The organism is Streptomyces sp. NPDC059080 (assembly GCF_042739975.1).
Taxonomy (GTDB): Bacteria; Actinomycetota; Actinomycetes; order Streptomycetales; family Streptomycetaceae; genus Streptomyces; species Streptomyces benahoarensis.
The window spans coordinates 72,253-158,566 of sequence record NZ_JBHYGX010000004.1 but is presented as its reverse complement, the minus strand read 5'-3'; the positions used below and the strand labels follow the sequence as shown (position 1 = coordinate 158,566).

The 86,314-nt window shown below is 72.2% G+C and carries 85 protein-coding genes, 1 tRNA gene, 1 pseudogene and 1 riboswitch; of the genes and pseudogenes, 46 read left to right on the top strand and 41 right to left on the bottom strand.

Translation table 11 applies throughout. The annotated features are described in order from the left end of the window. Positions 1-150: 150 nt before the first annotated feature. The 9 genes from ACFWWQ_RS04515 to ACFWWQ_RS04475 all read right to left on the bottom strand — a co-directional run bounded on the left by ACFWWQ_RS04515 (position 151) and on the right by ACFWWQ_RS04475 (position 10,395). Complete coding sequence (locus ACFWWQ_RS04515; protein ID WP_384589948.1) at positions 151-1,101, bottom strand: 3-oxoacyl-ACP reductase; 951 nt, start codon at positions 1,099-1,101, stop codon at positions 151-153. Positions 1,102-1,164: 63 nt separating this feature from the next. Continuing rightward, positions 1,165-2,241, bottom strand: coding sequence for a Zn-dependent alcohol dehydrogenase (locus tag ACFWWQ_RS04510; protein ID WP_384589945.1), 1,077 nt, complete (start codon positions 2,239-2,241; stop codon positions 1,165-1,167). A 126-nt stretch (positions 2,242-2,367) separates the two neighbouring features. Continuing rightward, a complete protein-coding gene (locus tag ACFWWQ_RS04505) occupies positions 2,368-3,291 on the bottom strand; it encodes a MaoC/PaaZ C-terminal domain-containing protein (protein WP_384589942.1) in 924 nt (307 codons plus the stop codon). A 328-nt stretch (positions 3,292-3,619) separates the two neighbouring features. Next, the gene (locus ACFWWQ_RS04500; protein WP_384589939.1) at positions 3,620-5,059 is read right to left on the bottom strand and encodes an MFS transporter; all 1,440 of its coding nucleotides are present in this window, start codon (positions 5,057-5,059) and stop codon (positions 3,620-3,622) included. A gap of 161 nt (positions 5,060-5,220) precedes the next feature. Beyond that, on the bottom strand, positions 5,221-6,414 hold the full coding sequence (locus ACFWWQ_RS04495) for a lipid-transfer protein (RefSeq protein WP_384589936.1): 1,194 nt from the start codon (positions 6,412-6,414) through the stop codon (positions 5,221-5,223). 53 nt (positions 6,415-6,467) lie between these two features. Further along, positions 6,468-8,726 (bottom strand): acyl-CoA dehydrogenase, encoded by a 2,259-nt coding sequence (locus ACFWWQ_RS04490; RefSeq protein WP_384589933.1) that lies wholly within the window; start codon positions 8,724-8,726, stop codon positions 6,468-6,470. 157 nt (positions 8,727-8,883) lie between these two features. After that, a complete protein-coding gene (locus ACFWWQ_RS04485; protein WP_384589930.1) occupies positions 8,884-9,207 on the bottom strand; it encodes a DUF397 domain-containing protein in 324 nt (107 codons plus the stop codon). Positions 9,208-9,358: 151 nt separating this feature from the next. Continuing rightward, positions 9,359-9,565, bottom strand: coding sequence for a DUF397 domain-containing protein (locus tag ACFWWQ_RS04480; RefSeq protein ID WP_384589928.1), 207 nt, complete (start codon positions 9,563-9,565; stop codon positions 9,359-9,361). Beyond that, the gene (locus ACFWWQ_RS04475; RefSeq protein WP_384589925.1) at positions 9,562-10,395 is read right to left on the bottom strand and encodes a Scr1 family TA system antitoxin-like transcriptional regulator; all 834 of its coding nucleotides are present in this window, start codon (positions 10,393-10,395) and stop codon (positions 9,562-9,564) included. The genes ACFWWQ_RS04480 and ACFWWQ_RS04475 overlap by 4 nt, the downstream gene beginning before the upstream one ends. A gap of 106 nt (positions 10,396-10,501) precedes the next feature. Between ACFWWQ_RS04475 and ACFWWQ_RS04470 the strand changes: the two genes are divergently transcribed. The 7 genes from ACFWWQ_RS04470 to ACFWWQ_RS04440 all read left to right on the top strand — a co-directional run bounded on the left by ACFWWQ_RS04470 (position 10,502) and on the right by ACFWWQ_RS04440 (position 15,699). Then, complete coding sequence (locus ACFWWQ_RS04470; RefSeq protein ID WP_384589922.1) at positions 10,502-10,759, top strand: hypothetical protein; 258 nt, start codon at positions 10,502-10,504, stop codon at positions 10,757-10,759. Then, positions 10,756-11,220: a hypothetical protein gene (locus ACFWWQ_RS04465; RefSeq protein WP_384589919.1), complete on the top strand. Its 465-nt coding sequence runs from the start codon at positions 10,756-10,758 to the stop codon at positions 11,218-11,220. The genes ACFWWQ_RS04470 and ACFWWQ_RS04465 overlap by 4 nt, the downstream gene beginning before the upstream one ends. Beyond that, on the top strand, positions 11,217-11,402 hold the full coding sequence (locus tag ACFWWQ_RS04460) for a hypothetical protein (protein WP_384589916.1): 186 nt from the start codon (positions 11,217-11,219) through the stop codon (positions 11,400-11,402). The genes ACFWWQ_RS04465 and ACFWWQ_RS04460 overlap by 4 nt, the downstream gene beginning before the upstream one ends. A 281-nt stretch (positions 11,403-11,683) precedes the next feature. Next, positions 11,684-12,343, top strand: a complete 660-nt coding sequence (locus tag ACFWWQ_RS04455) for a class I SAM-dependent methyltransferase (protein WP_384589913.1) — start codon at positions 11,684-11,686, stop codon at positions 12,341-12,343. Positions 12,344-12,362: 19 nt separating this feature from the next. Further along, positions 12,363-13,283, top strand: a complete 921-nt coding sequence (locus tag ACFWWQ_RS04450; protein ID WP_384589910.1) for an N-acetylmuramoyl-L-alanine amidase — start codon at positions 12,363-12,365, stop codon at positions 13,281-13,283. A gap of 199 nt (positions 13,284-13,482) precedes the next feature. Then, positions 13,483-14,412: a hypothetical protein gene (locus tag ACFWWQ_RS04445; RefSeq protein WP_384589907.1), complete on the top strand. Its 930-nt coding sequence runs from the start codon at positions 13,483-13,485 to the stop codon at positions 14,410-14,412. Positions 14,413-14,688: 276 nt separating this feature from the next. Continuing rightward, complete coding sequence (locus ACFWWQ_RS04440) at positions 14,689-15,699, top strand: LLM class F420-dependent oxidoreductase (protein ID WP_384589904.1); 1,011 nt, start codon at positions 14,689-14,691, stop codon at positions 15,697-15,699. Positions 15,700-15,765: 66 nt separating this feature from the next. Here ACFWWQ_RS04440 and ACFWWQ_RS04435 read toward each other — a convergent pair whose 3' ends face one another. From ACFWWQ_RS04435 to ACFWWQ_RS04420, 4 genes are all read right to left on the bottom strand, one after another. Next, positions 15,766-16,575: a maleylpyruvate isomerase family mycothiol-dependent enzyme gene (locus tag ACFWWQ_RS04435; RefSeq protein ID WP_384589901.1), complete on the bottom strand. Its 810-nt coding sequence runs from the start codon at positions 16,573-16,575 to the stop codon at positions 15,766-15,768. 86 nt (positions 16,576-16,661) lie between these two features. Then, positions 16,662-17,732, bottom strand: a complete 1,071-nt coding sequence (locus tag ACFWWQ_RS04430) for a prenyltransferase (protein ID WP_384589898.1) — start codon at positions 17,730-17,732, stop codon at positions 16,662-16,664. Beyond that, positions 17,729-18,463 (bottom strand): class I SAM-dependent methyltransferase, encoded by a 735-nt coding sequence (locus ACFWWQ_RS04425; protein ID WP_384589895.1) that lies wholly within the window; start codon positions 18,461-18,463, stop codon positions 17,729-17,731. The genes ACFWWQ_RS04430 and ACFWWQ_RS04425 overlap by 4 nt, the downstream gene beginning before the upstream one ends. 57 nt (positions 18,464-18,520) lie before the next feature. Continuing rightward, positions 18,521-19,882 (bottom strand): glycosyltransferase family 4 protein, encoded by a 1,362-nt coding sequence (locus ACFWWQ_RS04420; protein ID WP_384589892.1) that lies wholly within the window; start codon positions 19,880-19,882, stop codon positions 18,521-18,523. Between the two features lie 241 nt (positions 19,883-20,123). Here ACFWWQ_RS04420 and ACFWWQ_RS04415 point away from each other — a divergent pair, with 241 nt between their 5' ends. Then, on the top strand, positions 20,124-20,759 hold the full coding sequence (locus ACFWWQ_RS04415; RefSeq protein WP_384589889.1) for a TetR family transcriptional regulator: 636 nt from the start codon (positions 20,124-20,126) through the stop codon (positions 20,757-20,759). Between the two features lie 134 nt (positions 20,760-20,893). Here ACFWWQ_RS04415 and ACFWWQ_RS04410 read toward each other — a convergent pair whose 3' ends face one another. Together ACFWWQ_RS04410 and ACFWWQ_RS04405 are read right to left on the bottom strand one after the other, a co-directional pair. Then, positions 20,894-21,130: a ferredoxin gene (locus tag ACFWWQ_RS04410; RefSeq protein ID WP_384589886.1), complete on the bottom strand. Its 237-nt coding sequence runs from the start codon at positions 21,128-21,130 to the stop codon at positions 20,894-20,896. Further along, a complete protein-coding gene (locus ACFWWQ_RS04405) occupies positions 21,130-22,581 on the bottom strand; it encodes an aldehyde dehydrogenase (protein ID WP_384589883.1) in 1,452 nt (483 codons plus the stop codon). The genes ACFWWQ_RS04410 and ACFWWQ_RS04405 overlap by 1 nt, the downstream gene beginning before the upstream one ends. A gap of 396 nt (positions 22,582-22,977) precedes the next feature. Further along, positions 22,978-23,118: riboswitch (cobalamin riboswitch) on the top strand. A 168-nt stretch (positions 23,119-23,286) separates the two neighbouring features. Between ACFWWQ_RS04405 and ACFWWQ_RS04400 the strand changes: the two genes are divergently transcribed. The 5 genes from ACFWWQ_RS04400 to ACFWWQ_RS04380 are packed head-to-tail and all read left to right on the top strand — an operon-like array spanning position 23,287 to position 29,333. Next, entirely contained in the window at positions 23,287-24,558 is a 1,272-nt protein-coding gene (locus tag ACFWWQ_RS04400; protein WP_384589880.1) for a prenyltransferase/squalene oxidase repeat-containing protein, read from the top strand. Next, complete coding sequence (locus ACFWWQ_RS04395) at positions 24,558-25,208, top strand: SCO2322 family protein (RefSeq protein ID WP_384589878.1); 651 nt, start codon at positions 24,558-24,560, stop codon at positions 25,206-25,208. The genes ACFWWQ_RS04400 and ACFWWQ_RS04395 overlap by 1 nt, the downstream gene beginning before the upstream one ends. Then, positions 25,205-26,629: an energy-coupling factor transporter transmembrane protein EcfT gene (locus tag ACFWWQ_RS04390; protein ID WP_384589875.1), complete on the top strand. Its 1,425-nt coding sequence runs from the start codon at positions 25,205-25,207 to the stop codon at positions 26,627-26,629. Before ACFWWQ_RS04395 ends, ACFWWQ_RS04390 begins: the two co-directional genes overlap by 4 nt. Continuing rightward, positions 26,626-28,389: an ABC transporter ATP-binding protein gene (locus ACFWWQ_RS04385; protein ID WP_384589872.1), complete on the top strand. Its 1,764-nt coding sequence runs from the start codon at positions 26,626-26,628 to the stop codon at positions 28,387-28,389. The genes ACFWWQ_RS04390 and ACFWWQ_RS04385 overlap by 4 nt, the downstream gene beginning before the upstream one ends. Beyond that, positions 28,386-29,333 carry an ECF transporter S component gene (locus tag ACFWWQ_RS04380; RefSeq protein WP_384589869.1) on the top strand — a complete coding sequence of 316 codons (948 nt, stop codon included), beginning with the start codon at positions 28,386-28,388 and terminating at the stop codon, positions 29,331-29,333. Before ACFWWQ_RS04385 ends, ACFWWQ_RS04380 begins: the two co-directional genes overlap by 4 nt. Here the strand turns inward: ACFWWQ_RS04380 and ACFWWQ_RS04375 are convergent. The 3 genes from ACFWWQ_RS04375 to ACFWWQ_RS04365 all read right to left on the bottom strand — a co-directional run bounded on the left by ACFWWQ_RS04375 (position 29,288) and on the right by ACFWWQ_RS04365 (position 32,216). Beyond that, positions 29,288-30,307 (bottom strand): HEAT repeat domain-containing protein, encoded by a 1,020-nt coding sequence (locus ACFWWQ_RS04375; RefSeq protein ID WP_384589867.1) that lies wholly within the window; start codon positions 30,305-30,307, stop codon positions 29,288-29,290. The genes ACFWWQ_RS04380 and ACFWWQ_RS04375 overlap by 46 nt on opposite strands. Positions 30,308-30,311: 4 nt before the next feature. After that, positions 30,312-30,980: a HEAT repeat domain-containing protein gene (locus ACFWWQ_RS04370; protein WP_384589864.1), complete on the bottom strand. Its 669-nt coding sequence runs from the start codon at positions 30,978-30,980 to the stop codon at positions 30,312-30,314. Positions 30,981-31,046: 66 nt separating this feature from the next. Next, positions 31,047-32,216, bottom strand: coding sequence for a steroid 3-ketoacyl-CoA thiolase (locus tag ACFWWQ_RS04365; protein WP_143941842.1), 1,170 nt, complete (start codon positions 32,214-32,216; stop codon positions 31,047-31,049). Between the two features lie 383 nt (positions 32,217-32,599). Between ACFWWQ_RS04365 and ACFWWQ_RS04360 the strand changes: the two genes are divergently transcribed. The 4 genes from ACFWWQ_RS04360 (at position 32,600) to ACFWWQ_RS04345 (ending at position 36,044) form a co-directional block, all read left to right on the top strand. Next, complete coding sequence (locus ACFWWQ_RS04360) at positions 32,600-33,832, top strand: cytochrome P450 (RefSeq protein ID WP_384589860.1); 1,233 nt, start codon at positions 32,600-32,602, stop codon at positions 33,830-33,832. A gap of 481 nt (positions 33,833-34,313) precedes the next feature. Then, positions 34,314-34,931 carry a DUF6230 family protein gene (locus ACFWWQ_RS04355; protein ID WP_384589857.1) on the top strand — a complete coding sequence of 206 codons (618 nt, stop codon included), beginning with the start codon at positions 34,314-34,316 and terminating at the stop codon, positions 34,929-34,931. 1 nt (position 34,932) lies between these two features. Further along, positions 34,933-35,370, top strand: a complete 438-nt coding sequence (locus ACFWWQ_RS04350) for a DUF6114 domain-containing protein (protein ID WP_384589854.1) — start codon at positions 34,933-34,935, stop codon at positions 35,368-35,370. Continuing rightward, positions 35,367-36,044 carry a hypothetical protein gene (locus ACFWWQ_RS04345; protein WP_384589851.1) on the top strand — a complete coding sequence of 226 codons (678 nt, stop codon included), beginning with the start codon at positions 35,367-35,369 and terminating at the stop codon, positions 36,042-36,044. Before ACFWWQ_RS04350 ends, ACFWWQ_RS04345 begins: the two co-directional genes overlap by 4 nt. A 197-nt stretch (positions 36,045-36,241) precedes the next feature. Here the strand turns inward: ACFWWQ_RS04345 and ACFWWQ_RS04340 are convergent, their stop codons facing one another. Both ACFWWQ_RS04340 and ctaD read right to left on the bottom strand, forming a co-directional pair. Further along, positions 36,242-36,589 carry a hypothetical protein gene (locus tag ACFWWQ_RS04340; RefSeq protein WP_384589848.1) on the bottom strand — a complete coding sequence of 116 codons (348 nt, stop codon included), beginning with the start codon at positions 36,587-36,589 and terminating at the stop codon, positions 36,242-36,244. Next, positions 36,586-38,235, bottom strand: coding sequence for a cytochrome c oxidase subunit I (gene ctaD, locus ACFWWQ_RS04335; RefSeq protein WP_384589845.1), 1,650 nt, complete (start codon positions 38,233-38,235; stop codon positions 36,586-36,588). Before ctaD ends, ACFWWQ_RS04340 begins: the two co-directional genes overlap by 4 nt. Before the next feature lie 116 nt (positions 38,236-38,351). Between ctaD and ACFWWQ_RS04330 the strand changes: the two genes are divergently transcribed. The 4 genes from ACFWWQ_RS04330 (at position 38,352) to ACFWWQ_RS04315 (ending at position 42,544) form a co-directional block, all read left to right on the top strand. Beyond that, on the top strand, positions 38,352-38,909 hold the full coding sequence (locus tag ACFWWQ_RS04330; RefSeq protein ID WP_384589842.1) for an RNA polymerase sigma factor: 558 nt from the start codon (positions 38,352-38,354) through the stop codon (positions 38,907-38,909). Continuing rightward, a complete protein-coding gene (locus tag ACFWWQ_RS04325; protein WP_384589839.1) occupies positions 38,884-39,915 on the top strand; it encodes a CU044_5270 family protein in 1,032 nt (343 codons plus the stop codon). The genes ACFWWQ_RS04330 and ACFWWQ_RS04325 overlap by 26 nt, the downstream gene beginning before the upstream one ends. Before the next feature lie 592 nt (positions 39,916-40,507). After that, entirely contained in the window at positions 40,508-41,893 is a 1,386-nt protein-coding gene (proP, locus tag ACFWWQ_RS04320; RefSeq protein WP_384589836.1) for a glycine betaine/L-proline transporter ProP, read from the top strand. 321 nt (positions 41,894-42,214) lie between these two features. Further along, positions 42,215-42,544 carry an antibiotic biosynthesis monooxygenase family protein gene (locus ACFWWQ_RS04315; RefSeq protein WP_384589833.1) on the top strand — a complete coding sequence of 110 codons (330 nt, stop codon included), beginning with the start codon at positions 42,215-42,217 and terminating at the stop codon, positions 42,542-42,544. A 235-nt stretch (positions 42,545-42,779) separates the two neighbouring features. Here the strand turns inward: ACFWWQ_RS04315 and ACFWWQ_RS04310 are convergent, their stop codons facing one another. Continuing rightward, positions 42,780-44,855, bottom strand: a complete 2,076-nt coding sequence (locus ACFWWQ_RS04310; protein WP_384589830.1) for a DHA2 family efflux MFS transporter permease subunit — start codon at positions 44,853-44,855, stop codon at positions 42,780-42,782. A gap of 973 nt (positions 44,856-45,828) precedes the next feature. Here ACFWWQ_RS04310 and ACFWWQ_RS04305 point away from each other — a divergent pair. Together ACFWWQ_RS04305 and ACFWWQ_RS04300 are read left to right on the top strand one after the other, a co-directional pair. Further along, a complete protein-coding gene (locus ACFWWQ_RS04305; RefSeq protein WP_384589826.1) occupies positions 45,829-46,722 on the top strand; it encodes a peptidoglycan-binding protein in 894 nt (297 codons plus the stop codon). A gap of 476 nt (positions 46,723-47,198) precedes the next feature. Further along, positions 47,199-47,879 carry an HAD-IA family hydrolase gene (locus ACFWWQ_RS04300; RefSeq protein WP_384589823.1) on the top strand — a complete coding sequence of 227 codons (681 nt, stop codon included), beginning with the start codon at positions 47,199-47,201 and terminating at the stop codon, positions 47,877-47,879. 49 nt (positions 47,880-47,928) lie between these two features. On the opposite strand, the gene ACFWWQ_RS04295 is transcribed toward ACFWWQ_RS04300, so the two are convergent. Then, positions 47,929-48,510: a TMEM165/GDT1 family protein gene (locus ACFWWQ_RS04295; RefSeq protein ID WP_384589820.1), complete on the bottom strand. Its 582-nt coding sequence runs from the start codon at positions 48,508-48,510 to the stop codon at positions 47,929-47,931. A 710-nt stretch (positions 48,511-49,220) separates the two neighbouring features. On the opposite strand from ACFWWQ_RS04295, the gene ACFWWQ_RS04290 reads away from it, so the two are divergent. Both ACFWWQ_RS04290 and ACFWWQ_RS04285 read left to right on the top strand, forming a co-directional pair. Next, positions 49,221-49,865, top strand: a complete 645-nt coding sequence (locus tag ACFWWQ_RS04290; protein WP_384589817.1) for an HNH endonuclease family protein — start codon at positions 49,221-49,223, stop codon at positions 49,863-49,865. A 311-nt stretch (positions 49,866-50,176) separates the two neighbouring features. Further along, positions 50,177-50,815, top strand: a complete 639-nt coding sequence (locus ACFWWQ_RS04285) for a DedA family protein (protein ID WP_384589814.1) — start codon at positions 50,177-50,179, stop codon at positions 50,813-50,815. A gap of 18 nt (positions 50,816-50,833) precedes the next feature. Here ACFWWQ_RS04285 and ACFWWQ_RS04280 read toward each other — a convergent pair whose 3' ends face one another. Further along, the gene (locus ACFWWQ_RS04280) at positions 50,834-51,763 is read right to left on the bottom strand and encodes a universal stress protein (RefSeq protein ID WP_384589811.1); all 930 of its coding nucleotides are present in this window, start codon (positions 51,761-51,763) and stop codon (positions 50,834-50,836) included. 547 nt (positions 51,764-52,310) lie between these two features. Here ACFWWQ_RS04280 and ACFWWQ_RS04275 point away from each other — a divergent pair. The 3 genes from ACFWWQ_RS04275 (at position 52,311) to ACFWWQ_RS04265 (ending at position 55,257) form a co-directional block, all read left to right on the top strand. After that, positions 52,311-53,471 (top strand): methyltransferase, encoded by a 1,161-nt coding sequence (locus ACFWWQ_RS04275; RefSeq protein WP_384589808.1) that lies wholly within the window; start codon positions 52,311-52,313, stop codon positions 53,469-53,471. A 121-nt stretch (positions 53,472-53,592) separates the two neighbouring features. Beyond that, entirely contained in the window at positions 53,593-54,252 is a 660-nt protein-coding gene (locus ACFWWQ_RS04270) for a nucleoside/nucleotide kinase family protein (protein ID WP_384589805.1), read from the top strand. A gap of 162 nt (positions 54,253-54,414) precedes the next feature. Further along, positions 54,415-55,257 (top strand): alpha/beta fold hydrolase, encoded by an 843-nt coding sequence (locus ACFWWQ_RS04265; protein WP_384589802.1) that lies wholly within the window; start codon positions 54,415-54,417, stop codon positions 55,255-55,257. Between the two features lie 21 nt (positions 55,258-55,278). Here the strand turns inward: ACFWWQ_RS04265 and ACFWWQ_RS04260 are convergent, their stop codons facing one another. Together ACFWWQ_RS04260 and ACFWWQ_RS04255 are read right to left on the bottom strand one after the other, a co-directional pair. Then, entirely contained in the window at positions 55,279-55,779 is a 501-nt protein-coding gene (locus ACFWWQ_RS04260) for a VOC family protein (protein ID WP_384589799.1), read from the bottom strand. Positions 55,780-55,852: 73 nt separating this feature from the next. Beyond that, positions 55,853-56,404, bottom strand: coding sequence for a DoxX family protein (locus ACFWWQ_RS04255; protein ID WP_384589796.1), 552 nt, complete (start codon positions 56,402-56,404; stop codon positions 55,853-55,855). 591 nt (positions 56,405-56,995) lie between these two features. On the opposite strand from ACFWWQ_RS04255, the gene ACFWWQ_RS04250 reads away from it, so the two are divergent. Continuing rightward, on the top strand, positions 56,996-57,310 hold the full coding sequence (locus tag ACFWWQ_RS04250) for a hypothetical protein (protein WP_384589793.1): 315 nt from the start codon (positions 56,996-56,998) through the stop codon (positions 57,308-57,310). A gap of 98 nt (positions 57,311-57,408) precedes the next feature. On the opposite strand, the gene ACFWWQ_RS04245 is transcribed toward ACFWWQ_RS04250, so the two are convergent. The 6 genes and pseudogenes from ACFWWQ_RS04245 to ACFWWQ_RS04220 all read right to left on the bottom strand — a co-directional run bounded on the left by ACFWWQ_RS04245 (position 57,409) and on the right by ACFWWQ_RS04220 (position 62,102). Beyond that, positions 57,409-58,284 (bottom strand): hypothetical protein, encoded by an 876-nt coding sequence (locus ACFWWQ_RS04245; protein ID WP_384589790.1) that lies wholly within the window; start codon positions 58,282-58,284, stop codon positions 57,409-57,411. Between the two features lie 508 nt (positions 58,285-58,792). Beyond that, positions 58,793-59,797 (bottom strand): hypothetical protein, encoded by a 1,005-nt coding sequence (locus ACFWWQ_RS04240; RefSeq protein ID WP_384589787.1) that lies wholly within the window; start codon positions 59,795-59,797, stop codon positions 58,793-58,795. Positions 59,798-59,914: 117 nt separating this feature from the next. Further along, a pseudogene (locus ACFWWQ_RS04235) lies at positions 59,915-60,202 on the bottom strand (transposase); the annotation flags it as partial. Next, positions 60,127-60,444, bottom strand: coding sequence for a helix-turn-helix domain-containing protein (locus ACFWWQ_RS04230; protein ID WP_384589784.1), 318 nt, complete (start codon positions 60,442-60,444; stop codon positions 60,127-60,129). The pseudogene ACFWWQ_RS04235 and the gene ACFWWQ_RS04230, both read right to left, overlap by 76 nt. Before the next feature lie 374 nt (positions 60,445-60,818). Next, positions 60,819-61,223 (bottom strand): hypothetical protein, encoded by a 405-nt coding sequence (locus ACFWWQ_RS04225; RefSeq protein WP_384589781.1) that lies wholly within the window; start codon positions 61,221-61,223, stop codon positions 60,819-60,821. Positions 61,224-61,694: 471 nt separating this feature from the next. Then, on the bottom strand, positions 61,695-62,102 hold the full coding sequence (locus tag ACFWWQ_RS04220; RefSeq protein WP_384590286.1) for an NUDIX hydrolase: 408 nt from the start codon (positions 62,100-62,102) through the stop codon (positions 61,695-61,697). Positions 62,103-62,211: 109 nt separating this feature from the next. Here ACFWWQ_RS04220 and ACFWWQ_RS04215 point away from each other — a divergent pair, with 109 nt between their 5' ends. The 12 genes from ACFWWQ_RS04215 (at position 62,212) to xerC (ending at position 69,484) form a co-directional block, all read left to right on the top strand. After that, positions 62,212-63,000, top strand: coding sequence for a GntR family transcriptional regulator (locus ACFWWQ_RS04215; protein WP_384589778.1), 789 nt, complete (start codon positions 62,212-62,214; stop codon positions 62,998-63,000). Positions 63,001-63,185: 185 nt separating this feature from the next. Next, positions 63,186-63,542, top strand: a complete 357-nt coding sequence (locus tag ACFWWQ_RS04210; RefSeq protein ID WP_384589775.1) for a hypothetical protein — start codon at positions 63,186-63,188, stop codon at positions 63,540-63,542. Positions 63,543-63,547: 5 nt separating this feature from the next. Further along, positions 63,548-64,924, top strand: a complete 1,377-nt coding sequence (locus tag ACFWWQ_RS04205; RefSeq protein ID WP_384589772.1) for an FtsK/SpoIIIE domain-containing protein — start codon at positions 63,548-63,550, stop codon at positions 64,922-64,924. A gap of 83 nt (positions 64,925-65,007) precedes the next feature. Continuing rightward, the gene (locus ACFWWQ_RS04200) at positions 65,008-65,196 is read left to right on the top strand and encodes a hypothetical protein (RefSeq protein ID WP_384589769.1); all 189 of its coding nucleotides are present in this window, start codon (positions 65,008-65,010) and stop codon (positions 65,194-65,196) included. A 4-nt stretch (positions 65,197-65,200) separates the two neighbouring features. Then, complete coding sequence (locus ACFWWQ_RS04195) at positions 65,201-65,833, top strand: DUF2637 domain-containing protein (RefSeq protein WP_384589766.1); 633 nt, start codon at positions 65,201-65,203, stop codon at positions 65,831-65,833. A 13-nt stretch (positions 65,834-65,846) separates the two neighbouring features. Then, positions 65,847-66,032 carry a hypothetical protein gene (locus ACFWWQ_RS04190; RefSeq protein WP_384589763.1) on the top strand — a complete coding sequence of 62 codons (186 nt, stop codon included), beginning with the start codon at positions 65,847-65,849 and terminating at the stop codon, positions 66,030-66,032. Next, positions 66,032-66,223: a mobile element transfer protein gene (locus ACFWWQ_RS04185; protein ID WP_384589760.1), complete on the top strand. Its 192-nt coding sequence runs from the start codon at positions 66,032-66,034 to the stop codon at positions 66,221-66,223. Before ACFWWQ_RS04190 ends, ACFWWQ_RS04185 begins: the two co-directional genes overlap by 1 nt. 11 nt (positions 66,224-66,234) lie before the next feature. Next, complete coding sequence (locus tag ACFWWQ_RS04180; RefSeq protein WP_384589757.1) at positions 66,235-66,429, top strand: hypothetical protein; 195 nt, start codon at positions 66,235-66,237, stop codon at positions 66,427-66,429. 148 nt (positions 66,430-66,577) lie between these two features. After that, entirely contained in the window at positions 66,578-66,772 is a 195-nt protein-coding gene (locus ACFWWQ_RS04175) for a SpdD protein (protein ID WP_384589754.1), read from the top strand. A gap of 77 nt (positions 66,773-66,849) precedes the next feature. Then, positions 66,850-68,154 carry a replication initiator gene (locus ACFWWQ_RS04170; RefSeq protein WP_384590283.1) on the top strand — a complete coding sequence of 435 codons (1,305 nt, stop codon included), beginning with the start codon at positions 66,850-66,852 and terminating at the stop codon, positions 68,152-68,154. Then, a complete protein-coding gene (locus ACFWWQ_RS04165; protein ID WP_100606026.1) occupies positions 68,151-68,339 on the top strand; it encodes a helix-turn-helix domain-containing protein in 189 nt (62 codons plus the stop codon). Before ACFWWQ_RS04170 ends, ACFWWQ_RS04165 begins: the two co-directional genes overlap by 4 nt. Then, on the top strand, positions 68,339-69,484 hold the full coding sequence (gene xerC / locus ACFWWQ_RS04160) for a tyrosine recombinase XerC (RefSeq protein WP_384589751.1): 1,146 nt from the start codon (positions 68,339-68,341) through the stop codon (positions 69,482-69,484). Before ACFWWQ_RS04165 ends, xerC begins: the two co-directional genes overlap by 1 nt. Before the next feature lie 68 nt (positions 69,485-69,552). Here xerC and ACFWWQ_RS04155 read toward each other — a convergent pair. After that, positions 69,553-69,627: transfer RNA gene (locus tag ACFWWQ_RS04155), tRNA-Val, on the bottom strand. Between the two features lie 142 nt (positions 69,628-69,769). Here ACFWWQ_RS04155 and ACFWWQ_RS04150 point away from each other — a divergent pair. The 3 genes from ACFWWQ_RS04150 to ACFWWQ_RS04140 all read left to right on the top strand — a co-directional run bounded on the left by ACFWWQ_RS04150 (position 69,770) and on the right by ACFWWQ_RS04140 (position 72,208). Continuing rightward, positions 69,770-71,143 (top strand): hypothetical protein, encoded by a 1,374-nt coding sequence (locus tag ACFWWQ_RS04150; protein WP_384589748.1) that lies wholly within the window; start codon positions 69,770-69,772, stop codon positions 71,141-71,143. Positions 71,144-71,243: 100 nt separating this feature from the next. Further along, entirely contained in the window at positions 71,244-71,903 is a 660-nt protein-coding gene (locus ACFWWQ_RS04145) for a DUF4383 domain-containing protein (protein WP_384589745.1), read from the top strand. 92 nt (positions 71,904-71,995) lie between these two features. Next, the gene (locus tag ACFWWQ_RS04140; protein ID WP_143944668.1) at positions 71,996-72,208 is read left to right on the top strand and encodes a zinc ribbon domain-containing protein; all 213 of its coding nucleotides are present in this window, start codon (positions 71,996-71,998) and stop codon (positions 72,206-72,208) included. 205 nt (positions 72,209-72,413) lie between these two features. On the opposite strand, the gene ACFWWQ_RS04135 is transcribed toward ACFWWQ_RS04140, so the two are convergent. The 3 genes from ACFWWQ_RS04135 to ACFWWQ_RS04125 all read right to left on the bottom strand — a co-directional run bounded on the left by ACFWWQ_RS04135 (position 72,414) and on the right by ACFWWQ_RS04125 (position 77,076). Beyond that, positions 72,414-73,250 (bottom strand): HAD family hydrolase, encoded by an 837-nt coding sequence (locus ACFWWQ_RS04135; RefSeq protein WP_384589740.1) that lies wholly within the window; start codon positions 73,248-73,250, stop codon positions 72,414-72,416. Beyond that, complete coding sequence (locus ACFWWQ_RS04130) at positions 73,250-75,799, bottom strand: phosphoribosyltransferase (protein ID WP_384589738.1); 2,550 nt, start codon at positions 75,797-75,799, stop codon at positions 73,250-73,252. The genes ACFWWQ_RS04135 and ACFWWQ_RS04130 overlap by 1 nt, the downstream gene beginning before the upstream one ends. A 104-nt stretch (positions 75,800-75,903) precedes the next feature. Beyond that, positions 75,904-77,076: an HpcH/HpaI aldolase/citrate lyase family protein gene (locus ACFWWQ_RS04125; RefSeq protein WP_384589735.1), complete on the bottom strand. Its 1,173-nt coding sequence runs from the start codon at positions 77,074-77,076 to the stop codon at positions 75,904-75,906. Between the two features lie 195 nt (positions 77,077-77,271). Between ACFWWQ_RS04125 and ACFWWQ_RS04120 the strand changes: the two genes are divergently transcribed. Continuing rightward, the gene (locus tag ACFWWQ_RS04120) at positions 77,272-78,336 is read left to right on the top strand and encodes a TerD family protein (RefSeq protein ID WP_384589732.1); all 1,065 of its coding nucleotides are present in this window, start codon (positions 77,272-77,274) and stop codon (positions 78,334-78,336) included. Positions 78,337-78,439: 103 nt separating this feature from the next. Here the strand turns inward: ACFWWQ_RS04120 and ACFWWQ_RS04115 are convergent, their stop codons facing one another. From ACFWWQ_RS04115 to ACFWWQ_RS04090, 6 genes are all read right to left on the bottom strand, one after another. After that, positions 78,440-79,177, bottom strand: a complete 738-nt coding sequence (locus ACFWWQ_RS04115; protein WP_384589729.1) for a Tellurium resistance — start codon at positions 79,175-79,177, stop codon at positions 78,440-78,442. A gap of 96 nt (positions 79,178-79,273) precedes the next feature. After that, entirely contained in the window at positions 79,274-80,410 is a 1,137-nt protein-coding gene (locus ACFWWQ_RS04110) for a DUF475 domain-containing protein (protein WP_384589726.1), read from the bottom strand. Between the two features lie 57 nt (positions 80,411-80,467). Continuing rightward, positions 80,468-81,043: a TerD family protein gene (locus ACFWWQ_RS04105; protein WP_384589723.1), complete on the bottom strand. Its 576-nt coding sequence runs from the start codon at positions 81,041-81,043 to the stop codon at positions 80,468-80,470. Between the two features lie 164 nt (positions 81,044-81,207). Beyond that, positions 81,208-81,783 (bottom strand): TerD family protein, encoded by a 576-nt coding sequence (locus ACFWWQ_RS04100; RefSeq protein WP_384589720.1) that lies wholly within the window; start codon positions 81,781-81,783, stop codon positions 81,208-81,210. Between the two features lie 161 nt (positions 81,784-81,944). Next, on the bottom strand, positions 81,945-82,403 hold the full coding sequence (locus tag ACFWWQ_RS04095; RefSeq protein ID WP_384589717.1) for a peroxiredoxin: 459 nt from the start codon (positions 82,401-82,403) through the stop codon (positions 81,945-81,947). Between the two features lie 148 nt (positions 82,404-82,551). Continuing rightward, positions 82,552-82,983, bottom strand: a complete 432-nt coding sequence (locus ACFWWQ_RS04090; protein WP_384589713.1) for a DUF3052 domain-containing protein — start codon at positions 82,981-82,983, stop codon at positions 82,552-82,554. Between the two features lie 529 nt (positions 82,984-83,512). Between ACFWWQ_RS04090 and aceE the strand changes: the two genes are divergently transcribed. Continuing rightward, entirely contained in the window at positions 83,513-86,245 is a 2,733-nt protein-coding gene (aceE, locus tag ACFWWQ_RS04085) for a pyruvate dehydrogenase (acetyl-transferring), homodimeric type (RefSeq protein WP_384589710.1), read from the top strand. Positions 86,246-86,314: the final 69 nt, after the last annotated feature.

Below are 86,314 nucleotides of genomic sequence, written 5' to 3'. Positions count from 1 at the left end.
ACTATTTTTATAAGACACGGCGCTTTATCACCCGCCGCCCCGGCGCGTGTCCCGCCCCCGGACCCATTCTCCCGAAGGGGACGGGGGCCGTTGCCGTTGCGGGACGGGCGCCTCGGCCGCCCCGGAACGCGGCTTCCGGACGGGCCGCGCTCAGGCCCGTTTGAGGCCCAGCACCTCGGTGGCGGCGAAGGTCTCCCCCGCCGGGCGCTCCGCGTAGTACGGGGTGAGTACGGCGTCCAGTTCGTCGTGGGTGAAGGTCTCCTGCGCGCTGTCGAACCGGGCGGCGATCCGCGGGCGTTCGGCGACGGCGACCATGCCGCCGTGGACGACCAGCAGCTGTCCGTTGACGCGGGCGGCCGCCGGGGAGGCGAGGTAGCCGACGAGCGGGGCGACGTGTTCCGGCGCCAGCGGGTCGAGGCCGCCGTCGGTGGGTTCGGCGAACCCGGCGAAGACGTCCTCGGTCATCCGGGTGCGGGCGCGCGGGCAGATGGCGTTGGCGGTGACGCCGTACTTGGCGAGCGCCAGCGCGGTGGAGGTGGTCAGGCCGACGATGCCGCCCTTGGCCGCGGCGTAGTTGGGCTGGCCCGCCGATCCGGCGAGGAACGCCTCGGAGGAGGTGTTGACGATCCGGCCGTAGGTGGGCTCGCCGGACGCCTTGGCGCGGCCGCGCCAGTACGCGGCGGCGAAGTGGGTGGTGTTGAAATGGCCCTTGAGGTGGACGCGGATGACGGAGTCCCATTCGTCCTCGGTCATGGAGAAGATCATCCGGTCGCGGAGGATGCCCGCGTTGTTGACCACGATGTCGAGGCCGCCGTAGCCGGCGACGGCCAGTTCGATGAGCTCGCGGGCCTGTGTGTGGTCGGCGACGTCGCCGGTGTGGGCGACGGCCCGGCCGCCGGCCGCGGTGATCTCGGCGACGACCTGGGCGGCGGGGGCGGCGGACGCCTCACCGGAGCCGTCGCGCCCCGGCGCCCCGAAGTCGTTGACGACGACGGCGGCGCCGAGCCGGGCCAGTTCCAGCGCCTCGGCGCGGCCCAGGCCCCGGCCCGCGCCGGTGACGACGGCGGTGCGTCCGTCCAGGGGAAGTGCGGTGCCGGTCAATGCCGTTCCTCTCGGTCGCGGGGGCGGGCGGTCGCGGTGGGTGTGCGGCCGGGGCCCGGACGGTCACAGCTCGATGCAGGTGCGCAGGGAGGTGCCGGTGCGCATCTGGTCGAGGGCGTCGTTGATGTCGTCGAGGCGGACGCGGTGGGTGATCAGCCCTTCGAGGTCGATGCGTCCGGCCCGCCACAGGGCGATGGCACGTGCGTAGGAGCGCAGGACGTCGCCGCCGCCGTAGAGGGAGGGCAGGATGCGCTTCTCGTCGAAGAACAGCTCGAACATGTTGACTTGGAACATGTCGTCGAGGGCGCCCGCGCCGACGATGCAGAGGGTGCCGCCGCGGCGGGTGGTCTCGTAGGCGGTGCGGGCGGTGGCAGACTTGCCGACGACCTCGAAGACGTAGTCGTAGCCCTCGCCGGAGGTGACCTTGGCCTTGGCGTCGGCGAGGGCGTCGGGCGCCAGGGCCTCGGTGGCGCCGAAGCGGAGGGCGGCCTCGCGGCGGGCGGGCACCGGGTCGACGGCGGTGATGTGGGCGGCGCCGCAGGCCCGGGCGCCCTGGATGACGGAGATGCCGACGCCGCCGCAGCCGATGACGGCGACCGACGAACCGGCCTCCACCTTCGCGGTGTTGACGGCGGCGCCGAGGCCGGTGGTGACGCCGCAGCCGATGAGCGCGGCGATGTCGTACGGCACGTCGTCGGGGATGGGGACGGCGCAGTGCGCGGGGACGACGACCTCCTCGGCGAAGGTGCCGGTACCGGCGAAGCCGAAGACGTCCCCGCCGGGCCGTTTGAAGTTGGGCGTCCCGGCGTTCATGAACCCGGCCAGGCACAGATGGCTCTGGCCGCGTTTGCAGGACGGGCAGGTGCCGCAGGCGGGCAGCCAGCACATCAGGACGCGGTCGCCGGGCGACAGGGCGGTGACGCCGTCGCCGACGTCGAGGATCTCGCCGGCGCCCTCGTGGCCGGGGACGAACGGCGCGGGCTGCGGCAGCACCCCGCTCATCGCGGAGAGGTCGGAGTGGCACAGGCCGGTGGCCCGCACCCGCATCCTGACCTTGCCGGGACCGAAACCCACCGCTTCGACGTCGTCGAGGACGTCGAGGGTGTCCTGTCCTGTCTCGTGCTGTACGGCTGCGCGCACGGTGCGGCTCCTTCTCGTACGAACGGACGGTGCGGGGTGCGGGGCGCGGGGGAGATACGGGGCGGGGGGCTACGGGGGGGGGTGTGGGAGGTACAGGGTGCGGATGCGGTGCGGGGCGCGGGTGGGTCAGGTGTGGTCGACGACGGTGTCGGCGAGGACCGGGGCGTCGTCGCGGTCGGCGGCGGTGACCAGCACCTGGATGCGGCCGGGCCCGGGGGCGTCGCGCCACAGCCGCAGGCGCAGCGTCTCGCCGGGGAAGACGACCCCGGCGAAGCGGGTGGTGTAGGCGCGCACCCGGGAGACGTCGCCGTCGAGGGCGGTGTCGACGACGGCCTTGAGGGCGACGCCGTACGAGCACAGGCCATGCAGGATGGGCCGGTCGAACCCGGCGAGCTTCGCGAACGACGGGTCGGCGTGGAGCGGGTTCCAGTCGCCGGAGAGGCGGTAGAGGAGGGCCTGGTCCTCGCGGATGCGGCGTTCGGTGGTGAGGTCGGGGGCGCGTTCGGGCACTTCGATGCGGGCGGACGGGCCGCGGTCGCCGCCGAAGCCGCCCTCGCCGCGGACGAAGATCTGGGTGTCGCAGGTCCACAGCGGCCCGTCGTCGTCGGCGACCTCGGAGCGCAACACGATGACGGCCGCCTTGGTCTTGTCGTACACGGCGGGCACGGTGGAGGTCTGGGTGGCGTGGCCGCGGACCGGGAGGGGGCGGTGGACGGTGACGGTCTGGCCGCCGTGGAGTACGGCGGCCAGGTCGACGTCGATGCCGGGCGCGGCCATGCCCCCGGCGACCGCCATTCCTTCCCCAAGCTCTCGACCCTGTTCGAGCAGGGGAGACCCCATTCCCGCGACGGTGGCGAAGCTGGGCAGCACGTGCAGTGCGCTCTCCAGGGTGTAGCGCAGTTCGTCGGGGTCGGTGGCGGGGCGTTCCTTCTCCGGGGTGGGCGCGCCGGCGCCGATGCCGAGGTGGTAGAGCTGAACGTCCTTGTGGTCCCAGGTGAGTTCGGTGGTCCGCGGCGGGGCGGCGGTGGCCTTGGCGACGTCGATGGGCATCGGGCTGTCTCGCTCCTTAGGGGTCTGAGGACCCCGGCCCGCCGTCCGCACCGTCGACGGGCCGGGGCCGTACCGGTTCGGCGGGGACGCTTCCGGCAGCGCGGGGGCGGGGCGCACCGGGCGGGGGCCGGGCACCCGGTGGGTCCGGGGCGCGCCCACGCTTTTAGAACGCGTTCTAGCCGATGGCCTCCTGTATAGCTGATCCGTCCGGCGCCCGGAACCCCTGACGGGGCGTCAGTTCTGGTGGTGGGGGGCGTACCGGTGACATACGGGGAGGACGGCGCCCGTCGTTCGCCTCTGCCGCGCCGGGCACGGCCCCGCCCGGCGTTCAGCCGTGGGTCGCGTCCTCCTGACGGCGTGGCAGGGCGACGAGCATCAGGACGATGGCGGCCACCAGCACCAGGGCGCCGACGTGGAAGGCCAGGCCGTAGCCGCTGGCCAGGGCCGCGCGGCCGTCGCCGGAGAGGGCGCGGGCGGCGGCGACGGTGGAGAGGACCGACAGGCCCAGCGCGCCGCCCATCTGCCGGGAGGTGTTGATCAGCCCGGAGACCAGACCCTGATCGCCGGGGGCGGCGCCGGAGGTGGCGATGGCGGCGACCGGGGTGGCGGCCAGTCCGGCGCCGAGCGCCATCAGGATGCCGGGGCCCAGCAGGGTGCCGAGGTAGGTGCCGTCGACGCCCATGGCGCCCTGCCAGAACATGCCGCATGCGGAGAGCGCCGCACCGCAGACCGCGAGCGTCTTGGCGCCCACCCGGTGCATCAGCCGCGGGGCGAGCTTCGAGCCGATGACGATGCTCAGCGAGTGCGGGATGAAGGAAAGTCCGGCCCGGAGCGGTGAGTAGCCGAGGACGTTCTGCACGTAGAGGGAGAGGAAGTACCACATGGAGAACATCGCCGCCCCGGACAGCAGCATCGCGGCGTTGGCCGAGGACACCGCCCGCATCCGGAACATGCCGAGCGGCATCAGCGGCGCCTTGGCGCGCGCCTCGACGGCGAGGAAGGCGGCGATGACCACCAGGCCGGAGGCGAAGGGCAGCAGCGCGGCGGCGGAGCCCCAACCGGCCGTCTCCGTCTGCACGATGCCGTAGGCGACGAGCCCGAGACCGCCGGTGGCCAGCAGCGCGCCGGGTATGTCCAGGCGACGGGCGGTGGCCTGGCGGCTCTCGGTGAGCCAGAGCACGGCACCGACCAGCACCAGCGCGCCGACGGGGACGTTGATCAGCAGCACCCAGCGCCACGAGAGGTACTGCGTGAGCACCCCGCCGACCAGCCCGCCGACCGCGCCGCCACCGGCGCCGACCGCCGTCCAGGTGGCGATGGCCCGGGTGCGGGCCGGACCGGTCGGGAAGGACGTCGTCAGGATGGTGAGGGTGGCCGGGGAGAGCACGGCCGCGCCGACGCCCTGGAGGGAGCGGGCCACGATCAGCTGCCAGGGCTGCTGTGCGGCTCCCCCGGCGAGGCTGGCGACGGTGAAGAGCGCCAGCCCGAGGACGAATATCCGCTTACGGCCGAAGAGGTCGGCGGCCCGTCCGCCGAGGAGCATGAATCCGGCGAAGGTGATGACGTAGGCGTTGACGATCCACTGCAGGCCCAGCTCGCTCAGGCCCAGGCCCGTCCGCATGGCGGGCAGTGCGACGTTGACGACGGAGACGTCCAGGATGACGAGGAACTGACCGGCGCAGACCAGCAGCGTCACGAGCCAGCCGGGGGCGGTGCTTCTACGGCGTGCGGGTGCGGGCAGAGCGGTGGACGTGGCAGCAGACGGCATGCGCCCATCGTCGCACCCGCCGGACCGAACAGGTATCGGATATCGGCCCGGCCCCGGCCCCGTCGCAGGTCGCGGGCATGGTCCTAGGACCTATGACCGATGCCGCCCCGGGGAGGCCCGGTTCGGGCCCGCGCAACAGGCCAACCCCCCTCCCTCCGGCGTCACTTGCGGAGCAGCGTCACCACCGCGGCGCCGCCGAGGCCGATGTTGTGGGCGAGGCCGGTCCGGGCCCCGGGCACCTGCCGTCCACCGGCGGTGCCGCGCAGCTGCCACACCAGCTCGGCCGCCTGGGCGAGGCCGGTGGCGCCCAGCGGATGACCCTTGGAGATCAGCCCGCCGGACGGGTTGACCACCCAGCGGCCTCCGTAGGTCGTCCCGCCGTCCGCGACGAGCGCGCCGGACGCGCCCTCGGCGCACATGCCCAGCGCCTCGTAGGTGAGGAGTTCGTTGACGGAGAAGCAGTCGTGCAGCTCGATGACGTCGACGTCCTCGATGCCTAGGCCGCTCGCCTCGTAGACCTGGCGGGCGGCGGCGCGGGTCAGCGGGGTGCCGACGACGTCGGTGCAGGAGCCGGAGGCGAAGCTCTCCTCGGTGTCGGTGGTCATGGCCTGCGCAGCGATCTCGACGGCGCGGTCGGCGAGGCCGTGGGCGTCGACGAACCGCTCGGAGGCGACGACGGCGGCGGCCGCGCCGTCCGAGGTCGGGGAGCACTGGAGCCGGGTCAGCGGGTGGTGGACGACGGGGGCGGCGAGGATTTCCTCGACCGTGTACACGTCCCGGAACTGCGCGTACGGGTTGTGCGCGGAGTGACGGTGGTTCTTGGCGCCGACGGCGGCGAGCTGTTCGGCGGTGGTGCCGTGGCGGTCCATGTGTTCGCGTGCGGCGTTGCCGAAGAGCTGGGCGGTGGGCGGGGTCTTCCCGAAGCCGTGGGTGGCGGCCATCACGCCGTAGTGCCGGGCGACGGGCGACGCCGCGAAGTCGCCGCTCCCGGCGCCCGCGCCGAGCGCGCCGCGCCGCATCTGCTCGAAGCCGAGGGCGAGGACGCAGTCGTTGACGCCCGCCTCGACGAACTGGCGGGCCAGCATCAGGGCGGTGGCGCCGGTCGCGCAGTTGTTGTTGACGTTGTAGACGGGGACGCCGGTCATGCCCAGTCCGTAGACGGCGCGCTGTCCGGCGGTGGAGGGCTGGTGGCAGTAGCCGACGGGGACCTGTTCGACGGCGTCGTAGCCGATCCCGGCGTCGGCGAGGGCGTTGCCGCCCGCCTCCACCGCTAGGTCCCCGTACTGCCGGTCGCCGCTCTCGGGTTTGGTGAAGGGCGTCATTCCGACGCCGATGATGTACGCCTTGCCGGTCATGGGGGCCTCCTGGGCGTCGACGGCCGCGCCCGGGGGCGCGTGCCGGATGCGGGTCAGATAAGAGGGCGGGGCTCGGGGTCACGGGGCAGGCCGAGGAGCCGTTCGGCGACGACGTTGAGCTGGACCTGCGTGGTGCCACCGGCGATGGTCAGGCAGCGCGACATCAGGAAGCCGTGCAGCGCGCGGGCGCCCGGCCCCTCGTCCAGGGCGCCGTCGGGGCCGAGGAGTTCCAGGGCCAGTTCGGCGGTTTTCTGCTGGTGGGCGGTCTGGACGAGTTTGCGGATGCTGGCCCCGGCGCCCGGTTCCTCCCCGGCGACCTGCTGGAGGGTGGTGCGCAGGGCGAGGCAGCCGAGGGCGTGCGCCTCGGCGGCGAGCGCCCCGGCGCGTGCGCGGACGGCGCCGTCGCGGCGCGCGGCACGGCCGAGGAGGGTCGCAAGGCCCGTGCCGAACGTCATCTGGTCGGCCATGTGGACGCGTTCGTTGCCCAGGGTGGTGCGGGCGACCTTCCAGCCGTCGTCGACGGCGCCGACCACCGCGTCGGCGGGCAGCTCCACGCCGTCGAAGTACACCTCGTTGAAGAGCGCGTCGCCGGTGATCTCGCGCAGCGGGCGGACGGTGATGCCGGGGGCGTGCATGTCGACGACGAAGAAGGTCAGGCCGCGGTGTTTGGGGGCGTCGGGGTCGGTGCGGGCGAGGAGGATGCCGTGGTCGGCCTCGCGGGCGGCGGAGGTCCACACCTTCTGGCCGGTGACCCGCCAGCCGTCGGCGGTCCGCTCGGCGCGGGTGCGCAGCGACGCCAGGTCCGATCCGGCCTCGGGTTCGGAGAAGAGCTGGCACCACGCGAGGTCGCCGCGGAGCGTCGGCGGCAGATAGCGGGCGCGCTGCGCCTCGGTGCCGTGGGTGAGGAGGGCGGGGACGACCCAGGTGGCGATGGACAGCCCGGAGATCTCGACCCCGGCGGCGGCCGTCTCCTGCTGGATGGCGAGCTGCTGGACGGGCCCGGCGCCGATCCCGTACGGGGGCGGCAGATGCGGGGCGGCGTACCCGGAGGGCGCGAGCGCGCGGCGGGCGGCGGCCGGGTCGAGGCCCCGGGCGGCGTCGAGGGCGGTACGGGCCTGCCGACGGAACTCCTCGGCGGCGGACGGGAGTTCGAGGTGCAGGGTGCGGCGGGCGCCGTCGGCGGCGAGGCGGACGGCGTGCTGCCGGTGGGCGTCGCCGGGGCCGAGGAGCTGGCGGGTGACGGTGGCCCGGCGCAGATGCAGATGGGCATCGTGTTCCCAGGTGAAGCCGGTGCCGCCGAGGATCTGGATGCAGTCTTTGGCGCAGTCGAAGGCGGCGTCGAGGGCGGTGGCGGTGGCGAGGGCCGCGGCGAGTCCGCGTTCGGCGGGCGGCGCGTCGAGCGCCCGCGCCGCGTCCCAGACCAGCGCCCGGGCCGTCTCGCAGCGGATCAGCATGGTGGCGCACAGGTGCTTGACCGCCTGGAACTGCCCGATGGGGCGCCCGAACTGGACGCGCACGGCGGCGTGTTCGGCGGCGGTACGCAGCGCGCGGGCGGCGGTGCCGCAGCTCTCGGCGGCGTACAGCACCCCGGCGAGGTCCCGGACGAGGTCGGCGTCGACGGCGAGGCGCCGCGCGGCGGGCACGGTCACGGCGTCGGCCCGTACCTCGGCGACGGTCCGGAGCAGGTCCGCCCCGTCCCGCACGCGGACGGTGAGCGCGGCGGCGTCCACGGCGAACCAGAGGGTGGCGGGCGCGTCGTCTCCGGTAGGCCCGGCCTCGGCGTCCGGTGCCTCCCCGGGCGCGCCCCCGTCCCCCGCCGTCTCCCTCGCGGCCAGCAGGATCAGGTCCGCGGGCCCGCCTCCCACGACCGGTGGCGCGACGCCGTCGAGTACGAAGCCGTCGGGCCCGGCGGTGGCGGTGAGAGCGCCCGGTCCGAGGGCGACGGCGCCGATCCGCTCGCCGGTGGCGAGGCGCGCGGCGAGGTCGTCCGCGCCGCCGTGGTGGAGCAGTCCGGCGGCGAGGGCGCTGGGCAGGTACGGGCCGGGGAACAGCGCGGCGCCCAGCTCCTCCAGGACCACCGCGAGGTCGAGCACGGTGCCGCCGCCTCCCCCCAGGCGTTCCGGGAGGTGCGGGGCGAGCAGTCCTTGGGCGGCGAGGTCGTCCCAGTGCGCGGGGCGGGCCGCATCCCCGGGTGTGCCGGAGCCTGCCGCGTCGGCGGCCGCGCGGACCGCCTCGGGCGGCGCGGTCCGCGCGGCCCAACCGCGCACCGCCTCGGCCAGGTCACGTTGTTCCTGCGTGATTCCGATGCCCATGGCGGGCAGACTAGAACACGTTTCAATCTGACGGAAGGTCAGATACGAGATGGATGACGGTACGCCCGCCCGCCCCGCCCGCCGCGCGGCGAACGCCGGGCCCCGCCCGCCCCCCGGAACGGAGGACGAGCGGGGCCCGGTGCCGTACGCGGCCTTCTCAGACCCGGAATTCGCCCGCCTTGACGCCCGCGACGAAGGACGCGAAGGCGGTGGCGGGGACGCTCAGCCGCGGGCCGTCCGGGTTCTTGGAGTCGCGGACGGGGACGACGCCGCGCGAGGCGATGAGGACGGCGGTCACCTCGACGCAGTCGCCGCCGTTGTTGCTATGGGTGGACTTGAACCAACGGTCGGCAGCCACTTCGACGCAGGCGCCGCCGTTGCTGCTGTACGAGGACTTGAACCAGCGGTCGGCGGCCACCTCGACGCACTGGCCGCCATTGCTGCTGTACGAGGACTTGAACCAATGCAGGGGCTCGGTCATCACGGCACTCCCTTTCGCAGCCTTGTCGGCACGCTCATGGATCCTTCCGAGGGTAGAAGCGTGGCGGCGGCGTCCGCGAGAGGGCATACGAAAGCCCCGCCCGGCCTCCGGTCGAGAGGCGGGCGGGGCTTTCGCCATACGTCGGCCTGGCTCAGGCGCGGAACGCGTCCGCCTTCACGCCCGCCACGAAGGACGCGAAGGCGGTGGCGCCGACGCTCAGCGCCGGACCCTGCGGGTCCTTCGAGTCACGGACGGGCACGGTGCCGCGCGAGGCGACGAGGTTGGCGGCGACCTCGATGCAGTCGCCGCCGTTGTCGCTGTACGAGGACTTGACCCAACGGGGGGATTCGGTCGTCACGGGGTGCCCTTTCTCAACTGGCTGATCATGGCCACGGTTTCCGCCTGGGAGAGCGCTTCGGCCTGTAGCTGATGGTAGGCGGTCAGGACCGGCATGACGGAAGTCGGTTCGCGGTCGAAGTTCCCTTGGGCCTGGGACTCCGCGTAGCACATGACGGACCGGTCGGCCATGGTCAGCAGGTTCACCGGCAGATTGAACGCGCGGCGCTCTCCTATCGTGAACGGCGCCACCTGAAGCACGGTGTTGGGCCGGTCCGCGAACTCGATCAGCCGGTCGAGCTGCGGCTCCATGACCTCGTCACCGCCGACCCATCGGCGGATGCAGCTCTCGTCCATCACCACCATCACCATGGGCGGGCGGGTCCGTTCCAGCGCGGCTTGGCGCTCCGCGAGGAAATCGACGCGTTCGAGGGCCTGCTCCGGCGAGATGGCGCCTCGGCGCACGGCGCTCTCCGCCAACACCCGTGCGTACTCCGGGGTCTGCATCAGCCCGGGGATGATCCCGATCTGATACAGCCGCAGCTCCACCGCCCGCCCCTCGTACCCCACGTACTCGGGGAAGCCCTCCAGCAGTGAGCCCTGCCGGAGTTCGCGCCACTGGCGGTCGAAGGTGTCAGCTCCCTCCAGGCCGAATGCCCTGTCCGCGCTACGCGAAAAGCGCAGAGTAGGAGGCTTACGAGCAGTTTCCACGGCCGAGATGTGCACGCTGGAATAGCCCATCAACTCGGCCAGATGGTCCTGGGTCCAACCACGCGCCTCCCGCATGCTGCGCAGGCGGGCGCCGTAAGCCGCTCTGAGCGAGGCGTCCGGGTTCAACTCCTTGATGTTCACGGGCTTTCACTGACCTTCCGTCCTCTTCCGACAGGTTGAACGCCCTTCCGACGCTAGGCCACGCTGCACCTCCCTGGTAGTGGAATGGCTACAGAGAGGAACCATCGTGTCTGTCGAACGGGAGTCCGGAAAGCGCGATCAGGTCCCGTACCGCCCGATGCCCGGCGAACTCGTCGCGGACGCCGACCGCCGCTGTCTCGCCATCGCCAAGGGGGAGTTGGCCGGGGCGTGGTCCCTGCGGTCGCTGACCGGCGGGGTGGAGTGGATCGCCGATGCCGCGCACCTGCGCCGCCCGTCCCGCGCCGAGCGGCTGATCGCAGGGATCACGCTCGTCAACGCGCGCAGCCGGGGGGAGATCCTGTGACCGGTTATCTCGCCGAAGTCCGCCTGGAGAGGCGGCAGCCGCACTCCGACGCCGGGGCCACGCACACCGTCGGCGCGCTGTGGACCGTCTCCCCCGTCCTCGCCGTCCGCTGGCTCCGCGGACAGGCGCTCCGCCTCGCCGAACGGATCGCCCCCGAACCCGTCCGCTCCCCGTGGGCGTGGCTGACGCGCGAGGCGGACGACGCACCGGACCACGCCGCGAAGGTACGCGCCTGGGCCTGGGACGCGGGCGAGGAACGGGCCGCCCGCGCACACATCAAACGTGGTCACGCCCTCTTCGTCAGCCTCCCGGACGGCGACCGCCTCCACACCCTCAGCATCTGGCCGGGCCAGCCACCCGGCGCCCGGGACCACGCCCCGCCGGAACCCTTCCGACACCGCATCGGCGGGCTCACCCACCCCCTCCACGTCCTCGCCGAAGACCCCTGGAGCCACCCGTGAACGCCCACCCCGCCAGCCACCACACACCTCCCGCGCCGCCCCGCGCCGGCACCGTCGGCGACGATGTCCTCCGCGTCCACGAGCTCATCGGCGCCGACGACCCCCGCCCCCAATGCGGCGCCGGAAAAGATGAACCCGTCGATGAATGGCGCCGCGCGGTCAACTGCCCGGACTGCCGGTAGCGGCGGCCCTTTCCCGCTTCTCCGTTTCCGCCGCCCCGCCCCCGTATCCCGCAGGCGCATTGCCGGTATTCCGGTGCCCCGGAAAAGTCGCCGCACCCCTTCCCGGAGGGCGCGGGAATCAGCCCCCGGAATACGGACCCGATTCCCCGCTTTCCGGATTTCCGGGCCGCCACCGCCCGCTCCCGCCCCACCCGCGGCGGCGTGGATCCCGTACGGCACGATGAGCCACCGGCGCCGCCGCCGGGCGGCCGCCGACCGGACCGTACGACCAGGAGGACGCCATGGCCGCTGTGCCCGCCGACGTTCAGATCGCGCCGCAGACCCTCGCCGCCTTCGAGGCGGCCAAGGGGTTCATGCCCGTGGACGAGGGGCGGGCGCTGTACGCCGCCGCGGTGGAGGCGGCGGCGCTCGGGCTGCCGTTGCTGGAGGTCGGCACGTACTGCGGGCGGTCCACGATCCTGCTCGCCGACGCGGCGCGCGCCGCCGGGGTGACGGCGCTCACCGTCGATCACCACCGGGGCAGCGAGGAGCAGCAGCCGGGCTGGGAGTACCACGATCCGTCGGTGGTGGACGCGGAGGTGGGCCGGATGGACACGCTGCCGACGTTCCGCCGCACGCTGCACGCGGCCGGTCTGGAGGACCACGTCATCGCGCTGGTCGGGCGGTCGCCGCAGGTCGCGGCGGTGTGGGGGGCGCCGGTCGGGCTGGTCTTCGTGGACGGCGGGCACACCGACGAACACGCCACCGCCGACTACGAGGGCTGGGCGCCGCACCTCGCGGAGGGCGGACTGCTGGTCATCCACGACGTGTTCGCGGACCCGGCGGACGGCGGGCAGGCGCCGTACCGGATCTACCGGCGGGCGCTGGAATCCGGTGCGTTCACCGAGATCTCGGCCTGCCGTTCCCTGCACGTACTGCGGCGCACCGGGCCCGGAATCTGAGCGGGCTACCATCACCGACGTGTTCTCCGGCCCCTCCCCCAAGTCCACCCTGTCGCCCGAGCCCCGTCGTCGCGCGCGCGGCATCCTCGTCGCCGTCCTGCTGGTGGCGGTGGTCGCCGCCGGGGCGGTGGGCTGGTTCCGCTGGCGGCCGGGCGGCGGCGAGTCCCCGCGGGCCGCGGCGCCGTCGCCGCACGGCGCGTCCGCCGCACCCGCCCCGTCGCACGGCCCCACCGGGCACGGCGCGGGCCACGGCGCCCCGGAGCACGCCGAGCTGAGCGGCAAGGTCGTCGTCCTCGACCCGGGCCACAACCTCCGCAACCGTGACCACGGAGCGGAGATCGCCCGCCAGGTGGACGTCGGCAACGCCCGTAAGGAGTGCGACACCACCGGCACCGCCACGGACGACGGCTACGCCGAGGCGTCGTTCACGCTGGATGTCGCGCGGCGGGCGCGGGCGCTGCTCCGGCAGGAGGGCGTGAAGGTCGTGTTCACGCAGGACGGCGACCGGCCGTACGGTCCGTGCGTCGACGAGCGGGCGGCCCTGGGCAACACCGCGCACGCCGATGCCGCGGTATCGGTGCATGCGGACGGTTCGGCGGTGGGCAACCGCGGCTTCCATGTGATCCTTCCGGCGCGGGTCACCGCGGGCAAGGCGGACACCTCCGCGATCGTGGCGCCGTCGCGGGCGCTCGGCGAGCGACTGGCCGGGCGATTCGTGGCGGCAACAGGCAGCGCCCCTTCCAATTACGTTGGCAACGGAACGGGCCTCGACGTCCGTTCCGATCTCGGCGGTCTCAATCTTTCGAAGGTGCCGAAGGTCTTCATCGAGTGCGGCAATATGCGCGATCCGAAGGACGCCGCGCAATTGACCGATCCGCAGTGGCGGCAAAAGGCCGCGCGCGGCATCGCCGAGGGCATTACGGACTTCTTGGAGCATTGAGACGGACCCTCCGGAACGCCGGGCGCGGAATGCGCCTTCACAGGTTCCCGGTGTTCCCTTGCCGTGTACCGACCGGCAGGACGGCCCGCCCGCCCGGGCGATAGGTTCGCCTTTACGATGGGGGGCCACCGCCGCGCCTCCCGCCGCGTACACGAGCGACAGCGACGATCCGAACCCGAAACCGACAAAGGACCCTTACGTGAACATCCGCTCCCTCAGTCGAGGTGACGGCGTGGTGACCGGAGCAGCGGTGTTGCTGTTCATCGCCTCGTTCCTCCCCCTCTATTCAATCGGCGCTTCCGACTGTGTCGGCAAGTACTGCCCGGCGCCGTCCTCGGGCCCCAACGCCTGGGACGCGCTGCAGCTGCTGATGAGCGTGTACCTCGCGGGCGTCATCGCCGCGGCCCTGATCGTCCTGGCGCGGGCGCTGCCGCAGCCCCCGAAGGTCCTCGGCCTGGAGCTGGGCCAGATCGGCGTCGTGCTGTCCGTGTTCGTCGCCTGGACCGAGTTCTGGTGGATCGTCAGCGGCAGCGGCGCCTCGGCCGGCATGATCCTCGGTCTGATCGGCGCGCTGGCGCTGGCCGCGGGGGCCGTCGCCACGCCGCTGGTCCCGGCCCTGAAGGCGCCGCTGCTCGGCGCCCCGAAGCCGCAGACCGCCTCTCCGTACGGCACCGGTCCGCAGCCGGGGTACGGCTACCCGGGCACGCAGCAGCAGCCGCAGCCGCAGGGCCAGGGGTACGGCTACCCCGGCGGCGGTCAGCAGCAGCCCGACCCGGCGCAGCAGAGCTACGGCGGTCAGCAGCCCGACCCGGCACAGCAGAGCTACGGCGGTCAGCAGCAGCCCGACCCGGCGCAGCAGAGCTACGGCGGCCAGCAGCCCGCTCCTGCGGGCGGCACGGCCGGCGGCGCGCAGGGCGCGGCGGCCCCCGCGGAGTTCGCGGCGTTCTGGTTCGCGGTGCCGGTGGCGCGTCCGCTCTACGGCGAGGACGGTTCGCCGTCGCCGATCGCGGAGCTGGCGCCCGGCACCTGGTACCTCGCGGTGGAGCAGCGCGGCCAGGCCCTGATCGCGCAGACCCAGGACGGCCGTCGCGGCCTCCTCCAGGACACCACCGGCATCCAGCGCGGCTGACGCACCGCGCAACCGGTATCCGGCGCGACTGACGCACCGCGCAACCGGCGTACGACGGCCCCCTCGCCTTTCCGGCAGGGGGCCTTCGTGTGGTCCGGGGGCGGGGCGAGGCCGTTGCGGCGCGTCTGGGCTCGGGGCCGCTGCGCCGTGCGGCGCCGCGCGAGAGGCCATTGCACCGGCCGTCGTCGGGTCGTACAGTGCGCCCACCCGGCCGCTTCTGACACTACGTCAGTTCTGGTGCGGGCTCTGCGGTTTCCGGCGGTGGGAGGGGCGGGCATGCGACTGGGGCTGGCGCTCGGCTACTGGGGCCGCGGCCCCGACCCCCGCCATCTGGAGCTGGCCCGCGAGGCCGAACGGCTCGGCTACGCCTCGGTGTGGACCGCGGAATCCTGGGGTTCGGACGCGTTCACCGCGCTCACCTGGATCGCCGCACACACCTCCCGTATCGCCCTGGGCACCTGCATCGCGCAGATGGCCGCGCGCACCCCGACGGCCACCGCGATGCACGCGCTCACCCTCGACCATCTCTCCGGCGGGCGGCTGCTGCTGGGCCTGGGGCTGTCCGGGCCGCAGGTCGTCGAGGGCTGGTACGGGCGGCCGTTCCCGGCGAGCCCGCTGACCGCGACCCGCGAGTACGTCGACGTGGTCCGCCAGGTGCTGCGGCGCGGCGCCCCGGTGACGTCGGACGGGACATACCACCCGCTGCCCTACCGGGGCGCCGACGGCACCGGGCTCGGCAAACCGCTGAAGCCGATCACCCACCCGCTCCGCCCGGACCTGCCGGTGCTGCTCGGCGCGGAGGGCCCGAAGAACATCGCGCAGACCACCCGCATCGCGGACGGCTGGCTGCCGCTGTACTGGTCGCCGCTGCGCACCGGCGTGTACGAGGCGTCGCTGCGCGAGGCGCCCGAAGGCTTCCGGATCGCGCCGATGGCACGGGCCGTGGTCTGCGACGACGTCGCCGAGGGACTGTGGCCGGTCAAGGCGATGCTCGGCTTCTACATCGGCGGCATGGGGCACGCCGCGAAGAACTTCCACGCCCGGCTGATGGCACGGATGGGCTTCGCCGAGGAGGCGCACCGGGTCCAGGAACTGTTCCTGGCGGGCCGCCGGGACGAGGCGGTACGGGCCGTGCCGGACGCGTTCGCCGACGAGATCTCGCTGGTGGGGCCGCGGGAGCGGATCGCGGAACGGCTGGAGCTGTGGCGGACCGGCCCGGTCACCGACCTGCTGGTGACCGCGCCTGATCCGCACACGCTGCGGGTGCTGGCGGAGCTGACGACGTGACGACCTGACGGTGTGACGGCTTGACTCGTGACGGCGCGACGGCCGACGCGGCTCCGGGCCCGTCCCTCAGCCGAACGTCGCGTACGCCAGCCACCCGTCGAGCACGTCGCGGTCGCCGATGACCTCGACGCGGTCGCTGTCGGCGGGCAGCCGCTGGAAGGCGAGCAGGAGGAGGTCGGTGAGCGGACCGCGGACCGCCACGGTGGCCTTCTCGTGGGCGCGGCGGTGGACGACGTGGTCGCCGCTCAGGTCGAGGAACCACTCGGCGTTCAGCTCGGGCGGGGTGTCGGTGGCGTGCAGATGGACGGAGCGGCCGGGGGCGAACGGCGACTCCAGGCCCTCGCGGGCGGCCAGCCGCGCCGCGACCTCGGGCACCTCGCCCAGCTGGAACCACTCCTCCAGGCAGTCCGCCGCGACCTCCGGGGCGACCTCGAACGGCACCCCGGCGGCCAGCGCGGCGTCGGCGCGGTGCACGACCGTCTCGTGGACCATCCGCCGCGACCAGAACCCGGCCCGCCGCTCCGGCGTCCACGTCCACACCGCGGCCTCCGGACCGGCCTCGCGCAGCGCCCGTACGGTCTCCTCGGCGCCCTCGGCGAGCCAGCGGTCCAGCGCGTCCGGATCGTCACCCTCGGGGCCCTGGACGTCCGGGATGTCGGTGAACGGGACGGCCTCGGTGGCGCGGCGGGCGACCATCGTCCCGCCCCAGCGGTGCGCGCCGCCGACGTGCCGGACGAGGTCGGCGAGCGTCCAGTCGGGGCACGTCGGCACCGTGGCGGTGAGGTCCGCGCCGCGCACGGTGTCGCGGAACGCCTCGGCCTCCGCGAGGACTTCGGCGCAGTACCGCTCGTGGCTGAGTGATCCTTGGAGTCTCATGGCGGCACCGTAATACAGCGGTTTCCGGAGCGCGCGGGCATTTCCCGAACACTCCGGCGAGTTCTTTCCGCCTCCCGTGGACGGCGTCAGCGGCAGCAGTCCGGGGCGAGACCCGTGGGCAGGTTTTCGCCGCCGAAGACCGAGGTGGTGGCCTCGTCGCCGCCGAGCGCCGCCACCGCGAGCAGCAGCGAACCGGCGGTCCAGGAGGTCCGCTCCTGTGGCCAGATCGCCTCGTCGTCGAAGACGTACCCGGTCCAGTACATGCCGTCGTCGGCGCGCAGATGCTGGATCCAGCCGAGGATCTGCACGGCGCGGTCGGACTCGCCCATCACCCAGAGCGCAAGCGCCAGTTCGGCGCTCTCGCCGCCGGTGACCCACGGGTTGGGCAGGACGCAGCGCACGCCCAGCCCGGGGACGACGAACGCGTCCCAGTGTGCGTCGATCCGGGCCCGGGCGGCGGCGCCGCGGACCGCGCCGCCGAGGATCGGGTAATACCAGTCCATGGAGTAGCGGGACTTGTCGAGGAACCGCTCGGGGTGCTCGCGCAGCGCGTGGCCGAGGCTGCCGAGCGCCAGCTCCCAGTCGGGCTGCGGCTCCTCCCGCTGCTCGGCCATGGCCAGCGCGCACCGCAGGGCCTGGTGCACGGAGGACGAGCCGGTCAGCAGCGCGTCGGTGACGGGCGTGCCGTCGTCCTCCCGCTTCCAGCCGATCTCGCCGCCGGGCTGCTGGAGCGCGAGGACGAACTCGGTCGCGGCGTGGACGGCGGGCCACATCCGGTCGAGGAACGCCTCGTCGCCGGTGGACAGGAAGTGGTGCCAGACACCGACCGCGAGGTAGGCGCAGAAATTAGTCTCCCGGCCACGGTCGGTGGGCTCGTCCGCGTCGCCGTCGGCGTACGCCGCGTACCAGGAACCGTCGGGGTTCTGGGTGCGGCGCAGCCAGTCGTACGCCGCCGCGGCGCGCTCGTGCTCACCGGCGGTGTCCAGCGCCATGGCGGCCTCGGTGTGGTCCCACGGGTCGAGGTGGTGGCCGCGGAACCAGGGGATGGCGCCGTCCGTGCGCTGGGTGGCGAGGATGCCGGCGACCGTACGGGCGGCCTGTTCGGCGGTGAGCACCCCGGGGAGGACGAGGCGTTCGGTGCGGCCCGGGCTCGTCACTTGGCAGCCGCCTCGGGCAGGTGCGGCTTGGTGGCGTAGGCGACGAAGCTCTTGCCGATGAGCGGGTTGAGCGCCTGTTCGGCGACCCGGGTGGCCAGCGGTTTCTTCATGATGTCCCAGACCAGCAGCTTGTGGTACGCCTTCACCGGCAGCGCCTGGTCGTTATCGACCCCGAAGGCGCATTTCAGCCACCAGTAGGGGCTGTGCAGTCCGTGGGCGTGGTGGGTGCCGTACGGCTTGAGTCCGGCGGCGCGCATCTTGGTGAGGAGTTCGTCGCCGCGGTAGATGCGGATGTGGCCGCCCTCGACCTCGTGGTAGGCGTCGCTCAGCGCCCAGCAGATCTTCTCGGGGCCGTAGCGCGGGACGGTGACGGCTATGCGGCCGCCGGGGCGCAGCACCCGCACCATCTCGGCGAGGACACCCTTGTCGTCGGGGATGTGCTCCATGACCTCGGAGATGATCACGACGTCGAAGGAGTCGTCGGGGAACGGCAGGGCCAGCGCGTCGCCCTCCATGGCGGTGGCGGTGGCACCGGCGGGCGCCTCACCCGCCTCCTCCATGGCGGCGAACCACGTGGCGACCTCGCGGATCTCGTCGGCGTTCCGGTCGAGGGCGACGACCTGCGCGCCGCGGCGATAGCACTCGAAGGCGTGGCGACCGGCGCCGCAGCCCAGGTCGAGCACGCGGTCGCCCGGGGCGAGCGGGAAGCGGGAGAAGTCGACGGTCAGCACGGCGTTCTGCTTTCGTCCGGCGGGGCGGGTCGGGGGGACACAGGGGCGGTTGCGGGGCTACACGCGCGCGGCGGCGCGGCGGGCGGGGGCGGCGCCGGACTGACGGGCGAGGGCCTCGCGGTAGCGCTCGGCGGTGCCGAGGGCGGCCTGACGCCAGGTGAAACGGGCGAGGACCCGTTCGCGTCCCGCGGCGCCCAGGCGGCGGCGGAGGCCGGCGTCGCCGAGGAGGCGGAGCAGTCCGCCGGCGAGGGCTCCGGCGTCGCCCGGCGGCACGGCGAGGCAGGTCTCGCCGTCGGGCCCGGCGACCTCGGGGATGGCGCCGCCGGTGGTGGCGAGCAGCGGGGTGCCGGTGGCCATCGCCTCGGCGGCGGGCAGCGAGAACCCTTCGTAGAGGGAGGGGACGCAGGCGATCTGGGCGCCGCGCACCAGGTCGACCAGTTCGGCGTCGGTGATGCCCTTGACGAACTCGATGGCGCCGGAGAGGCCGAGACGTTCGACGGCGGCGGCCACCGGCCCGTCGTCGGCGCGCCTGCCGACCACGACGAGGTGCGCGTCGGGGTGCTCCGTACGGACCTTGCCGAGCGCTTCGACGAGGTGGATCAGGCCCTTGAGGGGGACGTCGGCGCTGGAGGTGGTGACGATGCGGCCGGGCACCTCGGGGACGGACGGGTCCGGGGAGAAGAGGTCCGTGTCGGCGCCGATGGGCACGACATGGATGCGGTCGCCGCGTACGCCGAGGTCGTCGATGATCTCCTGACGGGAGGAGCCGGAGACGGTCAGGACGGACGGCAGGCGGCGGGCGACGCGCTTCTGCATACGGGTGAAGCCGTACCAGCGGCGGACGGAGAGGCGGCGGCCCACTCCGTCGGCGGCGGCGAGGTCGAGGCGCCGGTCGACGGTGATGGGGTGGTGGACGGTGGTGACCAGCGGGGCGCCGAGCGCGCCGGGGCCGCCGAGCAGGCCGTAGCCGAGGGTCTGGTTGTCGTGGACGACGTCGAACTCGCCGCGGCGGGCGGCGAGATGGCGCCGAGCCCGCAGGGAGAAGGTGAGCGGTTCGGGGAAGCCGCCGGTCCACATGGTGGCGACCTCCAGCGCGTCGATCCAGTCGCGGTACTCGCCGCGCTTCGGCGTGCGGAACGGGTCGGGCTGGCGGTAGAGGTCGAGGCTGGGCAGCTCGGTGAGCGGGACGCCCTCGTCGAGCACCGGGTAGGGCTGGGCGCCGATGACCTCGACGGTGTGCCCGAGGCGGGCCAGTTCACGGGAGAGGTGCCGTACGTAGACGCCCTGTCCGCCGCAGAACGGGTTCCCCTTGTACGTCAGCATCGCGATGCGCAGGGGGTCGTCGTGGTGCGGCCGGGCGGTGGTGGAGGGAGCGCCGCCGGGGCGGGGCGCCGCTGCCTGGACGGCCTCTGCGGTCACGCGCGGCCCCCTTCCTCACTGGACGTCCGCCGGAGCGTAACCGCTGGCGGTAATCTAGAACAAGTTTCAGAACTGAATGGCTACTGATCAGTTCACGATCTGTTGAATCTACCGGCCGGGCACGGGCCACGAAGAGCCGCATCGGGTGATTCGCGCCACGGCCGGAGCCCCTGCCATGCTGTGCCGATCGCACCACCGGCACGGCACCGCATTGCGGACGAAATGCCATGGAATGGGACATATGACTACGGAATCCAGGGCGGCCAGGCCGGTACTTCCCGCGAGTCCACCCCTGACCGAACGTCAGGAGGCGCGGCGCCGACGCATCCTGCACGCCAGCGCCCGACTGGCCGGCCGCGGCGGCTTCGACGCCGTCCAGATGCGCGAGGTCGCCGAATCCTCCGGCGTCGCCCTCGGCACCCTCTACCGCTACTTCCCGTCCAAGGTGCACCTGCTGGTCGCCACCATGCAGGATCAGCTCCAACACCTGCACGCCACGCTCCGCAAACGCCCGCCGTCCGACGAGGACCCCGGCGCCCGCGTCGCCCAGACCCTCATGCGGGCGTTCCGCGCCCTCCAGCGCGAACCCCACCTGGCCGACGCCATGGTGCGCGCCCTCACCTTCGCCGACCGCTCCGTCAGCCCCGAGGTCGACACCGTCTCCCGCCTCACCACCACGATCATCCTCGACGCCATGAACCTCGACGGCCCGCCCACCCCCGAACAGCTCTCCGCCGTCCGCGTCATCGAGCACACCTGGCACTCCGCGCTGATCACCTGGCTGTCGGGGCGTGCGTCCATCGCTCAGGTGAAGATCGATATCGAGATGGCGTGCCGGTTGATCGGGGTGACGGGGGGTGGGGGCGGGAGGGCCTAGCTCCGGCGGGTGGGGTTGGCTTCGGCGGGTGGGGTTGGCTTCGGCGGGTGGGGTTGGCTTCGGCGGGTGGGGTTGGCTTCGGCGGGTGGGGTTGGCTTCGGCGAGGTGGGGTTAACACAGCCCCCGGCACCCCCTCACCCCTCCCCTGGCGGAAACACCACCTCCCCACTCCCCGTGAGCGCAAGAACTATCGCCTCCACCGGACACCCCTCAGCTGCCGCGAGAACAGGTTCCACCGCGCCCGTTTCCGGGTTCACCGGATGGGACTGCCGGGCGCCGTCGAGGCGGAAGTGGTCCGGGGCGGTGGCGGCGCACATGCCGGAGCCGATGCAGACGCCGCGGTCCACCGTCACGTGCCAGCGGTCGCCCATCACGCACCCGCCGGGAGGTGGATCATCTTGTGCTCCAGGTATTCGCCGAACCCTTCGGGGCCGAACTCGCGGCCGATGCCGGAGTTCTTGTAGCCGCCGAACGGTCCGAGCATGTCGATGCTGAAGGTGTTCACGGAGTAGGTGCCGGTGCGGACGCGGCGGGCGAGGTCGATGCCGCGATCGGTGTCGGCGGTCCACACCGAGCCGGACAGGCCGTACTCCGAGTCGTTGGCGATGCGTACCGCCTCCGCCTCGTCCTCGTACGGGAGCAGGCAGATCACCGGGCCGAAGATTTCCTCGCGGGCGATGCGCATGGCGGGGGTGACGTCGCCGAAGAGGGTGGGTTCGACGTACCAGCCGGTGGGCCGGTCGGCCGGGACGCCGCCGCCGGCGAGGAGCTCGGCGCCCTCCCGGTGTCCGAGGGCGATGTAGTCGAGGGAGCGTTGTTGCTGGCGGCGGGTGACGAGGGGGCCCAGTTCGGTGGCGGGGTCGAGGGGGTCGCCGACGGTCAGGGCGCCCGCGGCGGCGGCGAACCGTTCGGCGATCTCGTCGTAGCGGGAGCGCGGGGCGAGGATGCGGGTCTGGGCGACGCACGCCTGGCCGTTGAGCATCCAGGCGAACGGGGTGATCCCGGCGACCGCCGCGTCCAGGTCGGCGTCGGGCAGGATCACCGCGGCGGATTTGCCGCCCAGCTCCAGGGTGACGCGGCTGAGGTTGCGGGCGGCGACCTCCATGACGCGTTTCCCGGCGGCGACGGAGCCGGTGAACGACACCTTGTCGACGCCGGGATGCCCGACGAGGTATTCGCTGACCTCGCGGTCGGCGGGGAGGATCGACAGGACGCCCGGCGGCAGGCCCGCCTCCGTCGCGATGTCGGCGAGGAGGTACGCGTCGAGCGGCGTCTCGGGCGAGACCTTGAGGACGACGGAGCATCCGGCGAGGAGGGCGGGGGCCAGTTTGGCGGCGGCGGTGAACTGCGGGACGTTCCAGGGGACGACCGCGGCGACGACTCCGGCGGGCTCGCGGCGGATGAGCAGCGGGCCGAGGAGACCGTCGCGGCGTTCCTCGAACGGGAAGTCGCGGGCCACGGTCAGCGCGGCGTCCCACACCAGCATCGCGGCGAGCGACTGGACCATCACGCCGGAGGTGTAGGGGGTGCCGTTCTCGGCGCTGATGACCTTGGCGATCTCCTCGCTGCGGACGGCGAAGGCGTCCTTGATACGGGTGACCACCGCGATCCGCTCGTCCAGTGGGGCGTCGGCCCAGACGCCGGAGTCGAAGGAGGTGCGGGCTGCGGTGACGGCGCGGTCGACGTCGGCGCGGGTGGCGTGCGGGACGCGGCCGATGAGCTGTTCGGTGTGCGGGGAGATCACGTCGAGGGTGTCGGGTCCGGCGGGGTCGACGAATTCACCGCCTATGTAGAGCTTGCCGTGTTCGACGAGGTCGCTCATGGCTGCCGCCTCCCGCGGTCGGCCGCCCCGCCCGGCGTCCGGGGCGGGGTGGGAACTTCCGTCAACTGCCTGCGCGTCGAGCGTGTCCGGCGCCGTCCCGGGCGATCCGCCGGGGCGGCGGACCGGCACTCAAGCAATTCTGACGGCGCGTCAGTTATGGGTCGTTGAACTGATACCACCTCCCGGAGCAGGAGTCCACAGGGTCTCCGGGAACCGGCGGCGGGGCCCGCGCCGCCGCGGCGGTGTGAGGCGTACGCCACGGGGCGGCCGACGGGTCTCGGCGTGACCGCCGCGCCCCGGTGGCGGCCGTACGGCGGTGACCGTCGGGCCCCGTCGGCCGTCGTACCGCGGTGGTCGCCGTCCCGGCGCCGGGTGGGCGTAGCGGGGCGACCGCTAAAATGTGCGGACAACTCCATCTGTGCCCGATCGGGGGAAGCCGGTGAAATTCCGGCGCTGACCCGCAACCGTCAGGGCGGACGTGCGCCGTGGGCGCGGTCCGCACGAGCCGGAACACCCGATGGGGCGCGACAGGCTCCCGCCACCGGCGGGCCGCGTGCAGCGGCCGGACCGGTGGCGGCACCGTCGAGGTATACGGAGCTGAGCCCGGTGCCACCGCGTACGGCCCCGGCCGTCGTGCGGGTGGAGGGCCGAGCGCGGCCGTCCGCCCCGCGACGCCCCGAGCGACCTGACTGAGAGGCACCGACGATGGCCCCCCTGGCCCCTTCCCGCGCCGCCCTGGTGCGCCGCGCCGCCGTGGTGTGCGCCGCGGCGCTCGTGCCGTTCGCGGCGACCGCGCCCGCCGCGTTCGCCGCTCCGACGCCGTCCCCCAAGAAGCTGCCCGCGGGCCTGTACGGCTCCGGCGACCCGCAGTACGACGGCGTGTGGCGGCAGTCGCTGGCGCTGCTCGCCCAGCACACCGTGCAGGTCAAGCCCGCCGCCGCGGCCGTGGACTGGCTGACCGGCCAGCAGTGCGCCGACGGCGCGTTCACCGCGTACCGCGCCGACACCGCGAAGGCATGCGGCGCGTCGACGATGCGGGACACCAACCAGACGGGCGCGGCGGTGCAGGCGCTGGCGGCGCTCGGCGGGCACGGCCGGGCGGTGGACAAGGCGGTGCACTGGCTGACGTCGGTGCAGAACGACGACGGCGGCTGGCCGTCGATGCCGGGGTCGCCCAGCGACGCCAACTCCACCGCGGTGGTCATCGGTGCGCTGGCCGCGGCGGGCGAGGACCCGGCGACGGTGGAGTCGCCGAAGGGGCACACGCCGTACGAGGGGCTGCTGACGTTCCGGCTCGGGTGCGCGGTGAAGCCCGCCGAGCGGGGTGCGTTCACCTTCCAGCTCAAGGGCGCGGCGGCGAACGCGGACGCCTCGGCCGCCGCGGCGACCGGCGCGCTCGGCAAGGGCTTCGTCGTCCCGGCGGCGGGCAAGGACGCCGACGCCCCGGTGGCCGCGCCCGACTGCGGCGACGGGAAGAAGGAGCCGACCGGGGCGGATGCGGCCGCGCTGCGGTCCGCCGCGTCGGGCGCGAGCGCGTACCTGGTGAAGGAGATGGACGCGCACGGGCAGCATCTGATGTCGGCGATGCCGGGCGCGAAGCCGCAGCCGGACGTCGGGAACACCGCGGACGCGGTGGTGGCGCTGGCCGCCGGCGGGCACGGCGCGGCGGCGGCCAAGCCGCTGGCGTGGCTGGAGAAGAACGGCCCGGCGTGGGCGAAGCAGGCCGGTCCGGCGGCGTACGCGCAGCTGGTGCTGGCGGCGCACGCCACGGGCACCGACCCGCGGGACTTCGGCGGTACGGATCTGGTGGCCGCGCTGAACGCGACGGGCCCGAAGCCGTCCGACGCCGCAAAGAAGGCGGTGCCGAAGGAGAAGGGCACCGGCTCGATCAGCGCCTGGTGGCTGGTGCCGGTGGGGCTCGCCGCGGGTGCCGGTATCGGGTTCCTGCTGAGCGGCCGCCGGAAGCGCGGGCAGTGATGCGGCGGTCGCGGTGGGCCGGTGCGCTGGCGCTGGCCGGAGCGGTGACGGCGCTGGGCGCGGGCCCGGCGCAGGCGCAGGAGTACCGGTACTGGTCGTTCTGGGATGGCGCGGGCGGCACGTGGGCGTACGCGACGCAGGGCCCGGCGACGCTGCGGCCCGCGGACGGTGCGGTGGCCGGTTTCCGGTTCACGGTCAGCGCGGAGTCGTCGGCGGTGGACCGGCCGCGGGCGGCAGCCGATTTCGGGAAGCTGTGCTCCGGTACGCCGCAGAAGTCCGGGACGAAGCGGGTCGGCGTCGTCGTCGACTTCGGGTCGGCGGCGGACGCACCGGGCGGTGAGCGGCCACCGCGGGAGCGGACGGCGTGTGCGCGGGTGCCCGAGGACGCGTCGGCCGGTGAGGCGCTGGCCGCGGTGGCGAAGCCGCTGCGGTACGACGCGCAGGGGCTGTTGTGCGGGGTCGCCGGGTATCCGGAGGCGGGGTGCGCGGAGCAGGTGAGCGGTTCGGGTAGGTCCGAGCCGAAGGCTTCGGGGAAGCCGTCGGCCGGGGCGGACGGCGGCGGGCCGTCGGCGGGGCTGCTCGGTGGCGGCGCGGCGGTCGTGGTGCTGGGAGCGGCGGCGGTGTGGCAGGCCCGTCGCCGTCGCGGATGAGGGCGTCGCAGGCCACCCGGAGCACGGCGCTGCACGCGGGCGCCTGGTGGCTGTGGGCGCTGGGGCTGGCCGCGGCGGCGTCGCGGACGACCAATCCGTTGCTGCTGGGGCTGCTGATCGCGGTGGCCGGTTATGTCGTGGCGGCGCGGCGCACGGATGCGCCGTGGGCCCGTTCGTACGGCGCGTTCGTGAAGCTGGGGCTGCTGGTGCTGGGCATCCGGCTGGTGTTCGCGTTCGTGCTGGGGTCGCCGGTGCCGGGGACGCACACCCTGGTGACGCTGCCGGAACTGCCGCTGCCCGCGTGGGCGCAGGGCGTCCGGGTGGGTGGCCGGGTCACCGCGGAGGGCATGGTCTTCGCGCTCTACGACGGGCTGAAGCTCGCCACCCTGCTGATCTGTGTGGGCGCCGCGAACGCGCTGGCCAGCCCGGCGCGGCTGCTGAAGTCGCTGCCGGGGGCGCTGTACGAGGCGGGCGTGGCGGTGGTCGTGGCGATGACGTTCGCGCCGCATCTGGTCGCCGATGTGCGGCGGCTGCGGGCGGCGCGGCGGCTGCGGGGGCGCCCGGACCGCGGGTTCGCGGCGCTGCTCCAGGTGGGGCTGCCGGTGCTGGAGGGCGCGTTGGAGCGTTCGGTGGCGCTGGCCGGGGCGATGGACGCGCGGGGGTACGGGCGCCGGGCCGAGGTACCGCGCACCGTGCGGCGGACCACGGCGGCGCTGACGCTCGGCGGGCTGCTGGGCGTGTGCGCCGGGACGTACGGCCTGCTGGCGCAGGCGGGCGCGGGTCTCGGGCTGCCGCTGCTGATCGCGGGCCTGGCGGCGGCGCTGGCCGGGCTGTGGCTCGGTGGCCGCCGTGCGGTGCGGACCCGGTACCGGCCCGAGCGGTGGGGCCTGCGGGCCTGGCTGGTGGCGGGTTCGGGCGTGGCGGTGGCGGCGTTGTTGATCGTGGCGGGCGGCTACGCCCCCGAGGCGCTGCACCCGTCGGCGGTGCCGCTGACCGCGCCGCGGCTGCCGTTGTGGCCCGCACTGTCCGTCCTCGTCGGGCTGGTCCCGGCGTGGGCGGCGCCGCGTCCGGCGGATGCGGCCGGGCGGGGCGCGGGCGGTGACGGTCCCGGGGCGGGGCCGGACGGTGGGGGGCGGGAACGGGCCGCGGGCCGGGAGGACCGGGAGCATCCCGTCCGCGGGGAGCGGACCGTCGGCACGGGGCCGGGCATCGGCCGGGACCGGATCACCGGCCGGTCGTCCGCCTACCGAGCACGCCCCGTCCGCGGGGAGCGGACCCTCGGCACGGGGCCGGGCATCGGCCGGGACCGGCTCGTCGGCCGGGTGCCCGCCGACCGGGAGCGCCCCGGCCGCAACGCGCAGCCCGCTGCCCACGCCCAGCCCCCTTCCCCCACACGCCCCACGAAGGAGCGCACCCAGTGATCCGGTTCGAGCAGGTCTCGGTCACCTACGGCGACGCGTCGGCGCCCGCCGTGCAGGGGGTCGACCTGACCGTCGCCGAGGGGGAGCTGTGTCTTCTCGTCGGCCCCTCCGGTGTCGGTAAGTCGACACTGCTGAACGCGGTGTGCGGGCTGGTGCCGCACTTCACCGGCGGCACGCTCCGCGGCCGCGTCACCGTCGCCGGGCGGGACACCCGTACCCACGCCCCGCGCGAACTCGCCGACGTCGTCGGCACGGTCGGCCAGGACCCGCTGGACCGGTTCGTCACCGACACCGTCGAGGACGAGCTGGCGTACGGCATGGAGTCGCTGGGCCTGGCGCCGGAGGTGATGCGGCGCCGGGTCGAGGAGACGCTGGACCTGCTGGGGCTGGCCGGGCTGCGGGACCGCGCGCTGACCACGCTCTCCGGCGGGCAGCAGCAGCGGGTGGCGATCGGGTCGGTGCTGACCGCCCACCCCCGGGTGCTGGTCCTGGACGAGCCGACATCCGCACTGGACCCGGCGGCCGCCGAGGAGGTCCTGGCCGTACTCCAGCGCCTCGTGCACGACCTGGGGACGACGGTGCTGTTGGCCGAGCACCGCCTGGAGCGGGTGGTGCAGTACGCGGACCAGGTCATCCTGCTGCCGGGGCCGGGCGCCGCGCCGCGGCAGGGCCCGCCCGCCGCGATGATGGCGCACTCCCCCGTGCGGCCGCCGGTCGTCGACCTCGGGGCGCTGGCCGGCTGGTCGCCGCTGCCGCTGTCGGTACGCGACGCCCGCCGCCGCGCCCCCGAACTGCGGGCCCGGCTGGCGGGGACGGAACCGCGCCACCCGGACGCCCCGGACGCCGCTGCCCCGGAGCCGTCGCCCGACGGCGCCCCGCCCGCGCCCGCCGCCCCGGGCCGTACCCGCCGGCGGAAGCTGCCCGGTCTGCCGGGGCTGCGGCGGGGCGGGCGCCGGGGCGCGGCCGACGGGAGCGCGCCGGACGGTGCCACGCCCGGGGCGCCGCTCGCCGAGGTGCGGCGGCTGGCCGTCCGCCGGGGCCGGACCGAGGCGCTGTGCGCGGTCGACCTGACCGTCGGCGCCGGGGAGACGGTGGCGCTGATGGGCCGCAACGGCGCCGGGAAGTCGACGCTGCTCGGCGCCCTGGTGGGGCTGCACGAACCGGCCTCGGGCACCGTCACCGTCGGCGGCGCCGTCCCGCACCGCACCGCGCCCGGCACGCTGGTCCGGCACGTGGGGCTGGTGCCGCAGGAGCCGCAGGATCTGCTGTACGCGGACACCGTCGCCGCCGAGTGCGCCGCCGCCGACCGGGACGCGGACGCCGCGGCGGGCACCTGCCGGAAACTGGTCGCACGGCTGCTGCCGGGGGTGTCGGACGCGACGCATCCGCGGGATCTGTCCGAGGGCCAGCGGCTGGCGCTGGCACTGGCCGTGGTGCTGACCGCGCGGCCGCCGCTGCTGCTCCTCGACGAGCCGACCCGCGGCCTGGACTACGCGGCCAAGGCGCGCCTGGTGGAGGTGTTGCGGGAGCTGGCGGCGCACGGGCACGGCATCGTCCTCGCCACCCACGACGTGGAACTCGCCGCCGAGCTGGCGCGGCGGGTCGTCATCCTGGCCGGCGGGGAGATCGTCGCCGACGGGCCGACCGAGGAGGTCGTGGTGTCGTCGCCCGCGTTCGCCCCGCAGGTCGCGAAGATCCTCGCGCCGCTGCCGTGGCTGACGGTGCCGCAGGTGACCCGCGCTCTGGGGACCGCGCCGTGACGGCCGTACCGGAGCCCACGACGGGCACGGGACGGCAGGCGCGCGCGGTACGGCTCGGCCCCCGCTCCGTCGTCGCGCTGGCACTCGTCTCGGCGACGGGCGTGATGGCGTTCGGCTGGCCGCTGCTGGCCTCCTCCGCCTCCGGGCTCGCGCACTCCGCGGACGCGCCGTGGCTGTTCGCCGCGCTGCTGCCGATGCTGCTGGCCGTGGTGGTGGCGACGATCGGGGACTCCGGTCTGGACGCCAAGGCCATCGCGATGCTCGGCGTCCTGGCCGCGGCGGGCGCCGCGCTCCGCCCGCTCGGCGCGGGCACCGCGGGCATCGAGCCGATGTTCTTCCTGATGGTGCTGGCCGGGCGGGTGCTGGGCCCCGGTTTCGGGTTCGTCCTCGGCTCGGTGGCGATGTTCGCGTCGGCGCTGCTGACCGGCGGCGTCGGGCCGTGGATGCCCTTCCAGATGCTGTCGATGGGCTGGGTGTCGATGGGCGCGGGCCTGCTGCCCGGCCCGGACCGGCTCCGCGGCCGCCGCGAGCTGGCGCTGCTCGCCGGGTACGGGGCGGTGGCCGCGGTCGCCTACGGCCTGGTCATGAACCTCCAGGGCTGGCCGTACATCGCCGGGCTGGCCTCAGGCGTCTCCTTCGTCCCCGGCGACCCCCTCGCCGACAACCTGGCGCGGTACCTGGCGTACTGCCTGGCGACATCGCTGGGCTGGGACCTGCCGCGCGCGGCGGTCACGGTGATCCTCACCCTGACTGTCGGCGGCCCCCTGCTGAAGGCGTTGCGGCGGGCGACCCTGAGGGCGGCGTTCGATGCGCCGGTGGAGTTCGCGACGCCGCCCGAGGGGGCGGAGCCATCGGCGGAGGGGGAGCCCCCGAGCCGTAACAGGCAGGAACCCTGCCCTCACCCGCCCCCGTCAGGCGGCCCCTCCCGCAACGTGAGGACATAACCCGCCGTCACCGCCACACCACGGTCCTCATCGCGTGACAACTCCCCAAGGGCGCATGCCGCCGTATCCCCCGGAACACCGGCCAACGCCTGGGCCAGCCGCCGCCGTACCGGCGCGCCCGTGACGCCGGGAGCGAGGCGGGCGACGAGGCCGGTGGCGATCTGCTCCGCCACCGCCGGGTCGCCCGCCAAGGTGCTCAACGCATCGGCCGCGTCGACGTCGTTGGCCTCCTCGGCGACCATGTCGACGAGAGTGGGGATCGCGTCGGTCAGCCCCCGGGCGCCGAGCGCCAGGGCCGCGGCCCGGCGGACCGCGGTGTCGGGATGGGCGAGGGCGTCGCGCAGCGGTGCGGTCGTCGCGTCGCCCGGGAGTGCGGCGAGAGCCTGCACGGCGCGCTGCCGCGTCGCGGCCGCCGGGGCGTCGAGGGCCTTCACCAGCAGCGGCGGTGCGGCGTCGCCGGAGCGCGCCAGAGCCCAGCGGAGGGCCCCGGCGACGTTCGGGTCCGACTCGCTCAGCACCGCATCGACCAGGGCTTCCACCGGTGTGGGCCCCTCCGCCGCAGCGGACAGGGCGGCGCGCTGCCGCCGCCCGGCGCTCTCCGACCCCAGCGCCTGGAGGAGGGCGACGGTCTGGAGGACGTCCGCCCAGTCGGCGGGTTCCGCGGCGCCGATCCGGCGGAGCCGGGTGAGCAGCGCCGTCTCCGTGGCGATGCGTTCCCGGGTCTGCCGGATGAGGTCGTCGACGAGCCCCGCGGGCGCGAAGCCGGGGCCGTCCAGCGCGCGCCCGACCTCCCGCAGCGACAGCCCCAGCGACCGCAGGCTCTCGACGTGGAAGAGGCGCCGCAGGTCCTCGCCGGAGTACTCCCGGTATCCGGACCCGCTGCGGCCCGTCGGTCGTACCAGGCCGAGCGCGTCGTAATGCCGGAGCATCCGGGCGCTGACCCCGGAGCGCCGCGCCACCTCGCCGATCAGCACCCTGTCACTCCTCCCGGCCGTCCGTGCCGAGAGCCACGATGCGCTTCGCCTCCTCGACCGCGCAATCGAAACCGGCGTCCGGGTCGCGCCGCAGCTGCTCCGTGGCGAGCGCATGCCGCCGTACGTGGGGTTCGCGGTCGGTCGTCGCGGTGTGCAGGACCGGCGTGCTCGCCGCGCCGAGCGCGATCAACGCCCGGCTGAGGCTGCGCTGCGTCTCCCGCCCGCCGCGCCCGAGCTGCATCGCCAGCGCTCCGGCCAGTGCCTTTTCCTCACCGTCCGGTACGAGGACGACCGCCGCGCGCCAGGCGCTGCGCGCCACCTCGTCGTCGGCGTCGGTCAGCAGGGACCGGGTGAGCGCCGGCCACGCCCGCCGGTCCCCGATCTTGGACAGCGTGTGCAGCGCCTGGCTGCGGGCCTGCGCGCACTCCGAGCGGAGTTCACCGAGGAGCCCGGGGAGCGTCGCCGACGACGGGTGCCGGGTGAGCGCCCACGTCAGCATCTCCCGTACGGAGAACTCCGGCTCGACCGCGCACCGTTCGATGAGCGGTGCGACGCACGGCGGCGCCGGGTCCGTACCGACCGCGAGCGCCGCGCGCAGCCGTACCGACGCGTCGCCGTGCGCCAGCGCCCGGAGCGCACGCGCCGTGGGTGTGTCCTCGTCCGACAGGGTCATCGCGACCACCTCCGGGGCCCAGGCAAGACCTTCACACGGTGTGAAGGTCAAGCGGGCCCCGCCCCCTCACAACCGCTGAATGATCGTCCCCGTCGCCAGCGCCCCGCCCGCGCACATCGTGATCAGCGCGAACTCCTTGTCCCGGCGCTCCAGTTCGTGCAGGGCCGTGGTGATCAGGCGGGCGCCGGTGGCGCCGACGGGGTGGCCCAGCGCGATGGCGCCGCCGTTGACGTTGACCTTCTCCAGGTCCTGGTCGAAGACCTGCGCCCAGGACAGGACGACGGAGGCGAACGCCTCGTTGATCTCGACGAGATCGATGTCCTTGAGGGTCATTCCGGCCTTGCCGAGGACGGCGCGGGTCGCGTCGACGGGTCCGTCGAGGTGGAAGTGCGGATCGGAGCCGACCAGCGCCTGCGCCACGATGCGGGCGCGGGGCTTGAGTTTGAGGGCGCGGGCCATGCGCTTGGAGGCCCACAGGACGGCGGCGGCGCCGTCGGAGATCTGGGAGGAGTTCCCGGCGGTGTGGACGGCCTGCGGCATGACGGGCTTGAGGCCGCCGAGCGCCGCCATGGTGGTGTCGCGCAGCCCCTCGTCGCGGTCGACCAGGCGCCACATGCCCTGTCCGGCGGCCTGTTCCTCCTCGGTGGTGGGGACCTGTACGGCGAAGGTCTCCCGCTTGAAGCGTTCCTCGGCCCAGGCGGCCTGGGCGCGCTGCTGGGAGAGGAGGCCGAGCGCGTCGACGCGTTCGCGGGTCAGGCCGCGGCGGCGGGCGATGCGTTCGGCGGCCTCGAACTGGTTGGGCAGGTCGACGTGCCACTCGTCGGGCCAGGGCTTGCCGGGGCCGTGCTTGGAGCCGCTGCCGAGCGGCACCCGGGACATCGCTTCGACGCCGCAGCCGATGCCGATGTCGATGACGCCGGACGCGATCATGTTGGCGACCATGTGGTTGGCCTGCTGCGAGGAGCCGCACTGGCAGTCGACGGTGGTGGCGGCGGTCTCGTACGGCAGGCCCATGGTGAGCCAGGCGTTGCGGGCCGGGTTCATCGACTGTTCGCCGGCGTGGGTGACGGTGCCCCCGACGATCTGCTCGACGCAGTCGGGCTGGATGCCCGTACGGCCGAGGAGTTCGCGGTACGTCTCGCCCAGGAGGTAGGCGGGGTGGAGGTTGGCGAGCGCGCCCTGGCGCTTGCCGATGGGGGTGCGTACGGCTTCGACGATGACGGGTTCCGCGGCCATGACTGACTCGTCCTCTCCTCGCGTCCGCGGGGCGTCCCGGCACCCACGGAAGAAGAACCAGTGCCCCGACAGGCACCCTTCACCCCGCAAACGTCGCCTGCCGGGGTACTAGTACGCGTTCTAGTTCTGCGGTCAGTCTCATGAGCCGTACCCCGGGGGCGCAAGGGGCATGCAGCCGCCGGGTCCGCGTCGCGCGCCCCGGAATTGGCCGCCGGGGCACCCTTGCCGACGGGGGGATGAGCCGCACCCCTTGCCACTTCTAGAACTCGTTACTACCTTCGCCGCGACATCTGATGACTTGTCAGAACCAGTGGTGGCGCCGGCGTCACCCGGCCCGTCACGGCCGGCCGCCGGGCCGCGCCGGACCGGATCAGGAGCCGCCGATGCCATGCCCCGCGCTGCCCGAGGGTTTCGACTTCACCGACCCCGACGTCTACCAGTCCCGCGTCCCGCTCCCCGAATTCGCCCGGCTGCGGCGCACCGCGCCGGTGTGGTGGTGCGCCCAGCCGCACAACATCGCCGGATTCGGCGACGACGGCTACTGGGTGGTGACCCGCCACGAGGACGTCAAGGAGGTGTCCACCAAACCGGACATCTTCTCCGCGCACCGCAACACGTCGATCATCCGCTTCCACGAGTCCATGACCCGCGACCAGATCGACGTCCAGAAGCTGATCATGCTGAACATGGACCCGCCCGAGCACACCCGGGTCCGGCAGATCGTGCAGCGCGGCTTCACCCCGCGCGCGGTGCGGGCGCTGGAGGACGCGCTGCGGGAGCGCGCCGGGAAGATCGTCGAGGGCGCGCGCCGCTCCGGCACCGGCGACTTCGTCACCGACATCGCCTGCGAACTGCCGCTCCAGGCCATCGCGGAGCTGATCGGCATCCCCCAGGCGGACCGGGCCCGCATCTTCGACTGGTCGAACAAGATGATCGCCTACGACGACCCGGAACTCGCCATCACCGAGGAGGTCGGCACCACCGCCGCGATGGAGCTGATCTCGTACGCGATGAACCTCGCCGCCGACCGCAAGGCGTGCCCGGCCAAGGACATCGTCAGCAAGCTGGTCGCCGCGGAGGGCGACGGCAACCTCGGCTCCGACGAGTTCGGGTTCTTCGTGCTGCTGCTGGCGGTCGCGGGAAACGAGACGACCCGCAACGCCATCACCCACGGCATGCACGCCTTCCTCACCCACCCCGAGCAGTGGGAGCGGTACAAGCGGGAGCGGCCCGCCACCGCCGCCGAGGAGATCGTGCGCTGGGCCACGCCGGTGGTCTCCTTCCAGCGCACCGCCGCACAGGACACCACCCTGGGCGGCGCGCACATCCGTGAGGGCCAGCGGGTCGGCATCTTCTACGCCTCCGCCAACAACGACCCGGACGTCTTCGACCGCCCCGAGGTCTTCGACATCACCCGCGACCCCAATCCGCACCTCGGATTCGGCGGCGGCGGACCGCACTTCTGCCTCGGCAAGTCCCTCGCCGTCCTGGAGATCAACCTGATCTTCCAGGCCATCGCCGACGCCCTGCCGGACATCGCCCTCACCGGCACGCCCCGGCGGCTGCGCTCGTCGTGGCTCAACGGGGTGAAGGAGATGCGGGTGCGGTACGCGTAGCCGAAGCGGCGCCGACGCAGTGCCGACGCAGTGCCGACACGTTCACCGTGCGGGACGGGCCCGTCGCCTACGGGGCGGCGGGCCTGCGCGCGCACCCGGGGCGGCGGGCCTTCGTGTGCCGTCGGAGCGCCGGGGGCTGGACGCCACCGGCCCGCGCAGTCGGCCGAAAACCATCGCACGCGTGTCCTTGCCAGCAGACAGCGGCGGAATTACATTCAACTCGCCGGTAACACCCGTGGTAACACCGGTAGTTCAGCGCCACGGGCAGTTCAGCACCACGGGCAGTTCAGCACCACCGGCAGCGCGCCGTCCGTAGGCCCTGTCGTCACGCTCCCCGTACCGCCGCACGGCCACCGTGCCCGCCCGCGCCCCACGCCGCCCGACGGCCGCGGCGCCCGGACGGTACGCCGCGCACCCGCACCTGGCACGCCCCCACACGTTCGACAGCGCGACCCACCGCACTCATCGAAGGGGACACGTCGTGAAGGACGCACACGGTAGACACGTCACGGGACGCATCAGCTGGCGGCGGTTCGCCGTGCTGACCGTCCCCGCCGTCGCCGGCACCGCCGCCCTGGGCATCGCCCTCGCCAACGGGGCGCTCGCGGCCTCGTTCGCCGTCTCGGGACAGCAGTTCAAGGTGTCCGCGGACCGCCTCACCGGCGACGGATTCGCCCAGTACGGCAGCGTGGACACCAACGCCAGGGGCGATCTGCTGCCGGTCGCCGTCACCGCCATCAAGACCGCCGAACTGCACCACCTGTGCCAGTCCGTCGTCACCCATCTGCCGGTCCTCGGCGACATCTCGCTCAACCTGACCGCGGGCGCCGGCAAGCCCGTACAGGCAACCGACCTGTTCGTTGACGCCACCCAGCTCTCCGGGGACGCGTCCTTCCACCGCATCGAGATCGGCCGGGACGCCTCGACGCTCACCAAGGGCCCGGCCGACGCCAAGGGCCTTCAGGACCTCTTCGCGCAGCAGGCCGACGACATCACCATCAACCATCTGCGCCAGACCGCCTGGTCCACCAACGCCGGCACGTTCCGGCTCTCCGGGCTCAGCATGAAGGTGTCCAAGGGCGCGAAGGAATGCTTCTGAGATGGGCGCCGCCGGAGCGCGGGCCCGCTGGCGGCGCTGGCGCCGGGGCCGTCCCTTCTGGGGCGGGCTGGCGGCGGTGCTGGCCGGGGCGGAGATCTGCGCCCTGCCGCTGGCCCCGCTGAAGATCATGCTCCAGCAGGGCATCGCCGGTGTCCCGTCGGTGCTGATGGGGCTGGTGATGATCCTGATGGGCCTGTCGGCGTGGTTCACCCCGCAGCACCGGACCCTCGCCGGCATCCTGACCGTCCTCGGCGCGATGGCCGCGCTGGTCATGTCCAACCTCGGCGGCTTCCTGCTCGGCACCGTCCTCGGCATCCTCGGCGGCGCAATGGTCTTCGCGTGGCAGCCGGTGGAGACCGGGACGCCCCCGAGCGGAGACGGGGCTCCGCCCATAGGGCCCGGCCCCCCGGGCCCCCCGTACGAAGGAGTTCAGCGATGACCCAGCACCTCTCCCGCACCGTGCTCACCGCGTCGGCCGGTATCGCGGCGGCCCTCGGGCTGACGCTGGCCGTGACCGGACCGGCGACCGCCGAGCCCGCCCCCACGGCGCGGCCCGCCGCCGCGTCCACCACCGTCACGCCCGCCGGGCACGCCTTCGGCGCGAAGCTGTCCGGCTCCGCGACGTTCTCCGCCGGTTCGGTGACGGTGACCTGCACCGCATCCGACGCCACCGGTTCGGTCCCCGCCGCACCCGGCAACGCCAACGCCTCCGGGCCGGTGAGCAACGGCGTCTCCGCGCCCACGTACAGCTCCTGCACCACGAGCATGCCGGGCGTCAGCGCCGCCGTCACCACGACCGGCAACTGGACCGTGGCCCTGCAGAACGGCGCCCCGTCGACCGCCGGGCTCACCATGCCGTCGGGCGGGTTCGTGCTGAAGACCAGCGGTCTGGCCAGCTGTACGGTGACCGCCGCGCCGACAGCGGCGGCGACCGTCAACGGCACCTGGACCAACGGCGCGCCGTCCACCCTGAAGTTCACCGATGCGGCGGTGCCGGTGAAGGTCGAGGGCGGCTTCGGCTGCCCGACGACCGCGACCAGCTCGAACTTCAACGCCACCTACACCGTCAGCGACACCACCGACCCGGCATCCCGGATCACCGTAGGCAGCTGACCCACCGCACCGCCCACGCACCGCCCGCGCCCCGGCCGACCCACGCACCGCCCGCGCCCCGGCCGGCCCACGCGCCGCGCCGGTCCAGCCGCCGGCGGGCGGGCCCCCCGGCCGGCGGGCCCCCCACCGGGCAGGCGCCACGGAACCGGCCACCGCTGTCGGTCCGGCGCCGCACAGATCGCCCCGGGGCCGCCGCCTCACCGACCGCCCAGGACGAAGCCCACAGCCGCCGCCACCACGACCGTGCCCGTCGCGTACCCGGTCAACAGGCGTCGCCGCAGCGCCCGGTGGACGCCCGCGTACTCGGCGCGCAGTGCGGTGGCGCGTGCCGCGATCCGCTCCAGGCAGTCGCGGGACAGCTCCGCCTGGTCGTGGCAGTAGCGGCGTTCGACCTCCGCGCGCTGGCTTTCGGTGAGCCAGGGCAGCCCGGCGCAGAACGCCTCGGCCCGGCCCCGCGCCCGGCGCTTCTCCGCCTCCCACAGCAGGAAGCCCTCGATCTCGTTGATCGCCTCGTCGATCCGCATCCCACCGGTCGCCCCGCTCATATCCGGCCGCTCTGTTCGGGCACGAGCGCCGCCCGCTCCCCGTTCCGTGGTGCGTCGCCCTCGGCGGCGATCTCCGGATGATGGAGATCGAACGCCGGGGATTCGGAGCGGATACGCGGCAGCGTGCGGAAATTGTGGCGCGGCGGCGGGCAGGAGGTCGCCCATTCCAGGGAGCGGCCGTAGCCCCACGGATCATCCATCTCGACCTTCTCCCCGTATTTCGCGGTCTTCCAGACGTTGTAGAAGAACGGCAGGACCGACAGGCCGAGCAGGAACGAGAAAATCGTCGAGATGGTGTTCAGTGTGGTGAAGCCGTCGGCCGCCAGATAGTCCGGGATACGGCGGAGCATGCCTTCCGCGCCCAGCCAGTGCTGGACGAGGAACGTGCCGTGGAAGCCCACGAACAGCGTCCAGAAGGTGATTTTCCCGAGGCGTTCGTCCAGCATTTTTCCGGTGAATTTCGGCCACCAGAAGTGGAATCCGGAGAACATCGCGAAGACGACCGTGCCGAAGATGACGTAGTGGAAGTGGGCGACCACGAAATACGAGTCGGTGACGTGGAGGTCGATCGGTGGTGAGGCGAGGAGGACGCCGGTCAGACCGCCGAAGACGAAGGTGATGAGGAAGCCGATCGCCCAGAGCATCGGGGTCTCGAAGGAGAGCGAGCCCTTCCACATCGTGCCGATCCAGTTGAAGAACTTCACACCGGTCGGCACCGCGATGAGGAAGGTCATGAAGGAGAAGAACGGTAGGAGTACGCCGCCGGTGGCATACATGTGGTGCGCCCAGACCGTCACCGAAAGACCGGCGATGGAAATCGTCGCGGCGATCAAGCCGACGTAACCGAACATCGGCTTGCGGGAGAACACGGGAATGACTTCGGAGATGATGCCGAAGAACGGCAGCGCGATGATGTACACCTCCGGATGCCCGAAGAACCAGAAGAGGTGCTGCCACAGCAGCGCCCCGCCGTTCGCCGCGTCGAAGATGTGCGCCCCGAATTTCCGGTCTGCCTCCAGGGCGAACAGCGCGGCGGCGAGCACCGGAAAGGCGAGGAGGACCAGTACGCCGGTGAGCAGCACGTTCCAGGTGAAGATCGGCATGCGGAACATCGTCATGCCGGGGGCGCGCATGCAGATGATCGTGGTGATGAAGTTGACGGCGCCGAGGATCGTGCCGAACCCGGAGAGCGCCAGCCCCATGATCCACATATCGCCGCCGATACCGGGCGACCGGACCGCACCGGACAGCGGGGTGTACGCGAACCAACCGAAATCGGCCGCCCCTTGCGGCGTGAGGAACCCGCCGACAGCTATCAGGGACCCGAAGAGATAGAGCCAGTACGCGAGCATGTTCAGTCGCGGGAAGGCGACATCCGGCGCGCCGATCTGCAACGGCATGATCCAGTTGGCGAATCCGGCGAACAGCGGCGTCGCGAACATCAGCAGCATGATCGTGCCGTGCATCGTGAACGCCTGGTTGAACTGCTCGTTCGACAGGATCTGATGGCCGGGCCGGGCCAGTTCGGCACGCATCAGCAGCGCCATCACCCCGCCGATGCAGAAGAACGCGAACGCGGTGACGAGATACAGCGTGCCGATCGCCTTGTGGTCCGTGGTCGTCAGCCACTTCACGGGAGTTCTCATGCCCGGTAGGTGTCCGGCGGCCCGCCCCGTGTCACCGTTGCGCGCCGCCGGGGGCCGTGGGATGGATCACCGCGGCGGGGTGTGACGATCCGGGGTGTGCCGGACACCAACCGATCATGAGCACGGACGATGCCTTCGCCGCTGCCTACCGCGCCCACTACTGGGCGGTCAGCCGTTTCGTGGCGCGGCGGCTGGACGGGCAGGCGGACGAGGTCGAGGAAATAGTCGCGGAGGTCTTCTCCACCGCCTGGCGGCGCCGCGCGGACCTCCCCGACGCACCGCTGCCCTGGCTGTACGGGGTGGCCCGCAACTGCCTGGCCAACACGGTGCGCGGCAAGGGCCGTTACCGCCGTCTCCTGCACCGTCTGGGCAACCACGAGATCGCGCACCGCGGGGGGACGGTGGAGAGCCCGGACGCGGAGCGGCCCGGCTCCTGGGTGCACGACGCGCTCGCCCGGCTCTCCCCCGCCGACCAGGAGGTGCTGCGGCTGACGGCGTGGGAGGAGCTGACCGTCGACGAACTCGCCGTCACCCTCGGCTGCGGCCGGAGCGCGGCGGCGATGCGGCTCCACCGGGCGCGGGCCCGGCTCCGTACCCAGATCGACCGGATGCGGACGCCGGTGTCCGCGCGAGCAGGAGGCGAGTGCGATGAGTGCGATGAGTGCGATGGATGACGAACTGGAGCTGCTGCGCACGGCCGATCCCGTGTCGGCGCACACCGGGCCGTGGCGGGAGCGGCCCCTCGGCCACCGGGCCGAACGGGAGCTGAACCAGCTGCTGTACCGCAGCCGCCGCAAGAAGATCGGCCGCCGTCTGGTGCTCCGTGCCGAGGCGGCGGCGCTGGCCCTCTTCGCGGTGCTCGCCTACACCCTCTCCGGGCCCGGCGCCGCCCCGGCCGCCGCCGTCCCGGCCGCCCTCCAGGTGCGTTCCGGCGGCCCGTCCGTGCCGCTGGCCGAGCTGGCGCGGCGCGCCGGGGCGTACGCCGCCGCGGCGGGCCCCGGGGCCGGGCCGCACCGGGGCAGCCATCTGCAGAGCTGGTACCTGGACCTCCGCACCGGCACCGCGGATGCGCCGCCGGTGACCGTGCCCGAGGAGCGGCTGACCCGTTGGAACACCGACGGCAGCGGCGCCGCGCTGGTGGTGGCGACCGATCCGCGCCACCCGGGGCGCCCGGTGATCCACCCCACCGGCGACGACCGCCGCGGCACCGTCGAGGACGGCAAGGTGCTGCACCGGGCGGTGTATCCGGCGGGCGCCGAGGCGCAGCGCGGCGGCCTGGCGTCGCGGACCCCGCCGCCGGACGACCCGGAGGCGCTGCGGCGGCTGCTGGGCGCGCTGTACGGCGAGGCCGACGGCGGGACGCCGCAGCTGCTCCAGGCGCTGTCCGCGTTCCGTCAGGAATGGACGCCGGGGCCCCGGGAGAGCGCCGCCGTGGTGCGGCTGCTCGCCACCGCCGGTGATCTGCGCCCGGTGGGCCGGGTCACCGACCGGCTGGGCCGCCGCGGCCAGGCGTACGTCTGCGCCGGGCGGGAGGGTGCCATGGAGGGCATCCGCCAGATGCTGATCCTCGACCCGGCGACCGGCCGCCTCCTGGGCAGCGAGACGACCACCACCGAGGACATCCCCGGTACGCGGGTCGAGGCCGGTGCGGTGCTGTCGTACGAGGCGTGGCTGGAGTGAGCGGCCGCCTCCGGGTGGCGGCCCGGGCGGACCGGGCGGATCCTTGAGTGACGCGACGATCCCTCGGCGCGGTGGCCCCATGCGGGCTGCCGCGCCGGTCGTGTGCACGGGCCCGGTACGTGGCGTACGTAGGGGCCGCCGGGCCCGTGCGGGCCGTACGACAGCCTCGTGCGCGCCGGGCGGGAAGGCGTGCGGGAGGGGCGCGTGCGAGGGGGCCGCGCGCGGGGTGTGGGCCGCGTCACCCCGGCGTGCAGTTGCAGGCTCTCGTCGCGATATGGCTCACACCCCGACTCACCGCGGGAACCCCTCCGAAGCCGCGTTTGCCCTGCATGGAACGGGTAGGCGACTAATTGCGCGGTCATCCGCGCACCGTCCGTGATGGCGGGGTCTGCCCCTATGGTCGACTTTCGCCCGTCACCCCGTGACGGAGCTTTTCTTGTAGTCGACCCAGAGAGCGCAGGCGAGCGAACACGTGCCGACGCAGTCCCCCATCGCACCGGGGCCCCGTGGCAAGGGCGGCAACCAGAAGGCCGCCGCATCCGACTCGGAAAAGCGCACCGGGGGAACGTCCTCCAGAGGACCTGTCGGCGAGGTGACGGTCGTCGAACCGGCGATGGTCAAGCGCGCGGTCTCCGCCGCGGCGCTCGGCAACGCCATGGAGTGGTTCGACTTCGGCGTTTACAGCTACATAGCGGTCACCCTCGGCAAGGTCTTCTTCCCGTCCGGGAACCCGACGGCGCAGCTGCTGTCGACGTTCGGCGCGTTCGCCGCGGCGTTCCTGGTCCGGCCGATCGGCGGCATGGTCTTCGGTCCGCTCGGTGACCGCATCGGCCGCCAGAAGGTCCTCGCTGTCACCATGATCATGATGGCGGCGGGCACCTTCTGCATCGGCCTGATCCCGTCGTACGCCTCGATCGGCGTCGGCGCCCCCATCCTGCTGCTCGTGGCCCGCCTGGTGCAGGGCTTCTCCACCGGCGGTGAGTACGGCGGCGCGTCCACCTTCATCGCCGAGTACGCGCCCGACAAGAAGCGCGGCTTCCTCGGCAGCTGGCTGGAGTTCGGCACCCTGGCGGGCTACGTCGGCGGCGCCGGTCTGGTCACCTTGATGACCGCGCTGCTCTCCACCGAGGACCTGCTGTCCTGGGGCTGGCGGATCCCGTTCCTGATCGCGGGCCCGATGGGCATCATCGGCCTCTACCTGCGGATGCGGCTGGAGGAGACCCCGGCGTTCGCGCAGCTGGAGCAGGAGGCGCGGACGAAGGAGAAGGAGCGCCGCGAGACGGAGAAGCGCGTCGGCGTCCGCGAGATGATCTTCGGGCAGTGGCGCTCGATGCTGCTCTGCGTCGGCCTGGTCCTGGTCTTCAACGTCACCGACTACATGCTGCTGTCGTACATGCCGAGCTATCTGACCTCGGAGCTGAAGTACGACGAGACGCACGGGCTGCTGGTCGTCCTCGCGGTGATGGTCGTGATGATGTGCGTCCAGCCGTTCGCGGGGCGGCTCAGCGACCGCTTCGGCCGCCGCCCGGTGATGGCCGCGGGATGTGCAGGGTTCCTGCTTCTTTCGGTGCCCGCGCTGCTGCTGATCCGGCAGGGTTCGCTGCTCGCCATCGCCCTCGGTATGGGCGCGCTGGGTCTGCTGCTGGTCTGCTTCACCTCCACGATGCCGTCGACGCTGCCCGCGCTCTTCCCGACGAAGGTGCGCTACGGCTCGCTGTCCATCGGCTTCAACATCTCCGTGTCGCTGTTCGGCGGCACCACCCCGCTGGTCGTCACGGCGCTGATCGGCGTGACGGGCAACCGCATGATGCCCGCCTACTACATGATGGCGGCGGCCGTCATCGGCGGTATCGCGGTCTGGCGGATATCGGAGAGCGCCCGCCAGCCGCTGCCCGGCTCGCCCCCCGCGGTCGAGACCGAGGCGGAGGCCCGTGAGGTCACCCACACCGCCCACCAGGAGGCCGCCGCGGCCGCCTGACCGCCGAGCGGCCGGAAGCGGTCGGAAGCGGGGAAGCCTCGGAAGCGGTCGGAAGCGGAAGCGGTACGGAAGCGGTACGGAAGCGGTACGGAAACATGCGGAAGCCCGGTGCGTTACGGCACCGGGCTCCTGCGCGTCCGGGGCCGCCTACCGGGCCCGCGCCCGGCCCGCGCCGGACGCCTCCCCATCTGCCGGGCCCACGCCCGGCCCCACGCGCCCGCCCCGACCGGCCCCGGCGCCCGCCCCGACCGGCCCCGGCGGCGGCGCCCGGTCGGGGGACCTGCCCCGGGACCGTCCGCCGGGATGGGGCACGATGGCGGCATGAGCATCGTGAAGATCAACGCACTCACCGTCCCCGCCGAGCAGCGTGAGGTCCTGGAGCAGCGGTTCTCCGCCCGCGCCGGGACCGTCGACTCGTCCGACGGCTTCGAGTGGTTCGAGCTGCTGCGCCCCGTCGAGGGCACCGACCAGTACCTCGTCTACACCCGCTGGCGCGACGAGGCGTCCTTCCAGGCGTGGATGGAGGGGCCGATGAAGGCCGCGCACCAGGGTGGCGGCGAGGGCGGCGGCGAGCGGCCGAAGCCTGCGGCGTCCGGCTCCACCCTCTGGTCCTTCGAGGTCGTCCAGCAGGCCGGTCCGAAGCAGGGCTGACACCGTACCGATCCGGGGCGCCCACCCGGTGCGGGCGCCCCGGGGCCGGGCCGGGCCGGGGCCTCCCCCTGGGGCCCCGGGCCGGCTTGGGCCTCCCCCTGAGGCCGGACCGGCTTGGGGCCTCCCTTGGGCCCGGACCCGCCTGGGCTCCTCCGGGGCCGGGACGGGCCTCCCCCAGGGCCGGACCTTCCGACCTCCCCAAGGAACGCCCCCTCCCGTCCCGATTCCGGCCCCCTCACTTCGCCAGATCCGGCGGGCGCGGCGCCGAGCCCGTACGGGGCAGGGCGCGCCGGGCGTCGCCGTTGTGCGGTTCCTCGGCGTCCGAACCGCAGAGTTCCGAGGTCAGCTCGCGCACCAGCTCCGTCAGGTCGGTCGGCCGGTCCTTCGTCCACCAGTCGCCGAGCATCCGCGCCAGCGATTCCTGCCGCGCCTCCGCCAGCCGCTCCGCGACCCCCCGCCCGAAGTCGGTGAGCCGCAGGTCGAGGCCCTCTCGTACGGCGAGACCGCGCTCTTCGACCTGCCGGGTGGCCTCGGAGATCACGCCGAGCGGCACGGTGGTGCGGTCGGCGAGGAGGGCCGGTTCCACCGAGCCGTGGTGCTGGATACGCAGCAGCATCCAACTGGCCGCCGGTTTCAGATCGAGCCCGGCCCGCTCGGTGATCTTCTCGTAGACCCGTTTGCGGCCCTCCAGGCTGCCGAGGCGGGACAGCGCCCGGGCGCACTCCTCGTACGAGGACCGTTCGACGGGGTTGGACGACAGCACCTCGGTGGTGTCCGGCGCCGTCACGCTGGAGCGCAGCGGCTCTTCCTTCAGGAACCACGCCAGAACGAACGCGACGAGGACGACGGGCACCGCGTAGAGGAAAACAGCGGTGATCGAGACGGAGTAGGCGTTCAGCACATCGGCGCGCACTGCGGGCGGCAGCTGTCCGGCGACCCGTGGGTCCTGGGCGATGGTGGACGGGGAGATGCCCGGCGGCAGCGGGTGGCCCGCGACGGCACCGGCGATACGGGGGCCGAGCCTGCCCGCGAAGATCGTGCCGAAGAGGGAGACGCCGAAGGACGCGCCGATGGAGCGGAAGAAGGTCGCGCCGGAGGTGGCGACGCCCAGGTCCCGGTAGTCGACGGCGTTCTGCACGATGAGTACCAGCACCTGCATGACCAGGCCGAGCCCGAAGCCGAAGACGAAGAAGTACAGGCTCATCACCGCGACGCCGCTGGCCGGGCCGAGTTGGTGCAGCAGGAGCAGGCCGATGGCGGTCACGGCGGTCCCGGCCAGGGGGAAGAACTTGTAGTGCCCGGTGCGGCTGACGATCTGCCCGGACGCGGTCGACGACAGCAGCATGCCGAGGACCATCGGCAGCATGTGCACACCCGACATGGTGGGCGTGACGCCCTGGACAACCTGCAGGAACGTGGGCAGATACGTCATCGAGCCGAACATCGCGAAGCCGATGACGAAGCCGATGACGGCGGTCAGCGTGAAGGTCCGCAGGCGGAACAGGCGCAGCGGCAGCACCGGTTCGGCGGCCCGCCGCTCCACGGCGACGAACGCGGCCAGCAGGACGAGCCCGAGGACGGCGAGCCCGATGATCTGCCAGGAGCTCCAGCGGTAGGTGACGCCGCCGAGTGAGGTCATCAGCACGAAGCAGGCGGCGACCGCAGCGATCAGGAAGGTTCCCTGATAGTCGATGCGGTGCGGGGTACGGCGGACCGGGATGTGCAGCACGGTGGCGATGACGGCCAGGGCGATCACGCCGATCGGCACGTTGACGTAGAAGACCCAGCGCCAGCTGAGGTGGTCCACGAACACCCCGCCGAGCAGCGGCCCGAGCACGCTGGTGGCGCCGAACACCGCTCCGAAGAGCCCCTGGTACCTCCCGCGTTCCCGAGGCGGTACGAGGTCCCCGACGATCGCCATGGACAGCACGATCAGCCCGCCGCCGCCCAGGCCCTGGAGCGCCCGGAAAGCGATCAGCTCCGGCATGTTCCGGGCGAATCCGCAGAGCACCGAGCCGATCAGGAAGATCACGATGGCGGTCTGGAAGAGCTTCTTGCGGCCGTACTGGTCACCGAGCTTCCCCCACAGCGGGGTCGCCGCCGTCGACGCCAGGAGGTAGGCGGTGACCACCCACGAGAGGTGGTCGAGACCGCCGAGGTCACTGACGATCGTGGGCAGCGCGGTGGCGACGATGGTCTGGTCGAGTGCGGCGATCAGCATGCCGAGCAGCAGCGCGCCGATCGCGACGAGAACCGTCCGCCGGTCCCCGGCCTCGACGGGCCCCGCCGCTGCCCGTGTGTCCTGCGCCATGAGCGTCTTCCCCTCTCCCGGGCTTCGCGGGTTCCGGATGGGTGATCTCCGGGGCCCGGATGCCGTCGCCGGGTGGCCTGGCCGCCGTCGCCGGGTGGCCTGGCGGCCGAGGCCGGGCCTCCGGGCTTCCGGGCTTCCGGGCTTCCGGGCTTCCGGGCTTCCGGCTCGTGATGTGCCTGGACGGCCCGGGCCCCGGGACCGGTTTCCCGGCCTTCCCGGTCGGCCCGAGTTCCGGCGTCCGAGCGGGGTCCAGCCGTACCCGACGTTCCCGCCGTTCCCACCGTTCCGGCCTTCCCGAAGCTCCGGCTCCTCCCGAAGCTCCGGCTCCTCCCGGATTCCGGCCGTCCGGCCTCCTGTTTCTCGCGGCCTCCTCGTCCTCCCGGCACTCGGTGCGCCTTGCCCTGTCAGCGGGCTCTGTCAGAGGGCTCTGTCAGAGGGCTCTGTCAGAGGGCCCGGTACGCGGACCCGGTCGCCCGGGTGGCCGTCCGTGGCGGGCGGCCTGCACCCTCCATCCTGGTGGTTATGTCCAGATCTGGCCCGCCGAGCGCGGGAGCGCCGCCGATGCGGTGTCCCACCGGGAGAGGGCACGCGGCGCGGCGTCCGGACGGTGCGCCCCCGCGCACCCCTTACGGGCATCGCGCGCCGGGCCCGCCTGTCCGGGTGGCCGGGCGCCCCGCACGGCCACCCGGGCGCCTTCCCTCGTACGGCCCCTGGATGTGCCGGAGTACCTGCGCGCGCCGGGGCGGGCCTGGATAATCGCAGCGGCCGAACGTCCGCGATGCCACCGCGGGCCGGGGCAGGTCCGCGCGGCTCCGCCGTACGCCCGGAGGCGGGGACAGCGGGCCGCTCCGGGGCCACCGCGCACACGTCGGGAGTTCCGGGCACCGCGGGAGGTACCGCTGTGACGTCTGCGAGGTGCCCGTACTGCCTGGCGCCGGAGAGCGGCGGTGGCCGGCCGGCGTGCCTGTGCGCCGTGTCCGCCACGGACGACTTCGAACCGCTGCGCTTACGGCCTTACGTGACGCTGCCCGACCCCGAGGAACCGCCGCCCACCCCGGTGTTCCCGCCCGTCGCCCCACCGCCCCCACCAGGCGACCCCGGGTGGCGGCCCCCCTCCGAGCCCCCCGCGGCGCCCGCCGCCGGGACCGTCCCACCCGGTGACGCCCGGCCGCCTCTCGCTGCCCTGCCGGACCTGCGCGGGCTGCGGGGCGTCCGCCCGGTGGCGCGCGCGGGGGCGGTACGCCGGGCCCGGCCGGGGCTCGCGGGGCCGACCTCGCGGACGGTGCGGTGCCCGGAGCCCGGAGCCGAGGCGCCCGCGCCCCCCGGCGCGCGCCCGGGCAAACGCGCCGTACCGGCCGTCCTGGCCATGGCCGGTACCGCGGTGGCCGTGACCGCCGGGCTGCTCGGCGGCGAACCGTTCGCCGACCGGCGCGACCGGGCCGCACCACCCTCCGACGACACGGCCGTGCCGACCGCCGAGGACACTGCACCCGGCGACGACCGCGCCCCGGCGGACGTGCTGCCGCCGTCGCGCTCCACGGCCCGCGCCGCCTCCCCCGGCCCGGCCTCGGACGCGGCCGTCTCCGCCCCCGGTGCCTGGCACCCCCGCCCACCGGCCCACGGCACCGCCACCCCGCCCGCCCCGGTCCCGCTCGGCGAGGGCACCACCGGCCGCCGGGTGACCGAACTCCAGCTCCGGCTCCGCGAGTTGGGGCTCTACACCGCCCCCGTCGACGGCCGTTACGGCGCGGGACTCCGGGACGCGGTGGCCCGCTATCAGGCGCGGTACGGCGTCCCGAGCGACCCCCGCGGCGTCTACGGACCCGCCACCCGCGCCTCCCTGGAGTCCCACACGTACGGGCCGTAGAAGGACGCGGGCGCGCCCGGGCCTGCCCCGCAACACCCCCACGCCCCCACGCCCCCACGCCCCCACGCCCCCACGCCCCCACGCACAAACCCGCCCCGGAGCGCCCCCGGCGCCGTGACATCAGGCACACCCCGGCCCGGGAACTCAGGGGCGCGCGGGCGGCGAGCGGGAGCCCCCGGCGCACGCACGGACCCGGCACGGCGGGCGCGGGGCCGCCGCCACGGCGCTTCCGGATCGGGCCTACGGGCGGCGCGTGCCAGGGTGTGCACCCGGCGCTTGCGCGCGGGCCCGCGCACGTTCGGCGGGGGCCGGTTGTCCGCACCCCGCCGCGCTTTGTATCGTGTAGGAACAAAGTGGTTCCGCCCGCACTCCCCGACCGGCGGGCGGAGCCGCTTGACCTCCCCGCGGCACCGGGCGCGCAGCGGCCCCGCCTGACGGCGCCCTCCGCACTCCCCGTAGCGCCCAGGAGCCCGCCGATGACGGCCACCACCACGCTCACCACCCGCGCCGCGCTGCTGGACATGGACAGCACCCTCGTCAACTCCGAGGCCGTGGTCGAGCGCTGCTGGCTCCGCTGGGCCGACGAGCGGGGGCTGGCCGCGGCGGACGTCCTGCGGGTGGTGCACGGCCGTCAGGGCTGGGCCACCATGGCCGCCCTCCTCCCGGACCGCCCGATGGCGGAGAACCTCGCCGACAACCGGCGGATGCTGGCGCAGGAGACCGCCGACACCGACGGTGTGGTGCCGGTCCCCGGCGCGCCCGCCTTCATGGCCGCGCTCGCCGGACTGCCGCACGCCCTGGTGACCTCCGCGGACCGCGCCCTCGCCGACGCCCGGATGGGCGCCGCCGGGCTGCCCATGCCCGCCGTGCGGATCACCGCGGAGAGCGTGGGTGCCAGCAAGCCCGATCCGGAAGGGTTCCTGAAAGGTGCCGCGGAGCTGGGCTTCGCGCCCGAGGAGTGCGTGGTCTTCGAGGACTCCGAGGCGGGCATCGAGGCGGGCCGGGCGGCCGGGATGCGGGTCGTCGGCGTGGGTGACCGGGCCGCGGCCTTCGCACCGACAGTGCACGTCACCGACCTGACCGGCATCCGCATCGAGGCGCTGCCGGACGGCGGGTTCGCGCTGCACCTGCCCGCCGGGGACGCGGCCGAAGCGTAGGACCTGCCGCACCGGGTGGCGCCGTTCCCGGCCGCCACCCGGTGGGGGCTCAGCCGGCGATCGCCTCGTAGAGGCTGAATCCGGCCAGCAGCAGCATCACGGCCGCCGCCACCTTGGTGATCAGCTTCAGCGGGACGTGCTTCATCAGCGTGCGTCCGCCCAGGATGCCCAGGCCCGCGACGGCCCACAGGCCCAGGACGGCGCCGACGCCGACGGAGACCGGGTCGTTGTAGCGCGCCGCGAGGTTCGCGGTCATGATCTGCGTGAGGTCGCCGAACTCCGCGACCAGGATCATCATGAAGCCCGCCCCGGAGACCTTCCAGAAGCTCTGGTCGGCGGGCTTCTTCACCTCTTCCTCGTCGTCGTCCTTCTTGAAGAGCAGCACCGCGGCGCCCGCCAGGAAGAGCACGCCGACCACGCCCTGGACGAGGCGGTGCGGCAGCAGCGTCAGCACGCTGCCCGCCGCGATGGCCAGGGCCACGTGGACGAGGAACGCCGCGGCGACGCCGACGAAGACGTACGAGGCGCGGTAGCGGGTGCCGAGCATGAGACCGGCCAGCGCGGTCTTGTCGGGCAGCTCGGCGAGGAAGATGACGCCGAAGACGACGGCGGCGACGGTAAGGCTGAACACGGGGTGGGATACCTCGTTCGGTCGGGCCGCACCGAGGGGACCGTATCCGGGGTCGCTTCGGCACGGCAGCGTCAGGACACTGCGGCCGAAGGTCTCGCTGGCCCGCGTACGCCGATGCTTCCCCGACGGTCGCGAGCCTCCGGGCGCCGGCCCACCGCGAGGGCGGGCAGTATGTCGACGGTCCGGCGAAGAGCTACTCCCCTTCTGCTCCGGACAAGGGTACGGGGTCGGTCCGTCCGCGCGCGCACGGCGCCGGGACCGCGTCGCCTCCGGAGTCCGCACCGCCACCGGCGTGAACTGTCGTACCGCGCCTGCCGGAACGCGCCGGAGACCTCCGGGCCGCGGCCCCACGGGCGCCCCGGGCGGCGTGACCCACCCCACGTTCCGGGTCCGGGCCGGTTCCCGGCGACGCGGCGAACATCCGCACGGGGAATCCCGGCAGTCGCGGCAGTGTCCTCCCGCCCCGGCCGATGCGGCGGCGAGCGGGCGGCGCCCCGTTGACCGGCGGTGGCCCGCGCTCGCGCCGAGGGGGCGCGTGCGCGGGAGCGTCCCAACCCCCGTGCCACGACACGAACATGGCGCGGCGTCAAGCCCTTGAATTGACGTGAGCATGTCGTCACTCTGTTACCTGGCGCCCATGTACCGGCCACCCCACACGGCCACCATGGGCCCGCCCCGCTTCCCCTTCCCCCCACGCCAAGGGAGTTCCGATGCCAAAGGTCTACGCGCGTCGCCTCACGGTCGCCGCGGGTTCGGCCCTCGCACTCGTCTGCACCGTGGCCCTGAGCGGCCAGACCGCCGAGGCGGCGCCGCCGAGCCCGCCGAGCGCGGCCACCGCCCGGACGTACCTCTCCGAGATCAAGGAGCAGCCCGAGGGTTCGAGCGACGGCTACAGCCGCGACAAGTTCCCGCACTGGATCACCCAGGAGGGCGCCTGCAACACCCGCGAGGTGGTGCTCAAGCGCGACGGCACCGACGTCAAGACGGACTCCAACTGCGCCGCGGTGAGCGGAACCTGGGTCTCCCCGTACGACGGCGCCACGTGGACGCAGGCGTCGGACGTGGACATCGACCACGTCGTACCGCTCTCCGAGGCGTGGAAGTCGGGCGCCTCCCAGTGGACGACCGCGCACCGCCAGGAATTCGCCAACGACCTGACCCACTCCCAGCTCCTCGCCGTCACCGACAACGTGAACCAGTCCAAGGGCGACAAGGACCCGGCGAAGTGGCTGCCGCCGAAGACCTCGTACCACTGCGAGTACGCGCGGATGTGGGTCTGGGTGAAGCACGTGTACGAGCTGACGGCGGACTCGGCCGAGAAGGCCGCGCTGAAGAAGATCCTCGACGGCTGCTGATCCCGTCGGGCAACTGAGGTCCGGCGGTCCGCCCGGCCCCCTCGCCCCCTGCCCGCCTTCCGGAGCCCTCCGGGAGGCGGGCTTTCGCCTACCGGCACCACCGCCCCGATAACGCCGCTGACCACGAGATACGCGTCGCACGTTCGCCGTCCGGGCACAGGGGGCCGAACCCCCCAGGTGAACGTGAAACGAACAACATCTGTCCCCCTGGGACAAAAGCCGCCGCACCCCAGGCGTACGCTGTATGGCTGTAGAGCCGCCCCTGCCGCCCCATGCGACGTCGCGGCGGGGTCCGGACCGGGAGTGGCACGTTGTTGGAAAGCCTGGGGCCTGTCAGCGGCACCCCCTGGGTGTACGCCCTGGTCAGCCTCTCGATCGTCCTCGACGTCTTCGTACCGTTCCTGCCCAGCGGCGTCCTGGTGATCGCCGCGGCCACCACGGCGGCGGGCACCCGTACCGCCGCGGGCGCCGTCGGCGCCACCGTGGACGGTGGCACCCCTCTGCCGGAGCTGTGCGCGCTGGTGCTGTGCGCCGCGACCGCGTCGGTCTTCGGCGACATGGTCGCCTATCGGCTCGCCTGGCGCGGCGGCGACCGCTTCGACCGCGCGATCGGCCGCTCCCGCCGTCTGACCGCCGCCCAGCAACGCCTCGGCACCGCCCTGGCCCGGGGCGGCGGCGCCATCGTCGTCCTGGCGCGCTTCGCGCCCGCCGGACGCTCGGTGGTCAGCCTGGGCGCCGGAGTGGCCCACCGTACGGTCCGCGAGTTCCTGCCGTGGTCCGCGCTGGCGGGCCTGGCCTGGGCCGGGTACAGCGTCAGCCTCGGCTACTTCGGCGGGCAGTGGCTGGGCGCCTCCTGGATGAGCACCGTGCTCTCCGTCTGCGCCCTCGTCCTCGCCGGATCGGCGGCGGTGTTCCTGATGCGCCGCCCGGAACGCCGCCCCTCGGCCTGACCGCCGCCGGTCCCCCCGTTACGCGCGGGTGTCCGCCCCCGGCTCCCCCGTGGCGGCCGTGGCCTGGCCGGGTACGACGGCGATCGGGCAGAGGGCGTGCAGCAGCACCGCGTGCGCCACCGAGCCGAGCCGCCGTCCGAGCGGCAACCGGCGGCGGTGCCGGGCGACGACCACCAGGTCGCTCTCCAGTGAGGCGTCCACCAGCAGCCCCGCCGCGTCGGCGCCGCGCAGCTCCACCTCCACCTCGGTCTCCGGGTGGTGCCTGCGGTAGGGGTCGAGCACCTTCGTCAGCTGACCGGCGAGCGCGTCCTCGTACTCCTGCTGGGTGGCCTCGTAGGCGGCGAGGTACTCGAAGGCGGGCGGCATCAGGAGCGGCCAGGTGTAGCCGGAGATCACCTTCAGGCGGGCGCCGCGGCGGCTCGCCTCGGCGAACGCGAAGCCGATGGCGCCGGGCTGGCCCTCCTCCGCGTCCACGCCGAGGGTGATCTGCGGCCCGCCGAGCCCGAGCCGTTCGCCGTCGGCGCGGCGTCCGCCGCCGCGGTCGGGGCGGGGCACGATGACGACCGTGCAGGCCGCCTGACCGGCGGCGGCGAGGCCGTTCGAGCCGAGCAGCAGGCTGGCGAAGCCGCCGCGCCCGCGCGAGCCGAGGACCAGCATCCGGGCCTCGGCCCCCAGGGCGGGCAGCGTGCTGTCGGGCAGTCCGCCGATGCTGCGGAACACCGGGCCGGGCTCTCCCTCCGCCCCCTCCCATTCGTCGCGCAGCCGCGCCAGGACGGGGTCACCGCCCGCCTCCCCGGCGGCGGCCCGCTCGGCCGTGGCGTACGGCCATACGTGCACCACGTGCAGCGGCGCCGCCTGCAGTCGCGCCGCCTCCCTGCCCCAGCGCAGCGCCCGCTCGCTGTCGACGGATCCGTCCACCGCGACGATGACCGGAAGGTTGCCCTCCATGCGACTCTCCTTGGATCTGTGGGGTTCTCTCACGGGCGGGGGCCATCGAACGTCGGGCGGCACACCGGTGCCCGGCACCGCCCGCGGCGCCCCGGGGCAGCCCCCACCCCGGGAGCCCGTGCGTACGGATGCGTACGGATGCGTACGGAAGAGCCAGCCCTGCGATGGTTGCGATGGTTGCGATGGTTGCGATGGTTGCGATGGTTGCGATGGTTGCGATGGTTGCGATGGTTGCGATGGTTGCGATGGTTGCGATGGTTGAACACCTACCATGCCCTTCGCCCCTTTACCGCTGTTCTCATCCTGCCCCGGTGGCTGCCGCACGGCACGGGACGAAGGTCCCGTACCGGCCGCCCCGTGGCCGGGACCTCGGGCGACGGTCCGCGCGCACCGGTGCGGCCGTCCGGCACCGGGTAGAGTCGGCCGTCACCATCCCGCTGCTCCGCCCCTGTGCCCGCGCACGCCGAGGGCGGCCCGGCGCCCCGGGCGGAGCCCCGCCCCGCGGCGGCCGGCCGGGTTCCGCACCATCCACACGAGGCACATTCAGGTGAACGCACCGCCGGTCGTCGCATGGACCGAGGCCGACGAGGCCCGTACCGCCGTATGGCGCTCCGAGAGCGGCGCGCCGCCCCCGAAGCGTGTCGTGATCGCGGACGACCGGATGAAGGCCGACGCCGCCTACAAGCTCGTCTGCGAGGGCACCGCACTCCTCTGGCGCGGCGATTTCCACAACGCGCGGCAGATGCTGACGGCGCTGGCCCGCCGCATCGACCGCCGCCCGCGCAAGGCGCCGCCCGCCGATCCCGCGCTCGCGTTCCACCAGCACCGCGCGGCCCAGAACCAACGCGCCCGCATCCTGGGCATGCTGCTCGTCCCCCTCGACGCGGAGCTGGCGGTGCCGCTGCCCCGCGCCCCCGATGTGCGCGCGGCGTGCGCCCAGGCGTACGGGCCGCCCCCGGAGCCCGCCGGGCCCGCGGCCCCCGACGCCGCCTCGGTCGTCTCCCTGCGCGAGCTGCTCGGCCTCATCGGGGCGTACGAGTGGCGCCGCAAGGGCGTCGAGATCCCGGCGCTGGGCGGCGACCGCATCCACCCGCACTACGGCGTCTTCTCCCCGGCCCGGGGCGAGTACGTCGACCTGGTGGCGGAGGCACCGCTGCCCTCCCTGGAGCTGGCCTTCGACATCGGCACCGGTACGGGCGTCCTCGCCACGGTGCTCGCGCGCCGGGGCGTGCACCGGGTCGTCGCCACCGACCAGGACCCGCGCGCGCTCGCCTGCGCCCGGGAGAACACCGCGCGCCTGGGTGCCGCGGACCGGGTCGAGATCATCGAGGCCGACCTGTTTCCCGAGGGGCGCGCCCCTCTGGTGATCTGCAACCCGCCCTGGGTCCCCGCGAAGCCGGCCGCCCCGGTGGAGCACGCCGTCTACGACCCCGGAAGCCGCATGCTCCTCGGTTTCCTGAACGGCCTGGCGGCCCATCTGACACCGGACGGTGAAGGCTGGCTGATCCTCTCCGACCTGGCGGAACACCTCGGCCTGCGCCCGCACGCGGAGCTGCTGTCGGCCTTCGAAACGGCCGGTCTGACCGTCGTCGGCCGCCACGACATCGCCCCCCGGCACCCTCGGGCGCGTGATGCCTCCGACCCGCTGCATGCGGCGCGGGCGGCGGAGGTGACGTCGTTGTGGCGATTGAAGGCTGCGGAGGGGTAGGAGCCCGGCCGGCTCGGTCCGGTGGTGTCCGGGCGGCGCCGGTGGGTGGGGCCCGCGGTGGGGGGCTTGCCCACGGGCCACTCGCCGAAGTGCCCCTCCCCTCGGGCACCATGGACCCACCATGGATCCGCAGCATCTCCTGACGCGCGCCCGTCGGCTCGCCGCCTCCGCGACGCCCGGGCACCGCCGCCTGCTCGGCATCGCGGGCCCGCCCGGTGCCGGGAAGTCGACGCTCGCCGCCCATCTGGTGGCCCGGCTGGCCGGGCAGGCGGCGCTGGTCCCCATGGACGGGTTCCACCTCGCCGCCGCCGAACTGCGCCGCCTGGGCCGCAGCCACCGCAAGGGCGCCCCGGACACCTTCGACCCGGACGGCTACACCGCCCTGTTGGAGCGGCTGCGCCACCCCGTCCCGGGATCGGTCATCTACGCCCCAGAGTTCGACCGTCGCATCGAGGACCCTGTGGCCGGTGCCCTCCCCGTACCGGCCGAGGTCCCGCTCGTCATCACCGAGGGCAACTACCTGCTCCTGGACGCCCCTCCGTGGCGGCGCGCCCGCGCCCTGCTGGACGAGGTCTGGTACGTCGACCTGCCCGGCACGGAACGGGTGCGACGGCTGATCGCGCGTCACGAGCGGTTCGGCACCGCACGCGACGCGGCGGAGCGCTTCGTCCACACCTCGGACGAGGCCAACGCCCGCCTGGTGGCGACGGGCCGGGAACGCGCCGATCTCGTCGTGACGTTCAGCTCCGACGCGGCGCCGCGGCCACCTGGCGACGCCTGAGCGGAGCAGCACGGCCACCGGGTGGAGCGGCCGGGGAAAATTTCCGGCACGCGGCGCACGATCCGGACGTTGTCCGAAGGGACCCGGCGAACCACCCGTCACCGCACCCCACCTCGTACGACACAGCTCACCACTCACCGCTCACGAAGGACGGCACGGAGCATGATCCAGGGCATCAGCGCATGGAGCGACGTCGAGAACGGCACGGTGCCGATCGACGACGGCGAGCTGTTCTACGAAGCCGCCGGTACCGGCCCCGCCGTGGTGCTGCTGCACGGCGCGCTGCTGGACCAGCGGATGTGGGACGAGCAGTTCACCTGGCTCGTCAACTCCGGCCTCCGCGCGATCCGGTACGACCTGCGGGGCCACGGCCTCTCCTCCACGGCCACCGGCGACTTCGCCCACCACGACGACCTGCGGGCACTGCTCGACGCGCTCGCGGTGGACCGCGCCGTCCTGGTGGGTCTCTCCCACGGCTCCCGCGTGGCCCTCGACGCGGCGCTGGCGCACCCCGAGCGCGTCACGGCGCTGGCACTCGCCTCACCGGGCATCAGCGGACGCCCTTTCACCGACCCGTTCCTCCTCCACCACTTGCGGGAGCAGTCCGCCGCGATCGGCGAGCCGGACGGCGTCGAGCGGTACGTCGAACACTTCCTGCGTGGATGGGTGGACGGCCCGCACCGGGCGCCCGAAACCGTCCATGCCGGGCTGCGTGAGCGGCTGCGCGCCGCCGCCGAGGCCAATGTCGAGGTGCACGCCGAAGGTACGGGGATGCCCCTGGAGATCGGCGCCGCCGAGCGGCTCGCCGAGCTGCGCGTCCCCACCCTCGTCCTCGACGGCGACCTCGACAGCGGCGACATCTCCGCCAACGCCCACGCCCTCACCCTCGCGGTGCCCGGCGCGCGGCGGGTACGCATACCCGGCGCCGGACACATGGTCAACCTGGAGAACGTCGGGCAGTTCGACCACGCCCTCCATGGCTTCCTCTCGTCCTTGAGCTACTGAGCGTGCGACGCCCGGAGGGGCTCAGGTGGCCTGGCCGGCCCCCGCGCCCGTCTCCCGGTCCGGCCCCCAGCGTGCGAGTGCGGCGGCGAGGTCGAGCGGCCGCAGCCGGTCCGGTTCGTCCGGGCCCGGCCAGTCCTCGCGCGGCACCCGCCACATGACCTCGAACTCGTTGCCGTCCGGGTCCTTGGCGTACAGCGACTTCGATACGAGGTGATCGCTCTCCCCGACCAGCGCACCGCGCGCGGCCAGCAGTTCCCGGGCCGCGACCAGTTCCCTGAGCGTGCCGACCTCCCAGGCCAGGTGGTACAGCCCCACCCGCCCGGTCCCGGGCCCCGGCGCGTCCTCCGCCACGGCGAACAGTCCCAGGTCGTGATCGTTCAGGGAACCGGCCGCCCGGAGGAACGCCGCCCGGCCGGGCGACTCATCGACCGGCGCGAGCCCCAGGGTCTCCCCGTAGAACGCCACGGACACCGTGACGTCCCGCACGTACAGCACCGCATGGTTCAGCCTGCGCACCGACACCGGACTCACTCTTCCTCTCCACACCTGCCGCGCGGCCCCGCGCGCCCGGGCCGCCGCGGCATCGACGACGACGTCAGTTACGTACCAGCAGCACGATCCCGGCGAGTACCACGCCCAGGATCAGGGCCAGCGCGCCGTACCGCAGCCGGTGGGAGCGCAGGACCGGCACCCAGCGGTCGAGGGCGTAGCGCCCCGGCCCGGTCAGGGCGAGCGCGGCCGCCCCGAGGGTCAGCAGGAGTTCGTACTCGACGCCCTTGGGCGCGAAGAAGCCGCCGCCCCATTTGACGGCCAGCGCGTTGATCATCGTGCCCACGACCGCGGCGGCAGCCAGCGGCGTGAACAGCCCGACGACCAGCCCGAGCCCGCCCAGCACCTCGCTGAGCCCGGCCACGACGGCCATGGTGTGCCCGGCCGGGTAGCCGCTCATCGTGAAGAACTGGCCGGTGCCGTCCAGCCCGGGCCCGCCGAACCAGCCGAACAGCTTCTGCGCCCCGTGCGCGGCCATCGTCGCGCCGATGACCAGCCGCAACACGAGCAGGCCCGCGGCGTATCCGTGCGGGGACGAGTCGGGGTGTTCCGGCGCACCGGCGCGCGCCGTCGGGACGGTACCGAGGGGGGTGGTCATGGAGGCCGCTCTTTCGGACGGAGGTACGGATCATTTACTTGAAACTTCAAGTCACTCTCGACGATACACAGCCACCCCACCCGCGACAACCGACACCACCAGCCCCCGCCCGACACCCCGGCCTCCGCCCGGCCCCCACGTACGCGAAAGACCCCCTGCACGCTTCTGCAGAGGGCCTTCGAAAGGACATGGCGCTACGGGAACATCAATCGGGCCGCCCCGGACGTACCGCAGCGGCCCATTCCTTCCGGGACAGCAACCTCCCACCGCTCCTCCCGCGACACCGCCGACCTCCCCTGCGGCATTCCACTCCCCTCACCTTCGGGCCCACCCCGCCCCCGATGCCGTCACTTCTGAACGCCAAAGACCCCCCGCCATGATCGGCAGGGGGTCTTTGGGCTGGTGGGCACAGACGGATTCGAACCGCCGACATCTGCTTTGTAAGTTCGATCGCACCCCAGCCCTGCTGGGAGCCGCCCAGTCATGTTGGCCATGCCAGACCGCTCAGGAGCGCTGGCGTCCGTCGCCGTTGATGTCACTTGTGGATGTCAGAGCGGCACAACCGCGTGCGCTTGTTGGCACGATGATCCCGTGATTGACCTGGAGCGCATCAGAGCAGAGACCGTGGCGTACTACCGAGCACTCGATGAGGATGCCACCCTGCGGCACAACTTCCGCCACGCTGATGACGAAGGCGGCCTCTGGTACATCGAGGCCGTACTCGGCCGCGGCGAGTTGATCGCCATCAAGCAAGCCGAGCTGACTTCGGCCGGCCAACTTCACCGGTACAGCTGGGAGCACTTGGAGGACGAGCACGGCTTCCTGACAGACCAACCGATGGATCCTGACGAAGATCCGCTGGAGGCCATCCCAGCCGAAGAGTTCCAGCGGGTGTGGAATCGGTGAGCGCACTGGACAACCACGTGACCTCACAACTGCCCAGCAGTGCCTTCAACCGAGGCTGACCGATGACGGGGAAGCAACGAAGGTTCCGCAAACTGGTCCTATGACGTGCGCTCATCGGTCGGCGAGGCCCCCGTATCCGGACTGGACGAACTGGCGGAGCGCATTCTATTGGCAATCAAGTCATCCAGTGAAGTGAAATGAACACCGCCAGTCTCCGCTTCGAACTCCCTTCTGAAACTTGAGATGCTGGATGAGTCCAATTCTTCCGAAAGCGTAATTTCGATAAGGACGTCATTGGCCTGGCGTGCGCGAGTGAACCCTTGTTTGATCAGGTAAAACGATGCGCACAACCCAACTGTCCACCAAAGGCTCCCTCGAAGCACAAGGACACAGATTAGGATAGACAGGGAGAGGCCTACATTGATTCGCAAGTCCGCTTCTGCTGCTGTTCGGTCATGGTCCCCGTATAGATCTGCACTCCTGGCGTGTAGGCGAATCTCCAGATTCCCCAGCTCGGCAAGTACGGCGTTCTGGGTCTGCAACACCTTTTCTTGAATTTCCTGGGAGTCGTCGCTGCCAGATATCTTCTGCAGGTGAAAAATGAGTCTTTCTAGAGTTGCTGCGCTTACTTGGATCGAGTCTCGGTCGCGTCGAATCAACGGCCAGTCAACGTTGGAGAACCAGCCGCCCCCAAATAGCAGAACCTCCCTCTTGGCGTCAAAATATTTGAGCGCACTTCGTGCGTTGATGTGCAGCATGCTGCCGATCAGGTAAGCGATGAACGTCACGGCCGCAAGGGAAGCGCCTTTCCCGACCATATTGGATAGCTTCCATAGATCTGCGATTACGTCATGGGAATACTTTACGGATGGGCGAGCATTAGGAATGCCCAGCCAGAGAGAAATCAGCAGCACGTATCCAGAGGCAAGAGGCGCTCGAACATCTCGCAGTCCGGGTAGCAGGTTGGCCAGCATGGCCACATGATGCCTTATGGGTACCGCTGCTGTGCCTGTCATCGCTAAACACCCTCAGCTTGGGAAGCTTGGGTTTTCTGGCAGCAGTTGCTGTGCTGACCTGTGGCGCGGCGGGTGTTGGAGCCGGGTGGGACCTAAGTCCAGTACCCGCCGTTCCCCATGGTTCCCTGCAGGTTCTGGCACGCGAATAGCACGAAGGTTTCGCCTCTGAGAACCCTGGGCGGAGCTCGGTCTTGGAGGTCTGATCCTCAGCCGACGACAGTCAGCCACGATGGCGAGGAGGCCGACCGACCAGGCGCGCGTGTGCCTCGCTGCACCCCCACTGACCTCAGCCACGCTGCTCGATCGACGTCCGTCAGAGCAAGCTGCGACGAAGGAACCGCGGCGAGGAGAAATTGCGCAGTGACTTGTTCGCCACAAAACAGTGTGTGGGGCCTGTCGCGTGAGTGTAACTACAGTCGCCGCAAACACGATCCCTATACGCCCTCGAAATCAACCGGGTAGGATTTCAACGTTTGCGCGCATCAATAACGAACAGGGACCAAGCCATCTTTTTTCGCTCTTCCCTTTCCTTGATCCATTGAATAGCATTGAAGGCGCCTCCCAGCGCGCTACCCACACCTGGGTGCATCAGATTTCCGGCAGTTCCGATTGCTGCGGCGCCGATGGCGGGGATTTTACCCGTACCTTTGAGGTACTTCTCAAGAGTGTCGCGTGCGTGTTTAAGGGCGAGGTTTTCTACCTCGTTGGCTAGGGTGGCGAGATCGCCTGCAGGCCGTTCCATGGCGCCTAGATATTGCCTGAACTCTGCCACACGGGCATGAGAGCGCAAGGATTCCACGCTGTCGTGGTACGCCCCTGCGGGCCCTAGAAAATCGATCGTCTTGACTGAGGCGATCTGTTCGGCCGCCTCCATCCTCCACTGCTCATAGGTTCCGCGACTTAGGGCAGCCGGGATATTAGTGATCGAATGAGCCGCCGTAAATGAATTCATAATTACTTCTAGATTCATATCCAAGGCTGCCGCAATTCCAATATCCGCAATGAGGTTTCCCTCATCTGCATTTCCTTGAGCTAGGTCCAGAATTCCTCGGCTATGATTGTCGGGCCCCAAGTCAAATTTCACTGATGCTTTGAGGGTGTCGACCGTTGTTACGTAGACATTAGGTTCGACGGAACTCCTCGACTGTCCGAATGGCCCGTGGAATCCCCCTGAGTGCTCTGGGCTCCGGATCCATTCTCTGTAGAGTTCGCTGTACTGTTCATGTGCTACGCGCGCCCGCATGAGTAGCTCTGGATCGTCTGATACGAATTTCACGTATTCGAGACCATGTAGGGCCAGCGGACATGTTTCGCGCGACAGAAACCAAATCTCGTCATAGCAAAGAAGTAAGCCCATGGTGTTCTCTAGGATCGGGTTTGGAATGTCCCACTGTTCCTCACTGTAAGGCCTAATTGGATTTTTATAATCGTAGCAAAGGGGTGTCGAAAGGCCCACGAATGCCCTCTTCATTTCTTCCTCCTGTATTCAGGCTTCAATTCCGAGAAGTGCTCGTTGTGCTCAGTGTGCCAGTGCTGTCCGCCCGGCGGGGGCGACTTACTGAGGTTGAACTCGTGATGTCGTGCTGTGTCAGACGGCTCTGATCAGCAGGCCGGTCTCGGTGAGGCAGCCGTCTATGAGGTGGCTGCGGTACTGGATGTGCCGCAGGCCGCGTCGGACGGTCTGGACGAGGTGTTCAGGGGTGCGGAAGGCGACGTTGGAGAGCCAGCCGCGTCGCAGGAGCGACCAGACCCCTTCGACGGGGTTGAGGTCGGGTGCGTAGGGCGGCAGGTAGTAGATGGTCAGCCAGTCCCGGGCCTCGGCGAACTCCCGCAGGCCGGCGGCTTTGTGGACGTTGAGGTTGTCCCAGACGAGGACTGCGCGAACTGCTCCTCGCTCAACCTGGGCAGCGACGCCGGGCCCTGCGAGCGCAGGGCTCGCGGACCGCCTTCCTCCCACGTCCGCCGCCACCGCTGGACCGACCGGACACTGACACGTAGATCCTTGGCGATCACCGAACTCGCCTCGTCCCGGGCGAAGCGCTCTGCGGCCTGCCCCCGTAACTCCTCGCGGAACTGGCGTCGTTCGGCGGTCAGCCCGCCACCCTGTGGATACCGCATACCTCGGTCGTACCCCAGGCAACCGACACCCGACAGCCCCTACGACACCACGAGTTCAACCTCAGTAACAACAATGTGAAGCCCCTTCCCCGATAGGGGGTGCGGTGCCGTCGTGTACGCAAGCTCGGGGGAACGACTGTTGGGGCCATGATCTTCGAGGCTCGCGCCAAAGTGGCTCCGTAAAGCCGCGGAGCCGACCGTCCCAGCCACGGCGCACCCCTTCTCTGACATCAGGCGGCTGATCGTCAAACCGCGCGGCACGGGCGCCGGCCGGGCTGGAGCGGGGCGGAGACAGGAGCGCAGGCCCGGGCGGGGGCCGGGCCGCGCGCGGGGAGCGGAGCGAGCCGCCTTGAACTCGTAGAGAAGGTTGTTACTCAGTAAGGCGTGGGAGTCTTCGGGCGGGGCGTGAACGTCTCGGCGCAAGCGGGGAGTTCCACGGCCGTGCGGTGGGCCAGATCGAGGAAGAGGACCGGCCGGGCGGTCCACTCGATGCGGGTGTCGCGGTGGCTGACGGTGAAGGAGTAGGACGTGTTGTACGCCAGGGCCTCGATGGCGCTCACGTACCCGCCGGCCATCCACCTCCGGGCGTGCGCCGCGGCTTCGGCTTCGAGCCCCGAGGTGATCGTGCGGAGGGCAACCCGAATCCATCGGACGGCCTGGACGGCGCTGTCGCCCTCGCAGGAAGCAAGCAGAACAGGTGTCTCGCCGGTCGCCGGGCTCTGAGTCCAGCACTCGCACCAGTAGCCAGGGCGGGGCACGGACGCAGTCACGGGACTCATTTCGTCCTCCATGCGGGACTCACTGACAGCGTGTAGTGGACGGCTTCATCGCGGATCGCGAAGAGGTAGGACTCGCCTCCGGCAAGGGCGCGTAGTGCGTCCTCATGGGCGGCGCGGTCACTGAGCCAGTAGCGGACCGGTCTCGCCGCCAGGGTGTCGAGCTGATCGGCGATGTCGCGGGCTCGGCCACGCAGCCAGCGCAGGGCAAGACGTGGAGTGGTCGCAGAGCCTAAGCCGAGACAGATGAAACGGCGCTCATGGAGCACATGGGCAACGGCCTCGCACCGGTAGCGCGGGGCGTCGGCAGCGCCAACGCCTCGATCGCGGCCAATCCCGCACAGCGCCCGCAGCCCACGACCAACTTTCCCCGGTGAACTTTCGCGTTCTCGCCCAGCAGCTAGGCGACTGCTCATATACTCGTGCATACAAGTTCCTTTACGCTGGTGGGCCGCTATGGGCAGTGGGTTAGAGCTAGACGAGTTTGACGCCGTCGTGTGCTCGTACGGCGGGTGGCGATGTGGCGTCGAGGGCGTCCAGGAAGCGGATCGCGTACGCCTCGTCGGCGAGTTCGGTGACTTCCTCGCGGCTCGCCCAACGAAGGGCGCGGGTTTCCTCGCCGGTCGTGGGGGTGCCGTCGATGGCTTCGCAGCGGAAGACCATCGAGACGATCAAGCCGGTCATGTTCTTGTAGATGCCGGTCAGGGTTGCCGGGAGGGCGATCTTGATGCCGGTCTCTTCGAGGACCTCGCGCTGAAGCGCTTCGGGGATCGTCTCGCCCGGTTCGAGCACGCCACCAGGCGGTTCCCACTGGCCGTTGTCGCGGCGCTGGATGAGTAGGGCCCGGCCCCGGTCGTCGACGATGACTCCGGCGACGCTCACGGAGTGCGGACGCTCGGCGCTCACGGAACTTTCATCCCCTTCGGCTGGCTAGGCTTCCCACCGTAGCAACACGTGTCAGCCGCTCGTCTAGATACCTAAAGGAGTCAACATGCCCGCTCAGGGTACTGCCCTGCTCGGCGCGCTGGACCCCACCAGTGACCGCGCGGTGTTCCGGCAGATCGCCGACCAGCTCCGCGAGGCGATCGACAAGGGCCGGTTCAAGGAGGGCGACAAGCTGCCCTCCGAGACGGAGCTGGTCGAGCATTACGGCGTTTCGCGGATGACCGTCCGCAATTCCCTGGCCGTCCTCCAGGGCGAGGGCCTGGTGGTCTCCGAGCACGGCAAGGGTGTCTTCGTCCGGCCGCGTCCGCCGGTGCGGCGGCTGGCCTCGGACCGTTTCGCCCGGCGCCATCGCGAACAGGGCAAGTCCGCGTTCACCGTGGAGGCCGAAGCCGCGGGCAGCCGGCCGGAGGTGGACAGCCTGGAGGTGAAGGAGGAGCGCCCCTCGCAGGACATCGCCACGCGCCTGGGCGGAGCGCGCCGCGTGCTGGCTCGTCGCCGCCGCTATCTGCTCGACGGCCGGCCGGTCGAGTTCGCCACCTCGTACATCCCGCTGGACCTGGCGACCGGCACCCCGATCGCCCAGCCGAATCCGGGCCCCGGCGGCATCTACGCCCGGCTGGAAGAGTTGGGGCACCGGCTCGACCACTTCGACGAGGAGATCCGTGCCCGGATGCCCACGCCCCAGGAGGTCAAGACGCTTCGGCTGGCGTCCGGCGTCCCGGTCATTCACCTGACCCGCACCGCGCATGACACCGAAGGGCGCGTGGTCGAGGTCTGCGACACGGTGATGGCCGCCGACGCGTACGTCCTCAACTACCAGCTACCTGCCACTTGATGACGGGGTGGAGGGAACGCTGATGCGCTTCCGCCCCTCCTCCCTCAGCTCGTACACACGAGACACTGAACTCGTATAGACGAGTAGCCGTCTCTGTGTCATAGTGATCTCCGCGCTTCGGAATTCCGGGCGCGAAGGTTGCAGCTTGTCTAGACGACTAGCTATCGATGGAGAGGGAGAGAACGTTGCGTTCCATCCGCGTGGAGACCTCGGCGGCCACGATCCTGCTGACCGAGGCTCCGGAGAAGAAGCTGAAGGACCGGCGGACCGGCGAAGTCGCCACCGACGCCAACACCGGTGAGGTGCTGTGGACGGTCGGGGTCGTCTACATCGAGGGTGGCGAGTCGGCGCTCCTCAAGGTCACCGTGCCGGAGAACGGGCTGACCGAGGGGCTGGCGGTCGGGTCGCCGGTCTCGCTGGCCGGGCTGGTGGCTCGACCGTGGGAGTCCACGTTCAACGGCCAGGAGCGGCACGGCATCGCCTTCCGGGCCACGGCCGTGATGCCCGCCGAGTTCACCGTTCCGGCTGCGGCGGCGGCCTGATCGCCGTGTCCGATCTGCTGACGTTGTTGGGGGTGGGCGCCCCGGTCGCCGCGCTTGGTGGCGGTGGCGCCTACCTCCGGGTGAAGCATCCGGCTGCCTTCTGGTGCACGGCCGGTCTGCCACTGTCGACGGCTCGGCTGCTCGGTTCGTACGGCTCGACGATGGAGTCGTGCGGGCTGACGGTCCCGCCGTCCCGGCTCCGTGCTCTGCTTGTCCATGCGGCGACCCGGCGCGAAGTGCGGCCCGTACCGCCACGTCGGGGCCTGATCCGGCCGACCTCGACGGGCATGCGAATCCGGCTTCGGCTGGCTGCGGGCCAGGAACCGGCGGATGTGGCGGCCTCGGCCGAACGCCTGCGGCATGCCTGGGGCGTCCATGCCGTGTACGTGTCCGAGATCAAGCCGGGCGTGGTCGAGCTGCGGCTTGTCGGCTTCGATGTGCTGCGGAAGGTTCGGATGCCGCGCAAGGTCGAAGGTGGGTTTCTGAAGGTTCCGGTGGCGCTGCGGGAGGACGCGACTGCGTACGTCCGCGACTACCGGGCGGTTCCGCATCAACTCACGCTGGGCGCGACGCTTTCGGGGAAGTCGATGTTCCTGCGCCATCTGGTCGCCGGGCTCGCTCCGCAGCCGGTTGCCCTGGTTGGGATCGACTGCAAGCGGGGTGTGGAGCTGGCACCGTTCGCCCCGCGGTTGTCGGCGCTGGCTACGGACTCCGGGCAGGCGGCTGAGCTGCTGCCGGTGCTGGTGCGGTTGATGGAGGAGCGGTACGACCTGATCAAGGCGCGGCAGGGGATCGCGCCGGACACCCTGGACGCCGACATCACGTCCGATGTCTGGGGGCTTCCGGAGTCCGAACGGCCGGTTCCGGTGGTCGTGTTCGTGGACGAGGTGGCCGAACTCTTCCTCGTCGCCACCCGCAAGGACGAGGAACGGCGAGACGAGATGGTCACCCAGCTCATCCGCCTCGCCCAACTCGGCCGCGCCGCCGGCATCTACCTCGAAGTGTGCGGCCAGCGCTTCGGCGCCGAACTGGGCAAGGGCGCCACGATGCTCCGTGCCCAGCTCACGGGACGCGTCTGTCATCGAGTCAACGACGAAGCCTCGGCCAAGATGGCTCTTGGCGACATCGCCCCTGAGGCCGTACTCGCCGCGTGCGGTATCGCGCCCGAACGGCCTGGTCTTGCCGTCGCCGGGGACACCTCCGGCGGCTGGTCCCGCATCCGTACGCCGTACCTGTCCCTCACCGACGCTGCCGCCGTCTGTGCCGCCTCGGCTCATCTGGTCCCGGACGTTCCGGCGCTTGATCGCTTCCGGCCTGTCGTGCCGACCGGGGCGCCCGGCCCGTCGATTCCGCTGGTCAAAACGCTTCCCGTGACCGGCTGACCTCACCTCCTCAACGGTCGGCGCGACCGCTTCGCGCCGCGTCCCTACCCGTCCCATGCCTGAAACCGAAAGGAGGTCCGTTCATGGAGGACGAGCAGATACGCGCATCCCTCCGCCGTATCGAGACGGCCGTACGGGCCGGTGACTACGCGGCCGCGCTGGCGGACGCCCGTCGCCTCTACCTGGGCGCCACCAGCGAAGCCGAACGTGCCGAGCTGCTGGCCGTACTCGGGCCTCGGGCCGTCCCGCCCACCGCATCCGCGAATGGATAGGCCGATGAGTGCGTACCTCGCCCGCGTGGACGCGGTACTCGTCCAAGCCGTCATCGCCGCCGCACTGTCCTTCGCTCACCTGCACGACATCGCGGTGGCGGCCGGGCAGGACGGTTGGAAGGCGTGGGCCTATCCCGTCTCGGTGGACCTGTTGCTCATGGTGGCCTGGCGGCGGCTGCGATCCGGTGTGGATAGGCGGGCCGGGTGGTGCTGGTTCGTCATTGCGTTGACCGCCTCACTCGGCGCCAACGTCGCCACGGCCGGCCTCCTGGATCTGCATGACGTCCCACCCTGGCTGCGCATTCTCGTCGCGGGGTGGCCTGCGGTCGCCTTCCTCGGCGGATCGCTGCTGGCGCACTCCGGTCCGCAACGGGGTGAGGCCGAGACTACGCCCGCGCCGGAACCGGAAGGAACCATGCCCACTCCGACTCCTGAGGTCGAGCCCCAGCAGCCGGAGCCCGAGTCCCCCGACTCCACGCCCTCCGCGCCACCCGTCCCCGCCGCCCTGGTCGCCCACGCCCGCCGGATCGCCGCCGACCACCACACCCGTACCGGCGCCCCCATCGACACCACAACCCTGCGCACCCGCCTCGGCGTCCCCACGCAGCTCGCCGAAGCCATCGCCGCCCACCTCTGAAGGAGATCGCCCAGTGCGTCCGTCCACCCTCCGCGCCTTACAGCGCGCCGCCGAACTCACCCGCAACAACCGCTTCGCCGAAGCCATGGCCACCGCCGACCCCGTCATCCGCTCCGCCGACCCGGACGAAAGCCAGGAGATCGCCCGCTGGCTGACCGACCACGCCGACGACTTCACCCGCGCACCGGAGGACTGCTGATGCCCGCCCACCGCCGCTTCCGCAACGTCGTCCGCATCGGCCCCGTCCAGATCGGCACCGCCTACGACCTGCGGGGCCGGGAGAAGCACACCGCCGCATGCACCGCCCCGCGCTGCGGTTTCTCCGCCGACTACGACAGCCGCGCCGCCGCCGAACCGGCCGCCCGTACCCACCGCTGCCCCGTCCGCTGAAAGGCCCGCCCGTGACCGTCACGTTTCCTCTGGTTCTCGTCCTCGGCGTCGTCGCCTGGGCCGCGATCAAGTTCCTCGGCATCCGCATGTGGGCCGCCCTCGTGATCGCCCTCTTCGGCTTCTGGCTCGCCCACACCTTCCTCGCCCCCGCCGTGGAGTCCGGCACCCGCACCGGCGTCCATCTCGCCAACGGCAAACACATCTAGACGACTAGCTGACAGGAGATTCGCTGTGTTCCTGAACCCGAAGCCCCCGGAAGCTCCGCCCGTCCCGACCACCGCCGTGACGCTCCCGCCCCAGGCGGTCCCTCAGCCCGCGTGCGCATGCCACCACGCCCCCGCCCCGGCGCATGCGGTGACTCAGGCCCCGGCTCCCCACCGTCCGCTTGCCCCGCTCATCGCAACCGGCGCCGGAGCCGCGCTCGCCGTCGTCGCCGTGGGCGTCGTGCTCACCGCTCTTCTCACCGCCGTCGCGGTCGGGGCCATCTCCGTCGCCATCTGCGCCGTCGTCCTGCGCTCGCTCCTCACCAACTCCCACCACCGCCGCTGAACGGAGGCATTCGCCCCATGCCCGCCCGCACCACTCCGCCGCTCACGCACCTGGCCGCCCTGGCCTCGCTCGGCACCATGCCCGCCCTGCTCCGGCAACTCCGGGGACTGGGCGGATGCGGCCACCCCATCCGCCTCGACGGCCACCGCACCGAGATCCACCCCGCCACCGGGCAGATCCTCTCCGAACTCCACGCCACCGACCTGCCCGCCGGTCACCTCCTGGTCCGCTGCAACAACCGCCGCACCACCCGCTGCCCGGCCTGCGCCGAGACCTACCGCCGCGACACCTACCAACTGATCACCACCGGCCTGCGCGGCGGCAAGGGCACCCCTGAACACGTCGCCACCCACCCCCGCGTGTTCGCCACCTTCACCGCCCCGTCCTTCGGCCCCGTCCACAACCGCCCCACCGGACCCGGCAAAACCGTCCGCCCCTGCCGCTGCGGCACACGCCACCCCGACGACGCTGCCGAACTGGGCACCCCGATCAACCCGGACACGTACGACTACGAAGCGGCCGTGCTCTGGAACGCCCACGCCGGCGCCCTGTGGCGGCGCTTCTCGATCTACCTCCGCCGGGAGATAGCCAAGCGGGCCGGTCTGACCCAACGGGCCTTCCGCCACCACGCCCGCATCTCGTTCGCCAAGGTCGCCGAGTACCAAAAGCGCGGCGCCGTCCACTTCCACGCCGTCATCCGCCTCGACGGCCCGACCGGCAGCGACGCCCCGCCCCCGGCCTGGGCCACGGTCGACCTCCTGACCGACGCCATCCAGGCCGCCACCGCCAAGACCACCGTCCACGGCCCGACCCTCGACGGCAGACCCCACACCTTCACCCTCGGCAAGCAACTCGACATCCGCCCGATCCGCTCCGCCGACCTCGACGGCGGCACCGCTCTCACCGAACGCGCCGTCGCCGCCTACATCGCCAAGTACGCCACCAAGGGCGCCGAGACGGCGACGGGAACCCTCGACCGCCCCCTCAAGTTCCTCGCCGAACTCGCCCAACTCGACGTCAGCGACCACGCCCGCCGCCTGATCCGCACGGCCTGGACCCTCGGCGCCCGCCGCGACCTCGAACACCTCCGCCTCCGCGCCTGGGCCCACATGCTCGGCTTCCGCGGCCACTTCTCCACCAAGACCCGCCACTACTCCACGACTCTCGGCGCCCTCCGCACCGCCCGAGCCGAATGGCGCCGCCTCCAGACCGAATCGCCCGCCCCGGCGCCTGCCACCACCCTCGTCCTCTCGCACTGGACGTTCGCAGGGACCGGCCTCACGCCCGGCGAGGAATGGCTCTCCGCCTCCCTCTCCCCCGACCGCCAACCCACCCACGAACCGCCCGCCCACCACGAAGCCGAAGGAGACGCACAGGCATGACCACCGCCACCGGACAACTGCTCACCGTGCCGGAGGTCATGACCCGGCTGAAGTACGGACGCTCCAAGGTCTACGACCTCATCCGCTCCAAGCGCCTCATCTCGATCACCGAGGGCCGATCCCGCCGCATCCCCGAAAACGCCCTGGCGGACTACATCCGCGACCGCATCGAGGAGGCCGCCTGATGTCCACGCCCCGCAAGCGCAACCCCAATGGCGCTGGCACCATCACCCAACGCAAGGACGGCCGCTACCAGGCCGCCGTCTACGTCCTCCAGCCCGACGGCACCCGCGCCCGCAAGTACGCCTACGGCAAGACCTGGACCGAATGCGACACCAAGCGCCGCGCACTCCTCGACAAGGCCGACCAGGGCATCCCCGTGCCCACCCGCTCCGCCAAGCTCGCCGAATGGCTGCCGTACTGGCTGGAGGAGATCGTCAAACCCCAGCGGAAGCGCACCACCGCGGCGAAGTACGAGACCCACATCCGCCTCTACCTCGTGCCGGAGCTGGGCAAGAAGAGCCTGGAAAAGCTGAGCGCCCGTGACGTACGGACGGCGCTTTCGAAGATCAGCAAGGCCAACACATCCGCGACGGCGAAGGAGTCACACCGGGTTCTTCGTTCCGCGCTGTCGGCCGCCTGTCGGGAAGAGCTGATCACCCGCAACGTGGCGAAGCTGGTGGAGGCCCCGAAGGTGGATACGTACGAGGGGCAGCTCTGGACGCTGGAGCAGACGCTCGCCTTCATCCTCGTCTCCCGGCGCGACCCGCTGTACGCGGCCTTCATGCTCGCGGTGGGGCTCGGACTGCGGCGGGGTGAGATCGTCGGGCTCCGATGGCAGGACGTGGACCTCGACGGCCGGACGGTACAGATCCGCAAGCAGCGTCAGCGGGTCCGTGGTGAGTACTACGAGGACGACACGAAGAACCGTCGCAAGCGGACCCTCCCACTGCCCCTGCTCTGCGTGGCGCCTCTTCGCTGGCAGCGCCTGCGCCAGGAAGCAATGCGGATCAAGGCGGGTGCCGGCTGGCACGAAAGCGATCTCATCTTCACCACGCGCACCGGGCAGCCGGTCGAGGGAAGCAACGCCCTGCGGTCGTTCCACCGGCTGACGGCCAAAGCGGACCTCCCCCGCATCCGGGTCCACGATGCCCGGCACGGTGCGGCGACCCTGCTCGCGGCCGGCAACGTCCATCCCCGCGTCGCGATGGAGATTCTTGGGCACAGCAAGATCAGCGTGACCATGGACATCTACACGCACGTCCCCGACGCGCTGAAGCGGGAAGCCGTGGCCCACATGGACCGGATGCTGAAGCCGCGCCGTCGCTGACGGCACCCGTTGATGTCAAACGTGGATGTCAAAGGCCCCTCGCCATGATCGGCGAGGGGCCTTTTCGCTGGTGGGCACAGACGGATTCGAACCGCCGACATCTGCTTTGTAAGAGCAGCGCTCTACCGCTGAGCTATGCGCCCTGGTCGAGGCGACAGACTACCTTGCCGTACGGGCCGAACTGCAAGCCAGCGGGCGTATCGCGAACTTACCGGCCGGTGTGTTCGTTTCTCCCGAGTGGGAGAATGGCAGCCGGTTCCGGGGCGATCCGATCGGGAGAGGGATGTGACGGCGACACACACGCAGCCGTACGAGCAGCGAGCACGCCGTCGGGCCCGCGGGGGGCCGTTGCGTGAGGCGGTGGCGCTGGTGCTGCTGCCGTTGCCGCTGCTGGTCGCGGTGGCTCCGGCGGCGTTCGCCGGGGGCGGTACGCGGCGGTGGTTCGGGCGTGGGGACGGTCAGCGGGCCGAGGCGCAGGCGGCGAAGGACGCGGCCGCGGCGGCGTTCTACGAGCTGGACACCGCGCAGCGGGATCTGCGCATCTCGCTGGAGACGATCACCGCGGTCGACAACTCGCCGCGGGCGAGCCGGGCGGCCGAGGAGTACGAGGGGTTCATCCGGCGGATCGACGAGGTCAGCCAGGGGTACATCACGGCCGTCGACGCCCATGACCTGGACCGCGACGATCTGGATGGCGCGGCCGCCGGGCGGGCGCGGGCCGATCTGACGCGGGCCAGGGAGGAGCTGGAGCGCGCCAAGGCCGATCTGGACCGTTTCGGGCAGGGTCTGGGCCCGCTGCTGGCGGCGGCGGAGACGCAGCTCGCGCGGCTGGCGCCCGCCGTGGAGCGGGCCCGGCAGGCGCTGCTCGCGGCGAGCAACGCGCTGGACGCCGTCCGCGCCAAGGGCTTGACGGCCGACGAGCTGGCGGCCCGGCTGGCGGCGCTCGCACCGGAGCTGACCAAGCTCAACGAGGGCGCCGGCCGGCACGGCGTGCAGGAGACGATCCGGCGCGCCGACGAGGTGCTGCGCCGGGGCGAGGAGCTGCGGGCGGAGGCCGAGCGGCTGCCGGAGCGGGCGGCCGAGATCGACAAGCGCCTGGTGTCGCTGCGCACCCGCGCGCAGGCGATCTCGACGCGGGCCGGGCAGGTCGATCCGGTGCTGAGCGAGCTGCGGCGGCGGTACAGCGCGGCGTGCTGGCAGGATCTCCAGCGCGTCCCCGAGCAGGCGGCGGAGTCCGTGGCGCAGGCCGGGACGAAGCTGCGCGAGGCCCAGCGGGCGCGGGACGGGCAGCGGTGGGCGGACGCGACGAGCCTGCTGGCGACGGTCCGGGCGCTGCTGGACACCACGAACGACGCGGTCTCGGCAGCCGGTGACCGTCTGCAGCGGCTCGACGCGGTCTCCTTCGACCGGCAGAAAGAGGTCGACCGGACGCGGTTCGCGGTCCGGGACGCCCAGCGGCTGGCGATGACGGGCCGCAGTACGCCCGATCCCCGCCATGCGCGCCCGTTGGACGACGCGGTCGCCCGGCTGGACCGCGCGGTCGCCGGTCTGGAGGGCCGTCACCCCGACTGGTGGCACTTCCTGACCGAGACGGAGGCGGTACGCGAGACCGCCGCGCGGGTGGTCCGCGAGATCAGGGAGGAGCGGGGCGGGGGCTGAGCCGGGCCGGCCCGCGGCGCATTGGCGTGACCCGACCCCCTGACGGATCCTGGAAAGCAACACAGCCCAAGCGGCACGTTCTGCGCGAGGGAGGCCGGAGATGGCTACCACTGGGGCTACCGGAACCACGAGGGTCGGACCGCACGGTCTGCACGGACCCTCGAATCTGTTCCGTGGGGGCAAGCTGCGCCACACCCGACTCGACGAGCATCTGCCGATCGATCACCGGCTCAGCAAGGTGTACCGGGTCGGCGCGGGACTGATGGGCCTGGTCCTGGTCGCGTTCGGCATTCTCGGTCTGATCGACAAGATCGGGTTCTTCGACACCGGTGGCGCGACGGTCGCCGGGCTGAACACCAACGGCGCGCTGAGCGTCCTGTCGATCGTCGTGGGCGTAGTGCTGTTCGGCGGCATGGTCATCGGCGGCAACTTCGCGTCGACGCTCAACATCGTGCTGGGCCTGCTGTTCCTGCTGAGCGGTTTCGCGAACCTGGCGCTGCTGCAGACCGACGCGAACTTCCTCGCGTTCAAGATCCAGAACGTGCTGTTCAGCTTCGTGGTCGGCCTGCTGCTGGTGATCTTCGGTATGTACGGGCGGGTCAGCGGCGGACTGTCCCACGACAACCCGTACTGGCGCGCCCGTCACCCCGAGGCGGTCCACCGGCCGACACCCGCCCCCGGCCCCACGGCAGCCCGGGAGGCGGCGCTGGATCAGCTACGGAAGGGCGAGGCGCCGGACACCGGACGGGCCGGGGCCTGATCACCGGGCCGGACGTGCCGCCGCCGGGTGCCCGCCCGGCGGCGTCCCGTGCCGGGCGGGGCCGCGGGCCGGACAGCCCGTAATCTGTCGCCATGCCTCGTTACGAGTACCGGTGCCGTCCCTGTGGTTCCACCTTCGAGCTGAGCCGGCCGATGGCCGAGTCCGCCGCGCCCGCCGTCTGTCCGGACGGGCACGAGGACACCGTGAAGCTGCTCTCCACCGTCGCCGTCGCCGGATCCGCCCCGGCGCCCGCGCCCTCGGGAGGCGGAGGCGGCGGCTGCTGCGGAGGCGGCTGCTGCGGCTGATCCCGCGCCCGCCACGTAGCGGCATCCGGGGCGCGGGCCCCGGACGCGGGTACGGAAGAAGACCCCCGGTGTGATGGAGCTGTCCAGGAACACACCACGCCCGGAGGTCTTCGCCTCCTACCGTAGCTGCCGCTGACCTGCTCGGATGCATCCGGCCCGGCCCGGCCCCGCCCCGAGGCGCCGGGCCGCCCGGGCCCCCGCACCGTCACGCGAGCGCGCCCCGGGCCCCGTCCCCCTCCCGTACCGCCTCGTGGAAAGCGCGGAGGATGCGTTCGCCCGCGGCGGCTCCGCGTTCGGTCAGGGCCGTGACCTGCGGGGCGTGCCAGTCGGTGGCGGCCAGTTCGCCGTGGCCGGGGCGCCAGGCGCGGTCCGCGGCGAGGAGGAGGTCGGCGTCGAGCAGGGAGTCGCCCGCGGCGAGGACCTTGGTGGCGCCGGTGCGGCGGCGGACCTCCGCGACCGCCGCGCTCTTGGTCAGCGGCTTCGGCACCGCGTAGACCTTGCGGCCCTGGAGCGAGACGGACCAGCCGCGGCCGTCCGCCCAGGCGGTCAGCTCCTCGATCCAGCCGTCGGGCAGCAGCGCCCGCTCCACGACGAGGTACGCGAAGAGGTCCTCGGCGGTCCGCTCCCTGAGCAGCCAGGCGGGGTCGGCGGCGCGGACCAGATGGGCGTGGACCTCGTCGAGCGGGGCGCAGCCCTCGGCTAGGCGGGCGGCGACCGTGCGCTGCCAGTCGCGGTCAGGTACGCCGTCCACCAGCAGATGGCCGCCGTTGGCGCAGACCGCGAACCGCGGCGGCGGGCCGGGCAGACGGATGCGCTGGTACTGCTCGCGGGTGCGGGTGGTGGCCGGGACGAAGACGGCCCGGGCGGCCAGGTCGGTGAGCAGCGCCGCCGCGGTCTCCGTCAGGTAGGAGAGCGGGCGCCTTTCGTAGACCTCGACGCAGAGCAGGCGGGGCGCCTCGGCGTCCGGCACGGTGAGGTCCAGCGCCGCCGCCGAGTAGATCAGGGTGCGGTCGAGGTCACTGGCGACAAGGGTGGTCGTCATCAGGCCGCCCTCCGTCCGTCGGCGCCGGTCGCCCCGCGGGTGTAGCGGGGGTGGATCAACCCGACGCAGGCGTAGGGGAGCTCGCCGACCTCCTCGACGGGGACGCCGCGTTCCTCGGCGAGCAGGCGTACGTGGTCCAGGTCGGGTCCGGCGCCGCGGCGGGCGAGGATCTTCCACGGGACCCGGCGCAGCAGCACCCGGGTGGTCTCCCCCACGCCGGGCTTGACGAGGTTGATGTCGTCGATGCCGTACTCCTTGCTGATCCGCTCGACGGCGTCCCACCCCTCCCAGGTGGGGCGGCGGTCCTCGGTGGCCAGGCGGGCGGCATCGGCGGCGACGCCGTCCGCGACCTCGGCGAAGCGGGCGGTGACCGCGTCGAGGAAGGTGCCGGAGAGGTCTGCGCCGGACAGCTCGCGGTAGAACTTGGCGCCGTGGAAGTCGTCCGGCCCCACCAGGTCGTCGCGGAGGACGGTGCGGGATATCAGCCCGGAGACGGTGGAGTTGAGGCAGGCGGACGGGATGAGGAAGTCGTCGCGGGTGCCGTAGGTGCCGACGCAGCCGCCGGGGTCGGCGAGGACCGCGATGCGCGGGTCGAAGCCGGGGAACTCCGCCAGTGCGGCGGTGAGTTCGCGGGTGATGGCGCCCTTGCCCGTCCAGCCGTCGACGAAGACGACATCGGCCGGGTCGTGGTGGGCGGCGAGCCAGCGCAGTGCGGTGGTGTCGATGCCGCGGCCGCGGACGATGGAGACGGCGTAGTGCGGCAGGTCCAGGCCGTGCGCGTGGTGCGCCCAGCGGCGCATCAGCACGCCGACGGGCGTCCCGGCGCGGGCCAGCGAGACCAGTACCGGCCGGGGCGGCGGGCCCGTGAGGTGGCCGCGGCGGCGCGGGAGTTCGGCGAGGACGGTCTCGGTGACGGCGCCGACGGCGCGGGCGATGCGGGCGGCGGACGTCTCCAGCGCGGCGTGGAAGAGCGCCTGGTACCGCTGGGACGGCTGGTACTCGACGGGCAGCGATTCCGCGTAGTGCGCGCCGCCGTTCTGGATGGCTTCCTCACGCTCCTCGGTCGGCGCCTCCAGCGTCACCGCGGACAGGTCCTGGAGCAGCCAGCCGACCTCCTCGGGGGCGTACGAGGAGAACGCGGGGCCGCGCAGCGGTTCGGGGAGGGGCATGGTCGGGGCCTGTCGGTGTGGTGCGGGGTCCGCGGCGGCGGGCCGCGGGGTGTGGGCGGGAACGACGGCGAGGAGCAGCCGGTCGGTGTGGGCGGCGAGGCGGTCCAGCAGGCCGCCGGGGGCGTGGAGCCCGGGGGTGTCGCCGTGCGAGTCGACGACGGCGACGATCGCGTCGAAGCGGCGGGCCGGGTCGCCGCCGGGCGCGACGTTGTAGGCGTGGCGCGGGCCGGGGCCGTCGGCCGGGTCGTCGTGGGCGGGGAAGGTGAGGCGGGTGCGGAGGGCGTATCCGGGGTCGTCGACGGCGAGGACCGGGGAGCGGGTGGTGGTGGAGAAGAACACCGCGGGACCGTCGTCGTGGCCGGTGCCGTCCGCGGCCCAGCTCTCGGCGGCGCGCTCGGCGTCCAGGGCGCCGAAGCCGTCGGGTGCGCCGAGCCGCTGGTCGAGGGCGTGGGCCAGCCGCAGCGGTGCGTACATCAGCTCCTCGTTGCCGAGCACGAGGACGCGGCGGGCGGCGCCGAGGTGGTCGCGGAGCCGGTCGGCCATGGCGGGCAGCGCCGCGTCGAGCCGGGCGCGGTGGGCGGGGGTGAAGCCGTGGCGGCCGCCGTCCGGCAGGCCGTCCGGCCAGGCCAGATCGGTCCGGACGGCGGCGTTCCGCGGGGTGACGGGCGGTGCCTCCTCCGGGGCGTCATGGGCGGCGACCAGCTCCTGGCCGCGCCGCAGGACGTCGGCGGGCAGCCGTACGCCCCCGGCGGCGAGCGCGAGGAGGTCGACGCGGGCGCCCAGGTCGGCGGCGCACTTCTCCAGGTGGCGGCGGTCGCGCTCGGAGCGCATGTCGACGAGGGCGACGACGACGTACCGCTGCCGGGGGAAGCGCGCGTGCAGCGCCTTGATGGTGTTCAGGACCGTGCGGCCGGTGGAGAACTCGTCGTCGACGAGGACCAGCGGACCGTCGCCCGCGAGCAGCGCCGGAACCTCGGGCAGCAGCAGATGGGAGGTGGCGTGGGAGTGCTCCTCCTCGAAACCGCCGGCGGGTGCGACGCCCGCCACCGGCCTGCGGGTGGAGTGCAGATACGGCGCGAGGCCCAGGCCGTCGGCGACGGAGTGGCCGAGTCCGGTGGCCGTCTCGGCGTACCCGAGGACCACCGCGCGGGACGCCGCGTCGTCACCGAGCAGCGCCCGCACCCGGCGGCCCAGCCCCACGCCGACGCCGTGCACCACACCGGGCCGCTGCGGCACATGCTTGCCGAGCACATGCGAGACGAGCAGATGGGCCCGTTTGGGGTTGCGCCGCAGCGCCAGCCCCAGCAGCCCGGGCAGCTGGTCCCCGCCGCTGAGCGAGACCCCGAGCCGCCGAGCCACCCATTCTCCCGTCCACACCACGCGTTTCTTCTCCTCCGTCGAATTCCCTGTGCGTACGGGCGCCGTGCGGGGCCCGCGGGGCGGTCGCGCCGTGCGCCGCCCGTCGTCCGTTCCGTCCGCCGCGGTCAGTCCTGCGGCACGCTCGCGGTGAGCAGTTCCACGAAACCGACGCCCTCGCGGGCCACCCCGAACGCCTCGGCGCGCAGCAGGGTGCGCTCGGCCCAGGCGCGGTGCGGCTTCACCTCGTTCATCTTGTTGGTGTACGCGGAGCGGAGGACGCCGCCGTCGCCGCGCTCGGGCCGCAGGATGTCGGCGGCGTCGCTGAACTCCTCGTGGCTGACGACCGAGAGGGCGTGCACCGGCGCGACGTGCGAGGGATGGATGCAGGTCTTGCCCAGCAGGCCGTTGGCGCGGTCGAGTTCGATCTCGCGCAGCAGCCCGTCCATGTCGTGCTCGATCAGCGCCGTCCGCAGCTCCTCGGCGCGGCCCTGGAACGGGCTGCGGCGCAGCTGCGGTTTGAACATCCGCTCGTGCAGCCGGAAGTACTCCCACACCGGCCCGGTGACGGTGAACCCGCTGCCGTCGGCCCGTCCCAGCACATTGACCACGTCGGCGATGACGGAGGCGACGATCTGGACGTCGTAGGCGGTCATGTCGGGCGCGCGGCGCAGTCCGTATGCGGAGCAGAAGTCGGTGACGCCGAGGCGCAGGGCGAGGACGCGGTCGCGGTGGGCGTCGACGGTCGTGGCGATCCCGGCCAGCGTTTCGCGGCGGCTCTCCAGGTGGAGCAGTTGCGGGGACTCCAGGACCGGCATCGCGAAGAGCCGCCGGCCGCAGGCGGCTTCGGTGGCGCGCAGGGCCTCCAGGAACGCGGCGCCGCGCTCCGCGGTGAACTTCGGCAGGACGAAGCCGGAGAGGCGACGCACCGCGGGCCCCATCCGCCGCGCGAGATCGGATATCTGGTCGGGCGTGCGGACGCGGATGAAGAGGAGGGGGAGGTCGGCGCCGCCTTCGGCCGCCGCGTCGAGCAGCGCGAACTGCCGGACGAGGTTGTCCTCCCCGGCCACCACCTCGGCGTCGCTGATGGAGTCCTCCAGGCAGAGGACCATCGACACGACGCCGCGCCCGCTCTGCTTGCGGATGTCGTCGGCGAGCCGTGGCCGGGTGGCGGGACTGTAGAGCGTGGCGCCGAGCGCGGTCGCGAGGGTGCGGGCGGGCGAGGCTGCGGTGAACTCCACCGGCTCTTGGTGGAACAACTTCTTCCGGATGTCGGGCCCGAGATGCCCAAAATGCCGCATACAACTCCCCGTATACAGGCGCGAACCGGGCACACCCGCTGCGTCTTGACCTCTGGATCCAGCCGATAATCGTACGTGCGGGGGGCGACGGAAAGTTCCCTCGGGCGGGAAATCGCCCCGGTACGCCCGCCCCGCGCGCCCACCGGCCGGTGCCCCGCGTTGTCCGCCCGGCCTCGGGGAAGGCAGGATTGCGCTATGACGCACGCCATGCTGAAAGGGTCGAACGTACCCGTGGACACCACGGCCGTACGCGCCGTCCTGCGGTGGACACCCGGCGCGGACGTCCCGGACGTCGACGCCTCGGCGCTGCTGGTCGGGCCCGGCGGACGCGTGCGCTCCGACGAGGATTTCGTCTTCTACAACCAGCCGCAGCACCCCGGCTGCGGCGTCCGCCACCTGGCCAAGACCCCGGTCGGCGAGAGCCTGACCGACGCTCTGGAGGCCGACCTCACCACGCTCGACGCCTCCGTCGACCGCGTCCTCCTCACCGCCTCCGCCGACGGCGGAACCTTCGGGAACGTGCCGGACCTGCGGGTCCTGCTGTACGACGCGGCGGGCGGCGACGGCGAACCGCTGCTGCTCTTCGACATCGTGCCCGACACCGGCAACGAGACGGCCCTGATCTGCGGTGAGCTCTACCGGCGCGCCGGTGGCTGGAAGTTCCGCGCGCTGGGCCAGGGGTACGACAGCGGACTGCTCGGCCTGGCCACGGAGTTCGGGATCTCGGTCGAGGAGGACGGCGAGGGCCACCCCCCCGAGCCGTCCGGCCCGTCCGCCGCACCGGCCCCGCACCCCGCCGCCCCGGCGCTCCCGGACGGCCCCCCGGTGGTGGGCGGCGCCGACGGCCCGGTGGTCCCGCCGCCGTCCGCATGGCCCGAGGAGGCGGCCGCCCCGCCCGTCGCCGCGGCGGGCGGCGGTCACCCCGCGTCCGACCCGGACGCCGCGACCCAGTACGTCCCGGACCCCGGCCAGTTGCCCGACGCCTTCCCCCTCGCCCCGCCGCAGGGTTCCCCGGCGACCGGAGGCTACGGCTACGGCTACCCGCAGCACGTCCCCCCGCCGCCCGCCCAGCCCCCGGCCCAGCCTGCCTACGGCTACCCCGGCCCGCCGTACCAGCAGCCGGGCCCGCCGCCGTACCAGCCGCAGCCCGCGTACGGCTACCCTCAGCAGCCCCCGGCGTACGGCTACCCACAGCAACCGGCCGCGCCGGAGCCCGCCTTCGTCCTGCCGCCCCAGGGCCCGCAGTTCCAACGGCGCTGAGAGTGCCGCGCCCCGGGGCGGGCCCCACGACGGAGGCGCACCCCGGGGCGCGACGGACGGCGGGCGGGCCCGGCGCGGCGACCGGCCGGGCGTGGCCCCGGACTCACGCCTTCGACTTGTAGCCCCGGCCCCAGTGGAGTCCCCAGCCGTAGAGCCGGTCCAGCTCCGCCTGGAAGCCGTAGACGTACTTCACCTCGCGGCGCACCGTCAGCTCGCCCTTGCTGTTCTCCAGCGTGAAGATCGCGCAGGACCGGGCCTGCGGCGCCCGCTCGTCGAGCCGGATCTGCACCCGCGGCCCGGTGGTCGGGTAGAGCGTCACCACCGCGTGCGTACGGTCGAAGGCGGGCGTGCCGTCGTAGATGTAGACGAAGATCAGCAGCCGCTTGATCTCATCGCGTTGGTCCATGTTGATGTACAGCGTCTCGCCGGACGGCGAACCGAACCGGTCGTCGCCGCTGAGCTGCACATACGGCGCGGTGTTGAGGTCGCCGAGGAAGTCGCCGAGCGGCTGCACCACGCCCTTGGTGCCGTCCTTCAGCTCGTACATGCAGGCCAGGTCGAGGTCGATCTGGACGACCGCCGGGCCCTGCGACTGCACCACCTCGGGCGTGAACATCCGGCTCGGGTGCCGCAGCAGGGAGCGCAGGCTCCGCCTGCTGCGGTCCCCCAGATCCGTGGTCCGCATCTGCCAGTGCAGATTGACCCGCATATGGCCGTGGTCCGCGCCCTGTTTGCTGAGCGAGACCACCGGTTTCCGCTTCGTCAGCTCGACGACGTACGACCCGCCGCCGTTGTCGAACACCGGCGCACCGCCGCGCCAGAAGTTCCCGAGGAACGACACTTGCCCACCCCACTGCTCGGCCCGATGACAACGGGGCGGCCCGAGGTCCGCACCCCGTGGCCGCCCCGCTGAGAGCGTTCCTCAATCAGGCCGGCGTCACACGCCGGAGGATACTTCGGCCTTCACCTCGGCGCCGTCGCCGGACCCGGCCTCGCGGCGGTTCTTCACCACCGAGGACCAGAACGACAGCCCGATCAGCACGATGCCGATGAGACCGGTGACGACCTCGGGGATCTCGTACTTGATGGTGGCGAGCAGGATGACGGCGAGCGCGCCGATCGCGTAGTGCGCGCCGTGCTCCAGGTAGACGTAGTCGTCGAGGGTGCCCTTGCGGACCAGGAAGACCGTCAGCGACCTGATGTACATCGCACCGATGCCCAGGCCCAGCGCCATCGCGAAGATGTCGTTGGTGATGGCGAACGCGCCGATCACGCCGTCGAAGGAGAACGACGCGTCGATGACCTCCAGGTAGAGGAACATGAAGAACGCGGCCTTACCGGCCAGGCCCACGGCGGCGCCGGCTCCCTTCTTCGCGGGCGTCGCGGCGGCCTCGTCCTCGTCCTCCTCGTCCTCCTCGTCATCCTCCAGCTTGTCCTCGAAGTACCCGGAGATACCGCCGACGACGAGGTAGGTGATCAGACCGCCGACACCGGCGAGCAGGACCGTGGCGGTCTTGTCACCGCCGCCGTGCGCGACGTTCGTGGCGACCGTCACGGCGGCCACCAGCAGCGCGGCCAGCGCGACGATCACGGAGAGGGTGTCGAGCTTGCCGAGGCGGGCCATCGGCTTCTCGATCCAGGCCAGCCACTTGTGGTCGCGCTCCTCGAAAAGGAATTCGAGGAAGATCATCAGCAGGAAAATGCCGCCGAAGGCCGCGATGGCCGGGTGGGCGGCGGTGACCAGCTCCTGGTAATGGGCCTTGTCGTTGATGGCGAGCTTGACCGCCTCGATCGGCCCGAGTTTCGCCGTGATCGCCACGATGACGACCGGGAACACCAGCCGCATGCCGAAGACCGCGACCAGAATGCCGACGGTCAGAAAGATCCGCTGCCAGAAGGCGTTCATCTTGCGCAGGATGCCCGCGTTGATGACCGCGTTGTCGAACGAGAGCGAAATCTCCAGGATGGAGAGGATCCCGACGATTGCGAGCCCCTGCCACCCCCAGAGCACACCGGCCACGGCGAGGCCGACCACCGTGACGGCGAACGACCAGCCAAAGGTTTTCAGGAGCACTGCCTACCCATTTCTTTCCCTAGCGCTGCGGGCCCCCGCGTACACGGCGTGGCGCCTTTACGAAACGTTGACCCCGAAGTCTAGAGCGATGCCCCGCAGACCCGACGCGTACCCCTGGCCCACGGCCCGGAACTTCCATTCTCCGTGGTAGCGGTACACCTCACCGAAGATCATCGCCGTTTCGGCGGAGGCGTCCTCGCTCAGGTCGTACCGCGCGAGTTCGCTGCCGTCGGCCTGATTCATGATGCGGATGAAGGCATTGCTGACCTGACCGAAGCTCTGGCCGCGCAGATCCGCCTCATGGATCGACACCGGAAAGACGATCTTGTCGACGCGGTCGGGCACGCCGGTGAGGTCGACCAGGATCGACTCATCGTCGCCCTCGCCCTCACCGGTGAGATTGTCGCCGGTGTGCTCAACGGAGCCTTCCGGGCTCTTGAGGTTGTTGTAGAAGACAAAGTACTCGTCGCCCAGCACCCGGCCCCCGGCGCAGAGCAGCGCGCTGGCGTCCAGGTCGAAAGGGGCCCCTGTGGTGGACCGTGCGTCCCAGCCGAGACCGACCATGATCTGTGTGAGGTCCGGCGCGGCCTTGGACAGGGAGACATTGCCTCCCTTGGCGAGTGTGACGCTCATGGTGTTCGGATCCTCCCCGGTGTCGTGACGGGCCGCGGCGCGCCCTGGGCCGCCGCCCCTGTGCGCGCGTGCGGCGCCGCACCCCCTTGCGGGGCGTACGGCGCCGCACGTGGTCAAGCGGTGTCGCGGGCGTCGCGCCTCGGGGGCCGCGGGCCCGCGAGCGGTCAGACGTTGACGCCGAAGTCCTGCGCGATGCCGCGCAGCCCCGAGGCGTACCCCTGGCCGATGGCGCGGAACTTCCAGTCCGCGCCGTTGCGGTACAGCTCGCCGAAGACCATGGCGGTCTCGGTCGAGGCGTCCTCGCTGAGGTCGTAGCGCGCCAGCTCGTTGCCGTCGGCCTGGTTGACGACGCGGATGTACGCGTTGCGGACCTGGCCGAAGCTCTGCTGGCGGGTCTCGGCGTCGTAGATCGACACCGGGAAGACGATCTTCGCGACATCGGCGGGGACACCGGCGAGATTGACCTTGATGGCCTCGTCGTCGCCCTCGCCCTCACCGGTGGTGTTGTCGCCGGTGTGCTCGACCGAACCGTCGGGGCTCTTCAGATTGTTGAAGAACACGAAGTTCTGGTCGCTGGCCACCTTGCCCTGGTCGTTCGCCAGCAGAGCGCTGGCGTCCAGGTCGAAGTCCGTACCGGTGGTGGTACGCGCGTCCCAGCCCAGACCGACGAGCACGGCGGTCAGATTGGGGGCTTCCTTCGTCAGCGAGACGTTGCCGCCCTTGCTGAGGCTGACTCCCACGAGTCCTCCCATAGAGTCGAGGGGTACGTCAAGATTTTTTGCGCCCCCATCGTGCATGGCATCGGATCAACGAATCGATCCTAGTGACCGGTTCCCGCCGATCGCAGATATCACTGGCGAATGTCGGCTGCGGCGGGAACCGGCGCCACCCACGGCGTCGCTCAGAGGGTGTCGAGCGCCTTGACGTACTCGTTCAGGTCGCGCGCGTCGGGCAGACCGTTGACCACCGACCAGCGGACCACGCCCTCCTTGTCGATGACGAAGGTGCCGCGCACCGCGCAGCCCTTCTCCTCGTCGAAGACGCCGTACGCGCGCGACGCCTCACCGTGCGGCCAGAAGTCCGACAGCATCGGGTACTCAAGGCCCTCCTGCTCGGCGAAGACGCGCAGCGAGAACGGGGAGTCGTTGGAGACGGCCAGCAGCTGCACGTCGTCGTTGACGAACTTGGGCAGCTCGTCGCGGAGCGCGCACAGCTCGCCCGTGCAGACGCCGGTGAAGGCGAAGGGGTAGAAGAGGAGGACGACGGCCTTCTCACCACGGAACTGGGAGAGCGTGACCAGCTCGCCGTGCTGGTTCTTCAGCTCGAAATCCGGAGCCTTCGTGCCGACCTCGATCGCCATGGGGTACATCCCTTCGCTCACGTTCAAACGGGTATCGGCCCAACCCTACGCGCCCGCCCGCGCGCGCCGGAGGCCGTCCCCGGACGGCACCGAGCCCCCTCCGGACAGATCCGGAGGGGGCTCGGGTGCGGCTGGCGGAAGAGGCCGCTCAGCGCTTGCCGGACTTCGGCGTGACCAGCCGGCTGCCCGACCAGTCCTTGCCCGCGTTGATGCTCTTGGTCTGGGACAGACCCGCGGTCTGCGCGGCCTCATTGATGTCGCTCGGCTCGATGTAGCCCTCGCGCCCGGTCTTGGGCGTCATCAGCCACACAGGGGCGCCCTCGTCGATCAGGCCGATGGCATCCACCAGCGCGTCCGTGAGGTCACCGTCGTCGTCCCGGAACCACAGCACGACGGCGTCTGCCACGTCGTCGTAGTCCTCGTCGACGAGGTCCTGGCCGATAACGGCCTCAATACCTTCGCGGAGTTCTTGCTCGACGTCGTCGTCGAAGCCGATCTCCTGGACCACCTGCCCGGGCTCGAACCCCAGCCTGGCGGCAGGGTTGGTCCGCTCCTCCGCGTGGTCCGCGGTCGCGCTCACGGATTGCCTCCTGTCGTGTTTCGGAAATGCTCTGGAACGCCCCGCGCGTGCGCGGAGCATTGGGCGTAGTCCACACGGGCGGGACGGATCGCGCAAGTACCCGGCCGCGGAGACCGCCTAAACGGTGACGATTGGCGGCGTCTCGCCGCAACTGCGACCCCGTCCGGACAGGCCGAAGTGATGTACCTCACGACGATCTGCCGGGTTTGCGGTGTGGACAGTCGCGGCGATCCCTCCTAGACGTTCTACCCGCCCCTCGGACACCCATGCGGATGACGTACCTCAGTACGTCACCCTCCGTCGACATGGGCGTATGGTTGCGATTTGGCCGACCTGTCACCGCGGCCCGCGCCGCCATCGGCCCCCGGCCTGGGGTTACCCCTCGGTAGAGATGACGTATCGCGATGTCTCGGTACACGATGGAAAGCGGCGCGACCGCCGACAGACACCACAGAGAGACACCATCCGACCGCGTGCGCAGCAGCTATCGCGTGCAGAGCACGACATGACCCGAACACGAAGGAACAGCGTGGCTTCCGGATCCGATCGAAACCCGATCATCATTGGCGGCCTTCCCAGCCAGGTCCCGGACTTCGATCCCGAAGAGACCCAGGAATGGCTCGACTCGCTCGACGCTGCCGTCGATGAGCGAGGCCGGGAACGAGCTCGCTACCTCATGCTTCGACTGATCGAGCGTGCCCGCGAGAAGCGCGTGGCCGTGCCCGAGATGCGCAGCACGGACTACGTCAACACCATCGCCACCAAGGACGAGCCGTTCTTCCCCGGAAACGAGGAGATCGAGCGCAAGGTCCTGAACGCGACCCGGTGGAACGCGGCCGTCATGGTCTCCCGGGCGCAGCGCCCCGGTATCGGCGTCGGCGGTCACATCGCCACGTTCGCTTCCTCCGCCTCCCTGTACGACGTGGGCTTCAACCACTTCTTCCGGGGCAAGGACGACGGCAAGGGCGGCGACCAGATCTTCTTCCAGGGCCACGCCTCCCCCGGCGTGTACGCCCGCGCGTATCTGCTGGACCGGCTCTCCAACGCGCAGCTGGACGCGTTCCGCCAGGAGAAGTCCAAGGCCCCCAACGGTCTGTCGAGCTACCCGCACCCGCGGCTGATGCCGGACTTCTGGGAGTTCCCGACCGTTTCGATGGGCCTGGGCCCGCTCGGCGCGATCTACCAGGCGCGGATGAACCGCTACATGGAGGCGCGCGGCATCGCCGACACCTCCGCCAGTCACGTCTGGGCCTTCCTGGGCGACGGCGAGATGGACGAGCCGGAGTCGCTGGGCCAGCTCTCCATCGCCGCGCGCGAGGGGCTGGACAACCTCACCTTCGTCGTCAACTGCAACCTGCAGCGCCTGGACGGCCCGGTCCGCGGCAACGGCAAGATCATGCAGGAGCTGGAGTCGCAGTTCCGCGGCGCCGGGTGGAACGTCATCAAGCTGGTCTGGGACCGCAGCTGGGACCCGCTGCTGGCGCAGGACCGCGACGGCATCCTGGTCAACAAGCTCAACACCACGCCCGACGGTCAGTTCCAGACGTACGCCACCGAGACCGGCGCGTACATCCGTGACCACTTCTTCGGCGGCGACCACCGGCTGCGCGCCATGGTCGAGAACATGACCGACGACCAGATCCTGCACCTGGGACGCGGCGGTCACGACCACAAGAAGATCTACGCGGCGTACGCGGCGGCCAAGGCCCACAAGGGCCAGCCGACGGTGATCCTCGCGCAGACCGTCAAGGGCTGGACGCTCGGCCCGAACTTCGAGGGCCGCAACGCGACCCACCAGATGAAGAAGCTGACGGTCGAGGACCTCAAGGGCTTCCGCGACCGGCTGCGGCTGCCGATCCCGGACAAGGAGCTGGAGGACGGCCTGCCGCCGTACTACCACCCGGGCCGCGACTCCGAAGAGATCCAGTACATGCATGACCGCCGCACGGCGCTGGGCGGCTATGTGCCGACCCGTGTCGTGCGCGCCAAGCCGCTGGCGCTGCCGGACGACAAGGCGTACGCCGGTGCCAAGAAGGGCTCCGGGCACCAGAAGATCGCCACGACCATGGCGTTCGTCCGGGTGCTGAAGGACCTCATGCGGGACAAGGAGATCGGCAAGCGCTTCGTGCCGATCGCGCCCGACGAGTACCGCACCTTCGGCATGGACGCGTTCTTCCCGTCGGCGAAGATCTACAACCCGCTGGGCCAGATCTACGAGTCGGTCGACCGCGAACTGCTGCTGGCCTACAAGGAGTCGCCGACCGGCCAGATGCTGCACGACGGCATCACCGAGGCCGGTTGCACCGCCTCACTGATCGCCGCGGGCTCCGCCTACGCCACCCATGGCGAGCCGCTGATCCCGGTCTACGTCTTCTACTCGATGTTCGGTTTCCAGCGGACCGGCGACCAGTTCTGGCAGATGGCCGACCAGTTGGCGCGCGGTTTCGTGCTCGGCGCGACCGCCGGCCGTACGACGCTGACCGGCGAGGGCCTGCAGCACGCCGACGGCCACTCCCAGCTGCTGGCCTCGACCAACCCGGCGTGTGTCGCCTACGACCCGGCGTACGGCTACGAGATCGCGCACATCGTCAAGGACGGTCTGCGCCGGATGTACGGCGAGGACTCCGAGGACGTCTTCTACTACCTGACCGTCTACAACGAGCCGATCCAGCACCCTGCCGAGCCCGCCGACGTGGACGTCGAGGGCATCCTCAAGGGTCTGCACCGGATCAAGGCCGGGGAGAAGGGCGAGCACGCGGCCCAGATCCTCGCCTCGGGTGTCGCGGTGCCGTGGGCCGAGGAGGCCCAGCGGATCCTGGCGGACGAGTGGAACGTCAAGGCGGACGTCTGGTCGGCGACCTCCTGGAACGAGCTGCGCCGCGAGGCCGTGGACGTCGAGCGCCACAACCTGCTCCACCCCGAGGAGGAGCAGCAGGTCCCGTACGTCACCCGCAAGCTGGCGGACGCGCCCGGCCCGAAGGTCGCGGTGTCGGACTGGATGCGTTCGGTGCCGGACCAGATCGCGCGCTGGGTGCCCGGTGCGTACCAGTCGCTGGGCGCCGACGGCTTCGGCTTCGCGGACACCCGTGGCGCCGCCCGCCGCTTCTTCCACATCGACGCGCAGTCGATCGTGCTCGGTGTGCTGACCGAACTGGCGAAGGAGGGCAAGGTCGACCGCTCGCTGCTGAAGCAGGCCATCGACCGCTACGAGCTGCTGGACGTCACGGCCGCCGACGCCGGGGAGGCGGGCGGCGACGCCTGATCCGCCGCACGGCCCCTGCCGCGCCCCCGACCGGGGCCCCGGTGGGGGGCGGGGCGGGGTTTCCGGGGC

Excerpts from the sequence above, each read along its gene's own strand:
- ACFWWQ_RS04340 (WP_384589848.1), bottom strand. The coding sequence starts at position 36,589 with ATGAGCGGGGCGACCGGTGGGATGCGGATCGACGAGGCGATCAACGAG.
- ACFWWQ_RS04325 (WP_384589839.1), top strand. The coding sequence starts at position 38,884 with ATGAGTGCGATGAGTGCGATGGATGACGAACTGGAGCTGCTGCGCACG.
- ACFWWQ_RS04165 (WP_100606026.1), top strand. The coding sequence starts at position 68,151 with ATGACCACCGCCACCGGACAACTGCTCACCGTGCCGGAGGTCATGACC.
- ACFWWQ_RS04310 (WP_384589830.1), bottom strand. The coding sequence starts at position 44,855 with ATGGCGCAGGACACACGGGCAGCGGCGGGGCCCGTCGAGGCCGGGGAC.
- ACFWWQ_RS04505 (WP_384589942.1), bottom strand. The coding sequence starts at position 3,291 with ATGCCCATCGACGTCGCCAAGGCCACCGCCGCCCCGCCGCGGACCACC.
- ACFWWQ_RS04400 (WP_384589880.1), top strand. The coding sequence starts at position 23,287 with ATGGCCCCCCTGGCCCCTTCCCGCGCCGCCCTGGTGCGCCGCGCCGCC.
- ACFWWQ_RS04125 (WP_384589735.1), bottom strand. The coding sequence starts at position 77,076 with ATGCGGCATTTTGGGCATCTCGGGCCCGACATCCGGAAGAAGTTGTTC.
- ACFWWQ_RS04265 (WP_384589802.1), top strand. The coding sequence starts at position 54,415 with ATGATCCAGGGCATCAGCGCATGGAGCGACGTCGAGAACGGCACGGTG.
- ACFWWQ_RS04135 (WP_384589740.1), bottom strand. The coding sequence starts at position 73,250 with ATGACGACCACCCTTGTCGCCAGTGACCTCGACCGCACCCTGATCTAC.
- ACFWWQ_RS04440 (WP_384589904.1), top strand. The coding sequence starts at position 14,689 with ATGCGACTGGGGCTGGCGCTCGGCTACTGGGGCCGCGGCCCCGACCCC.
- ACFWWQ_RS04485 (WP_384589930.1), bottom strand. The coding sequence starts at position 9,207 with ATGACCGAGCCCCTGCATTGGTTCAAGTCCTCGTACAGCAGCAATGGC.
- ACFWWQ_RS04215 (WP_384589778.1), top strand. The coding sequence starts at position 62,212 with ATGCCCGCTCAGGGTACTGCCCTGCTCGGCGCGCTGGACCCCACCAGT.
- ACFWWQ_RS04490 (WP_384589933.1), bottom strand. The coding sequence starts at position 8,726 with ATGGGCATCGGAATCACGCAGGAACAACGTGACCTGGCCGAGGCGGTG.
- ACFWWQ_RS04200 (WP_384589769.1), top strand. The coding sequence starts at position 65,008 with ATGGAGGACGAGCAGATACGCGCATCCCTCCGCCGTATCGAGACGGCC.
- ACFWWQ_RS04120 (WP_384589732.1), top strand. The coding sequence starts at position 77,272 with ATGACGCACGCCATGCTGAAAGGGTCGAACGTACCCGTGGACACCACG.
- ACFWWQ_RS04365 (WP_143941842.1), bottom strand. The coding sequence starts at position 32,216 with ATGGCCGCGGAACCCGTCATCGTCGAAGCCGTACGCACCCCCATCGGC.
- ACFWWQ_RS04140 (WP_143944668.1), top strand. The coding sequence starts at position 71,996 with ATGCCTCGTTACGAGTACCGGTGCCGTCCCTGTGGTTCCACCTTCGAG.
- ACFWWQ_RS04360 (WP_384589860.1), top strand. The coding sequence starts at position 32,600 with ATGCCATGCCCCGCGCTGCCCGAGGGTTTCGACTTCACCGACCCCGAC.
- ACFWWQ_RS04270 (WP_384589805.1), top strand. The coding sequence starts at position 53,593 with ATGGATCCGCAGCATCTCCTGACGCGCGCCCGTCGGCTCGCCGCCTCC.
- ctaD (WP_384589845.1), bottom strand. The coding sequence starts at position 38,235 with ATGAGAACTCCCGTGAAGTGGCTGACGACCACGGACCACAAGGCGATC.
- ACFWWQ_RS04255 (WP_384589796.1), bottom strand. The coding sequence starts at position 56,404 with ATGACCACCCCCCTCGGTACCGTCCCGACGGCGCGCGCCGGTGCGCCG.
- ACFWWQ_RS04405 (WP_384589883.1), bottom strand. The coding sequence starts at position 22,581 with ATGAGCGACCTCGTCGAACACGGCAAGCTCTACATAGGCGGTGAATTC.
- ACFWWQ_RS04195 (WP_384589766.1), top strand. The coding sequence starts at position 65,201 with ATGAGTGCGTACCTCGCCCGCGTGGACGCGGTACTCGTCCAAGCCGTC.
- xerC (WP_384589751.1), top strand. The coding sequence starts at position 68,339 with ATGTCCACGCCCCGCAAGCGCAACCCCAATGGCGCTGGCACCATCACC.
- ACFWWQ_RS04300 (WP_384589823.1), top strand. The coding sequence starts at position 47,199 with ATGACGGCCACCACCACGCTCACCACCCGCGCCGCGCTGCTGGACATG.
- ACFWWQ_RS04240 (WP_384589787.1), bottom strand. The coding sequence starts at position 59,797 with ATGAAGAGGGCATTCGTGGGCCTTTCGACACCCCTTTGCTACGATTAT.
- ACFWWQ_RS04410 (WP_384589886.1), bottom strand. The coding sequence starts at position 21,130 with ATGGGCGACCGCTGGCACGTGACGGTGGACCGCGGCGTCTGCATCGGC.
- ACFWWQ_RS04170 (WP_384590283.1), top strand. The coding sequence starts at position 66,850 with ATGCCCGCCCTGCTCCGGCAACTCCGGGGACTGGGCGGATGCGGCCAC.
- ACFWWQ_RS04245 (WP_384589790.1), bottom strand. The coding sequence starts at position 58,284 with ATGCTGGCCAACCTGCTACCCGGACTGCGAGATGTTCGAGCGCCTCTT.
- ACFWWQ_RS04415 (WP_384589889.1), top strand. The coding sequence starts at position 20,124 with ATGACTACGGAATCCAGGGCGGCCAGGCCGGTACTTCCCGCGAGTCCA.
- ACFWWQ_RS04290 (WP_384589817.1), top strand. The coding sequence starts at position 49,221 with ATGCCAAAGGTCTACGCGCGTCGCCTCACGGTCGCCGCGGGTTCGGCC.
- ACFWWQ_RS04315 (WP_384589833.1), top strand. The coding sequence starts at position 42,215 with ATGAGCATCGTGAAGATCAACGCACTCACCGTCCCCGCCGAGCAGCGT.
- ACFWWQ_RS04145 (WP_384589745.1), top strand. The coding sequence starts at position 71,244 with ATGGCTACCACTGGGGCTACCGGAACCACGAGGGTCGGACCGCACGGT.
- ACFWWQ_RS04230 (WP_384589784.1), bottom strand. The coding sequence starts at position 60,444 with ATGCGGTATCCACAGGGTGGCGGGCTGACCGCCGAACGACGCCAGTTC.
- ACFWWQ_RS04105 (WP_384589723.1), bottom strand. The coding sequence starts at position 81,043 with ATGAGCGTCACACTCGCCAAGGGAGGCAATGTCTCCCTGTCCAAGGCC.
- ACFWWQ_RS04495 (WP_384589936.1), bottom strand. The coding sequence starts at position 6,414 with ATGACCGGCAAGGCGTACATCATCGGCGTCGGAATGACGCCCTTCACC.
- ACFWWQ_RS04330 (WP_384589842.1), top strand. The coding sequence starts at position 38,352 with ATGAGCACGGACGATGCCTTCGCCGCTGCCTACCGCGCCCACTACTGG.
- ACFWWQ_RS04390 (WP_384589875.1), top strand. The coding sequence starts at position 25,205 with ATGAGGGCGTCGCAGGCCACCCGGAGCACGGCGCTGCACGCGGGCGCC.
- ACFWWQ_RS04185 (WP_384589760.1), top strand. The coding sequence starts at position 66,032 with ATGCCCGCCCACCGCCGCTTCCGCAACGTCGTCCGCATCGGCCCCGTC.
- ACFWWQ_RS04370 (WP_384589864.1), bottom strand. The coding sequence starts at position 30,980 with ATGACCCTGTCGGACGAGGACACACCCACGGCGCGTGCGCTCCGGGCG.
- ACFWWQ_RS04345 (WP_384589851.1), top strand. The coding sequence starts at position 35,367 with ATGACCCAGCACCTCTCCCGCACCGTGCTCACCGCGTCGGCCGGTATC.
- ACFWWQ_RS04350 (WP_384589854.1), top strand. The coding sequence starts at position 34,933 with ATGGGCGCCGCCGGAGCGCGGGCCCGCTGGCGGCGCTGGCGCCGGGGC.
- ACFWWQ_RS04225 (WP_384589781.1), bottom strand. The coding sequence starts at position 61,223 with ATGAGTCCCGTGACTGCGTCCGTGCCCCGCCCTGGCTACTGGTGCGAG.
- ACFWWQ_RS04395 (WP_384589878.1), top strand. The coding sequence starts at position 24,558 with ATGCGGCGGTCGCGGTGGGCCGGTGCGCTGGCGCTGGCCGGAGCGGTG.
- ACFWWQ_RS04500 (WP_384589939.1), bottom strand. The coding sequence starts at position 5,059 with ATGCCGTCTGCTGCCACGTCCACCGCTCTGCCCGCACCCGCACGCCGT.
- ACFWWQ_RS04455 (WP_384589913.1), top strand. The coding sequence starts at position 11,684 with ATGGCCGCTGTGCCCGCCGACGTTCAGATCGCGCCGCAGACCCTCGCC.
- ACFWWQ_RS04280 (WP_384589811.1), bottom strand. The coding sequence starts at position 51,763 with ATGGAGGGCAACCTTCCGGTCATCGTCGCGGTGGACGGATCCGTCGAC.
- ACFWWQ_RS04435 (WP_384589901.1), bottom strand. The coding sequence starts at position 16,575 with ATGAGACTCCAAGGATCACTCAGCCACGAGCGGTACTGCGCCGAAGTC.
- ACFWWQ_RS04095 (WP_384589717.1), bottom strand. The coding sequence starts at position 82,403 with ATGGCGATCGAGGTCGGCACGAAGGCTCCGGATTTCGAGCTGAAGAAC.